The organism is Bradyrhizobium sp. PUT101 (assembly GCF_052043945.1).
Taxonomy (GTDB): Bacteria; Pseudomonadota; Alphaproteobacteria; order Rhizobiales; family Xanthobacteraceae; genus Bradyrhizobium.
This window is the reverse complement of sequence record NZ_CP197207.1, coordinates 2,615,096-2,727,403: the sequence shown is the minus strand read 5'-3', so window position 1 is coordinate 2,727,403 and position 112,308 is coordinate 2,615,096. Positions and strand designations below refer to the sequence as shown.

Genomic DNA, 112,308 nt, shown 5'->3' with positions numbered 1-112,308 from the left:
GCTTTCGTCGTCATCCGCACGCTGTCGCGGGCCTACGCCAATGAGGACATGTTCTCGCGCTTTGCGGCCTCGGGGCTTGCGATCCTGTTCGGCGTGCAGGCCGCGATCAACATGTCGGTCAACCTCCAGCTCATTCCCGCCAAGGGCATGACGCTGCCGTTCATCTCCTATGGCGGCTCCTCGATCGTGTCGCTGGCCTATGGTGTCGGCATGATGCTGGCCCTGACGCGGCTGCGCCCGCGCACCGAGGTCGAAGCGAGCGGCCACGCCGAGGCGATGCGCAGCTACGCGTGATGCAGGTTTCGTGTCCCGGACAAGCGAAGCGCAGATCCGGGACCCAGAATGCCGCAGCCATGGGCCCCGGTTCAGCAGCGCACCACGTCGCCAGAGCGACGCGCTGCGCTGCGCCCGGGGCACGAACACCTTTGTGGCCGCGCTCGCAATGACCGAAAACTCCCTGTAAAATTCCCCGCCATGGACACGTCCCCCCTGATTCTTCTCGCCGCGGGCGGCACCGGCGGCCATCTGTTTCCGGCCGAGGCGCTCGGCGTCGAATTGATCCGGCGCGGCTTTCGCGTCCGCCTCGTCACCGACGAGCGCGCGCTGCGCTATAGCGGGTTGTTCAGCAAGGACATGATCGACGTCGTGGCAAGCGAGACCGCGCGCGGCCGCAATCCGTTGCAGCTCGCCTATGCCGGCTTCACGCTCGCTGCGGGCACGCTCTCTGCTTACCGCCTGATCAAGCGGCTCAAGCCGGTCGCCGTCGTCGGCTTCGGCGGCTATCCGACGCTGCCGCCGCTGGTCGCTGCGAAATTCGCCGGCGTGCCGAGCATCATCCACGACGCCAACGCCGTGCTCGGCCGCGCCAACCGGTTCCTGTCGAGCCACGTCCGCGCCATCGCGACGTCCTTGCCCGGCGTGCTCGATCGCGATCCGGCGCTGGCAGGCAAGACGACGACCGTCGGCACGCCGATGCGGCCGGCGATCCTCGCAGCCGCTGCGGTAAAATATGCCCCGCCCGAGGTGAACGGCCCGCTGCGCCTGCTTGTCGTCGGCGGCAGCCAGGGCGCGCGCATCATGGCCGATATCGTGCCGGGCGCGATCGAGCGGCTCGAGCCCGCGTTATGGAGCCGCCTCGTCCTCACCCAGCAGGTGCGCGAAGAGGACATGAGCCGCGTGCGCGCGGTCTATGACAAGCTCAAGATCAAGGCGGAGCTCGCGCCGTTCTTCACGGATCTGCCGGCGCGGCTCGCCTCCAACCATCTCGTGGTGTCGCGCTCCGGCGCCGGCACCGTCGCCGAGCTCGCGGCGATCGGCCGGCCCTCCATCCTGGTGCCGCTGCCCGGCTCGATCGACCAGGACCAGTTCGCCAATGCCGGCGTGCTGGCCAAGGTCGACGGCGCGATCCGGATCCCGCAGACCGAGTTCACCTCCGATCGTCTCGCCGCCGAAATCTCCGGCCTGGCCGCCGAGCCCGCGCGCCTCGCCGCCATGGCCGCGGCCGCGAAGGGGGCAGGGCGGCTCGATGCGGCCGAAAGGCTCGCGGACCTCGTGGTGAAAACCGCCGGGATTTAGCCCGCGCGCCGTACAAGATCACGGACAGCTCTTTCGGCTCGATGGTCGCGCGCGGCCGGGCCGATCGCGCCTGTTTACTCCCTTAACAAGGCGGAGGATTTGCCCGTGGCAGGCCTGCTGATTCATTCCCTCTCGGAGTTCTCCGACCTTATCCTCGAGGCGCTCGCGCTGGCGGATGCACGACAGATCGTCGAGATCGGTTCGGAATACGGTGGCATGTCGCCCTTCCTTGCCGAGCATTGCCGTGCGCGCGGTGGGCGGCTCACCACCATCGATCCGTCGCCGAAGCACGAATTCATGGAGTGGCTGAAGATCAGCCCGGACGTTCGCCATCTCGCCAAGACGAGCCTGGAGGCGTTCGCCGACATTGACGAGGCCGATGCCTGGGTCGTCGATGGCGATCACAACTGGTACACGGTCTATAACGAGCTCGGCCACATCGATGCGATCAGCCGTCGCGCCGGCAAGCCGCTGCTGGTGTTCTTGCACGACATCGGCTGGCCGTGTGGCCGTCGCGATTTCTACTATGCGCCCGAGCGAATTCCACCCGAGTATCGCCACGCCTACAGCTTTGACGCCGGTGCGGTTCCCGGTCAGGCAGCCCTTGTCGATGGACGTGGCTTCCGCGGCATGGGCCAGTTCGCGTTTGCCGAGGTCTCCGGCGGTGCGCGCAATGGCGTGCTGACGGCGATCGACGACTTTCTGGCCGACGCGCTCAGGGGCGGCCGCGAGCTCGGCTTTGCCGAGATCCCGGCCGTATTCGGGCTCGGCGTGATCTTCGATCTGGACGCGCCCTGGAGCGCGCCGCTCGCCGATCTCCTGTTGCCGTATCATCAGAACAAGCTCATTGGCGCGCTCGAGGCCAATCGCCTGCGCAACTATCTTCGCGTGCTCGATCTCCAGGATGAGGCGGCCGCGCGAACCGGCTCGGTCTGACGTCAGCGGCGATAGGGTCCCCGTGATCTGAGCGCGGGCCTCGCGGTCCGCGAAACGGGCCAAAATGGGGCATTCAACCCGGAAATTACCTCGTTTGGAGGCGGTACCGGGCTTGTCCCGATCCGTCCGGTCTTGCATGAAGTGGAGGAGATTCGCCGCTGGCCGGCCACGACAGGCGTAATGCCGCGGCCGGAATAGACAGAGATACAGCCATGAGACTGCCGCGCGAGATCGGACCCATCCACTTCGTCGGGATCGGCGGGATCGGCATGAGCGGAATCGCCGAGGTGCTGGTCAATCTCGGCTATGCCGTGCAGGGCTCGGACGCCGCCGACAATTACAATCTCGACCGTCTGCGCAAGAAGGGGGCGAAGGTTTCGGTCGGCCACAAGGCCGAGAATGTCGATGGTGCCGAGGTCGTGGTCGTGTCCTCCGCGATCAAGCGCGACAATCCGGAATTGATGGCGGCGCGCGAGAGGCGCATTCCCGTGGTGCGCCGCGCCGAGATGCTGGCCGAGCTGATGCGGCTGAAGAGCTGCGTCGCCATCGCCGGCACCCACGGCAAGACCACCACGACCACGATGGTCGCAACGCTGCTCGATGCCGGCGGGCTCGATCCCACCGTGATCAACGGCGGCATCATCAATGCGTACGGCTCCAACGCGCGGCTCGGGGCCGGCGACTGGATGGTGGTGGAGGCCGACGAGAGCGACGGCACGTTCCTGAAACTGCCGACGGATGTCGCGATCGTCACCAACGTCGATCCCGAACATCTCGATCATTTCAAGACATTCGAGGCCGTGCAGGACGCCTTCCGCCATTTCGTCGAAAACCTGCCGTTCTACGGCTTTGCCGTGATGTGCATCGATCATCCCGTGGTGCAGAGCCTCGTCGGCAAGATCGAGGACCGCCGCATCATCAGCTACGGGGAGAACCCGCAGGCCGATGCGCGCCTGGTCGATCTCACCGCGGGCGGCGGCGGCTCGAAGTTCAAGGTCGTGATCCGCGACCGCAAGACCGGTACCACGCATGAGATCACCGACCTCGCGCTGCCGATGCCGGGCCGGCACAACGCATTGAATGCGACGGCGGCGATTGCGGTCGCTCACGCCCTCGGTGTGTCCGACGACAAGATCCGCAGTGCCATCGCGGGCTTCGGCGGCGTCAAGCGCCGCTTCACCAAGACCGGCGAATGGAACGGCGTCACCGTCATCGACGATTACGGCCATCACCCTGTGGAGATCGCGGCCGTGCTGAAAGCGGCGCGCGATTCCTACACCGGCAAGGTGATCGCCGTAGTGCAGCCGCACCGCTACACCCGCCTGCAATCCCTGTTCGAGGAGTTCTGCACCTGCTTCAACGACGCCGATGCGGTGATCGTAGCTGACGTCTACGCCGCAGGCGAAGCGCCGATCGAGGGCGTCGACCGCGACCATTTCGTGGAAGGCCTGCGCGCGCACGGTCACCGCGAGGTGATCCCGCTGCCGGCGGCATCGGAGCTCGCGGGCATCGTCAAGGGGCTTGCGAAGCCCGGCGATCTCGTCGTGTGCCTCGGGGCCGGCAACATCACGCAATGGGCGTATGCATTGCCCGGCGAATTGAAGGCGCTGGGGTGAGCATGCGCTTGTGTATCTCCTTCGGTGCCACTCGGCATACTGCGCGCCCTCCCCCCTTGTGGGGGAGGGCGGGGGAGAGGGGTGGCCACAAACTCCGAACCCGCTTGAGGCTACCCCCCTCCCTGACCCTCCCCCACAAGGGGGGAGGGAACGGAAAGATTGTGCCCTTCTCACTTGAAGGTGGGGCATGAGCTTTCCCGACATCACGCCCGCTCTCAAGGCCGCCGTGCCCGAGCTTCGCGGCCGGTTGCTGGCGAACCAGTCGCTGGCCGATCTCACCTGGTTTCGTGTCGGGGGGCCGGCGCAGGTGCTGTTCACGCCGGCGGACGAGGAAGATCTCGCCTATTTCCTCGCGCATCTCGCTCCCGACATTCCGGTCTATGTCGTCGGGGTCGGCTCCAACCTGATCGTGCGCGACGGAGGCATCGCGGGCGTCGTGATCCGCCTTTCGCCGCGCGCCTTCGGCGAGGCGAACGCGAGTGGAGACATCGTCACCGCCGGCGCTGCCGCGCTCGACAAGCGTGTGGCGGAGGTGGCGGCGTCCGCGAATATCGGCGGGCTCGAATTCTACTTCGGCATTCCCGGCACCATCGGCGGCGCGCTGCGCATGAATGCGGGCGCCAATGGCGGCGAGACCAAGGATGTGCTGATCGAGGCGAGGGGGGTGGGGCGCGACGGCACGAAGCACGTCTTCTCCAACGCCGACATGAAGTTCGTCTACCGGAACAGCGGCGTCGATCCCTCCATCATCTTCACCTCCGCCCGCTTTCGCGGCGAGATCAGGGATGCGGAGGCAATCCGCGCGCGCATGGCGGAGGTGCAAAGCCATCGCGAGACTGCGCAGCCGATCCGCGAGAAGACCGGCGGGTCGACCTTCAAGAATCCGCCGGGACACTCCGCCTGGAGGCTGATCGACGCCGCCGGGTGCCGCGGCTTGCGCTTCGGCGGCGCGCAGGTCTCCGAGATGCACTGCAATTTCCTGATCAACACGGGCGATGCCACCGCGTACGATATCGAGACGCTGGGCGAGACCGTGCGCGAGCGGGTGAAGGCAAATTCCGGAATCGAGCTACACTGGGAAATCAAGCGGATCGGGATATCATGATGGCCGTCATTCCGGGGCGCGACGAAGTCGCGAACCCGGAATCCATTTCCCCACCGTCTCTGCGGCCAGATGGATTCCGGGTTCTCGCTGCGCGAGCCCCGGAATGACGAACTGAGAGATTACGGACTATGAACATGCGCATCACCATCCTCTTCGGCGGCTCCAACCGGGAGCGTCTGGTTTCGGTCGCCTCAGCCCAGGCCCTGCATCAGGCACTGCCCGAGGCCGATCTCTGGTGGTGGGATGTCGAGGACAAGGTGCATGTCGTCCAGTCGCGGCAGCTGCTCGAACATACCCGCCCATTCGAGGACGAGTTCAAGCCGGGCACATCAGGCATTCCGCTGGAGCAGGCGCTCGACCAGGCCAAGGCTGAAGGGCGGGTGCTGGTGCTCGGCCTGCATGGCGGACGGGCCGAGAACGGCGAATTGCAGGTGATGTGCGAGGCGCGCGGCGTGCCCTTCACCGGCTCGGGCTCGGCCTCCTCGCATCTCGCCTTCGACAAGATCGCGGCCAAGCGGTTCGCCGCCCTCGGCGGCGTGACGCCGCCGGCGAACGTTGCGCTTGATAACATCGACGAGGCCTTCGCCGAATACGGACGACTGATCGCGAAGCCGGCGCGCGACGGCTCGAGCTACGGGCTGATCTTCGTCAACGCCAAGCAGGATCTCGTCGCCGTCCGCAATGCGGCCAGGCACGAAGAGTATGTGATCGAGCCTTATATCGCCGGCGTCGAGGCGACCTGCGGCGTGCTGGAGCGCACCGATGGCTCGATCATCTCGCTGCCGCCGATCGAGATCATTCCGGGCGAGGGCAATTTCGACTACGCGGCGAAATATCTCCTGAAGTCGACCCAGGAAATCTGCCCCGGCCGCTTCGCACCCGAGATCACCGCGGCGCTCAAGGAGCAGGCGATGCTGGCGCATCGCGCGATGTCCTGCACCGGCTATTCCCGCTCGGACTTCATCGTCTCGGACAAGGGCCTCGTCTATCTGGAGACCAACACGCTCCCCGGGCTGACCAAATCCTCGCTCTACCCAAAGGCGCTGAAAGCCGCGGGCATCGAGTTCGTCGACTTCCTGCGCGGCCTGGTCGAGCTCGCCGGGCAGCGCGTGCGGAAATAATCGGAACTGGTTAACGGCCGGATGGGCGAAATCGCCCGGTTTGGCGGCCAAAACCGGTAAAATGCCGGACATCGCGCCACAAATGCCGGATATCGCGGGGCAAAATGCGCGCGTCGTTAACGAATTTTACCTTTTGTTTACCAGGACGTCCGAAGGTTAACGCTGGCGGCGCATATGGCGCTTTGGCTGCCGGCGCGTGAGCTGTCGCGGGTGATGTCACCTCCAGCGAACGCTTTGAAGGGGAGAGGTTTTCTTCTGCTGAAGACCAGCACCCGGCCCGGCAGGTCCGAGACGTCATGTTCGCCAGGATCCGCGCGATGTCGCGGGCAAACTGTTGACGAGCTCGTGCAATGGATGGAGCAGGAAGCCTCACCCGGTCGCTTTTCAGATCGCTGAGGCCCCAAGCTGACCTGAAGGCGGCCGCGATTGGAGCGGTCGTGCTTCTGCGCGAGTGGGTGCAGAAAAAGCGCCAGGAAAGGCTCCAGGCCGCGCGCGCCGCCGCAAAGGACAAGATCAAGAGCAGGGCCAAGGCCGTCGTCGAGCGTGAGTCGCCACCGCGCGTCGTTGCGCTGGTCGAGCGCTATCTGCCGCGCCGGGTCGGACTCAGCATGACCGTGCTGCTGCTGATCGGGAGCTGCGGCTTCGGCATCGTCAAGGGCGGCCATCTCCAGGACTTCATCACCGCGGTCAGCGACGCCCGCAACGCGCTGGCCAATTCCGCCGGCTTCCGCATCACCTCCGTCGTGATCAACGGCCGCAAGCAGCTCACCCAGGACGAGATCCTCGCAATCGGCGGCGTCAGCGGCCGCTCCTCGCTGCTGTTCCTCGACGCCGAAGCGGTGCGCGACAAGCTCAAGGCCAATCCCTGGATCGCGGATGCGACGGTGCTGAAGCTCTATCCGGGCCAGCTCATGATCGAGCTCACCGAGCGCAAGGCGTTCGCGCTGTGGCAGGAGGCCGGCCGGCTCTCCGTCATCGCCGATGACGGCGCCGTGCTCGAACCCTACGTCTCGCGCCGCTTCCTGTCGCTGCCGCTCGTGGTCGGCAAGGGTGCCGACACGCAGGCGCGCGATTTCCTGGCGCTGCTTGCGCGCTATCCGCAGGTCAATTCGGTGACGAAAGCTGCGATCTACGTTGGCGAGCGGCGCTGGAACCTGAGGCTCAAGGACGGCCTCGACATCCGCCTGCCCGAGCAGGACGTCGGCAACGCGCTGGCGATGCTGTCGAAGCTCGACAAGGAAGACAGGCTGTTCTCCCGCGATATCGTCGCCGTCGACTTGCGTCTGCCCGATCGGCTGGTGGTGCAGCTGTCCGAGGACGCCGCCAAGGCGCGTGAGGATCAGTTCAAGGACAAGAAGAAAAAGAAGGCCGGGGATTCCGCATGACCGGTCTCGATCGCACCCAGACGCCGAAGACGCGCCCGATGCCGCACAAGCGCGGCGGCATCGTCGCCTGCCTCGACATCGGCACCAGCAAGATCGCCTGCATGATCGCACGGCTGAAGCCGTCGCCCCCGAGCGATGCGCTGCGCGGCCGCACCCATGCGGTGGAACTGATCGGCTACAGCCAGATCCAGTCGCGCGGGATGAAGGCCGGCGCGGTGATCGATCTCGGCGAATGCGAGCAGGCGGTGCGCCAGGCCGTCGGGCTCGCGGAGAAAATGGCCAAAGTGCGGGTCGAGTCCGTGCTGCTCTCGGTCTCCGGCGGCCGGCTCTCCGGCCAGCTGGTCGAAGCAGCCGCAGACATCCGTGGCGGCGCCGTGACGCCCGCCGATGTCAGCCGCGTCACCTCCACCGGCATGCGCCACGCCACCGGCGAGGGCCGCACCGTGCTGCACGCGCTGCCGGTCGGCTACACGCTCGACGGCGTCAAGGGCATCCGCGATCCCCGCGGCATGGTCGCGCACCAGTTCGGCGTCGACATGAACGTCGTCACCTGCGACGCCACCGTGGCGCGGAACCTGATGCTGGCGGTGGAACGCTGCCACATCAATGTCGAAGCCATGGCGGCGAGCCCCTATGTGGCCGGCCTGTCGGTGCTGACCGACGACGAGGCCGATCTCGGCGCCGCCGTCGTCGAGATGGGCGCGGGCACCACCACGATCGCGGTCTTTTCCGGCGGGCGCTTCGTGCATGCGGCCGGATTTGCGGTCGGCGGGCAACACATCACGATGGATCTTGCGCGCGGACTCTCCGCGACCATTGCCGATGCCGAGCGAATCAAGACGTTATACGGGACCGTCATCACCGGCGGATCGGACTCGCGTGAGCTGATGTCTGTGCCGACAGCCGGTGACGAGCAGGATCTGCCGCAGATCGTCTCCCGCGCCACCATCGCGAACATCGTCAAGCACCGTGCCGAGGAAGTCTTCGAAATGGTTCGGGACAAGCTGAAGGATTCGCCCTTCGCCTCAGAGCCCAACGGCCGCGTCGTGCTGTCGGGCGGCGCCTCGCAGCTCACCGGCCTCGTCGAGCTCGGCACCCAGATTCTCGGCCGGCCCGTGCGGGTCGGCCGTCCGCTCGGTTTCGGCCGGCTGCCCAACGAGGCGAAGAACGCCGCGTTCGCGGTGCCGGCCGGACTCCTCGTCTACCCGCAATATGTTCACCTCGAACATGTCGAACCGCGGCATACGCGGCAGCAGGTCAGGACAGGGACCGGCGGATATTTCGGAAAGGTCGGACGATGGCTACGCGAGGGCTTCTGATGACGGCTTTCCGCAATCTTCGATTTTCACCAACTCCCGCGGCCGCCGGCCGGGGCGAACCCACGCGCGCGTGATCGAGAGGCAACCATGACCATCAGCATCAATGTTCCTGATATTCACGAACTGAAGCCCCGGATCACCGTGTTCGGCGTCGGCGGCGCCGGTGGCAACGCCGTCAACAACATGATCACGGCGGGCCTCCAGGGCGTCGACTTCGTGGTCGCCAACACCGACGCGCAGGCGCTGACGATGTCGAAGGCGCAGCGCATCGTGCAGATGGGCACGGCGGTCACGCAAGGCCTTGGCGCCGGCTCGCAGCCGAACGTTGGCGCCGCGGCGGCGGAAGAGGTGATCGACGAGCTGCGCGACCATCTCTCGGGCGCCAACATGGTGTTCGTCACCGCCGGCATGGGCGGCGGCACCGGCACCGGCGCCGCTCCGGTGATCGCCAAGACCGCGCGCGACATGGGCATCCTCACCGTCGGCGTCGTGACCAAGCCGTTCCACTTCGAGGGCGGCCGCCGGATGCGTACCGCGGAAGCCGGCATCAACGAACTGCACAAGGTCGTCGATACGCTCCTGATCATCCCGAACCAGAACCTGTTCCGGGTCGCCAACGAGAAGACCACCTTCGCCGACGCGTTCGCGATGGCCGACCAGGTGCTCTATTCGGGCGTCGCCTGCATCACTGACCTGATGGTCAAGGAAGGCTTGATCAACCTCGACTTCGCCGACGTGAGAGCGGTGATGAGGGAAATGGGCAAGGCGATGATGGGCACCGGCGAAGCCTCCGGCGACAAGCGCGCGCTGACGGCCGCTGAAGCCGCAATCGCCAACCCGCTGATCGACGACAGCTCGATGAAGGGCGCCAAGGGCCTCCTCATCTCCATCACCGGCGGCAAGGACCTCACCCTGTTCGAGGTCGACGAGGCCGCGACCCGCATCCGCGAGGAAGTCGACCAGGACGCCAACATCATCGTCGGCGCGACCTTCGACGAAGCGCTCGACGGCCTGATCCGCGTCTCGGTGGTCGCCACCGGCATCGAGCAGGCCGCGATCGCCCGCAACAGCCAGGCGACCTCCGCGCCGGTCGCCAACCCGGCACCGCAGGCGCAGCAGGCTGCCGCACCTGCCGCCGCTGCCGAGAGCCGTCTCGCCGACCTGACCGCGCGGCTCCGTGCCGACAACCAGCGTCTGGCCGAACGCGCCCAGAAGCTGGACGCGCAGACCCCGGCCGCCGCGCCGGCTCCTGCCGCGCCCCGTCCCAACGTCGAGCGTGCTGCGCTCGCCGCCATCGCCGCTGCCGTTTCCGAAGCCCCGCAGGCGCCCGCGCCGACGCAGACCTATGGCGACGTCACCGTGCGGCCGATCGCGCAGAAGCCGACCCTGTTTCCGGAGCCTGACATGACCCCGGTCGCGATGCAGGAGCCGATGACGCCCGAAAACTTCATTCCGCCGCAGGCGGAACGTCCGCCGGTCCGTGCGCCGCGGATGCCGCGCATCGAGGAACTGCCGATGCCGGCGCAGGCCGAGATTCGTCAGGCCCGCGGCGAGGTTGAGGAAGAGACCCCGCAGAAGACCCGCCTGTCGCTGCTTCAGCGCCTCGCCAATGTCGGCCTCGGCCGTCGCGACGAGGAGAGCGAGCCGCCGGTCGCGGCCCGTACCGCCGGTCCCGCCATGCCGCCGCTGCCCGAACGTCGGCAGCAGAAGACCGTGGCGCAGCAGATCGCATCGACCGAGCCGGTGTCGGAGTATGCCCGCCGTCCTGCGCCGCAGGGCCTGGACATGCACGGCCGCCCGGCGTCTGTTGCGCCGGCGCCACAGGGCGACGACCATCTTGATATCCCGGCCTTCCTGCGCCGGCAGGCGACCTGAGGAATGTTACAATAAGGCAGACGGAAAAAGGTCCCGGCAGCAAGCTTGCCGGGACCTTTCCTTTTCTCCCGTGCAGACCCGGGCCTTTTTGCCAAGCAATTGATTTTAAATCATTAATTACGCATTTGGTGGTTCAGTAAAAGTGCCGATAACAGCCTCAAGCCTGGGCTCAATTTGGTTAAGCCTTGGCGCGAATACGGCGGGTTTGGGGTAACAATCGGTAAAAAAGCGTGAGTTGGCGCTGTTTGAGGCAGTGACTATGGTTTGCCGTGACTTGGGGATACGGATTCGCGGGGCGTCGGCACGAGCCGGCGAAGCGAGTTTGTATAAGTCGCGATGATCGTAGTGGGGCGGTTCCTGATGAAATTAAACCGGCAAACAACGCTTCGTGCGCAAGCCTCCGTGGCAGGCGTAGGCGTTCATTCCGGTCTTCCCGTCACTCTCACGCTTGGGCCTGCGCCTGTTGACGCAGGTTTTATTTTTGTCCGCACAGGCCTTGAGGGAAGTGACCGCGAAGTTCAGGCGACTGCCGAGCAGGTGGTGGCGACCGACTTCGCGACCGTTCTCGGCGATCGCAGCGGGCCGCTGGTATCCACCGCCGAGCACGTGCTGGCCGCACTGCGGGGCATGGGCGTCGACAACGCCACCATCGAGATCGATGGTCCCGAAGTACCGATCATGGACGGCAGCGCCGCGGCTTTCATTGCGGCGATCGACCAGGCCGGAATCGTCACCCAATCGGCCCAGCGCCGCCTCATTCAGGTTTTGAAGCCGATCTCGGTCAAGATCGGCGACTCCTTCGGCGAGATCAGGCCGCATGCCAGCGGCTTCCGCGTCGAGGTCGAGATCGACTTCACCAATCCCGTCATCGGCCAGCAGAGCTACGTCTTCGACCTCAATCCTGAAGGTTTCCGGCGCGAAATCGGCCGTGCCCGGACTTTCGGTCTGATGTGCGATGTCGCGCGGCTCTGGAGCGCGGGCTATGCCCTCGGCGCCTCCTTCGACAACACCGTCGTGTTCGATGAAGAGCGGCTGCTCAATACCGAGGGTCTGCGCTACGCCGATGAATGCGCCCGGCACAAGGTGCTGGATGTGATCGGCGACCTCTCGCTGGCCGGCCTGCCGCTGCTTGGCGCCTACCGCTCGGTCCGTGGCGGCCACAAGCTCAACCACGCTGTCCTGACCGCGCTGCTCGCCGACCGTACCGCCTGGCGGGTGGTCGAGGGCGAGGCAGTCCGCCGCACCACGCGTCCCGTGGGCGAAACCGGTCGCGGTATCGTCGGTGGCAGGATCGCGGCGGCCTACGGGCCGGACGTGTCCTGACGAGACCTGTCGGCGCGGGCATTTGACGGCGATTTGCCCCCGGGAAACTCCTGGTAACCAAGATCGGCTAGCATTGCGGCACGTTCGCCTTAATCCGGGCGAAATGCCTGCCTATCCGGTGGGTTAACGATTGTTTTTCGGATCCATCGACGTGGTCGCATGGCAGGCACCACGGTTACATTTCGCGCCCAGGACGGGGTTCGTGGGCTGGCGGGCACCGCATCACAGGGCGTCAGGGCTTAAACTCATGTCGGCACAGCGTATGACGCGCGGATGTTTCTCGGTCTCGTCGCGAGCCCGTGGGCTGCTTCAGGCCGTCACTTTCATCATGCTTGCGCTGCCGCTCGCCGGCTGCGGCACGGGCGCGCTCTGGGACAAGTTCACTGCCAAGGACGACACCTTCGTCGAGGAGCCCGCCGACAAGATCTACAATGAGGGCCTGTACCTCATGAACGAGAAGAAGGACATGAAGGCGGCGAACAAGAAGTTCGAAGAGGTCGACCGCCAGCATCCTTATTCCGACTGGGCCCGCAAATCGCTGCTGATGTCGGCCTATGCGTCCTATCAGGGCGGCGACTATGACGGCTGCATCGGCGCCGCCACCCGCTACGTCACTCTGCATCCCGGCAGCCCGGACGCGGCCTATGCGCAATATCTGATCGCCGCCTCCCATTACGACCAGATCCCGGATATCAGCCGCGACCAGGCCCGCACCGAGAAGGCGATCGCCGCCCTGGAAGAGGTGGTGCGCAAATATCCGACGTCCGAATATGCGACTTCGGCCAAGGCCAAGATCGAGGGTGCGCGTGACCAGCTCGCCGGCAAGGAAATGAACGTCGGCCGCTACTACGCCAAGAAGCGCGACTACACGGCCGCGATCAACCGCTACAAGACCGTCGTCACGCAGTACCAGACCACCCGCCATGTCGAGGAGGCGCTGTTCCGGCTCACCGAGGCCTATATGGCGATCGGCATCGTCGGCGAGGCGCAGACCGCGGCGGCCGTGCTTGGGCACAATTTTCCTGACAGCCGCTGGTACAAGGACGCCTATAATCTTGTAAAATCCGGCGGTCTCGAGCCGAGCGAGAATCAGGGGTCCTGGATCAGCCGGACCTTCAAGAAGATGGGTCTCGGCTAGGAAATTTGGTTCCATGCTGGCGCGTCTGTCGATCCGTGACATCGTCCTGATCGAACGGCTCGATATCGAATTCGCCTCGGGCCTCGCGGTTTTGACCGGCGAGACCGGTGCGGGCAAATCCATCCTGCTCGATGCCTTCGCACTGGCGCTCGGTGGCCGGGGCGATGCCGGCCTCGTGCGCCACGGCGCAGAGCAGGGGCAGGTCACCGCCGTGTTCGATGTCCCAAAGAATCACCCCGCAGCGAAGATCCTCGCCGAGAACGGCCTCGACGACACGAGTGTTGAAGAGTCTTGCGAGATGATTCTCCGTCGGGTGCAGCTCGCCGATGGCCGCACCCGCGCCTTCATCAACGACCAGTCGATCAGCGTGCAGACGCTGAAGGCGGTCGGTGCCGCCCTGGTCGAGATCCACGGCCAGCACGACGAGCGCGCGCTGGTCGATGCCGCCACCCACCGCCGCCTGCTCGATGCTTTTGCCGGCCTGGAGAAGGACGTCGCGGCGGTCGAAGCGCTCTGGGACGCGCGCCGCACCGCCAACACCGCGCTGGAGGAGCATCGCGCCGCCATGGAGAGCGCCGCGCGCGAGGCCGATTATCTCCGCCATGCCTCCGACGAGCTGAAGCAGCTCGCGCCCAAGGATGGCGAGGAGACCGCGCTGGCCTCGCGCCGCACCACCATGATGCAGGGCGAGAAGATCGCCTCCGACCTGCGCGAGGCGCAGGAGACGGTCGGCGGCAATCATTCGCCGGTCGCCGCACTGTCGGCGGCGGTGCGCCGGCTGGAGCGCCGCGGCGTCAACTCGCCGGCGCTGGTCGAGCCTGCGGTGAAGGCGATCGACGCTGCGATCAATGCACTGGAGGAAGCCGATCAGCATCTCCAGGCGGCGCTGGCCGCGACCGATTTCGATCCGGCCGAGCTCGAGCGCATCGAGGAACGGCTGTTCGCACTTCGCGCCGCCTCGCGCAAATATTCGACGCCGGTCGACGGCCTCGCCGCGCTTGCCGCCAAATATGCCGCGGACGTCGTGCTGATCGATGCCGGCGCCTCGCGGCTCAAGAAGCTGGAGCAGGCCGCGATCGAGGCAGACGGCCGCTATGCCGCCTCCGCCAAGAAGCTGTCACTGGCGCGGCAGAAATCGGCGGAGAAGCTCAACAAGGCGGTCAATGCCGAGCTCGCGCCGCTCAAGCTCGAACGCGCCAAATTCATGACCCAGGTCGAGACCGACGAGGCCGCGCCGGGGCCGCAAGGCTTCGACCGCGTCGAGTTCTGGGTGCAGACCAACCCTGGCACCAAGCCGGGTCCGCTGATGAAGGTCGCCTCCGGCGGCGAGCTGTCGCGCTTCCTTTTGGCGCTCAAGGTCGTGCTGTCCGACCGCGGCTCGGCGCCGACCCTGGTGTTCGACGAGATCGACACCGGCGTCGGCGGTGCGGTTGCGGACGCCATTGGCGGGCGCCTGGCGCGCCTGGCCGGCAAGGTCCAGGTCATGGCCGTGACCCATGCCCCACAGGTCGCCGCCCGCGCGGACCAGCACCTCTTGATCTCCAAGGACGCCCTGGACAAGGGCAAGCGCGTCGCCACCCGCGTCAATACGCTTGCCGCCGACCACCGCCGCGAGGAGATCGCGCGCATGCTGGCAGGCGCGGAGATCACGGCCGAGGCGAGGGCGGCCGCAGAACGGCTGCTCAAGGCGGCGACGGCTTAGTTATACACACCGTCATTCCGGGGCGATGCGAAGCATCGAACTATGGTGCGCACTTGCGCACCTGAGAATCTCGAGATTCCGGGTTCGGCTCCTCGGGCCGCCTCGGAATGACTCCTTCAGTTGCAAATCGACTCGTAGAGATCATCCCAATTTGGATTGTCCTTCTCGATCAGCTGGGTTTTCCAGGCCCGCTTCCACTTCTTCAGCTCCTTCTCGCGAGAGATTGCCGAGATAGGGTCATCATAGATCTCGAACCAGACCAGTTGCGTGATGTTGTATCTGGCCGTGAAGCTTGGCACGGCCTTGATTCGATGCTCGTAGACGCGGCGCACAAGGTCATTGGTGATGCCGACGTAGATTGCCCCATCTCGCCGGCTTGCTAGAATATAGACGTAATACGCCACAAGCCCCTCCCAACCGTCATTCCGGGGCGCACGAAGTGCGAACCCGGAATCTCGAGGTTCCGGGTCTGGTCCTTCGGACCATCCCGGAACGACGAGACGCAACCTTAAGTAAAATGGCAAGAGCAGCAAAATCGAAACCGCTTCGCGACGTCGCCGACCTCACCAAGGCGCAGGCCAAGGTCGAGCACATGCGGCTCGCGCTCGAGATCGAGGGGCACAACGAGCGCTACTATCAAGAGGACGCGCCGACCGTCACCGACGCCGAGTATGACGCGCTGCGCCAGCGCTTCAACGCGATCGAAACGCGCTTTCCCGAGTTCGTCACCGCGGAATCGCCCTCGCAGAAGGTCGGCGCGGCGCCGTCCGGCCGCTTCAAGAAAGTCCGGCATGCCGTTCCCATGCTGTCGCTCGACAACGCCTTCGCGGAAGAGGACGTGCGCGACTTCGTCGGCCGCATCGTGCGCTTCCTGAAGCTCGACGACGACAAGATCAATTTCTCCGCCGAGCCGAAGATCGACGGGCTCTCGATGTCGCTGCGTTATGAGGGGGGCGAGCTCGTCGCCGCCGCAACGCGCGGCGACGGTACGGTCGGAGAGGACGTCACCGCCAACATCCGCACGCTCGAAGACGTGCCGCAGAAGCTGAAGGGCCGCAACGTCCCCGACATCTGCGAGGTGCGCGGCGAAGTCTACATGACCAAGAAGGCGTTCCTGGCCCTCAACGAGCGGCAGAAGGCCGAAGGCGGCACCATTTTCGCCAATCCGCGCAATTCGGCCGCGGGCTCGCTCCGGCAGAAGGACCCGACCATCACCGCCTCGCGCCCGCTCGGCTTCTTCGCCTATGCGTGGGGGCAGATGAGCGAAATGCCGGAGGATACACAGAGCGGCATGATCCACTGGTTCGAGCGCTGCGGCTTCAAGACCAATCCACTGACCAAGCTCTGTCACTCCGTCGAGGAGCTGCTCGCCTTTCATCATGCGATCGAGGAGCAGCGCGCACGGCTCGACTACGACATCGATGGCGTCGTCTACAAGGTCGACCGCATCGACTGGCAGGAGCGGCTCGGCTTCGTCTCGCGCACGCCGCGCTGGGCGATCGCGCACAAATTCCCGGCCGAGCGCGCCATGACGGTATTGCGCGACATCGAGATCCAGGTCGGCCGCACCGGTTCGTTCACGCCGGTCGGCAAGCTCGAGCCGGTCGGCGTCGGCGGCGTGATCGTGCAGAACGTCACGCTGCACAACGAGGACTACATCAAGGGCATCGGCAACAAGGGCGAGGTGCTGCGCGAGGGCCGCGACATCCGCATCGGCGACACCGTCGTGATCCAGCGCGCCGGCGACGTCATCCCGCAGGTGGTCGACGTCGTCATCGACAAGCGGCCCCGCGGTGCCAAGGAGTTCCACTTCCCGAAGAAGTGCCCGTGTCCGCTGCACACCGACGTCGTGCGCGAGGAGACCGCGACGGGCGAGGAGGGCTCGCGCGCCCGCTGCACCGGCGAGTTCGCCTGTCCCTATCAGAAGATCGAGCACCTCAAGCTGTTCGTCTCGCGGCGCGCCTTCGACATCGACGGCCTCGGCGAGAAGCAGCTCCAGTACTTCTTCGACGAGGGTTGGGTGAAGGAGCCCGCCGACATCTTCACGCTGGAGAAGCGCAACGCGAAGCTCAAGCTCGAGGAGATCGAGGGCTATGGCACGACCTCGGTCCGCAATCTGTTCGGTGCCATCGAAAGCCGGCGCAGAATCGCGCTGGAGCGCTTCATTTATGCGCTCGGCATGCGCCATGTCGGCGAGACCACGGCGCTGGCGCTGGCACGCGGCTACGGCTCGTGGGACGCCTTCCACGATGCCTGCCTCAAGGTCGCCAAGGGCGACGAGGAGGCGATCGCGGAGATGGACGCGCTCGACCAGATCGGCGACACCGTGATCAAGAGCATCGCCGATTATTTCGGCGAGAGCCACAACCGCGGCATCGTCGAGCGGCTGACGAAGGAGGTCGAGATCGTCGACGCCGAGAAGCCGAAAAGCAATTCGGCTGTCGCCGGCAAGACCGTGGTGTTCACGGGCTCGCTGGAGAAGATGACGCGGGATGAAGCCAAGGCCACAGCAGAGCGTTTGGGGGCAAAGGTGTCGGGCTCGGTGTCGAAGAAGACCGATCTCGTCGTCGCCGGCCCCGGCGCAGGCTCGAAGCTCGCGGAAGCCAACAAGCACGGCGTCAAGGTGCTGACCGAAGACGAGTGGCTGAAGCTGATCGGGGAGTGAGGGTTTGCGCTCTGCGCCATTCACTTCGCTGTCATCGCCCGGCCTTGACCGGGCGATCCAGCATTCCAGAGTCCTGCGTTGGAGATCTCGCTATTACTACTGGCGCCACGGCGTACTGGATGCCCCGGTCAAGCCGGGGCATGACAGCGAGGTTGGGGCACGTACTGTGCCACCTCTCACATCATTCCCGCCTCGTCTTCCTCCGCCTGCTCGATTAGCGTATCGCTCACCACCACCTCACGGCGGGGCACGACGAAGATCATCACGCAGGCGCCGAGCAGCGAGATCACGAGGACCGCGGCGGTGAGCGGCAGCGTCGTGGCGGAGTGGCCACCGAGATAGGCGCCGAATTGCGACATCAGCGCGCCGATGCCCTGCTGGAGGAAGCCCATCGCACCTGAGGCGGTGCCGGCCGCTTCCGGGCGGATGCTGATCGCGCCGGCGGCGGAATTCGCCATCACGAAGGCATTGCCGACCATCACGATCATCTGCGTGCCGAACAGCCAGGCGGGCGCTTCGTTCCAGCCGGCGAAGCTCCACAGCAGGTTCAGCAGACTGCCGCAGAGTTGCAGGCCGAGCCCGAACCAGATCAGCTTCTCCAGCGAGTGCCGCGGCGCGAAGCGCACGCAGAGCAGATTGCCGATCAAATACGCAAAGCCGGTCGTTGCGAACCAGGCGCCGTACTCGGCGCTGCTGCGGCCCATCTGCATCACCACGATGTAGGGGCCGCCACCGGCGAAGGTGAAGATGATCTGCGAAGCCAGCACCTGGCACATGACATAACCGACGAAGGCGCGATTGCGGATCAGCATGCCGACGTCGCCGCGGAAGCCGGCGCCGGCGGCGCGGCTGCGGCGGGTCTCGGGCAGCGCCACCGCGATACCGACGGCGACGACGATCGCGGCGATGGTGATGACGTAAAAGATCGCCCGCCAGCCGAACGCAGTCTCGATCAGGCCGCCGGTGAGCGGCGAGACCATCTGCCCGATCATCAGCGCCGCGATGACGAGGCTGATCATCGAGGCGACGCGATCCCGCTCGTAGATGTCGCGGATGATGGCGCGGCTCACCACCATGCCGGCGGCGCCGCCCAGCGCCTGGAAGAAGCGTGCCGCGATCAGCTGCGGCAGGTTTTGCGCGAAGATGCAGGCGACGCTGGCCACGACCATCAGCGCCAGTCCTCCGAGCAGCACCGGGCGCCGTCCGAACCGGTCCGACAGCGGCCCCATGATCAGCTGCGACAGCGCGATGCCGACCATGTAGAGCGACACCGTCATCTGCGCGATCGAGATGTCGCTGCCGAAATTCGTCGCCAGCACCGGCAGCGCCGGCACCAGCATGTAGAGCGAGATCGGCGCGATCCCGGTCATCACGACCAGCAGCAGCAACACCACGCGCGATGTCGCGATGTTGGTGGCCGCTTCCGGCGGCTTGCTGATCATGCCGTGCATACGTGTCCGTCTCTCGAATTCGAATCGACTGTAGCGCGCCCGCGCAAGACGGATATCGGCGTTTCGGAATGCGGCTATACGGATTCCGGGATGGCTATGATTGGGCGCGCTGCTTGCGCGACAAAGCAGGTGTCATTCCCCGCGCAGGCGGGGAATCCAGTATTCCAGAGACAGAAGGGGGATATGGGGAAGCAGCGTTGCGCTGATCGCGTAGTGCTATGCGGCTCGGAATGAGTGATCAGGCCTTCAGCTCCGCGGTCGCCTGATCGAGCCAGGCCTTCGTCGCCTCGTCCAGCGCCGGCCGCACCTCGGCCCGGACGCGGGCGTGATAGGCATTGAGCCAGTCGAGCTCATCGCGGCTCAGCATCGCCGCATCGATCAGCCGGCGGTCGATCGGTGCCAAGGTGAGCGTCTCGAACGCGTTCATCGGCTTCTCGGCGCCCTTGATTTCGGCGGCGACGACCAGCTCGAGGTTCTCGATGCGGATGCCGAAACCGTCCGCCTTGTAGTAGCCGGGCTCGTTCGAGAGGATCATGCCGCGCTTCAGCGGCGTGGTGCCGAGCTTCGAGATCCGCGCCGGCCCTTCGTGCACCGAGAGATAGCTGCCGACGCCGTGGCCGGTGCCGTGCTCGAAATCAAGGCCGGCAGCCCAGAGATATTGCCGCGCCAGCGTGTCGAGCTGCGCGCCCGTGGTGCCGTCGGGGAAGACCGCGCGCGCAATCGCGATATGGCCGCGCAGTACGCGGGTGAAGCGGTCGCGCATCTCGTCCGTGGGCTCGCCGACCGCCATGGTCCGCGTGACGTCGGTGGTGCCGTCTTCATATTGCGCGCCGGAATCGATCAGCAGCAGGTCGCCGGGCTCGATCCGCCGGTTGCTCTTGCGCGTGACGCGGTAGTGCACGATGGCGCCGTTCGGGCCGGTGCCGGAGATGGTCGGAAACGACACGTCCCTGAGCGCGCCGGTATCGCGGCGGAATGTTTCCAGCGCCTCGACCGCGTCGATCTCCGTGAGCTTGCCGCTTGGTGCCTCGCGATCGATCCATGCGAGAAAGCGCGCCAGCGCCACGGCGTCGCGCACATGGGCCGTCTTGGTGCCCTTGATCTCGGTCGCGTTCTTGACCGCCTTGAGCAGTGCCACGGGATCGCTGCCGCGCACCGGCTTGCCGCCGGCGCCCGCGATCAGCCGGCTCAGCGCGTCGGCCGCGGTGGCGTTGTCGAGCGCGATCGCCGCGCCGCTTTTGGCGAGCGCCATCAGTGTCGGCGCCATGGCGTCCGGTTCGCGCACGTCGGCGGACTGCTCGAGATGGTCCCGCGTGAGATTGGAGAGCTTGCGGTGGTCGATGAAGATGGTGGGACGGCCGTCCTTCGGCACCAGCGCGTAGGACAGCGGCAGCGGCGTGTGCGCGACGTCGGCGCCGCGGATGTTGAAGGCCCAGGCCACCGCGTGGCTGTCCGACAGCACCAGCGCATCGGTTCCGAGCTTGGCGATCTCGCCCCTGATCTGCGTCAGCTTCTCGGCTTCAGTGACGCCGGCATGCTGGAGGCCGTGCACGGCGACGGGAGCGAGCGGCGGCTGCGGCCGGTCGTGCCAGATCGCGTCGATCGGATTGCTGTCGACGGCGACCAGCTCGGCGCCGGCCTTGGTACAGGCTGCGGACAGGCGTTCGGCTGCCGCAAAAGTGTGCAGCCATGGATCGAATCCAAGGCGGTCACCGGCTTTCAGATGCGCCGCCACCCAGCTCTCCGGCGGCGGGTCGATCAGCGATTCCACGGCCCAGGCCTTTGCATCGACCTGCTTGGCAGCCTGAAGCGTGTAGCGGCCGTCGACGAACACCGCGGCCTCTCGGGGCAGCACCACTGCCAGCCCCGCCGAGCCCGTAAAGCCGGTCAGCCAGGCCAGCCGCTCTTCCGATGGCGGCACATATTCGTTCTGCTGCTGATCAGCGCGTGGAATCACGAAGCCGGTCAGCTTGCGACGGGCGAGCTCTTCGCGAAGTGCGGCCAGCCGTGCCGTCAATGCGACGCCGGCCTCCGGCTCCTCGAATGTCTGGAAGTGTGCTTCGAACATGGTGGATCACTTTAGGATCATGGGGATCAGTCCGCAATCTCGACGCATTTGCGTCGCATCTGGCATGGACTGTGCTTGAAATGGTTCCATTCGAATCGAGTGGAGTAGGATGCGGCAGTTGAGCTTCATCCGGATAACAGGGAAATTCGAGCAAGTGGTTCATCTCAACGGCGAGGGGACACACGATGCCAGCGTTCACGTTTGAGAAGATTTCGCCGCCGGCGCGCCGCGGCCCGGCTGCAACGCCACCGAAGAAGCCGCGCGGCCTCATCAGCCAGATGATCGACCGTTTCGCCGAGCGCCGCGCGAGGCGCACCTTGCAGGATCAGCCCGTGATGCGCCGCGACGAGAAGCCGGCGGAGTAGGGCGGCAACGGCGATTCCGTCGGGCGGGCAAAGGGCGCGAAGCGCCGTGCCCACCATCATTCCGCGATTCTGGATTGACCTGCTTCGCTCTTCCTGCCCCGCGTCACCTCGCTCACCCTACCTTCCGCAGCAACAAACTGCTCCACCCCTCGATCCGCAGATGCTTCAGCGGCACGAGGCCTCGCGCGCGATAGGCGGCGATCACGGCGGGGGCCTGGTGCGTCAGCAGGCCGGAAAGGATGACGCGGGCGCCAGGCGCAAGGTGCCTTGCCATCGGGCTCGCCAATTGCCGGAGCGGATTGGCAAGGATGTTCGCGAGCACCAGGTCGAAGGGGCCCGCGCGCGCAAAATCCGGCGCAGCAAACCCCGTGGCGCGGATCACCCGCACATTGTTGCCGACCTCGTTCAGCGAGGCGTTCTCAGCCGCCACCCGCACCGAGGGCGGATCGATGTCGGAGGCAAGCACGGCGCGATGCAGCGCCTTCGCCGCTGCAATCGCCAGCACGCCGGTCCCGGTGCCGAGGTCGAGCACGTAGCGCGGCCGGGAACTCTTCAGGACATGGTCAAGCAGAAGTAAACAGCCACGCGTCGTGCCGTGGTGGCCGGTGCCAAAGGCAAGCGCCGCCTCGATCTCGATGGCCTGCTTGTTCGGCGCCACTCGGTCGCGGTCATGGCTGCCGTGCACGACGAAGCGCCCGGCCGGGACGGGGACGAGATCCTCCAGGCTGGCCTTGACCCAGTCCTTGGCCTCGACGATGTCGAAGGTGAGCGTCTCGGCAATCTCATTTCCTGCTGAAACTGCAACGAATTCGCGCAGCCAAGCCTGATCCGGCGCCTCGGCGAAATGGAGCGTGACGTCCCATTGTCCGTCCGGCCGCTCGAAGGCCGCGACCGCCGCATCGCCCTCGAAAAACACCTCGGTGAGCACGTCGACGACGCGCCTGGCGTCGGCCTCGCTGCCGATTGAAAAGCTGGCGCGATGGGTGGGGGAAGGCTGCATTCAAGGTTCCGTTGAGTTCAATTTTTGGAGCTTTTGGTGCCAATGTTCCCGACAATTTGCGGTTCCCGGATTCACTGGACCGAAGGTTCCACCCTGTACATTCTCTAGTGTTGAATCCAGCTAGCACAGCTTGGAGTTGAAACGGAGGCGAGTCTTGAAGCACATGGTTCAGAAGTTCTGGTCGGACGAGTCGGGTGCAACCGCGATCGAGTACGGTCTGATTGCCGCGGGTATCGCCCTGGCGATCATCACCGTGGTGAACGGCCTGGGCACCACCATGAACGAGAAGTTCGGTTCGATTAGCACCTCCTTGAAGTAATTTCCGCCTCCATTTCCCAAGGGGGCTGTTTTTTCGCAGAGGCTATTCCTGATCACCGCCCGCCAGGGAATTCCCTGGCGGGCGAGGTCGTTTCTGCAGCATCTGTTCTCTGCGGATATTCACAGGTTTTCCGCGGGCTTGCCGGGACCCTATCCACCGCTTTTCCCGCAATTGTCCCTACGATTTTCCACCGGCTTTCCCCAGGATCGGCCCCGACGGTCTTGCCCAGGCATCCTCCGCCCGACCACAGACCTTTCGACAGCCTGTCCACAAGCAATCCACAGACCTATCCACGGCTTCTGAACAGCGACCGGTGATCCCGCAGGATCGCCTGCGCCGCGTTGTGGCCGGGGGCGCCGGTAACGCCGCCGCCGGGATGGGCCCCGGAGCCGCAATGGTACAGGCCCTTCAGGGGCCCGCGATAATCGGCATGGCCCAGCATCGGCCGCGCCGAGAACAGCTGGTTCAGCGTCAGCGCGCCGTGGAAGATGTCGCCTCCCAGCAATCCGAACTGCCGTTCGAGATCGAGCGGGGACAGGATCTGGCGGCCGAGCACGCTCGCCGCAAAGCCGGGCGCGTATTTGTCCACCGTCGCGATCATGAGATCGGCGACCTCTTCGCGATGGTCGTCCCACGAGGTTCCATCGGGAAGCTCCGGGGCGACGTGCTGGCAGAACAGGCTCGCGACATGCTTGCCTGCGGGCGCCAGCGTGTCGTCGAGCGTCGAGGGAATCAGCATCTCGACGACGGGTTCGCGGCTCCAGCCCTGCGCCCGCGCATCGAGCCAGGCGCGGTCCATGTAGTCGAGGCTCGGCGCCAGGATGATGCCGGAAGAGAGATGATCGCCCTCGCCCGGCAGCGCCGTGAAGGAGGGCAGGTGGTCCAGCGCCACGTTCATGCGGAAGGTGCCGGAGCCGTTCTTCCAGTGCCGGATGCGGGCGAGGAAGTCCGCAGGGAGAGCGTCGGCCGCGACCAGCCGCGTGTAGAGCAGCTTTGGATTGACATTGGCCGCGACGTATTTCGCGCGGATCGTGTCGCCGTTCTCCAGCACGACGCCGACGGCGCGGTCGCGCTCGACGATGATCTCACGGACGCCGGCATCCGTTTCGATGGCAACGCCCCGGTCGCGTGCCGCGCGCGCCATCGCCTGCGTGATCGCGCCCATGCCGCCGATGGCGTGGCCCCAGACGCCCTTCTTGCCGTTCACCTCGCCGAAGGCATGATGCAGCATCACATAGGCCGAGCCGGCGGCGTAGGGGCTGGCATAGTTGCCGACGATGGCATCGAAGCCGAACAGCGCCTTGACCAGATCATGTTCGAAACGTTCGTCCAGCATTTCGCCGGCCGAACGGGTGAAGAGATCGAGCAGGCTGCGGCTCTGCTCCAATGTGAGACCGCGCAGGATGTTGGCGCTCTGGAGTGCATTCACGGCCTCGCGAATCGCGTTCGTGCCAAATCCGTCGAGCAGGTTCGGCGGCGCGCGCAGCACGAATTGCCTGAGCACGTCGGCGATGTCTTCCAATTCGCGCGAGAAGCCGTCGAGGGCCTCCGCATCATGCGCGCTGAGCCGGGCGACTGACGCTTTCGTCCGCCCCTCGCCGGTGAGGAGATAACTGCCGTCGGGCGCGGGCAGAAAATTCTGCGCGCGCCGTTCGACGATCCGCAGGCCGTGCTCGGCGAGCTTGAGGTCACGGATCACCTGCGGATTGAGCAGGCTCACGGTGTAGGCCGCGACCGAATTGCGGTATCCCGGATGAAACTCCTCCGTGACTGCGGCCCCGCCGACCACCTTGCGGCGCTCGACCACGCGCACCCGCAGGCCCGCCATCGCGAGATAGGCCGCACAAGTGAGGCCGTTGTGGCCAGCGCCGATGATGACGACGTCGGTTTCGCTCATGACTTCCTTGGCGTCATTCCGGGGCGATGCGCAGCATCGAACCCGGAATCTCGAGGTTCCCCGGTGCGCAATTGCGCACCTGAGGTCTGGTCCTTCGGACCGTCCCGGAATGACATCTCTACATCAAGCATTCCTCGCTGCAACATCACGCGCCCCTTTATTGCCCGTTCAGGCGCGGTGTGCTCCATTGCGCGCGGTCCGGCGCCCGCCGGGTTCGAGCCGGAGTTTTCATGGATTCCATCGTGCAACCCGCCGCCACGGAGCAGCCTTCGTCGTCGCGCAACCGGCTGCTGCTGACGGTCTACACTGCTGCGATCTTCGTCAGCGCGCTGCTGCTGTTCTCGGTGCAGCCGCTGTTCACGAAGATGGTGCTGCCGCGGCTCGGCGGCTCGCCGGCAGTGTGGTCGGTGGCGATGGTGTTCTTCCAGTCGCTGCTGCTGGCCGGTTACGCCTACGCGCATCTCTTGATGCAGGTGCGGCGCCGCATCGTTCCCGTCGCGGTGCATATGGCGCTGCTGATCGCAGCCTTCGCCACGCTGCCGCTCGGCATCGCCTCCGCCTATGGCGAGCCGCCCGCTTCGGGCTATGCGTTCTGGCTGCTCGGCCTGTTCGTGGTGTCGATCGGGCTGCCGTTCTTCGCGCTCGCCGCCAACAATCCGCTGCTGCAGGCCTGGTTCGTCCGCACCGGCCATCCCGCCGGGCACGATCCCTATTTCCTCTATGCCTCCTCCAACATCGGCAGCTTCCTCGCACTGTTGTCCTATCCGTTCCTGCTCGAGCCGATGTTCACGCTGCACATGCAGAACCGGTTCTGGACCGGCCTCTATGGCCTGTTGATCCTTCTCATCGGCGCCTGCGGCGTGCTGTTGTTGCGTTCGCCGAAGCTGGCGGAGGCCGATGCGCGGGCCGAGGACGTGAATGCGCCCGCGCCCGGCCTTGTGACGCGGCTGCGCTGGATCTTCCTCGCCGCGGTGCCGTCGGGCCTGCTCATCGCCGTTACCGCACACATCTCGACCGACGTCGCGGCGGCGCCGCTATTGTGGGTGCTGCCGCTGTCGCTGTATCTGCTGACCTGGGTCGTGGTGTTCCAGTCGCGGCCGCTGCTGCCGCACAAATGGATGCTGATGCTCCAACCGGTCGCCATTGCGGGCGTCGTCGTGCTGCTGGCTTTCGGCGGCGAGCAGAATCTGCTGCTGACGCTCGGCGGTCATCAATTGTGCTTCTTCGTCATCGCCATGGCCTGCCACGGCGAATTGGCGCGGACGCGGCCGGCCGCCAGATATCTCACCGGCTTTTATGTCGCGCTGTCGTTCGGCGGCATGGTCGGCGGCCTCTTTGCCGGCCTCGTTGCTCCATTCACCTTCTCGTGGATCGCCGAATATCCGATCCTGATCGCGCTTGCCGCGCTGTGCCGCCCCTCCGCGAACGAACGCCTTGCCGGCATCGTCAAATGGTACTGGCTGGCGCTCGCCGCGCTCGCGGTGGTGCTCATTGCGCCGTCATATATGACGGGCGACCTCTCGACCTGGTTCGAGGATCACCGCGTCTGGGTCGCCGGCGCCGTCGGCGTGCTCGCAGCGCTGCTCGCGCTGATCCTCGATGCCGGCCGCTGGAAGATCTTTGCCACCGTCGCGCTCGCGCTGGCGCTGATCCGTGTTTATCCCGCGGACGAAGGCCGCGTCACGACGGTGCGCAGCTTCTTCGGCGTGCACAAGATCGTGGTGACGCCGGGCGGCTATTTCCATGTGCTGATGCACGGCACCACCATTCATGGCGCCGAGCGCTTCCGCAACAATGACGGCACGTCGGTCATCGGCCGGCCCGAGCCGATCACCTATTATCACAAGGACGGCGGCATCGGTCAGGCTGTCAGTGCCATTCGCGAGCGCAAGGGCGCGCCGCTCAAGGTCGCCGCGATCGGCGTCGGCTCCGGCACGCTCGCCTGCGCCGCCGAGCCGGGGGAGAACTGGACCTTCTTCGAGATCGACCAGTCCATGGTCGACGCGGCGCGTGACCCCAGGAATTTCCGCTACATCTCGAGCTGCATGCCGGACATGAAGCCCGTCATCGGCGATGCGCGCCTCACCTTCGCGAAGGAGCCCGACGGCGCCTATGATCTCATCATCGTCGATGCCTATTCGTCCGATGCGATCCCGATCCACCTTGCGACCGAAGAGGCGATGATGATCTACAAGGACAAGCTCGCGCCGCACGGTGCGGTGGTGATGCACGTCTCCAACCGGCATCTGGATCTCGAGACCGTCGTGGTCGGCATTGCGGACGCCAATGATCTCGAGAGCTGGGTTTTCAACGAGGATTCCGGGCGCGATTCCGACTACATCTTCTCGACCGACGTCGTCATCTCCGCGCGCGAGGAGGCCGACATCGGCAGGCTCGCATCCTCCAAGCAATGGGTACAGACCGAAGCCGATGACAGGGTGCGGGTCTGGACCGACGACTATTCGAATATCCTCGGCGCGCTGTATCGGCGATTGCGGGACGGGGAGTAGGCTTCGCGCCTCAAGTGATCTCGTGCCCCGGACGCAGTGCAGCACGAAGTGGTGCGCTGCAGAGCCGGGGCCCATGGCGCGGCGTTCTGGGTCCCGGCTCTGCGCCGCACCGCTACGCGCTGCGTCGCGTCCGGGACACGAGATCTGGGTTTACGGCTCCACCGGCGTGCCCGCCGGCAGCGCGATCCCCTTCTCGCCGGCGATCTGCCGCAGCAGGTCCGGCCTGTCCGAGATGATCCCATCGACGCCGAGCTCGATCATGCGCGCCATGTCCTCGGGCTTGTTGACCGTCCAGACCACGACGCGCAATCCGAGCTCATGGGCCTCGGTGACCAGTGACGCGGTCACATCGCCGAAATGAGGCGACCAGATCGCGCCGCCTGCAGCCTTGACCGACCGTGGCAGCGAGCCGCCGTGATCGGCCGGGCTGAACCCCGCCGTCCAGTTCGTCGCCTTGTCGCGTGCCACCGTCTGGCCCGAGCCGCGCTGGAGCGTCAGGTACACGGTCGGAATCTTCGGTGCCTGCTGCTGGACGAGAAGCAGGGTACGCCAGTCGAACGACTGGATCATGATGCGGTCGGAGACTCCTTCGGTCTCGATCGCCCCGAGCAGCTTCGCGACGAAGGCCTGCGGATCAGGCGATTCATCTGGATGGTTGGGATCGATCTTGGTCTCGATGTTGAAGCGCACGTGCGTGTTGCCGGACTTGCGCACCAGCGCGAACAGCTCGCGCAAGGTGGGAATGCGTGTCCCCGGCACGGCCCGCTGGTCGGGGAACTGTTTTGCGTAGGCACTGTCCGGCCGGATCTGGCCGACGTCATAGGTCCTGACCTCGTCGAGCCGCAGTTTTACGAAAGGCGTGCCGGGCGGAGTGATATAGGCCCCATCGGGGCCACGTGCGAGATAGGGGTTGAGCCCGCGCTCATGCGAGATGACGATTTCGCCGTCGGCGGTGACACCGACGTCGAGCTCCAGCGTGTCCACACCCATCGACAGCGCATTGGCGAATGCGGGCAGGGTGTTTTCCGGCAACAGCGCCCGCCCGCCGCGATGGGCCTCGAGATTGAAGGCCACATCGGATCCCATGGCCCGTCCCGCTATCATAACGCACAGCGCAATCAGAATGGTCGTGGCACGTGACTTCATGGTGCCTCGGCCGGCGAGGGCGGTTGATGGTGGCCGCGTCAGTTCTGATAGTAATGGCCGCGCGGCTGGTAATACTGCCGGGGCTGCGGTTGGTAGTAGTAGCCCTGCTGGCCGTAGCCCTGGTCGTAATAGGTCCGCGGCTGCTGCTGCTGATAGACCTGCGTGTCGTAGAGCGGGCGGGTGGCCGAGCGCGGCGCCGGATAGCGCGCGCCGGTGTCGCTGCCATCGGCCGGATAGATGTAGTTGTCGTCCTGCGGCATGTAGCGGCGCGCGGGCTGCGCCGGCGGCGCCAGGTTCACGGGATCACCGGCGGTCGCGTATTGCTCTTCAGCCGGCTGCGGTGCGCGGGCCACCGCATTGGCGTTGCGGCCGCGCGGATTGCGGGCCAGTGCCACCTGCGCGGAGCCGGTCAGCGTCACCGTGGTGTTGAGCACGCCCTGCTGCTGAACCAGCGCATAGAGCGTCGAGGCATTCTGGCGTGACAGCCGCACGCAGCCATGGGAGGCGGGAGAGCCGAGCCGGCCGACCGAGTCCGTGCCGTGGATGGCGTGCCCGACCTTGGTGAAGAAGATCGCGTGCGGCATCGGCGCGTCGTCGAATTCCTTGGAATAGTGATCCTCTTCCATGCGGAAGGCGCGGAACGCGCCGTTCGGCGTCTCGCGCGAGGGGATGCCGGTCGACACCGGCCAGTGATAGCGCGCGACGCCGTCGACGGCGACGGTCATCTGCTGATTGTCCTTGTCGACGGTGATCTCGACCTTGGCCTGCGCGGCACCCGCGCTCAAAAGCAGAGATGAGGTGAAAGCAATGAAAAATGAACGCATCTGGAAACGCATATCAATCTCGGCCTCCGGCCTGTCCACGCTAGTCGCCGCGGCTCTCCGTCCCCGGCGTGCAATATGCCTGCAATCCGGCTTTCGTTCCAGCGAGCTGCCGGCCCATCGTTAACGCGATGCCTGATGTAAGCAAGGCCGCTCTGTGCCGCGCCACGCGCGGCAGCGCTGACATTTTCGCGAGCGGAGGCGCGTTCACAACGTCGACAATTCGTCACAAAGGCGCAACCATTCCGCCGCGCGGCGCGTTGGTGATGTCCTGTCTCGACAGGCTGCACGTCCGCCGCCGTTTACCTCTTTCCTTCCCCTGGGGACCGAAAATGAACAAAGCCCGTCTCGCCGCCGCGCCATTGCCGGCCAGTCTGCCCGTCCGCCTGCTGTTCGCCGCCGCCGCCATCCTGCTGGCGTTGTTGGCGCTACCGCAAGTCAGTCATGCCCAGGGCATCGTGCGCGGTGCGCAGGAGGGCTCTTATGAAGGCAACCGCATCGGCGGGCCCGTGGGCGGCGCAGTCGGCGGCGTCGTCGGCGCCGGCGTTGGCGGGGCCGTCGGTGCAGTCGAGGGCGTGCTCGGCATTCCCCACCGCCACTACCGTCACCGCTGTCGCGGATATTACGACCGCCATCACCGCTTCCATTGCTATCGGTGAGTCGACCGGCGGGATTCCGGGCTCGCGCTGCGCGCGCCCCGGAATGACGACGGCAATCAGTTCTTCAGCCGGTATCCCGTCCGGAAGATCCACCAGATCACGACCAGGCAGATCACCAGGAACGCCAGCGTCATGCCGATGCTGACGGACATGCTGACGTCCGCGATCTCATAGAAACTCCAGCGGAAGCCGGAAATCAGATAGACCACCGGGTTGAGCAGCGCGACCGTGCGCCAGGTCGGCGGCAGCATGTCGATGGAATAGAAGCTGCCGCCGAGGAAGGTCAGCGGCGTCACCACCAGCATCGGGATCATCTGCAGCTTTTCGAAGCCGTCGGCCCAGATGCCGATGATGAATCCGAACAGGCTGAACGTCACCGCCGTCAGCACCAGGAAGGCCAGCATCCAGACCGGATGCTGGATGTGCAGCGGCACGAACAGGCCGGCGGTCGCCAGGATGATGAGGCCCAGAATGATCGACTTGGTCGCGGCGGCGCCGACATAGCCGAGCACGATCTCGAAATAGGAGATCGGCGCCGACAGGATCTCGTAGATCGTGCCGGTGAATTTCGGGAAGTAGATGCCGAAGGAGGCGTTGGCGATGCTCTGGGTCAGCACCGAGAGCATGATCAGGCCCGGCACGATGAAGGTGCCGTAGCTGACGCCCTCGACCTGGCTGATGCGCGAGCCGATCGCGGCGCCGAACACCACGAAATAGAGCGAAGTCGAGACCACAGGCGAGACGATGCTTTGCAGCAGCGTGCGCCAGGTGCGCGCCATTTCGAACAGGTAGATGGCGCGGATGGCGCGGTGATTCATGACGTCCTCACGAGATCGACGAAGATGTCCTCGAGCGACGATTGCGTCGTGTCGAGGTCGTTGAAGCGGATGCCGGCGGTGCGGAGGTCGCCGAGCAGGCTGGTGATGCCGGTGCGCTCGCCCTGGGTGTCGTAGTCGTAGACCAGCGTCGCGCCGTTATCGCAGAGCTCGAGCTCATAGTGGCGAAGGCTCTCCGGCAGCGAGACGATCTTGCCCTGCAGATGCAGCGTCAGGCGCTTCTTGCCGAGCTTCTGCATCAAGGTCGTCTTGTCCTCGACCAGCACGATCTCGCCCTTGTTGATGACGCCGATGCGGTCGGCCATCTCCTCGGCCTCCTCGATGTAGTGCGTGGTGAGGATGATGGTGACGCCGGACTGCTGAAGCCCGCGCACCACCTCCCACATGCCCTTGCGCAGCTCGACATCGACGCCGGCGGTGGGCTCGTCCAGGAACAGGATCTGCGGCTCGTGCGACAGCGCTTTGGCGATCATCACGCGACGCTTCATGCCGCCGGAGAGCGTGATGATCTTGCTGTCCTTCTTGTCCCACAGCGAGAGGTCCTTCAGTACCTTCTCGATATGTTCGGGATTTTTCGGCTTGCCGAACAGGCCGCGCGAGAAGCTCACGGTCGCCCACACGCTCTCGAAGGCATCGGTATGCAATTCCTGCGGCACGAGGCCGATCAGCGAGCGCGCCTTGCGGTAGGAGGTCTGGATGTCCTCGCCGCTGACCAAAACCTTGCCTTGGCTCGGGTTGGCGATGCCGCAGATGATCGAGATCAGCGTGGTCTTGCCGGCCCCGTTGGGGCCGAGCAGCGCAAAAATCTCGCCGCGCTTGATGTCGAGATTGACGTTCTTGAGCGCCTTGAAGCCGGACCCATAGGTCTTCGACAGATTGGCGACGGAAATGATGGAAGACATGATGGCCGGCGGGCTGGGGAGGGAAAGGGGAACGCCGGACCCACTCGGAAAGGCGGGTCGGCGGAGCCCTGAAATAGGAACGCTGTTGTTGGCCCGCAATTCCCCGGAGAAAAATGGTCTCAAAACAGGCCATTCAGTGGCATGTTCCGGGCAAGTGTTGCGCGATGGTCACGGCTTGCTGCGAAGATTGTCGCTCACGCGGCTCTTTGTTGCGTCTGCGAGTGGGCCGTGGCTACGATTCCTGCTAATCGCTAAGCGTATTGTCTCCAGGGAAAAAATCGATGAGACCGAACGGCCGTCACACCGCCGGCGCCAGCCAGTTGTCCACCCTCCGTGTGTGGGCGATGGGCCTGCTCCTGCTGTCAGCTGTTGCCATCAGCCCGACCACCGCCAAGGCCGCGCCGAGCCAGGCCGCGGTGGCGACCACGCATGTCTACCTGCTCCGCGGCGTGCTCAACATATTCTCGCTCGGGCTCGACACGATCGGCGCCCGGCTCCAGGCGCAGGGCATCCCGGTGACCGTCGCCAATTTCGTGTCCTGGTCCTCGCTCGCCGATGAAGCGGCAGCCGCCTACAGGGCCGGCCGGCTCAAGACCATCATCCTGGTCGGCCATTCCTCCGGTGCAACTGCGCTGCCGGACATGATCGCCAAGCTCAATCAGCTCGGCGTGCCCGTGAGGCTCGCGATCGGCCTCGATTCCGTGTTCAAGACCAAGCTCACGACCGGCGCCGAGCGCTACATCAACATCTATATCGGCGACGGTCCCGGCGAGCCGGTGCGGGCCGCAGCGGGCTTCCGCGGCAAGCTCGACAATGTCGACGTCCGCGGCACCGGCGTCGGCCACATCTCGATCGACAAGAACGAGGCGATCCAGCGTCGGGTCATCGCCGAGATCGACGCTGCCATCATGCGCTCGCGCGTACCGGCAGCGCCCGTCGCCGAACCCCGCACGCCGCGACAGGCACGCTCGGCGGCGGCGACCGCTCCCGCGAGGAACTGAGCTCTTTGCGCGACGGACTCGTCGCGCAGCTGTCCCGTGGCCTGGCCGAAACGGCGCGATTGCAACCGGCTCAAAAGCAGGCAAGCGATGGGTCGGAAGCGGCCCCACCCGGCAGGTCACAGAGTCTTGATGCGCGCGGCGGTGCGTCGCGTTCCAGTTCCCGCGCCCCAAAATCCGCTAAATCGGGCGTCACTAAGCGGGTCAGGGGAGGCCTCTGCCTCTCGCGGGTGGGACTGCTGGACTGATGATTGATTTGAGGCGGCTCCTCGTGCTGGCAGCGGTTGCGCTGCTCGCCTTCGGCACCGGCACGGCCGCTGCCACACCAGCCAAGTCCAAGACCAACGCGGCCGCCCCCGCCGCGCCGCCGCCGTTCGAGCCATTGCCGCCGCCAAAAATCTACCTGTTCCGCGGCGCCATGGGTCCGATCTTCTCGACCGGCATGGATCGGCTCGAAGAGAAACTAACCAAGGCTGGCTTCTCGGCCAACGTCTACGAATTCACCATCTGCCGGTGGATCGGCGATCGCGCCATCTCCAGCTATAAGGAATCGCCGGCGCCGATCGTGCTGATCGGCCACTCCATGGGCGGCCTGTGCTCGATCGTCATCTCCGAGATGGCGGCCAAGGAGAACATCCCGATCAGCCTCGTCATCGCCATCGATCCGGCGCATGCGACCGGCGACGTGCCGCTCAACGTCGAGCGCTTCATCAACATCTTCCTTTCCGACAGCGTGCTCGGCGGCGGCGACGTCGTGGCCGTGCCCGGCTTTCGCGGCCATTATGCGAGCTACGACCTGAAGGAAAACTCGCGCGTCAGCCACATCAACATCGAGAAGTCCGACGACATCCATCGCCAGATCGTCGAGATGGTGACGCAGCTCCCGCGCATCCCGCCGCAAACCCAGGCCGATGCCGTGCCGCTGCGCTACCTCGTGCCGGCGGACACGCTGGTCGAATTGTGGGACAGCGGCGTGCGGGTGCCGGTGCGCCGCGGCGACACCATGGAGAGCATCGCCGCAGCCAATCGCGTGCCGCTGTGGACGCTCGCGCAGAGCAACTCCCTGCCGGAAAACGCGCAGCTCACCCCGGGGCAAAGCATCATCGTCCCGCGTCACCTGACGCCGCCGGAGCCTGCGGCGGCGATGGCGGTGCCACCGCCGGCGGTGGGTGGACGAAAATAGCGTGCTTCATCGCTGCGAAAGCAGCGTGCATCGAGCGAGTGGCTGTTCCGCAATTCGTCATGCCCGGGCTTGTCCCGCCTGCGCGGCCGAAGTCGCTTCGGAGGCGAGGGCAGAGCAGTGATCAAACGTTCGACCCGTTGATCGCGTCGATCACGGCGTCGGTCACTTCCCTGGTGGTGGCCTTGCCGCCGACATCCGGCGTCAGCACGCCGGCCGCGCAGACGCGCTCGACGGCGGCCATCAGCCTTGAGGCGGCATCCTTCTCGCCGAGATGCTCGAGCATCTGGACGCCTGTCCAGAAAGTCGCGACCGGGTTGGCGATGCCCTTGCCGGTAATGTCGAAGGCCGAACCGTGGATCGGCTCGAACATCGAGGGGAAGCGGCGCTGCGGATCGATGTTGGCGGTCGGCGCAACTCCGAGGCTTCCGGCCAGCGCACCGGCGAGATCCGAGAGGATATCGGCGTGGAGATTGGTCGCCACGATGGTATCGAGGCTCTTCGGATGCAGCGTCATGCGCACAGTCATGGCGTCGACCAGCATCTTGTCCCAGCTGACGTCGGGGAATCCACCGGCAACCTCGGCCGCGATCTCGTCCCACATCACCATGCCATGGCGCTGCGCGTTCGACTTGGTCACGACGGTCAGCAGCTTGCGCGGACGCGACTGCGCGAGCTGGAACGCGTAGCGCATGATCCGCGTCACGCCGACGCGGGTGAAGACCGCCACTTCCGTGCCGACCTCCTCCGGCAGGCCCCTGTGGGCGCGGCCGCCCATGCCGGCATATTCGCCTTCCGAGTTCTCGCGCACGATCACCCAGTCGAGGTCGCCGACGCCGACATTGCGCAGCGGCGAGGCCACGCCCGGCAGGATCTTTGTCGGCCGCACATTGGCGTATTGGTCAAAGCCCTGGCAGATCGGCAGCCGCAGGCCCCATAGCGTGATGTGGTCGGGCACGTCAGGGGCGCCGACCGCGCCGAAATAGATCGCGTCGAACTTTTTCAGCTCGCTGAGGCCGTCGGCCGGCATCATCACGCCGTGCTTCTTGTAATAGTCGGAGCCCCAGTCGAACGTCTTGACGTTGAAGGCGAGGTCGCCGCTGCGTTTGGCCAGCGCCTCCAGCACGCGGACACCGGCCGAGATCACCTCGGGGCCGATGCCGTCGGCGGGGATGGCTGCGATCGAATGGGTGCGCATGGGAATGCTCCATCGGAGGAAATCAGCGGAACTGCGCCGGCGGATCAGGACCGGCCGGCGGCGAGTCCCGGCTGGACCGCCAAGCCGAACCAATTCGCGCTGGCTTATACAGAAAACGATGCGCTATGACATCAGTCCAGCGAGAAAGCAGGATGCGATGACTGAACAGAAGGCGTCGGGCGCATTGCGGGTTGCCATTGCCGGGATGGGCTCGATCGGCACCAAGATCGCGACCGCGCTCGACCAGGGCATCGAGGGCCTGGTGCTGTCGGCGGTCGCGGTGCGCGATCCCGCAAAGCATCAGGCGTTCATCAACGGCCTGCGCCGTGCGCCGCAAATCCTGCCGCTCGACCAGCTCGGCGATGCCGCCGATATCGTGGTCGAGTGCGCGCCGAGCAGTCAGCTGCGCGCGATCGTCGAGCCCGCGGTGAAGCGCGGCAGGGCCGCGGTCGTCGTCAGCGTCGGCGGATTGCTCGACAATTTCGATCTCGTCGATCTCGCCCGCGCCAATGGCGGCCGCATCCTCGTGCCGACCGGCGCGCTGATCGGGCTCGATGCCGTGAACGCCGCCGCGATAGGCACCATCCATTCGGTGAGGATGGTGACGCGCAAGCCGATCGACGGGCTGAAGGGCGCGCCGTTCATCGTGCAGAACAATATCGACATCGGCAATCTGCGCGAGCCGCTCAAGCTGTTCGAGGGCACGGCGCGCGAGGCCGCGAAGGGCTTTCCGGCCAATCTCAACGTCGCGGTCGCGCTGTCGCTTGCGGGCGTCGGGCCCGACCGCACGATGGTGCAGATCTGGGCCGACCCGACCGTGACGCGCAACGTTCACCGCATCGAGGTCGAGGCGGATTCGGCGCGGTTTTCGATGTCGATCGAGAACGTCCCGTCCGAAAATCCCAAGACCGGGCTGATCACGGCGCTCTCGGTGATCGCGCTCTTGCGCAAGCAGCGCGCCACGCTTTGCGTCGGGACGTGAGCATCAAGCGCCCGTCACGCGCCAGATTACGTTGCCGACGTCGTCCGCCATCAGCAGCGATTTCTTGTCCTGCCCGATCGTGACGCCGACCGGGCGGCCGTAGGATTCCCTCTCGTCCGGGGACAGGAAGCCCGACAGAATGTCGCGACCGGGGCCGGAGGGCTTGCCGTTCTCGAATGGGATGAACACCAGCTTGTAGCCGGACAGCTTGCTGCGATTCCACGAGCCGTGCTGGCCGATCACCATGCCGTCGGGGAAGCCGGGCAGGGTGCCCGCGGGCATCCAGCACAGGCCGAGCGAGGCGGTGTGGCCGCCGAGCGCGTAGTCCGGTTGAAGCGCCTTGGCGACCATTGCCGGATCCTGCGGCACGCGGTCGTCCACCGTCCTGCCCCAGTAGCAATAGGGCCAGCCATAGAAGCCGCCGTCGCGCACCGAGGTGAGATAATCCGGCGGCGTTTCGTCGCCGAGGCCGTCGCGCTCGTTGACGACGGTCCAGAGCACATTCGTGTTCGGCTCCCATGCCAATCCAACCGGGTTGCGCAGGCCGGCACCAAAAATCCGATGCGTGCCGGCGACGAGGTCGAGCTCGTAGACCGCGGCGCGGCCTTCCTCGACCTCCATGCCCATCTCGGCGATGTTGCTGAGCGAGCCGACGCCGGCATACAGCTTCTTGCCGTCGGGGCTTGCCAGAAGACTGCGCGTCCAGTGTCCGCCCGGCTTGAACGTCGTGAGCCGCTTGCCCGGGGCGGTGATGCGGTCGGCGTTCGCGACGTAGGGAAAAGCCATCACGCCGTCGGTGTTGCCGACATAGAAGGTGTCGCCGACCAGCGCCATGCCGAAGGGCTGGCTGAGATTCTCCATGAAGGCGCCGCGATATTCGGCGACGCCGTCGCCGTCCTTGTCGCGCAAGAGCGTGATGCGGTTGGCGGAAACGCCGAGCGCCGCGGCGCGCCGCATCGTCGCCTGCATCGCATAGTGAAACACGGTGCGCGGGGGGCCTGCGATCTGCGTTGCTTCCGCGATCAGCACGTCGCCATTGGGCAGCACCTCGATCCAGCGCGGATGGTCGAGGCCGGTCGCGAACGCATTGACCTTGAGTCCGGGCGCGACCGTCGGCTTCTGGCCCTCGCGCCAGCCGCGCGCGCTCGGCATCTTCAGGGTCGGGATCGCGCCTTGCGGCTTCGCCTCGGGAATGGCCGGCTTCTCGCCCCAGGCAGGTGCGGGCTCCGTGCCCGAGAGTTTTCGCCATTGCAGCGCGATGCCGCCGATGAACGCGACGAACTGCGCGAAGATGCTGGAAAACGTCATGAGAAGCCCCTTTGTGCGCGCGCATCCAACTGGCTGACGGGGCAGACGTCAACCTGTGCGGCGCGCCGCCGGGGCCTATTCCCATGGAATGGCAGCCGATCGAATTTGCATGGGACGGACGCGGCGTTTGCGCCGGAGATCAGCGGCCGATCTGCCGCTCCAGCTGCCGTGCCGCGCGAAAATCATCCAGGTGATGGACGTTCGGCGCCAGCGCGGCCTCCCTGGACAGGAGATGATACACCCGCGCCACCGTGCGCTGCTTCTGCTTGGTCCGCCCGGGCGGCAACGCCCGCGCCTTGCGGACGGCGGCAATCGCATGCGCGCGGAAATAATCGTAGGCGTCCGACATGGCTCGATACTCTGCGGTCGCTGCAGGTGTCGAGGGGTAACGGGCGAGCGAAGGCGCGGTTCCTTGGCGAAGATTTCGCACCTCGCATGTCGCTTTGCTCATGCGGGCGACAGGTCTCGCGCTTGGGAGCTTACCGAGGCGACAGGAACGGAATGATCATCGGAACGCGGCGGCAATAGGCGCCGTAGGCGTCTTCGCCGAGCTCCTTGGAGAGGAACACCTCTTCCATCCGGCCCTTCTGCCACATGCCGAGCGAGATCAGGATGGCGCCGAGCATAGCAGTCACGGTGCCGACCGCGATGCCGGTCGCAAGCATGCCGGCGATCAGGCCGGTATAGATCGGGTGGCGCACGATGCCGTAGGGTCCGGTGTCGATGACGCGGTGATCTTCCTTGTGGGTGATGGTGTTCGACCAGAACTTGCCGAGATGCAGGCGGCCCCACCACGTGAAGGAGATGCCGGCGAGCACGATCAGGGCCGTGATGTAGACGCCCAGGTCGCTGAACACCCAGAGCGGCTTTTCGTTCAGCACTTCGGCGGTCCAGGGCGTGAACAGGATGCCGCCGACCAGGATCGGGATTCGATAGCGGCCGGACTCAAGCGTCATCACCTGCTTCTGCGTGCGCCCCTGCCAGAACGAGGCGCCGACCCAGCTGGCGAGCCAGGCGAGCCAGATCAGGGCGAGCAGTTGCGTCGGCCAGGTCGTGGTCCACCCACCCCAGGCGACAGAGAGAAGCTTGCTGAAATCGAAGGACATGAAGGTTCTTTGCGTTGGGCGGAGCGATCAGCTCGCGCGCGAGGAGAGCGCGTGATGCTTGATGGTGCCGGAGGCCTGCTGACCGTTGCGGGCGAGCAGATGGGTGATGGTTTCGCGCAACACCGGCTCGATCGGACGCGGCGAATAGCCGAGCTCGGTGCGCGCCTTGCCGATCGAGAGGTCGCTCGCGGCGAGCGCGATGCGCACGCCCTCGGCGGTGCCGTTGGGCGGCCGGCGGGTGACGTGATCGGCGATGTATTCGAGCATGATCGCGGAGAGCTCGGCGATCTTTCCGGGCACGACGATCGGAAACTGCCGGCGGCCGCTCATCGCCGACATCATCCGCAGGATGTTGCCGAGCGGGACGCAGTCGCCGCCGAGAATGTAGCGCTGGCCGAGGCGGCCGCGTTCCATGGTCAGCACGAGGCCCATGGCGACGTCGCGGACGTCGACCAGGTTGACCAGGAAGTCGAGATGCGGCTGCACCTTCTTCTGGAGGAAGTACCAGAGCATCGCGGTCGGCGGCGTCAGATTGTGGTCGGCAGCGCCGATCGGCATGGTCGGTGTGCCGATCACGAGCGGGAAGCCCGTGGCCGCCGCCTTTGCGGCATGATGCTCGGCGAGCGATTTCGACCGCGTATAGGCGCCGGGCATCGCGTCGGCCGGTTGCAGCGCCTCTTCGGCGGGAACGCCCTTGAGGTCGGAATAGGGGAACAGGATCGATTCGGTCGAGCAGTGCAGGAAGCGCGAGACGCCGCGCTTCATTGCCGCCGCGAGCACGATTTCGGTGCCGCGGCAATTGACGTCGTGAAAGTCCTGCTTGTTGGCGACCCACATGCCGGGCAGGCCGGCGAGGTGATAGACCTGATCGATACCGACCATCGCAGCATCGACCGCGGCGCCGTCCAGCACCGAGCCGTGGACGTGTTCAGCGTCTGCGGTCGGCACGCGGACATCGAGAATACGGACCCGCTGCCCACGGGCGCGGAGCGCTTCTACGAGATGATGTCCGATGAAGCCACTGCCACCGGTAACCAGGACGAGAGCCATGCAGAAGGTTGCTGTTCGCTTTTGGGGTTATCGGGTTGAAAGGGAATTGGTCGGAAGAGGCGCCAGAATCGCGGCAAGGTCGCGACGGAAGCCCAAGGCAATGAACAATTTTGCCATCACGAACATCGGTCCAAGCAAAAGATGCGAAGGAAAAGTGAACAACGAGGCCTCGCGGCCCTCGAAAACCTTGTGGCCGATGGTCTGCGCGGCGAGGCCGAGCACCACCAGCGTGGCGAAAATCGTCCACATCGTCGCGGTGCTGACTTGCGCCGCAGTGGTGGTCGCAACCGAAAATAGCACGATGGAGACGGCCAGAATGCCGAGCCCGAGCGCCGTGTCGAGCAGCAGCCAATAAATCAATACCGGCAAGGCAAGGATCACCGCCAGACTGACGTCGAAACCGAGCAGCGGAAGCTTGACCAGAGTCAGCGGCAGCACGGCGCCGGTGAACAGCAACAAAATGCCGACCACATGCATCGCCGTGTTCCGGGGATCGCGATGGTACTCGACGTAAACGGCAAGTTGGCGCTGAAAAAAGCCACGCATTTCGGTCTCATGCAGCACGGGGACGGGAAGGGCGAATAGAGGCTATAGCACTGGACCGGACGGTGCACAAACCGGCGCTTTTGTCGCGCCAGGCCGTGTTGCGCGCCCCCGGACAGGCTGCAAAACGTCAGCGCTTCAAAGGGTTCCGTCGGCCGCGGAACCGCGTTTGCTCAGCGTTTTTTTGCGGGTTTTTTAGCCGCAGGCGCAGGTGCTGCAGCCGGACGCGGCTCCTCCGGCAGCTTGGCATAGGTCAGGATCTGCAGCTGCCCGTTGACGGCCGAGGTCGGCTTCGCCCGGTCGAGAAACTGCTCCTCGCCGAGGCCGATCGGATGCAGCCGCTTGGTCGAGATCTTGAACGTGTTCACCAGCACGTCGCGGATCGCATCTGCCCGGCGCTGGCTCAGGATTGCGTTGGCCTCGCGCGTCTTCGAATTGGATTCGACGTGGCCGACGATCAGGAAAGTGTAGGGCAGCAGCGAGGAATGAACCAGCGCATCCGCGATCCGGCCGACGGTCTGGTAGGAGGCCGGCTGGATGATCGGCGTGTCGGTGTCGAACTGGATCTGCGCATTGAAGGCCGGCAGCTTGGCGAGGTCGGGCGCGATCAGCGGCCGGTTCACGGGTCCCGGATCGTTCTTGATCCTGGTCTTGGCGCGCTCCATCACCTGCTGCTTCAGCGCGGGCAGATCGACCTCGGCGGCTTCTTCGAAATGGTTCAGCTTGCCGACGATGTCGTCGCGGGTCGGCGCTGCCGTTTGCGCGCCGGCAGTGCCCGCGAGCAAAGCGAGCCCCAGCGCAACGATCGCTCCGGCAATGAACGGTCCCTTCGCGCGCATCAGCGATACCCCGCGTCGTCGATGGCCTTGAGGCAGTTGTTGCTGATGCCCTTGGGCGTCGAGACCAGGCAGGGGACCGACTTGCTGGTCTCCTTGGTCGAGCCGCCGCAGACCTTGACGATCTCGCGCTGGCAGGCGTTCGCCACCGTGACGCGCGCGGCGACGCGCTTCTGGATGGCGTCGAACACGCCGAAATAGTCGCTCGCGCATTGCGGGGACAGCACGTCGCGGTTGCGCGACAGGCACTCCTTCAGCCGGTTCGAATCCGGATTGACGCCGCGGCAATTGGCGACGATTTCCGCGCCGCAGCTCGCCGCCAGCTTTCCGATCGAATCGCCAAAGCTCATGGTCTCCGCCACCGCAAGCGACGGCATCCCCAATGCAAGCACGATCAATGTGATGGAGCCCCGGAACATGGGTTTATCTGATACGGGGAAGTTCGCGATGGTCAAGGGCTGTTCGGCGGAGAACTGTCGAGAGTCCGGCCAGTGCGGCGAACAGTCCTCACTCCGTGGCCTCAGTGAGGGGAGGCCATTCGATCAGGATGGCCGTGTGATTCCCGAGATCGTCGGCAAAATCAGGATCGGCCTTGAGCTCGTCCAACGTCCGCGGCGGGGGAAGCTGGCGGCCGTCCGCGGCCAGCTCTTGCGCAAAGAATGCGAGCGCCTCGGGCGCATTCTCCAGCGCCTCGTCGAGATCGTCACCGCCGGAAATGCAGCCGGGCAGGTCGGGAAACCACAGGCTGACAGCGTCCGGATCGGCGTCCTCGATGATGGCAACGTACTGAGCCATGGCAGGATTGGTGGCCTCGAAGGGTGTCCGGCTGGGTTTGGGGCGATTATGAATACCTGATCCGGGGAGGCAGGCAATTGAGCAAATTCACTCTGGCGGAAGGCGCCGGCTCGTTCGTGTTTCACGATGATGGAGCGGTCCCGTCGCCACGATCGATGCGGGTCTACTCGTTCTGCCCCAGATCGAGTCATCGTTACACGCGCATCATCGTGGCGATGCACGGCGTCGATCGCGCTGCCGCGGAGTTTCGCGATCTGCTCGCACCTCAGGCCGAACGCAATGGGCAGATCGTGCTGGTTCCGGAGTTCGATCCGGATCAGTTCCCGGGTGTCCACGCCTACAATTTCGGGGGCGTGCGGCTGCCGCCGCCCGACAACACGGTTCTGCCGCGCGATCATTGGAATTTCGGGGTGATCGACCGGCTATTTCATCATGTTCGGCATGCGATCGGGTCGAGCCGAGACAGCTTCGGTCTGTTCGGTAACTCCGCGGGTGCCCAGTTTGTCCTGCGCTATCTCGCGCTCAACGAGGCCGCGTCCGTCGATCTCGCCGTTGCCGCCAATTGCGGATGCTACATGCTGCCGAATCTCACCAAGGACTATCCGGATGGCATGGGAGGGATCGGCCTCGACGAAGGTCATCTGCGCAGATATCTGGCGCGTCCGCTTGTCATCCTGCTGGGCGATGCCGACAACGATCCGGACGCCCCCGATCTACCGCGCTGGGACGAGGCGATGGCCCAAGGGCCTCACCGTCTTGCGCGTGGTCTCTGGCATTTCGAGCACTGCAAGGAGTTGGCCGGGCGCCTTGGCGGAACGCTGGGCTGGAAGCTCGAAATCGCGCCTGGCGCCGGGCACGTCGATCAGCAAATCTACGATCAGGGCGCGATCATCCTGAACCGCTGAGCGGAAAGGCTGTTCACGCCCTTTGCACGAAGCTGTCCACGACCTTCTTCTCGCCGGCCTTGTCGAAGGCGATGGTGAGCTTGTTGCCGTCGATCCTGGTGACGCGGCCGTAGCCGAATTTCTGGTGGAAGACGCGGTCTTCGAGCGAGAATTCCGAGGTCGTGCCGGTGGACTTGGCGACCAGCTCGCCCTCGATCGTCAGGGGCCCGCGGCGGCGCGAGGAGAAGCTGCCGAAATCGGGTGAGGACGACGCGGAGGAGAAGGTGGTGGCCTCTTCCTCGAAGCCGCTTCTGCCGCCGCCATTGCGGCCGCTACCGCGGTTGCGATTGGCCTGGGCGCGCTGCCAGCCCGGCGTCGAATAGCTGGAACCGAACGCCTCCATGTCGTCGAAGCGCGAGGCGCCGTAGCCGCCGGTGCCGCTCCAGGCCGAGCCGCCCTTGGATTCCGTGATCTCGACATTGGCCGCCGGCAATTCGTCGAGGAAGCGCGACGGGATCGTGGTCGACCAGGTGCCGTGGATCCGCCGGTTGGTCGCAAAATAGATCTTTGCGCGGCGGCGCGCGCGGGTGAGGCCGACATGGCCGAGCCTGCGCTCCTCCTCGAGGCCGGCGCGGCCCTGTTCGTCCAGTGTGCGCTGGCTCGGGAACAGGCCTTCCTCCCAGCCCGGCAGGAACACGTTGTCGAATTCGAGGCCCTTGGCCGAATGCAGCGTCATCAGCGACACCGCGTCGTCCTCGGCGCCGCCCTCACGGTCCATCACCAGCGAGATGTGCTCGAGGAACCCTTGCAGGTTCTCGAATTCCTCCATCGAGCGCACGAGCTCTTTCAGGTTCTCCAGCCGGCCCGCGGCGTCCGCCGAGCGGTCCTTCTGCCACATCTCAGTGTAGCCGCTCTCGTCGAGCACGATCTGGGCGAGGTCGGTATGTGCGGTGACCTCGCGCTGGGCGCGCCAGCGGTCGAACTGGGCGACGAGGTCGCGCAGCGACCCGCGCGCCTTCGGCTTCAGCTCGTCGGTCTCGACCACCGCGCGCGCGGCCTCGAACAGGGGAATGCGGCGCTTGCGGGCATGGTCGTGCAGCATCTGCACGGTGGCATCGCCGAGCCCGCGCTTGGGCGTATTGACGATGCGCTCGAAGGCGAGGTCGTCGGCCGGCGAGTTGATGACGCGCAAATACGCCAGCGCGTCACGGATTTCCGCGCGCTCGTAGAAGCGCGGGCCACCGATGACGCGATAGGGCAGGCCGAGCGTGACGAAGCGGTCTTCGAACTCGCGCATCTGGTAGGAGGCGCGCACCAGGATCGCGATCTCGTTGAGCTTCTCGCCCTGGCGCTGCAGCTGCTCGATTTCCTCGCCGATGCCGCGGGCTTCCTCTTCCGAATCCCACGAGCCCGTCACCGTGACCTTCTCGCCGTCCTGATCCTCGGTGCGCAGCGTCTTGCCGAGCCGGCCTTCATTGTGCGCGATCAGATGCGAGGCGGCGGCGAGGATGTGGCCGGTCGAGCGATAGTTGCGCTCCAGGCGAATGACCTTGGCACCGGGGAAATCGTGGTCGAAGCGCAGGATGTTGTCGACCTCGGCGCCGCGCCAGCCATAGATCGACTGGTCGTCGTCGCCGACGCAGCAGATGTTTTTGACGTGGTCCTTTTGGTTCGCGGGAGTTGGCGCCACGTCGTTGTGCTCGTCGTCACCGGGCCGACGCGAAGCGTCGAGATCCGGCGATGCATCTCGTGAAGACTCGATGGATTGCCGGGGCAAGCCCGGCAATGACGGGCTGGAAGACGGCGCCTGCGACAGTAGCCGCAGCCACAGATATTGCGCGACGTTGGTGTCCTGGTACTCGTCGACCAGGATGTATTTGAAGCGCTGCTGGTACTGCCTGAGGATATCAGGGTGCTCGCGGAAGATCCGGATGTTCTCCAGCAGCAAATCGCCGAAATCGGCCGCGTTCAGGATCTTCAGCCGTTCCTGGTAGCTCGCATAGAGCTTGCCGCCCTTGCCGTTGGCGAAGACAGCGGCCTCGCCCGAGGGCACCTGCGACGGCATCAGGCCGCGGTTTTTCCAGCCGTCGATCAGGCCGGCCAGCATCCGTGCCGGCCAGCGCTTGTCGTCGATGTTCTCGGCCTGCAGCAGCTGCTTGAGCAGCCGGACCTGGTCGTCGACGTCGAGCACGGTGAAGTTCGACTTGAGCTGCGCCAGCTCGGCATGGAAACGCAGGATGCGGCCGCCGATGGAGTGGAAGGTGCCGAGCCACGGCATGCCCTCGACGGCATGGCCGAGCATCTGGCCGAGCCGATGCTTCATCTCGCGCGCGGCCTTGTTGGTGAAGGTCACCGACAGGATCTCGGCGGGGCGGGCGCGGCCCTGGCTCAGGATGTGGGCGATGCGCGTGGTCAGGACGCGCGTCTTGCCGGTGCCGGCGCCGGCCAGCACGAGAACCGGGCCGTCCAGTGTCTCCACGGCCTCGCGCTGCTCGGGATTGAGCCCGGAGAGGTATTTCGGGCCCACCGAGGCGCGCGCACGCGCGGCGATGCCGCCGGCTGCGGGCTGGTGGTCGGGGACATTCTGGGACGTGATCTTGCTCGGCTCGGTCATGCGAATCATTGGCCCCACGATGGCACCGCGGGGTGGTGGAAGGGAGCCTTCTTAACAGGGATTGAAGCCCATATGGGGCGCCGGGGGAGGGTTTTCCACGTGCGCGGCAGGCCGATTTGTTCCAGCGCCAGCCGCGAATTTCGCTCCTGCGCGGGCCGGAACCATCGTTCCCGCGTCGAGATTGTCTGGACAGGTGGCGCGGCCAGCCGCGTCGACGCAGACAACATCAAGACGAGGGTTTGACCATGCTAGGCTGGGTTGTGACGTTTCTGGTTATTGCACTGATCGCCGGCATCCTGGGCTTCGGCGGCGTCGCCGGCGCTTCGATCGAGATCGCCAAGATCATCTTCTTCATCGCGGTTGTCCTGTTCCTGGTCTCGGCCGTGGTCGGCCTGGCGCGCGGTCGCAACCGGATATAGCGTTTCCCGCGGTGCATCCTTCGAGGCGCCCGCCTTCGGCGGGCCCTCAGGATGAGGGCAGAGTGTGCGGCAGCAGTCTCGAAGAGCGCAAATGCCGCTTGGCCTCATCCTGCGGAGACCGCCACCGGGTCCGCGCATAGCGCGGCCCGATGACAGGCTCCGCGGTCGTCTCGAAGGACGAGGCGCGCGCTCGGACCGCGGCTATAGCGCTGCGGCAGCGCTTTGAAACTACCGCTTCGCGGGCATCGCCACGCTCCGGCCGATGCCCTCGGGCCGCGGCACGGCGCCGTGGGCCTTTGTGACTCCAGCGATACGCTCGCGGATGTCAGGCGGAAACGGCGCGACGCGCCGCGCATTCATGTCCATGTGCAGCGACATGTTCTCGGACGTGGCCGACAGCCAGCCCTCGGTTGCGTGCCGCATCTCCTCGAACGTGTGCAGCCGCTTGTCGTCGGCCTCCAGCAGCCAGACGAAGATCTGCACGGGATCGCCGAGGTGGATCTCGCGCAAGTACCGGACGTGGCACTCGGCGGTGAAGGTCGAGCCGCCTCGCTCCTTCATGTAGGTCGGTCCGATCCCGAGCTCGCTCCAGAGCTGGTCGATCGCGCGGTCGAACATCACGTTGTAATAGGCCATGTTGAGATGGCCGTTATAGTCGATCCATTGCGGCTCGATCTGCATGATCGCGGCGCGGAACGGCTCGGCTTTGGGCGCTGAGGCGGCGGTCTGCGGCATGTTTCCTTCCAGCTATGCGTCCGGTCGCTTGACTTGACCGGCTTTATGTCCTTTGCCACGGTTCTTCTGTCGGGAGGAATTCCGTGGGTACGACCATCACCAATAATCCGCCGCGGCCGGAGCCGAAAGCCCTCGCGAGCGCGCTGGAGCAGCTTGCCGCACGCTTCGGCAACCGCCTCATCACCTCGCAGGCCGTGCGCGAGCAGCACGGCCATACCACCACATGGATCCCCAACCAGCCGCCGGACGGCGTGGTGATGGCGCAGGAGACCGCCGACATCCAGGACGTGGTGCGGATCTGCGCAAAAAATCGCGTGCCGGTCATTCCCTTCGGCACCGGCACCTCGCTCGAGGGCCAGGTCAACGCGCCCGCGGGCGGCATCTCGATCGACCTGCGCGACATGAACAAGGTGCTGGCAGTGCATGCAGAGGACCTCGACTGCGTGATCCAGCCCGGCGTCACCCGCAAGGCGTTGAACGAGCATCTGCGCGACCAGGGCCTGTTCTTCCCGATCGATCCCGGCGCGGATGCTTCGCTCGGCGGCATGGCCTCGACCCGCGCCTCCGGCACCAATGCGGTGCGCTACGGCACCATGCGCGACAGCGTGCTGGCGCTGAAAGTGGTGCGCGGCGACGGCGAGATCATCACCACCGGCACGCGCGCGAAGAAGTCGTCGGCCGGCTACGACCTCACGCATCTGTTCGTCGGTGCTGAGGGCACGCTCGGCATCATCTCGGAATTGACCATTCGCCTGCGCGGCATCCCCGAGACGATCGCCGCGGGCGCGGTCTCGTTCGAGACCGTGCACGGGGCCTGTCAGGCCGTGATCCTGGCGATCCAGACCGGCATTCCCGTCGCGCGCATCGAACTGCTCAATGCCGCGCAGGTGAAGGCCTGCAATGCCTATTCGAAGCTGACGCTGCCGGAGACGCCGCTGCTGCTGATGGAATTCCATGGCAGCGAGATCGAGGTCGGCGAGCAGTCCAAGGCGTTCGGCGAGATCGCAAAGGAGTGCGGTGGCGGTGATTTCTCCTGGACCACCAAGCCGGAGGATCGCACAAAGCTCTGGCAGGCGCGGCACGACGCCTATTGGTCGGTGAAGGCGCTGCGGCCCGGCGACAGCATCGGCGTGGTCGCGACCGATGTCTGTGTGCCGATCTCGCGGCTCGCCGATTGCGTCAGCGAGACCGAGGAGGATCTCAAGCGCCTCAACCTGCTGTCGCCGATCGTCGGCCACGTCGGCGACGGCAATTTCCACTGCTCGCTGGTCTGCGACACCAACGATGCCGACGAGATGGCACGCGGCGAGGAGTTCATGCATCGCCTGGTCGAGCGTGCGCAGGCGATGGACGGCACCTGCACCGGCGAGCACGGCATCGGACAGGGCAAGCAGAAATATCTCAAGGCCGAACTCGGCCCCGAGGCGCTCGATGCGATGCGGGCCTTGAAGAAGGCGCTCGATCCGCTCAACATCTTCAACCCCGGCAAGATCGTGCCGGAAGCGTAGCGCACAGCGCCAGCCGCACGGACCCATGGGATCGCGATGAAGATGTCCGACGATCTCAGGACGGCGCAGATGCTGTTCCGCGCGATCCAGGCCGGCTGGATGCGCGAAGCCGTTCAGCGCGATTGCCCGGCGCTGTCGCAATAGATACGGCCCGCGCGATGGGCGCGGGCCGGTGCGAGTTCATGCCGGATCGGCTCAATACCTGCGGTAGTCGCCGCGTGCCGGGCCGCCATAGCCACCACCATAGCCGCCGCGGCCCATGCCGATTCCGATCCCGATGCCGACACCCACGGCTGCGGGCGGGGGCGGCGGCGGGGCACGCTCGTAGACAACCACTTCGTCGGGCGGGGGCGGGCGGCGCGGCTTCGGCGGCGTCTCGACCAACTTGCGCTTCGGCGGGGTCTTGTCGACGCGCTTCTTGATGACGGGCGCGACGCCCGGATTGACCGGCGTTGCCGGCGGCGACGGCGTCGAGCACGGGCAGGTCGGCGCCATCGCGACCGCGACGGGCGTCGCCGCGGCGGCCACGGGCAAGGCGTAGTTGCGGTTCTGCACGCGCAGCAGCAGCCTGCGCGCGGTTGCCGCGAGATCGCTGTTGTCCCAGTTCTGCAGATAAGCCTCGAACGAGGCGCGTGTGTTGATCGCGGTCGCGCGCTCCCAGGCCAGCATCTGCCGCCGCCGCTCGAGCACGGTGCGCAGGCGCGGCGTGCGGGCGTCCTGTGCGTAGAGTTCGATATAGGCCTGGTAGGCCGGCACGGTGTCATCGGCGATCACCAGCTCATAGGCGGCCCTGGCAGGCTTGCCCTGCAATTCCTTGCGCCAATCCTCGAGGCTGCGCGTGCCGCTGGCAAGCGCCATCGAATCTGCGCCTGGAAGGGAAGACGTCTGGCCGCTGCTCTCGCCGAAAAACTTGAAGTCGGTGGTCAGGGACGAGCTCTCCCAGGGAATCTGCCGGCCGTCGGTCGATTGCGCCACGGCGACGCGGATCCGCTTGAAGACCTCCTCGATCGGCAGATTGGGCTGCTTGGCGATGGTCAGCGCAGCCGCGGTGTAGGGGCTGTCGGTGCCGTTGCCGTCCTCGGCTTCGGCGCCCGGCGAGGTCGAATAGGAGATGAAGGAGCCGGGCGCGCCCGCCTTGGTGTCGACGATCGCAAGGCCGTGGCCGGCGCCGCTGAGCGCGGGGAACGGATTGTTGCGGCAGGCATCGAGCATGAAGATGCGCGCCCGCGTCGGCAGCGCGCCGAGCGTGTTGAGCAGGTCGTTGAGCCGCACGCCCTGAAGCGGAATGTCGGCCTCGCGCTTGGGGTCGAGATCAACTGGCACCAGATAATTCTCACCGTCGATCTGCAGGCCATGGCCGGCATAGAACACCAGCGCGACGGTATCGGTGCCGCTGGCACTGACCTTGCCGGCGAAATCCGAGATCGCCGCGCGCATCTCGTTCTGCGACAGATTGGCCGCGGTGGTGACGGTGAAGCCGGCATTGCCGAGCAGCTCCGTCATGCCTTTGGCGTCGTTGGCGGCGTTGGGCAGCTCCGGCACGGCGCGATAGGCGGATTGGCCGATGACCAGCGCAAGCCGCGTTTCGGCGGCGGCGCCGGTCGGCGTCATCAATTGCGTGAGCGCAAGAAGACCGGATGCAAACAGAAAATTGAAAAAGGCCGGACGACGCATGGTGTCACCTCTATCGGCAATGCGCGCGATGATGTCACTTTTTCTACGTCTGCGCCATGAGGCCGTCTGTGCGCTGGATCACGCAGAGGCCGCGGCAAAATGGGGCAGGCGGCGGTGCGGCAGGTGCGATTGATCGCCGAAGGCGAGGTCCCGCAAGGCACCGTCAACGCCGACCGCTGGACGCGGCGGCCGGGAGGGGCCCTACAGCGGATCCACCGCCCTGAACGACCCGTCCTTCTGGATCACCGTCAAAAACACCTTCGGCGGCGCGTCGATCATGCGCGGGCCGACGATGACGGTGGTGCCGCTGATGTCGAAACGGCCGATATCGTTGATGGCGCGCAACAGGCTTGCGCGCGTCGGCTTCGGTCCGGCCTTTTCCAGCGCCGCGGCCGCGAGGCGGCCGGAGATATAGCCTTCGAGCGACACGAAGTCCGGTGTCAGCGTCGGATCGAACGCCTGCTGCGCCGCCTGGTAGTCGGCGACGAGCTTGAGCGAGCGGTCCCAGGGAAAAGGCACGACCTGCGAGACGATGACGCCTTCGCCGTCCGGGCCAAGCTCCTCCGCGAGCGCGTTGGCGCCGACGAAGGAGATGTTGGCGAAGGCCGGATAGAAGCCGCTGCGGTGCGCGAGCTTGATGAATTCCGCGCAGGGACCATAGGTCCCGACCATGACGATGGCTTCGGGCTCGGCGCGCTTGATCACCCGCAAGGCTGCGGCGACCGCGCGGGTGTTGCGCTCGAAAGTGCCCTCGGCGGCGAGTTCGAGGCCGCGCCTCGCAAGCGCGCGCTTGACGCCAAGGAGACCGTCGCGGCCGAAGGAATCGTCCTGGTAGAAGATGCCGATGCGGGTGAAGCGGCGATCCTCGGTGAGGTGCTTGACCCAGGCCTCCGCCTCCGCGCCGTAGCTCGCGCGGATGTTGACGACGTTGGGAAGCTCGAGGTCGCGGAGGAATTCGGCACCGCTGAAGGGGCCGATGAAGGGAATATTCCTGGTACTGGTGATCGGAATTGTCGCGATGGCGGTCGGCGTGCCGACCGCGCCGATCAGCGCGAACACCTTGTCGTCCTCGATCAGGCGCAGCGTCTGCCTCACCGAACGGTCGGGGTCGTAGCCGTCATCGCGGCTGATGAGCTGGAGCTTGCGGCCGTGGATGCCGCCTTTGGCGTTGATCTCGGTGAATGCCGCGACGATGCCTTGCCGCATGCGCTGTCCGAGCGCGGAGGAGGGGCCCTCGAGCGCTGCCGCCTGACCGAACAGGATCGCGTCCTCGCCGACGCCGACCTCGTCGCCTTTGGCGGAATGCGTCGCTGTGGCGAGCAACGCAATGGTCAGGCCGACATAGGTCGCGAACGGCGATCGTGCCATGAGGATGCTTGCCGGATGCAGGAGGCGTTGCGGAAACGATAGGTCGAGCGGGCTAAACAGGACGCTAATTTGTGCCCGTCGACGGTCCGTAAGACTCCGGGGAAAATCGGCAAGTTATTGCCACTCTGCCGCAACTTTCGGGGCAATCGTTAACTAAGCCGCGCGATGCGCGGCGGGCCGGTTTCCGAAATTGGGCAGTTCTTAACCCCGATCCTGGTCCGATAGTCGCGCCGGCGGCTCAACCAGAAGTTCGGGCCGCCGTACCCATGGGGACTTGCGGATCAAAGATGAGCGGTCGCGATCAGAACGATCAGGATCGGAGGCATATGAGGGGATGGTGGCGCGCCGCGCCGCTGCTCGGGCTCTATCGCCCTGCGTTCGTTGCGGTCGGCATCGGCCTTCTGTTCTCGATCGTGGGCGCTGCTGCCGTGGCGCGGTGGGAAGATCGCGTCAATCGGGTCGAGTTCGAGAACGCGGCCTCGGCCCAAGCGACCGTCATGCAGAACGGCACGAACGAGTACATCTCCAGGCTCCTCGCACTGCGCACGCTGTTCGAATCGACCAGCGACGAAGTCACCCGCAGCGAGTTCGAGACCTTCAGCGCCCGCCTGTTCGAGCGACATCCCGGCATGCTGCGCATTGCCTGGCTGCCGCGCGTCAACCGCAAGGAGCGCGCGGAATACGAGGCCGCGGCGATCACAGACGGCGTATCCGGCTATCGCATCAAGTCGCTCCAGGGCGACGGCTTCGCCGTCGCGCCGCAGAGCGACGAGTATTTTCCGGTGTTCTACTCGACTCAGCCGAAGACTTCGTCGGTCTATGGCATGGACTACGCGACGGTTCCGGAGCGCCGGGCGTTGCTGGAGCGCGCGCGCGACAACGATCGCGTCGCAGCCATTCGCACGCGCCTCTTCGAGCCGAAGGAGGGGGGCGGCCAGGTGCCCGACGTCCTCGTCGCCATTCCCGTCTACGCCAAGGGCACGTCGCGCGAGGAGATCGCGGACCGGCGCCGCAATCTCGCCGGCTTCGTGGTCGGCATCTTCGACCTGCCGCTGCTGATCCACTCCATTCGCGTGACCACCGGAGCAAGCCCCGCGGTCAGCATGAATATCTACCCGCCCTTCACGGCGAAGATCGCCAACCTGGAGGAAACGCTGCCGGATTACTCGTCGGCCGCCACCGCGCCGCGGTCGATGCGGGACATCGCGCAGGCCGTGCAATGGTCGGGCAGTCTCAAGATCGGCGATGCCGACTGGCAGGTGCGGGCGGTTCCAACCGCCGGCGGTCCGCTGGCGACGACTTACGATCGCGCGGGCGCGGTGCTGATCGTCGGCATGCTGCTGACGCTGTCGCTGTCGACCTATCTGATGCTCGCAAGCCGCAATTCGCGGCGGCTGTCGCAGGCGAACCGGCGGGTGCTCGAGCTTGCCCAGACCGACATACTCACCGGACTGCCGAACCGCGCCTTCTTCCTCACCCGGCTCGACGAGATGAACAGCCAGTCGGGCGTGACGGGTCTGCCCTTCTCGATCCTGATGCTCGACCTCGACCGCTTCAAGAACGTCAACGACTCACTTGGTCACGCAGCCGGCGATGCGTTGCTGCGCCAGGTGGCGCAGCGGCTGAAATCCGCAATGCGCGCCAACGACGTGCTGGCGCGGCTCGGCGGCGACGAATTCGCCATCATCCAGGAAGCCGGCGAGAATCAGCGCGCCTGCTCGACCGAGCTGGCGGCGCAGATCGCCAAGCTCGTGAGCGAACCATTCCTGCTGCCGGGACACCGCGTCGAGATCGGCACCAGCATCGGCATCGCGATCGCGCCGGACCACGGCAGCGATCAGGAGCAGCTCCTGAAGAAGGCGGATCTTGCGCTCTATCGTTCGAAATCGGCGGGCCGCAACTGTTTCACCATTTACGACGAGGCGATGTCGGCCGAGCTGGAGGCCCGCAACACGCTGGAAGGAGATCTGCGCGACGCCATCGCGCAGTGCCAGCTGGAGGTGCACTACCAGCCGTTCGTCGACGCCCTCGGCGGCGTCCGGCGCGGCTTCGAGGCGCTGGTGCGCTGGCGGCATCCGACGCGCGGACTGATCCCGCCGGACCAGTTCATCTCGCTTGCAGAGGAGACCGGGCTGATCGTGCCGCTCGGCGAATTCGTGCTGCGCCGCGCCTGCGCGGACGCTGCCGGCTGGCCCTGCGATCTCATGGTCGCCGTCAATTTGTCGCCGATCCAGTTCAAGGAAGCCGAGCTGTTCGAAATGATCTGCGCGGCGCTCGCCGATTCCGGCCTGCCGCCGCAGAGGCTGGAGATCGAGATCACGGAATCCGTGCTGCTGGAGCGCGCCGCCGAGAACCACGCCTTCATGGAGCGGCTGAAGAGCATCGGGATCGAGCTCGCGCTCGACGATTTCGGCACCGGCTATTCGTCGCTCAGCTACCTGACCGCGTTCCCGTTCGACAAGATCAAGATCGACAAGTCGTTCATCCGCAACCTCACGCATCAGCCGCGCAGCTCCGCCATCATCTCCGCGATCGTGACACTGGCGCGCGGGCTGGACATGTCGGTCACGGCCGAGGGCGTCGAGACGTCCGAGGAGTTCGAGCGGCTGAAGGCGCTCGGCGTCAATTTTGCGCAAGGCTATTTGTTCGGCCGGCCGCAGCCGATCGAAGGGATCCTGTTCGACGCGCCGGTCAAATCTTCGCGGCGCGACGCCGCGTGAACGCGCCCCGGCGATGCGTGGATGGCCGGGACGAAGCCCGGCCATGACGCTGTGGAGGCCCCTGCCTTCGCTCAGCGGGCATGCGCGAAAAAGCGCTTGACCAGAGCATCCCCGGATGATCCGAAGGAACGTCTAGGGATGAAATAAGCATAACATGCGGCTTCCGTTCTTCTACGGCTGGGTGGTGGTCGCCGTGACCTTCGTCACCATGGCCATCGGCGTCAACGCGCGTACCGCCTTTTCGCTGTTCTTTCCGCCCATCATCTCCGAGTTCGGCTGGGAGCGCGGCGTCACGGCCGGCGCCTTCTCCTTCGGCTTCGTGGTGTCGGGCGTGGTCAGCCCGCTGATCGGCCGCCTGATGGACCGCGCCGGTCCGCGCGCGGTGATGGAACTCGGTGTCGTGCTGATGGGCGGCGGGCTGCTGCTGGCACCGCTGACCAGCGCGCCATGGCATCTCTACGTCACCATCGGCGTCATGGTCGGTGCCGGCTCGGTGTGTCTCGGCTATTCCGGCCAGTCGCTGTTCCTGCCGAACTGGTTCATCCGCAAGCGCGGCTTCGCCATTGGAATCGCTTTCGCCGGTGTCGGCATCGGCTCGGTGACGCTGCTGCCATGGGTGCAGCACATGATCGAGCAGACCGGCTGGCGCACCGCCTGCACGGCGATGGGCCTGCTCATCCTGGTGGTGCTGGCGCCGGTCAATCTGCTCTTGCACAAGCGCCCGGAGGACATCGGCCTCGAGCCGGACGGCGATGCCGCCCCGGTGCCGGGTGCGGCCCAACCGGTCTCCAACATCGTCGATCCCGTCTGGGTCGGCATCGACTGGACGCTCAAGCGAGCCGTCGCGACCGCGCGCTTCTGGTGGATCGCGCTCGGCTATTTCTGCGGCCTTTACATCTGGTACGCGGTGCAGGTGCATCAGACCAAATTCCTGCTCGACATCGGCTTCAGCGCCAGCGTTGCGGTGTGGGCACTCGGCATTGTCAGCCTGCTCGGCATTCCCGGCCAGATCCTGCTCGGCCATGTCTCCGACCGGATCGGGCGAGAATGGGTGTGGGCGATCAGCTGCGCGGGCTTTGCGATCTGCTTTGCGGCGCTGATGGCGCTGAAATTCCAGCCGTCGCTGTGGCTGGTCTACGTGATGGTCTTCGTGCAAGGCGCGCTCGGCTACGGCCTCACCTCGATCATGGGGGCGGTGGTGTTCGAGATTTTTCAGGGCAAGCATCAGGGCAGCATCTTCGGCACGATCATGCTGGCGGCGCTGGCGGGTGGTGCGGCCGGACCGTGGGTGACGGGCTTCCTCTATGATCGTGCCGGCGACTACACGCTTGCCTTTGCCATCGCGATGGTCATGAGCGGATTGTCGGCGCTCGCGATCTGGCAGGCCGCGCCGCGCAAGGTGCGGGCCGTCGCCGGCCGGCTGCACAAGCTGCCCGGCGGTATTGCGAGGTAGGTTCTCAAGCACCGCATTGTTCGTTCCTTCTTTGGAGGACGTTAAGCATGTCGCGTCTTGGCGTGACGTCACGGGCCAGCAAAAACGTCTTGGACACCATCGAAGCGCTAGCGTCGGGTTGAATGCCACTTGTTCCCGATTCCGTCCGGGTCTACCGATGCCTGCCTCCGATTGTCTTGCGACCGAAATGCCGGACGTGCTGCGCGCCGCGCTCGAACGCGCCGACGATGGCATCGTCATCGTCGATGACGCACATCGCATCACGCACTTCAACCCTGCCGCGGAGCGGATCTGGAAGTTCGCTGCCGCCGAGGTGCTCGGCCGCAACGCCGCCGTTCTCACCCTCAAATGTCTCGAGGCCGGCGCGACCGCGGACTTCCGCGAGGAAATCAGCCTCGTGCGGCGCGACGGCAGCCGTATCAAGGCGCTGGTGTCGATGTCATCAACGACGATTGGAGGCGCGACCCATCGCATCGTGTTCGCTCGCGATGTCACTCTCGATGCGGAGCGGCGCGTCAGGATCGGGCTTCTCCACGCCGTCTCCGACCAGACCAACCGCGCGGTGATCGTCACCGACGTCGAGCAGAACATTGTCTACGTCAATTCGGCGTTCACGGCGCTGTTCGGCTATACCAGCGAGGAGGCCGCAGGTCGCCGCGTCGCCGAACTCGTTGCCGGTCGTCACACCGATCGCAGGGCCCTCGCCAAGCTCGTCACGCGCCTGATGCGTGGCGGCCAGCGTGGAGAGGCCGAGGTGCTCGTCTACGCCAAGGACGGCGGGGAGATCTGGGTCTCCGCGCGGATAGACGCCTTCCGCGACAGCAAGGGCCGGGTCAAGCATATCTTCGCGCTGCTCGAGGACATCACCGAGACCAAGCAGCTGCGCTCGCTTCAGCAACTCATCATGAGCGCGCTCGCCGACGAGGTGCCGATCGGCGAGATCGCCGACCGGCTGTGCCGCCGCGTCGAGGAGATCGCGCCCGACGCCGTCTGTTCGCTGCTGCACGTCGATGCCGCCGGCCTGATCCATCCGCTCGGTGGTCCCAGCCTGCCTGAGGACTATTCCCGCGCGCTGGACGGCATCGCGATCGGCCCCAATGTCGGCTCCTGCGGCACCGCGGCCTTCTACGGTACGCCGGTTCTGGCGGCCGATCTCGACACCGATCCGCGCTGGCAGCCTTACAAGGCGATGCCGCTCGCGATCGGCCTGCGCGCCTGCTGGTCGACCCCGGTCAAGGCCAAAGATGGCCGCGTTATCGCGACATTCGCCTTTTATTACCGCGAGCCGCGTGAGCCGAGCAATTGGCACCGGCGCATCGTCGAGGCCTGCGTCGATCTCGGCGCCTTCGCGATCGAGCGCAAGGAGGCGCGCGCCGAGATCGCGCGGCTCGCCTATCACGACATCCTTACCGGCCTGCCCAATCGAGCTCAATTGCGGCACCTGATCACCACGGCCATCGACGCCTGCCCGACCGGCAGCCATGTCGCTCTGGCCTTCCTCGACGTCGATCATTTCAAGGACGTCAACGACACGCTCGGTCACGCCGCCGGCGACGAGCTCCTGGTCCAGCTCGCGCAGCGCCTGCGCGAGCATATCGGCCCCCGCGACATGCTGGGGCGGCTCGGCGGTGACGAGTTCGTCATCCTGCTGCCGCAACGCAACGCCGAGAGCGCCGAACGCGTCGCGGCCGATCTCGCCGAAGCGCTGGCGCGGCCGCTCCGGCTCGGATCGAAGCTGATGCCGATGTCCGCCAGCATCGGCATCAGCCTCTACCCCGATCACGCCACCGATATCGACACCTTGATGCAGCAGGCGGACGCCGCCATGTACATGGCCAAGCAGGCCGGACGCTCGACCCATCGCATCTTCAGTACCGAGATGAACGTGCTTGCCGAGCAGCGGCTGGCCTTGATCGCGGCGCTGCGCCGCGCGATCGCGGAGGGCGCACTGAGTCTCAGCTACCAGCCGCAGATCCGCAGCTGCGACGGCGCGATCCATGGCGTCGAGGCACTGGCGCGCTGGCGCGATGCCGTGCTGGGCGACGTCTCGCCGGCAAAGTTCATCCCGCTCGCCGAGGAATGCGGCCTGATCGAGCAGATCGGCCTTTGGTCCGTGCGCGAGGCCTGCCGCCAGATGGCGAGCTGGCGCCACGCCGGGCTCAACATTCCCTGCGTCTCGGTGAACCTGTCGCCGATCAATTTCCGCAACGTCACGCTGGCGGCGCGGCTCAAGGACATCCTGGCCGAGTACGATCTGCCGCCGGACGCGCTGATGCTGGAGATCACCGAAGGCGCGTTCATGCAGGACGGCGTCGCAGCGCTGGAGACGATGAACGCGATCCGCGAGCTCGGCGTCGGCCTCTCGGTGGACGATTTCGGCACCGGCTATTCCAGCCTGAGCCGGCTCGCGCATCTGCCGATCCGCGAATTGAAGATCGATCGCAGTTTCATGCGCGACATCGAGAAAGACGCGGGCGCGCTCGCGATCGCCACCGCGGTGGTCCGCGTCGGCCAGGGCCTCGGCATGACCGTGGTCGCCGAGGGTGTCGAGACCGAGGGGCAGCGCAGGACGCTGGCCGAGCTCGGCTGCGACATCGTCCAGGGCTTCCTCTATTCACCCGCGCTGCCTCCTGTCGCCTTCGAGCGCTGGCTGATCGACCACTGCGCCGAGCAGGCGAGGACCATGCTGGGGCGGCTCGACCTAGCGCCGGCGGGCGGGGATGCGGTGCAGCGGTCGGCGTAGCTGCCCTTGGGCGATATTCGCAGCCGATAGGGAACGCATTGGCGACCGGCGATTTGGTCCTCGACATCCGCCGGAGGGGCACCGCGCCATGTCCTGTTTGCAAACGGCATGGGTCCGATGAAAAGACCACAAAGCAGCGCCACCGTCCGAGCGGCAGGCTTTCGACCTTCGCAGCCGCAGCTCAAGGCCATCACGGCATGGATGGCTTGTCAGAGCGACAAGCCCAGCCTGTCCGAGGCAATAAGCCGCTTGGTGGAACTGGGGCTTGCGTTGTACACCGATACGGATCGCCAGAAGCGGCGCGCTCGCAAAATGGCTGGCGATGCGATCGATCGCATGGGCGACACGGCGACGACGGCGGAGGATAGGGCAGTCCGCAAGCGGGATCTGCTCGACGGCCCCGGGGAGTTCGATCGCGTGCGAATTGATCGGTCCAAGCGCGGCAAGCCGATCCGGGAATCGGCTGAGCACCAGGAAGCCGCCAACACCGGAGGAATTCGAACCACCAGCGACATGGAGGACAAGCAATGAGACAGCATTCTCAATCGCATGCAGCGAACGAGGCGAACAACCACTTCAGGCAGCCCGCGACGAAGCCCGCGACTGATTACGAGAAGGCGGAGCAGGCCTTCCACGAAAATCGGGAACGACTGAAGGCTGAACGGCTAGCGAGGGAAGCTGAACGACGAAGCCAGTCCGAGAGGACGACCTAGAGTCGCAGTTCTAGTTTGACATCTGGGATGGGGAATCGCGCGTCGTAGAAGAAGGTTTGGATCTGGGCAGCCGGCGGACCGCGGAGATCGAGGCTGCGCTGTCTCTTGCTGGTATTGCCGAGCAGCTTGAGTCGTTCGACGGCAGCGACGGCCTGGCCGTCATTGTTCGGGATGCGAGCGGCCCCGTCTCGAGGCCGACATTCTTCCGCGAGAGAGTTCGACCGGTCAATTGAGATCGTCAAAAGTGCTCTTGCTCGCGTGTGTGAGCTGATTAGAGCATCGAAAGCACGACAATCCCGTCTTCGAGGTCTCCTGAAGCAAGGCGGGCCCGGGCCATATGCTCGAACTCCGTTCGATGCTTCTGTAGGTAACTGAAGGCCTGCTTCTGCGTGTTGAATGTCGTGGCAAGCCGGCACATCTGCCGATTGGCGCCGGACGCGAGAAAGAACGTGATGGTTCCGTGGTCTGGCTTGATTCTAGGCACGATCTGCACCCTCCGGCATGGGATCGGCTCTTCAGATTTCGCCGGCGGTGTTGAATACGGCTACCGCACCGGCTTCCTCGAACGCTTCTTGAGCGCAGGCGCCGGCAAAGCTGTTCGAAGAGCTTCATCAGCCGCTTGCTTCGCCTCGCGTACCTCTCGGAGCCGCGCCATGTTCTTGCGAACCTCGATGGCTTGCTTTTCGACATCTGCCAACGCCCGCGCGCCCTCTTCGGCGGCCAGGCGCTTGCGATCGGAACGCGCGATGCTTTCGGGTGACGGCACTGCCGGTTTCTTGGTGCTCATCGCTCACCCGGATCCACAACAGCCAAAACCCGCTCAATCCCAGGATTGAGCGGGCAGAGCAGCCGTTTCAGTACATCCGTGAAACGGCGCCACGATATCAGGCCAGCGAGAGGTTCTCAGCGCTCGCTTTGCCTCGCACCTTGTCGGTCTTGATCTCGAAATTAACCTTCTGGCCCTCTCCGAGACCAGCAAGACCAGCTCTCTCGACGGCGCTGATGTGAACGAACACATCGTTGCCGCCGTCGCTCGGCTGAATGAAACCGAAGCCCTTTTGGCCATTGAACCACTTGACTGTACCTGTCGTCATTTTCTTCTCCAAAGCGCACAAGCGCATCCCGCGCGACAATCACGCGGTTATCTTCAACTTCGTCGATGACATTGGAAAAGGAGCCCGCGGGCGCATTCAACAAGGCACAGCGGCTAATCGAACGGCCCCAATATATATGATTTTCGCGGTTTTGCAAGGAGCGAAGCCGGTCTGTTTTCTGCGAGCCAGTTCTTCGGTTCCGAATCGAGGCGCTTTGCGTGTGTCCGTCGAGCCTCAAGGAGGACGTTATCGATTGACAGCGCTGCGCGACAGTGGTCACGTTGACGCCACCAAGCTGCTCGCCGTGACAGGCAGATCGGCTCGTCCGAAGCCGCGACAATGTCGCCGCCACTATCCTCAAAAATCGCAATGATGCTCCTGCGCAATTGGCTGCCCTGCAGGACGTGTCGCATTCTCAGCCCGGGCCAGGAGGAACAAATTGCACGTACTCGTCAGAGACAACAATGTTGAGCAGGCACTCCGTGTTCTCAAGAAGAAGATGCAGCGCGAGGGCGTCTTCCGGGAAATGAAGCAGCGCCGTTCCTACGAAAAGCCGTCCGAGAGAAAGACCCGCGAGAAGTCCGAGGCCATTCGCCGCGCCCGCAAGCTCGCCCGGAAGCAGGCGATCAGGGAAGGATTGCTGCCCGCGCCACCGAAAAAGAAGCCCTTCGAGCGCAAGCCGCCCTTGCCGGAGGTCAAAGCAAGGTCGGAGTAGCAGCGGTCTTCGTTCCGGATCTCATGCCATGACGGCTGCGTCACTTGTGGCGTCGCGAAATGCCCGACCGCCCTCATGGCCTGAAATCGATGCCTCGAAGCACGATGCCCGGCGGCGTGCCTTCGAACTCCGTCGCGCGATATTTGGTGGCGGCGCATGCTTCGATGCGTTCCCGCAGACGGGCGAATTGGGCTTCTCGTTGCTCGGGCCTGACCTGCGGGCCGTGCTCGAGATAGTCCATCGCCGAGGTCGAGATCGCGCAAGGAATCTCCCTGGCGCCGTCGTGCATCGAGAACCGGACGATCATCCGGTCGTATTCGTGATCAATAAATCGGCCGCTGGTCAGCGTCATGGCTAACTCCGTTACATGTTTGCTTTTCGGCGAGATCGCGCCATCCACTCCTTGACCGGGACCGCGCGCCCGCTTCCCGGCTCGCGCCGGGCATGACACGTCTCGGGAACGCGGGGGCCGTCGCTGGCCTTAGCTGTCCCCGGACAGCCGGGCGAAATCGTCGAACAGCGCTGACACGAGCGCGCGGTGGCGCGTGTCCTCGGTCGGCAAGCTCGCAGCATAGAGGTTGAGCAGATGGCGCGCCTTCACAGCGGCCTCCGGCCAGGACGCAGCGGGAACCGTCATCATGCGATGTTCGAGATCGGCCTCGCGCTCGCGCAGCTCTCTGACTTGGGCCTCGACATCGGCCAGCGCGCGGCGCAGGTCGGTAGCCTTTTGCGCGGCCATGCCGCGGCGCTTGTCGAGATCGACCGGCTGGTCAGTCATTGGCGATGCTCGCGTCTGCAGCTTGCGCATTCGCAAGATCGACAGAGCCGATCGACAGCATCTCCATGACACCGAGCGCACCTTCGGCGGGCACGGTGATCATCGTGGCAACCCGGCGATAGGCGGCGAAGGTCAGGCCCTCGATCGTCTCCTCGTCTGTGACGACCTCATAGGCGCCGGCCGGCAGGATGCGCTCGATGCCGCGGATGTGGAACGGATGCCTGAAGATGACGGTCTCTCGCCGCGAGCGGATGGTCATGCACGGCCTGCCTTTCGCAAGTGAAGCCCCAACCGGTGCCGCTGACGCAAGCATGCGCCTTTGGCCCGCCAATAGCCAGCATTATCGTTTCCGTACGAACGGTAATGTCGCGGTGCGACGGCAAGAGGCACTTAACGCTCGCTATTGTTTCGGTGCGGGCGTAGGGTCGTCGTCATCACCGCGCTTCTCGATGGCTTCGACCGGTGATCGAGGGCACGTGTGCTCCCGCCGAAGGCTTCGCAGGAGCGTTCGATGTCGCGTGTTCGAATGTCGGAATGGATCGTGCCGCCGATGATCGTTCCGCTCTTTTCTCTGCTTCTCGTGTACGCAACCGCGGTCCTCAATGGCTAGGACAACACGCGTGCCGTATCTGGTCAGCGGGACCAACGAATACGGCAGTTCCAATCTCGGCCGCGGGACTGCGACGGTCGCGCTACGCCTCGCGGAAAAACTGCTTCGCGAGGGCTACATGGACGTCAGGGTCTGCACCCCGCGCGGCCGGATCCTGCAGCCGAACGAGTTCGATGAACTTAAACCAGCAAAGGAGAGCGACATGGCAAAGGGCCAGCAACGCGGCAACCGCGAAGTCAAGAAGCCGAAGAAGGACAAGGCCAAGGTGATCGCCGCGGCCCCGTCCCGCAAGGATGTCGCATGGCAGCCGGATTTCGGACCTGCGAAGAAGAAGTAGCGAGGAGCTGCATTTGAGGCGCGACAAACATGTCGCGCGGCGCTTGAAGGCACAGGTTCTAATGCGACGCCGATCCCCTCCGACGCCGCAACTCCGTGATCGCGCGCAAAGAAGCTGTCGGCCGGCATCGTGCCAGGATTGATCAGCCGGTGACGGATGATTCAAGCAGGTGCGCGCTTTCACAAATGCACGATGGGCGGACGACGAGTTGTCGAGGCATTGAACGGAGATCGCGCGAGAGGCATCAAAATTCGTTGAAATCTCTTGTGAAAATGTCCTGTGAACGATAGTTGCGGCGAGGAGTCACGCGGCTAGCGTTCCAACGCGCAAGTCTGGACCGTCGCTTGCCGAAGTCGGATAATTGGGCGGATCTGGTGGCACCTTCGCGCCCCGGTCTGCTGATATATGAGATGCACTCCCATGGCACAGGCGAGCGCCTTCGCGCAGAAGCTCGAGCGGTTCTTGCATTTGAAGGATGCGCCGCCAACGCTGGTTACGCGCTCGCTGCGCAGCGCCGAGCTCGCGGTCACCGAGACCCGCGATGACCATCCCATCCCGCGTCTTTCCGAGTCGATGCCCTCGGAGGACGTCTATCTCGTCAGCCTCAAATTCCGCGATTTCGCTGATTGCGAGTGCTGGGAGCGCGGCCGATGCGTGATCAAGAGCGATATCCGCGCCGGTGCCACATATCTGTACGACCTGAAACGCGATCCGCGCTACGTGATCGACAAGCCCTTCCATTCCCTGTTCTTCCATCTGCCCCGTTCGGCGTTGGACGACATGGCGAGGCAAAGCGGCGCGACGCGGATCGGTGAACTCGCCTATCAGCCCGGCGTCGGCCATGACGATATGATGATCCGCCATCTCGGCGCGTCGTTCCTGGCGGCGTTGCGGCAGCCTGAAGAAGCCAACCAGCTCTTCATCGACCACATGATGCTCGCGCTCACCGCGCATGTCGCGACGACCTACGGCGGATTGCGGCGCGCCGCCGAACCGGCGCGCGGCGGCCTTGCCCCCTGGCAGGTGAAGCGGGCTTGCGAAAGGCTGGAGTCCGATCTCCGCGGAAAGCTTTCACTGGAAAAGATCGCAGCCGAGTTCGATCTCTCGGTCAGTCATTTTTCGCGCGCATTTCGCGTCTCCACCGGCCTGCCGCCGCATCAATGGCTGCTGCGCCAGCGCGTGGACACGGCCAAGCAATTGATGACGGTGCGCGACCTGTCGCTGGCGGAGATCGCGGTATCGGCCGGGTTCGCCAATCAAAGCCACTTCACCCGGGTGTTTTCCTCGGTGGTCGGCATCAGCCCGGGAATGTGGCGCCGTGAGGCGCAAGGCGTGCCGGACGGCGAAACGTGACTCCTCCGCTCAGCGGCGCCTGGTCTGAGAGATGGCGTAGGCGTCGCGCCGCGCCGCAAATATCTCGTCCGGCGGATGGCCGATGCCTTCGGCAAGATTGGCTGGATTGAACACGGACGCGTCGCGCGCTTCGTTTGATTCAGTGCCCGTTATCACGATCGTTCCGAGGCGCACCGCTTCGCGTCCATCCTCGTCGGGCCAACGGATGGTCACGTCCATGACGGGATCGCCGGGACGGTCCAGTAGCGCCATCACGCTGAACCTGACATCGCGCGCCGCAATGCGGGATTCGAGATCGCGCAGCAAGCCGGTGAACTTGGCCGCGTCCTCGGCCGACCTGCGTTCTTCGCCGACCGGCGCGACCTTGAACTTGATGAACCGTGTCTCGCCCTTCGCGTTCGTTGCGGGAAAGGCGTGCACGCCCCAATAGGTCGTGCAGGCGAGGCTTGCCGGCGGCGGATTCGCGGCAAGGTAGCTTGCCTGGCGCAGCGTTTCGGGATTGGCGGCGGAGAATGCCTCGAGCCGGGCCATGTCCGGCTTGCCGTCCGGTCCCGGCATGCGCGCCTGCAGGAAGGCCAGCATCTGGTCGAGCGTTCTGGCGAAATGAACCGGGGCGCTCTGGGTCAGAAGCTCGGAACGGTGATTGCCGCTGCCGAGCCGGAAGCTGAAGCCGCGCAGCGCGCGACCGTCAGTATCGACCGCGTTGGGGGAGACACCGTCCGCCGAGAGGCGCGCCAGCACCCGGGAGGGCATGGTGAAGCTGCGGGACCTGGTGATTTCCTTGGCCTGATCCGAGGGGGCATAGGTGCCGCGAACGTATTGGCCCCAGCAAAAGCTCGCGCGCGCCTTTGGCGGAAGACCGGCAACCGCCCTCAGGACATCGACAACGGACATCGGTGTGGCTGCGCCGTTCGGGAGCTGAGGCAGAACGGAACCTTTGGATTCGAGCGATGGGCTTGTTTGTGGCGCCGGGCGGATCGAAACGTCTTTCCCAAAGCGGACATGCCTTGTCCGATCCTGCGACAAATCTCGCAGCTCGCTGGCTCGGGTCGCGCTCTGAAGAATCCCGCTAGGCAGAGGCCAATCCCGTCCTCCGCCTGAGATCCGTGATCGCGCGCAGGAAACTGTCGGCCGGCGTCGTCTCCGGATCGATCAGCCGGTGCAGGCGAAAGCCGTCTTCCAGCGCGAGCACGATGGAGGCCATCCATGGCGGGTTCAGATTGTCGTTGCGCCCGTTGCTCTTCAATGTCGCCTCGACGATGTCGGCGACCAGCTTGCGCCGCGCACGCAGGCGCTTGGCAAGCTCCGGGCGGCGCTTCTCGGCGCGTGCGACGAACAGGATCATCTCCATGTGGAGGAGGGGCGAGCGGCCGAGCGGATCCTGCCGGCTGCGATCCATTGTCTTCAGCGCCGCGATGAAATCGTCGAGATTGTCGTGCTGCGCGAGGATGTCCATGTTGCGCCGGATCGACTGCTCGACATGGTCCTCGAGCATGGCGATGATCAATTCGTCCTTGCTCTTGAAGTTCGAATAGAACGCCCCGCGGGTAAAACCCGCCGCCGCCGCGATCGCCTCGATGCTGGCGCCGCCGATGCCGTCCTGCTCGAACACGCGCGCGGCCGCCTCGAACAGTCTGTCGCGCGTGTCGTCCCTGGTCGGTCTCGTTCTCACCCTTGACATCGGCACAGGTTAGGGCAGACTGCAGTTCGATACAACAATGTATCGAGTTGGAAAATACAGGGATGGTTACGCTGCGCATGAGGGGCTGCCCGGCGTATTCGATTCATGCGGCAACCGGTCTGAGGTCACCATGAACGAGCACGTGCAAGGCGCCGGCGGCGGACCGCTGTTCAACCCGCTCTCGCCGGACTTCATCCGCGATCCCTATCCGCATTACGACCGGCTGCGCACCCTCGATCCCATCCATGTGACGCCGTTCGGCCAGTTCGTCACCAGCCGCCACGCCGACGTCAGCCTCGTGATGCGCGACAAGCGCTTCGGCAAGGATTTCGTCGAGCGCACCACGCGACGCTACGGCCCCGAGATCATGAACGAGCCGGTGTTTCGCAGCATGAGCTACTGGATGCTGCAAGCCGATCCTCCGGACCACACCCGCCTGCGCGGCCTCGTGGTAAAGGCCTTCACCGCCCGCCGGGTCGAGGATATGCGGCCGCGGATCCAGGAGATCGTCGACCAGGCCATCGATGCCGTGATCGATCGCGGCCACATGGACCTGATCGAGGATTTCGCCTTCCGTCTGCCCGTCACCATCATCTGCGACATGCTCGGCATCCCCGAGGAGCACCGCGAGGTGTTCTACAAGAGCTCACGCGACGGCGGGCGGCTGCTCGACCCTGTGCCCTTGTCCGCGGAGGAGATCAGCCAAGGCAACGCCGGCAACCTGATGGCGCAGATGTATTTCCAGCAATTGTTCGAGTTGCGCCGCCGCACTCCCGGGGATGACCTCATCACCCAGCTCGTGCAGGCCGAGGAGGACGGCAACAAGCTCACCAACGAGGAACTGACCGCCAACATCATCCTCTTGTTCGGCGCAGGCCACGAGACCACGGTCAACCTGATCGGCAACGGCCTGCTCGCGCTCCACCGCAATCCGGATCAGCTTGCGCTGCTCAAGGCGCGGCCGGAGCTGATGGAGGGCGCGATCGAGGAATTCCTGCGCTACGATTCCTCGGTGCAGATGACGGGGCGCGTCGCGCTGGAGGATGTCGACCTCGGCGGCGTGGAGATTCCCAAGGGCGAGAGCGTGCTGTGCCTGCTCGGCTCGGCCAACCGGGATCCCGCGGTCTATCCTGACCGGCCCGACCGGCTGGACGTCACCCGCCAGAACGTGAAGCCGCTGTCGTTCGGCGGCGGCATCCATTTCTGCCTGGGTGCCCAGCTGGCGCGCATCGAGGCCGAGATCGCCATCGCCACGCTGCTGCGGCGGCTGCCCGACTTGCGCATCGACGACGTCGAAAACCCGGAATGGCGGCCGACCTTCGTGCTGCGCGGCCTGAAGCGGCTGCCGGCGAGCTGGTGAGGCGCGCCAGCGTTAACCTCCGCGCGCAACAGTCGCTGTGACTTCGCCACACTTCCCTCTATATAAGGGGCTGTTCCGGCGCGCCTGAGGCCCTCAGGTTCGGCCCGGGCCGGTTTGGCCGAGGGGAGACCCGTGCAGACGACGCTGCTCGGATTGGCGATTGCCTTCATTATTGCGCTGCTGGCCGCGCTGATCGGGCCTTACTACATCGACTGGAACCAGTTCAGGCCCCAGTTCGAGGCGGAGGCTGGCAAGATCATCGGCGTGCCGGTGCGGGTGGCGGGCGAGCTCGACGCGCGGCTGCTGCCGGCGCCGACGCTGCGGCTGCGCCAGGTCACCTTCGGCGGCAACAACGATCTCGGTCGCCTACGCGCCGACAAGCTCGACGTCGAGTTCAGCCTGGGCTCCCTGATGCGCGGCGAATGGCGCGCCACCGAGCTTTCGGTGGGCGGCATGGCGGTCGATCTCGGCCTGGATGCGCGCGGGCGGGTCGACTTGCCGTCGATCGCGAGCGGCACCTTCAATCTGGCATCCCTCGCCATCGAGCGGCTGAATCTCACCGGCCGCATCGCCCTGCATGACGCCGCCAGCCGCTCGACGCTGGAATTGAGCGACATCGCGTTCTCCGGCGACGTGCGCTCGCTCGCGGGCTCGGTGCGGGGCGACGGCAGTTTCAGCACTGCCGGGGTGCGCTACCCGTTCCGCGTCTCCTCCGGGCCGAGCGCCGACGGCAGCGCGACCCGTCTGCACCTCAACATCGATCCCGGCGAGCGCGCCATCCTCGCCGATCTCGAAGGCGTGCTCGCCTTCGACAATCGCCAGCCGAAATTCGACGGCGCGCTGACGCTCGCCGTGCCCGCGACAAAGAAGGCGGGCGAGGCGGGGCCGACGCCCTGGAAGCTCGCGACCAGGCTCAAGGCCGATCCGGCCGGCGCGAAATTCGAGCAGATCGACGCGAGCTTCGGCACCGAAGACGCCGCGCTGAAGCTCGGCGGCGTCGGTGATCTCAGGTTCGGCGCCTCGCCGCTGCTGCGCGCGGTGCTGTCGGCGCGGCAGGTCGATGCCGACAGGCTGACGGCCAAGGGTGATGCCGATCCGCAGCGCGTCATGCCGGCGCTGCGGGCGGGCCTTGCGGCGATCCCGCAGGTGCCGATCCCGGCGCAGATCGAGTTCAACGCAGATCAGATCATGCTCGGCGGTCGTCCGCTTCAGAACATCGCGGCCGAGCTTCAGACCGACGGACGGTCCTGGACCTTCCGGCGGTTCGAGCTGCGCGCGCCCGGCATGACGCAGCTCTCGCTCAATGGCGCGGCTCCCGGCGCCGACAGTTTCAGCGGCCGGCTCAGCGTCGAATCGTCCGATCCGGACACGCTGGTGGCCTGGCTCCAGGGTCGCAGCGAGATCGGCCGCCGCAGCACGCGGCCGCTGCGCCTCGCCGGCGACGTGACCATCGCCGCCAATCACCTCGCCATCGACAGGCTGAAGGCCGACATCGACGGCGGCGCCGTCGAAGGTCGCATCGCCTTCGTGCAGACCGGTGCGAGCAAGGGCTCGCGGATCGACGCGGAGCTCAAGGCCGACCGGCTCGACCTCGATGCCGCCGCGAGTTTCGTGCGCGCGCTCGCGGGGCCGCAGGGCGAGTGGCCGGAAGAGGCGAAACTCTCGCTCGCTATCGGCCGCGCGATCTCCGCCGGTCAGGAGCTGCGGCCGTTCGCGGCCAAGCTCGCCTACAGCCCCGCATCGCTGTCGCTGGAGCAATTGCGCTTCGGGCAGGCCAGCGGCGTGACCACGGAGGCGAGCGGCAGCTTCGACCGCACCAAAGCCACCGGCAAGCTCGCGTTGAAATCCTCGGCCAATTCGCTGCGTGAGCTCACCGCGCTGATCGAGCCGTTTGCACCCGCGGTGCGCGCGCGCGTCGATGCGCTCCCGTCATTGCCTGGCGCGACCCGTCTCAAGCTCGATCTCAGCCTGGACAAGAACACGGAGCATGCCGATCGCAGCAATGCCCGAATCGTGCTCGACCTCGACGCGCCGCAGCTCAAGGCCACGGCGACGCTGGCGGCGCAGACGCCGGCGGCCGCCATCGGAGGGATCGACCTCGAAAGGTTGCGCAACAGCGACTTCACCTTGGACACGAAGGGCTCGTCATCGCAGGCCGGCGCGCTGCTGGCGCTGCTCGGGCTCGATGGCGTCGTGGCCGCGGGCGAGGGCGCCTCGCAGTTCGAAGGCCGGCTGAGCGGCGCCTGGCGGCGACCGCTGCAATTGAACGCAAAGCTCAGTGGCGGCGGGCTCGATGCGGATGCGCAAGGCAGCCTCGAGTTGTCGGAGCCGAAGGCGAGCGTGAACCTGCGCGTGCGCAACGTCAATCTGGCGCCGCTGCTCGGCACCAGCCCGGCCGACAAATCGGCGCGGAATGTCAGCCTGTCGTCCCGCCTGACGCTCTCGGGCAATCGCCTGACGTTCGACGATCTCGACGGCAATGCAGCGGGCTCGCATCTGCGCGGGCATCTTTCGGTGATGCTCGATCAGGAGAAGAGCGTCGACGGCGAGGTCGGCCTCGACTCGCTCGATCTTGCGCCGGCGCTCGCAATCGCGATCGGCGCGGCCGGACATGAGTCCGGCGAGCCGTTCAGTCCGGGGCTCGTCGGCGGCTGGCGCGGCCGCGTCGCCTTCCAGGCCCTGCGCGGAACGCTGCCGGGCGGCATCGAGCTGCGCCCCTTCGGCGGCACGATCCGGAGCGACGGGCAGTCGCTCGCGCTCGATGCGCTCAAGGGCGGCGTCGGTGGCGGCGAGATGTCCGCGAGCCTCGACGCGCGCAACGGCGCGAATGGTCTTGCGCTGAACGCGCGCATCGAGCTCGGCAATGTCGATGCGGCGACGCTGCGCTATCGCGACCTCGCGCTGCCCAAGGGGCGCGCCTCGGTGCAGATGGCGCTGACCAGCCAGGGCCGCAGCGTCGCGGCTTTGACCGGCGCGCTCGCCGGCAACGGCACGGTGACGCTCGAATCCGCCGAAATCAGTGGCCTCAATCCGCGTGCCTTCGAGATCGCCATCCGCGCCAGTGACGGCGGCCAGGTCGCCGACGACAACCGCCTGCGGCAGCTCGTCGAGCCCGCGCTGTCGGCGGGGCCCATTGCGATCGCCTCGGTGCAGATCCCGTTCACGATCCGCGACGGCCGCCTGCGCGTCGGTGCGACGCCGCTCGAGGCCAAGAACGCCCGCGCCATCGTCTCCGGAGGCTACGACATTCCCGCCGACCAGGCCGACATCCGCGCCAGCCTGACGCCGATCATGACCGGCCTCTCCGGCGCGCCGCCGGAGATCCAGCTGTTCGCGGCAGGGCCCCCCGACAAGCTGAGCCGCACCATCGACCTCACGCCGCTGTCGTCGTGGCTTGCGGTGCGCACGATCGATCGCGAGACGCGTCGGCTCGATGCCATCGAACGCGGCGAGCCGCCGCCGGCCACCGCTGCGCTGCCGACGCTGGTGTCTCCAGATGCAGCGCCTGAGCAGGCGCCGGCCAATGTGCCGCTGCCGGGTCAGGACCCGCGCCGCATGCCGGCGAAGCCCAAGGTGGAATCGAGGCCCGCGCCGACCCCGCGGGCGCCGCAGGCCGCTCCCGCCGCGCCCAGCCCGCCGCTCGCAAGCCAGCAGGCCGCGCCTCTGCCGCCGCCGATCGAGGTGAAGCCTGCTCCGGGCCCGCCGCCCGCCAAGCCCAGGCCGAAGCCGCCGCTGGTGCTGACCCCGCAGCATCCGTGAGGTGGAGGCGAGCGCCTCGCTGCCCTGAAAGGAAGGTCGTCATGCCCGGGCTTGTCCCGGGCATCCACGTTCTTCATGCCCCGCGGGGAGGCGTGGATGGCCGGGACGAGCCCGGCCATGACGTGGAGCAGGCATTTGCGAAGGCCTCATCGCAAGTGCGCGCCTTGCCCGCCGGTAAATCCATTCCCTCGCATTTGAATGAATTTTCGTCGGCAAAACTGATTTGCCGATTTTACTGAATTCTCGCGTTTCATCTCTAGCGTCGGTTCCCAGAGGAATTCGGCGTCGCGCCAGGAGCGGCGGGACGGCTTACCAAGAACTGGGGTGAATAGAGATGAACGGGGCGAAATCGCTTCTGCAGGATCTGGACGACGCGATCGCGCGCGGCACCGACGAAAGCCGGGCGAAGGCGTTGTGGCACGCGACCGATATTCTGATCACCGGCCGCTACAGCGACGACGAGATCTCCACGTTCGGCGAGGTCATCGGCCGGCTCGCCGAGGAGATCGAGGTCGCCGCGCGGGCGCAGCTCTCGGAGCTGATGGCGGCCTGCGATCACGCGCCGCTCAACGTCATCGAAAAGCTCGCGCTCGACGACGAGATCGAGGTCGCAGGTCCCGTGCTGCGCGAGTCCAATCGTCTCGACGAGAAGATGCTGGTCGAAAGTGCCCTGACCAAGAGCCAGTCGCATCTGCTCGCGATCGCCCAGCGCAAGTCGATCGGCGAAGCCGTGACCGACGTGCTGGTCAAGCGCGGTAACCAGGAGGTCGTGACGTCGGTGGCCAGGAACGACGGCGCGCGCTTCTCCGGATCGGGCCTGTTGCACATGGTCCGCCGCGCCGAGGGCGATTCGATTCTCGCCGAACAGCTTGGCTTGCGCAAGGACGTGCCGCGCCACATCTTCCAGCAGCTCATCTCGAAGGCGTCGGAAGACGTCCGCCGCCGCCTCGGGGTCGAGAGGCCCGAGATGATGGCGCAGATCCAGAGCTCGGTGACCGAGCTCACCGGCGATCTCCAGTCCAAGTTCGGCCCGTCCTCGCGCAGCTATTTCGTCGCCAAGCGCGTGGTCACGACGCAGTATCGGCAGGGCAACCTCAATCAGGATTCCATCTCGAACTATGCGCGCCAGCACCGTTTCGACGAGGTGCAGATCGGCCTGTCGCTGCTCTCGTCACTGCCCGTCGACGTGATCGAGCGCGCGCTGATGGACCGTAACCGCGAGATGATCCTGGTGTTGTGCAAGGCGCTCGAATTCTCCTGGGACACGACGATGTCGCTCTTGTTCCTCGGCGCCAAGGATCATCTGATCACGGCGCGCGAGCTCCAGGACAACGAGCGCGAGTACGGCCGGCTCAAGATCGAGACCTCGCGCAGCATCCTGAAGTTCTACCAGTCGCGCAAGAATGGCGCGGGTGCCGAGACCGTCACGGGCCGTCAGCCCGAGCTCCAGGTCCACTAGTCGGGTGTACTGAGCATCATCCCGGAATTCGAAGGGGAGTATTTGCAATGTTGCCTCAATTCGGCACCGCCGTTCGCAAGAAAAACCTGGGCAATGCCGTCACCGCCGATCTCGGCGGCGGAGCACCGGACAAGGCGTCGGTGGACGCCGCCTGGCTCGTGCTGGAAGCCGCCAACGATCTCGGCGACCACGCCGCCGTCGAAGCCTGCCGTCGCGTCATCGATGCCGAGCTGAACGGCACGGTCGCCGGCAGCTCGGATGTCGATCTCGTGCTGGGGTACTTCCGGTAGGCGTCGGTCAATCCTGCCCGGCGCACCGAACCTCAATTGTTCAGCAAAGAGCCGGAGCGTCTGGATTGCATATCAGTTTCAAGCGTCGACTTCGCGGCGTTCAGCGCCGCGGCCAGCTCGTCGATGTGATACGGCTTGGCTAAAATCCGGATACCCGCCGTTTCGGCTTCATGGATCGCGACCTCGGCGTATCCGCTGGTCAGCAGCACGGGTATGTCGCTGCGCCGCCTCCTGATCTCCCGCGCGAGTTCCACGCCATTCATGCCGCCCGGCATCATGATGTCCGAAAAGATGAGATCGACAGAGCGACCATCGGCCAGAGCACCGAGAGCAGCTGCAGCGCTGGCGGCCCGCGTGACTTCGTAGCCGAGCTGACCAAGCATCTCGCCAACGAGTGCGGCCACCTCGTCGTCATCTTCGACCAGCAGGATTTGGCCCTGGCCGTTCTTCTTCGGCCGTACCGCCCTGTTGAAATCGATCAAGTGTCGTTGCTTGGAAGCGAGATTCAACGAGCGGGGCATGTACAGCTCGATGCTGGTGCCCTGATCGACTTGCGATCTGATGCGGACCGTCCCGCGTGACTGGGTCGCAAACCCGTGGACCTGCGCGAGCCCCAGTCCGGACCCTTTGCCAACGTCCTTGGTCGTGAAGAACGGCTCGAAGACCCGCGACAGGATTTCCGGAGGCATACCGACGCCCGTATCGATGACCGACAGCCGAACATAGTCGCCGGCGATCTCCCCGTCATTCAGATCGGGCAGATTCTCGCCGCGGACGACGATGGTGCCGCCGTTGGGCATCGCATCCCGGGCATTGACGGCCAGATTGAGAATGACCAGCTCGAGCTCGCCGGGATCGACCTCCACCGGCCAAAGCGTATCCGGGAAATCGAATTCGACGTGGACGTCGCCTCGCAGGCTTCGATCGAGCAGCTCGCGCATGCCGCCGATCTGCATGGCGACGTCGACGGCTTCCGGGCGCAGCCTCTGCCGGCGCGAGAATGCCAGCAGCTGCTTGGTCAGGCTGGCGCCGCGCTGCGCGGCCTGGATCATCCCGTCCATCAGACGCCGGCGCCGGTTCGGATCTGTCTGGCGGTCGAGCATGTCGAGGCCGCCGGAAATCACCATCAGCAGATTGTTGAAGTCGTGCGCGACGCCGCCGGTGAGCTGGCCGATGGCCTCGATTTTCTGCGCCTGGCGAAGCGTCTCCTCGACGCGAGCGCGCTCGTTCATTTCCAGACGCAGTTGCTCGTTGGCCTCCTCCAGCTCTCGCGTGCGCTCGACCACCAGTTTTTCGAGCTCCTGCGCAGTCTGCTCGCGCGCTGCGATCAGGGCCCGGATTTCATATTGCCGCCGCCGCGCCCGCATCGCCGATTGAACCGCGCTGGTCAGCGTGATCGGCTGGACCGGTCGTTCGAGCAGCGAAACGTTGCGAAGCAGGGCGACGACATCGCGGCGCCATGCGACGACCGCGGGCTGCTCTCGATGACTGGTGAGAACGACAAAGGGGAGGTCGGACCATGGCGGCTGACTCGCGATCCATTCAGCGAGCGGCGCCGTGTCTTTCCCGAACAGTCCCTCCTCTGCAAGGAAGACCGCGCCCACGCCGGCACTCATCTCGCTGACGAGTTCGGGCAGACTTCGGCAGTTGGCCGCTTCGAGGCTCGCACCGCGGAAAAGCTCGGCCGACGCCGGCCCGTCGCGGCCGATCGGAGCGAAAATGAGAACACGATGACCGCGGTCGGCGCTCATCAGGCCGATCCTTCGGGGATGTCCGTGCCGGTATAACGCGGATTGCCCGAAAAGATGCCCATGAAGTCCGTGAGGGGCGGGCCGAGCTTGACACCGGCGCTGCCGAGCCGAAACTCGCGGATGGTGTGCTCGTGGTTGCCGCTGCGCTTCTTGACGACGGACAAGGCGCGCCGCACCGATCCGCCGGACTCGAAATAGCGCAGCATGAGCACTGCGTCGCTCAAATAGCTGATGTCGAGCGGCGTATCCATCGGACCGACCAGTCCGTGCTGAGCGAGGATCAGGATGGTGAGCACGCCCTGCTGCGCCAGGTAGGTCAGCAGTTCGTGCATTTGCAGGATGAGAAACCGCTCGTCCGGCATCGCGTTCAGGTAACCGTTCAGGCTGTCGATGATGACGACGCGGGCGTTGTCAATTTCCGCGCTCCGGCGCAGGGTTGCCGCGAACTCGCCCGGCGACAGCTCGGCTGGATCGATCTGTTGGAACCGAATAAGGCCGGACTCGATGTGCTTTTCGAGAGGCAGGCCAAGCGTCCGGGCGCGAGCTTCCACGGTGCCGCGGCCTTCATCGAAGGCAAAAAACGCAGCGTGCTCGCCACGTTCCGCGGCCGCTATCGCATAAGTGAGCGCGAGCGTGGATTTGCCCACTCCGGCAGCGCCGATGAACAGGGCGTTGGTGCCGCGCTCAAGCCCGCCTCCGAGGAGTTGGTCCAGCTCGGGATTGCCGCTGGGCGTGAACTCGCCGGGAAACGGTTTGTGATGCTCGGCCGCCACGAGGCGCGGGAAGATGCGCAACCCGCCCTTTGCAATCGTGAAGTCGTGGAAGCCGCCGCGGAATCGAATGCCGCGCATCTTGATCACGCGGATCCGTCGTCGCTCTGCCCCGTAATCGATCGCGAGCTGTTCGAGCATGACGACGCCGTGCGCGATCGAATGCAGTTGCAGATCGTCCTGGGAGGACGAGAGATCGTCGAGGAGCACGACCGTGCAATTGCGGTTGGTGAAGAAATGCTTCAAGGCCAGCACCTGACGCCTGTAACGAAGCGGGTTCTGGGCAAGCAGACGCAGTTCGGAGAGGCTGTCGAGCACGACGCGCGTGGGGTTGATCCGCTCGACCTCCTTGAAGATCAGACCGGTCGTTTCGCTCAACTCCATTTCGGCGGGATGGAAGACCGTGAGCTCCCGGTCCGGATCGAGCGTGGTCTCGGGCGGGACCAGCTCGAATATGTCCACCCCTTGCAGGGACCAGCCGTGCCGCTGTGCGACCACCGTCAGCTCCCGCTTGGTTTCGGACAGGGAAATATAGAGCACGCGTTCGCCGTCACGCACGCCGCAGAGAAGGAATTGGAGCGCAATCGTGGTTTTGCCCGTGCCCGGCCGCCCCTCGTACAGATACATACGATTGGCGTCGAAGCCGCCGCCCAGAATGTCATCCAGGCCGTCACTGCCGGTGGAAACTCTCGGTAGATCCTTGAGGGCGCTGTCTGGAGCGGCCCGGGATGGCTCAGTCATTGAACCCCCTTACGCATGTTCTGGAAGCCCGCTGCTTGCCCCAAGCATCACAAGCTGGGCTGGACCAAGACAGGTCCGTACAAGGAACTCTTCAGCAGCGGCCGGGTTCCGGCGACCCGTGTCCTGCCGTTCGGAAATGGGTGCGGATGACTCTTGTTCTGTCGGTTCAAGATTGAACACAAGCAGGTCCGGACTTCAGCGTGTTTCAATCCGGTGATTGTGACGTTCACGGCCGGATGCGGTAGATCACCACGTCCTCGCCGTGGTGGTTCGTGCTCCGCTCGGGAAAGTAGTTCGATTTCTCCAGCACGCGGCGCGATGCAGCGTTCCCGACAGACACCAGGCCGATGAGGGATTGCAGCGCGAGTTGCGACAGCCCGATGCGCGTCATCGCGGTCGCGATCTCACCGGCAAATCCCCGGCTCCAGAGACTGCGCGTGAACGCGTAGGCGATCTCGATCTCGTCGATGCCATCGACGAGGATGTGCCGGAGGCCCGCCCGTCCTGCGAACGCCCCGTCGCTCGTTCGCAGCGCCCACAGCCCAAAGCCGTACCGGTCCCAATGCGCCATGTTGACGTCGAGATAGGCTTTCGTTGTCTCGGCCGAGCGCACGCCGCCGAGATAACGAGACACCTCGGGATCGAGATGCAATGCGACGAGATCAGCGAGATGATCCTCGCGCAGTCGTTCGGCGGCCAGTCGTTCGGTGACGAAGCGATCGATGGAGCCGGATGGGCGCATCTCGAGAAGGTCGCCATGCCGTAACGGGCCGATGATCCCATTATGCCGCTGTTTTGCCCGACGGTGCAAGCGGGCTTAGGAGAATCCGTAAGCCATTGTTTTCACAGCCCCCCGTCTACTGTGCATGGGGTTGTTTTCGCGCTTTCGATTTGGCGAGGGCTATCCCGCTCCCAGCGCGACCGCGACGTTGTAGGTCAGAAGGCTTGCGGCATAGGCCAGCACCAGCATGTAGCTGAAGGTCACGGCCATCCAGGTCCAGCTGCCGGTCTCGCGCCGGATCACGGCGAGCGTGGAGGCGCATTGCGGGGCGAAGATGTACCAGGCCAGCATCGACAGCGCGGTCGCGAGCGACCATTTCGTCGCCAGCACCTGGCCGATCTGCTCGGCCGCTTCCTTGCCGCCTTCGATCGCATAGACGGTGCCGAGGGCTGCGACCGCCACCTCGCGCGCCGCCATGCCGGGGATCAGGGCGACCGCGATCTGCCAGTTGAAGCCGACGGGGGCCAGCAGCGGCTCCAGCGCCTTGCCGATCATCGCAGCCAGGCTGAAATCGATGGCCGGCTCGGTCGCGCCCGCGGGCGGCTGCGGGAACGAGGCCAGGAACCAGATCAGCACCATCATCGAGAAGATCGTGGTGCCGGCACGCACCAGGAACATCTTGGCTCGCGTGTAGACCCCGATCGCGATCGATTTCAGCCGCGGCATCTTGTAGTCCGGCAGCTCCAGCATGAACGGCGCCGGCGCATAGTCGCGCAGCATGAAGAACTTGATCAGGAACGAGACGGCAAGGGCGCTGGCGATGCCGGTGGCGTAGAGGCCGAACATCACGAGGCCCTGGAGGTTGATGAAGCCCCAGACGTCCTTGGCCGGAATGAATGCCGAGATGATCAGCGTGTAGACCGGAATGCGCGCCGAGCAGGTCATCAGCGGCGCGATCAGGATCGTGGTCAGCCGGTCGCGCTTGTCGTCGATCACGCGCGTCGCCATGATGCCGGGAATGGCGCAGGCAAAGCTCGACAACAGCGGAATGAAGGCGCGGCCGTGCAGCCCTGCGCCGCCCATGATGCGGTCCATCAGGAACGCGGCGCGCGCCATGTAGCCGAAATCTTCCAGGAGCAGGATGAACAGGAAGATGATGATGATCTGCGGCAGGAACACGATGACGCTGCCGACGCCCGAGATCACGCCGTTCTGAAGGAAGCTCTGGAGCAGGCCGGCGGGCAGGGTGGCTTGGACGAACTCGCCCAGCGCTTCGAAGCCTGAGTTGAGCAGCTCCATCAGCGGCTGCGCCCAGGCGAACACCGCCTGGAACATCACGAACAGGATTAGCGCGAGCACGATGAGGCCGCCGACCGGATGCAGCACCACGGCGTCGATCCGCGCGGTCCAGGTGTCGGGCCTGGCAGGCAGGCTGACGCAGTCGGCGATGATGCGGTCGGCCTCGCGCTGGGTGGCGCGCAATTCGCTGACGCTGAGCGCGCGCCAGCTGTTCTCCTGTGACTCAGTGGCAAGCTTGGCCGAGATATCGTCGGTCAGCTTGAGCAGATCGGCCGTGCCGCCCTTGCGCACCGCGATCGAGGTGACCACGGGCACGCCGAGCTCCTTGGCGAGCCGCTCCGCGTCGACAGTGATGCCGCGGCGGGACGCGATGTCGAACATGTTGAGCACGAGGATCATCGGCCGTCCCGTGCGCTTGAGCTCGAGCAGCAGGCGGATGGTCAGGCGCAGATTGGTGGAATCGGCGACGCACAGCACGAGATCGGGCACCGCCTCGCCGCTGGCCTTGCCGAGCACGAAGTCGCGGGTGATCTCCTCGTCCGGGCTGCGGCCGCGCAGCGAATAGGTGCCGGGCAGGTCGACCACCGAGACCTGGCGTCCGAGCGGGGTAACGAAGAAGCCTTCCTTGCGCTCGACGGTGACGCCGGGATAGTTCGCGACCTTCTGCCGGCTGCCGGTCAGGGCGTTGAACAGCGAGGTCTTGCCGCTGTTTGGCGTGCCCACCAGGGCGAGATGCAGCAGGGGTAGTTCCATGTGATCAGGGGCCCGGGATAAGGCGTCCCGTCGCTATCTAGGCGACGATGATGGCCATGGCTTCGCGACGGCGGACCGCGATGGTGATGCTGTCGACCCGCACGGCGATCGGGTCGCGCCCAACCAGCCCCTCATGCAAGATCTCGACCCGGGCGCCCTCGACGAAGCCGAGTTCGATCAGGCGGCTTTCGAGCTCGACGTCCGAGAGCGCCGAGCCCGCCTGCTTGGCGGAAAGGTGCTGGATGACGCCGGTATAGCCCCGTTGGGCCAGACCCAGCGGCATGTGCGAACGCGTCTCAGTGGTGTCGGTCATGCCCTGTATTTTCAACGCGGGGCATTGAGGTCAAGCGCGCACACCCGCGGAAACTGCACCTTAGAGTGATTTTAAAGTGTCGCAGCCGGGGCGCCGTCGCGGGTGCCCCCCGAGGGCTACTGGGCCGGGACCTTGTCCGGCTGGGCGGCCATGGCGCGGCTCTTGAAGTAGTCAAGGACGAAGAGACGGATCGCCGACGACAGATTGCCTTGCTGGCGGCTGTTGTCGATCTCGCCGACCAGCTCGGACAACGTCATGTTGCGCAGGCCGGAGATCTCCTTCATGCCGTTCCAGAACGCCTCTTCCAGGCTGACGCTGGTCTTGTGGCCGGCGACGACGATCGACCGTTTCACGACGGGCGACTTCATGGCTGCTCCTCGTGATCGATCCGGTGCTGGTCCAGATGCTCCTTGGCCTGGTCCGCCCGCTTCTCCTCCGCCGACCGGTCCGCCTTCGTGCGACCGAACTTCGCCCGGTTGGCGTCCGCCTGCTTCGCCGAGGCTTCCCGCTCGACGCGCTTCCTGAATCGATTCAGGTTGATGACGTTCCCCATGCCGCGTCTCCATCAGCAGATCCTCGCTAGGCAGGATGAAACATTCAGAAACAGGGTGCCGCGTTGCGCCCCGCAAGACTTGATCGCCATTCGCTTGTCCTCGTCAATCGGCCCCTCGGGCCATCAAACGATGAATTTCGCCCGAGGGCAGAAGAGCTGCGTAACACGCCGCTCCGCCGTAACATTGACGGTAATCAAATCCCTCCCCCAAAACCGCATATTTCTGAGGGCCGAGGGTCCGTATCATTACGGAGGACCATCGGAATTCGGAAACCTATCCCGGGCTGGTCATCTTCTCGGGGCGTACCAGCCGGTCGAACTCGTCGGCCGAGACGAAGCCGAGCCGCAGCGCCTCCTCCTTCAGCGTGGTGCCGTTGGCATGTGCCGTCTTGGCGACCTTTGCCGCGTTGTCATAGCCGATCTTCGGGGCCAGCGCCGTCACCAGCATCAGCGAGCGTTGCATCAGCTCGCTTATGCGCTTTTCGTCGGCGCGGATGCCGCTGACGCAATGTTCGGTGAAGGACCGTGCGGCATCCGCCATCAGGCGGATCGAGTGGAGCATGTTGTAGGCGAGCACGGGCTTGTAGACGTTGAGCTCGAAATGGCCCTGGCTGCCAGCGACGGTGATGGCGGTGTGATTGCCGAACACCTGGCAGCACACCATGGTCATCGCCTCGCATTGGGTCGGATTGACCTTGCCGGGCATGATCGAGGATCCCGGCTCGTTCTCCGGCAGGATCAGCTCGCCGAGACCCGAACGCGGGCCGGAGCCGAGCAGGCGGATGTCGTTGGCGATCTTGAACAGGCCGGTCGCGACCGAATTGATGGCGCCGTGCGCCAGCACATAGGCGTCGTTCGAGGCCAGCGCCTCGAATTTGTTGGCGGCGCTGGTGAACGGGAGCTTCGTGATGCGGGCGACATGCTTTGCGAACAGTTTTGCAAAGCGCGGCTTCGAGTTGAGGCCGGTGCCGACGGCGGTGCCGCCCTGCGCCAGCGGATAAAGCTCCTTCACCGCGACCTTGAGCCTGGCAATGCCGCTTTCGACCTGCGCGGCATAGCCGGAAAATTCCTGGCCCAGCGTCAGGGGCGTCGCATCCTGGGTGTGGGTGCGGCCGATCTTGACGATCTTTGCGAACTCCTTCTCCTTCTTGCGCAGCGCGCGCAGCAATTCGCCGAGGGCAGGGACGAGATCGGCATTGATGCGGCTCGCGGCCGCGATGTGCATCGCAGTGGGAAATGAGTCGTTCGACGACTGGCTCATGTTGACATGGTCGTTGGGATGCACCGGCTTCTTGGCGCCGAGCTCGCCGCCGAGCAGCTCATTGGCACGGTTGGCGATCACCTCGTTGAGGTTCATGTTGCTCTGTGTGCCGGAGCCGGTCTGCCACACCACGAGTGGAAAATGATCGTCCAGCCTGCCTTCGATCACCTCGCGCGCGGCACGGATGATGGCGCCCGCGCGGCGCTGGTCGAGCAGGTCGAGCTCGAGGTTGGACTGCGCGGCGGCGAGCTTGACGATGCCGAGGGCATGCACCAGCGAGACCGGCATGCGATCCGTGCCGATGCGAAAATTCTGGCGCGAGCGTTCGGTCTGGGCCCCCCAATAGCGGTCGGCGGGGACTTCGATGGGACCAAAGCTGTCGGTTTCGATGCGGGTCGCGGAGCGTGAAGGGCGGGTCGTCTTGGCGGTCGTCTTGGCCATGAGCACATCCATTCTGCCGCGCGAAACGCCGCACGGCCTTTTCATGTGCTTCTCTATATAGGCAGTTTGGCTCTGTGCGACGGGGGCGGGCCCAGTCTAGATCATTTCTTGCGGAAACGATCGAGCCGCACGACCTCGGCGCCGCCCTGGCTCGGCGGGGTCGGCTCGTCGGCGGCTTCTGTCTCTTCCGTGGCAGGTGCCGGGACCGATACGGCCGATGGCGCGGGCGCTGCCGGCAAATTCTCGGGCGCGACCTCGGCGACGTCGGAGGTGTCGAACTGGAGGCCGAACTTCACGGACGGATCGAGGAAGCTCTTGATCGCACTGAACGGCACCACCAGCCGCTCCGGAATGCCGCCGAAGGACAGGCCGACCTCGAAGCGGTCCTCGAGCACGGTCAGGTCCCAGAACTGGTGCTGGAGGATGATCGTCATCTCTTCCGGATATTGCGCGAGCAGTCGCGGCGACAGCTTCACGCCCTCGCCCTTCGACACGAAGGTGATGAAGAAATGGTGCTCGCCCGGCAGGCCATGGGCCGCGGCATCGGTCAGCACCTTCCGCAGCACGCCGCGCAACGCGTCGCGGGCCAGTACATCATATCGGATATGATCGGTCGCCATGGTGGTCCTGTTGCATCCCCGAAGCCGGACCCTGCCGGCCCCGACTCGCCAAACCGCAATAGTACCGCGCCTGACGGGTGAGCAGGAGTCCCCGCCGGGGAAGAAATCAAAGAGTTAAAGTGGAGGCTTCTGTTGCCAGGTGCCTCCGAACCCCGCCTAGCGGAGCTTAACCCGCTAGGACTTTAAGATGGTCTTTCAAACTGCGTTACGCAGCCTGAGCAACCGGAGCAAAGTTGTCGTTGGCAACTATTGCAGTAGCCCGATAACGGCGGAACAATACCGGGAAAAAGTACGCCCTTTACGCCCTCGTCGATCCTATTTCGCCCCCGCCAAAGCCCGCTTCTGGGCTAGCCCGATGGTGGGCTTTGGTGGAGGCGCCGGGTACCGCCCCCGGGTCCGAATGGTTTATTGCGACGACCGTTTATTTCCATAGCCGGCGAACCGGCATTCCCAATATAGGGCGCAAAGCTTTCGAAAAACAGGGGTTTCTAGCGGATTGGCTGCGGTTCCCTTTGGATAGGTTCCGGATCGTCTTGGCCGCGGTGCGACCCTCGTTCTAAGCTCCTGACATGTCCTCGGATTCAGCACCGGCCGCCCAACAGCCGAATCTCGCCACCGCACCGCCGGGCCTGGTCGCGCTGTTTCTGGCCTTCGCCAGGATGTCGCTGGCGGGTTTCGGTGGGGTGTTGGTGTTTGCCCGGCGAGCGATCGTCGAGCAGCACCGCTGGATGACGGCGGACGAGTTCAACGAGACCTTTGCGCTCTGCCACTTCCTGCCCGGGCCCAACATCGTCAATCTGTCGATGGTGTTCGGATCGCGGCTGCGCGGCATCGCCGGCGGCGTTGCCGCCTTTGCCGGGCTGTTGCTGCCGCCGACGCTGATCATGACGGCGCTGGCGATCGCCTACGCCCGTTTCGGCGATATCGAGGTGCTGCGCCGAATCCTTGCCGGCATCTCCTGCGCGGCGGTTGGCCTCTTGATCGCGGTGGTCTTCCGCATGATGACGCCGCTGCTCAAGCGGACGGATCCCCTCGCGCTGATCCTGATGCTCGGCGTGTTCCTCGCCATCGGCGTGCTTCGCATGCCGCTCCAGGCGGTGCTGCTGGTCGCGATCCCCGTCAGTGTGGGCGTCACTTATTTCCTGCGGCGGAAAGTAGCAGCATGACCAGCCACAGCCCGATCTGGTCGCTGATCTCCACCTTCGGTCTGATGTCGCTATTCGCCGTCGGCGGGGCCGCGGCAGCGGTGCCCGAGATGCACCGCATTGCGGTCGAGGTCCATCACTGGATGACCGACAAGCAGTTCGCTGACGCCTATGCGATCGCGCAGCTCTCGCCGGGTCCGAACGTGCTTATCGTGACGTTAATCGGCTATGCCGTCGCGGGCATCCCCGGCGCGCTGGCGGCGACGCTGGCGATGTGCCTGCCGACGGCGCTGCTTGCCTATTTTGTCAGCCGGCTCCTGAATCGCCCGAGCCAATCGCGCTGGCCTGGCCTGATCCAGGCTGCACTGGTTCCACTCTCGATCGGCTTGATGGCGGCGAGTGCCCTGATCCTGGCTCAGTCCACCGATCGCAGCATTGCTGCCCTGCTCCTGACCGCAATGGTTGCGGCCATGGCATTGGTCTCGCGCATCAATCCACTGTGGCTCCTCCTCGCCGGGGGCGTGTTTGGTTTTGCTGGCATTGTGTAATGAAAATCGCTAGGCAGTGATCCGGGCGGGGGATCCAGTTCCAGCCGATTTAGAACAACAGTGCTCGTGACTTACGGGTCGCGGAGGAGACAGGCATGGCCGACACGATGGGCCACTCAGCGACAGCCACCCGAAACACCAAGGTGGCGCTCGGCTTTTGTCTGCTGGCGATTGCGCCGCAGATTTTCGAATTGATCTGGTCAATCGGAACGATCTTCGGCTGGGGCACCGGTCGGGGCCCGGCGGCGGTCGTCACCAGTCACGCGACAGCGCTGCTCGCGGGGGCGCCCAGCGCCTTATTCGGATCGTTCGGCGGCGGCGCCAAGAAGGCGTCGTCCGAGGTTCTGCTGGCGCTGATCTATTCCTACCCCCTGTTTGCGGTGGCGATCCTGACGCTGTTCATGACGATCCGGTCGGCACAGGACTATGTCGGCGGCGTCGTCCTGATGGCGCTCGCCCTGCTCGCCCTGTGGGCGTCGAGTGATTTGCAGGGCATGCGGGGATTCTCCTTTGGCGCAGGGACCGCGCCGCGCATGTTCGGCGGGCTGCTTGTCGCCTTGTCCGCCGGCATCGCCTTGACCGGCCTTCTGACCGATGGGCCTGCGATGGCGCATTACTCCTGGCGCGGACCTCTGTTCGTCGTGGCCGCGATCCTCTTCTTCGCGCTGGCGATCCGGCCGCTCGGCGTCGTGGTCACGGCCTTCGCGAGCTTCATGATCGCGGCGACGGGCTCGCACGAGACGCGGTGGCTCGAAGCGGTGATCGTCGGCGCCTGCCTGACGCTCGGTTGCGCAATCCTGTTTCCATACGTGCTCGGGCTGCCGATGCCGATGTTTCCGCGTTTCCTGATCCAGTGAGGGCGTGATGGATATCTTTGCCAACCTCGCTCACGGCTTCGCCGTCGCCTTCTCACCGATCAACCTCCTCATGTGCCTGATCGGCGCCCTCGTCGGGACGCTGGTCGGCGTGCTCCCGGGCATCGGCACCATTGCGACGGTCGCAATGTTGCTGCCGATCACCTTCGGACTGCCGCCGGTCGGCGCGCTGATCATGCTCGCCGGCATCTATTACGGTGCGCAATATGGCGGCTCGACCACGTCGATCCTCGTCAACATACCGGGTGAGGCGACATCGGTCGTCACCGCCATCGACGGCCACCAGATGGCCAAGCAAGGCCGCGCCGGCCCGGCGCTCGCGATTGCGGCGATCGGCTCGTTCTTCGCCGGCTGCGTCGCGACGGTCTTGATTGCCATCCTCGGCGCGCCGCTCACGAAGCTCGCGCTGGCGTTCGGCCCGGCCGAATATTTCTCGCTGATGGTGCTCGGCCTGATCTTCGCGGTCGTGCTGGCCAAAGGCTCGGTGCTGAAGGCGATCGCGATGATCGTGTTCGGCCTGCTGCTGTCGATGGTCGGCTCGGACATCGAGACCGGCGCCTCGCGCATGGCCTTCAACATTCCCGAACTCGCCGACGGTCTCGGCTTTGCGACCGTGGCGATGGGTGTGTTCGGATTTGCCGAGATCATCCGCAATCTCGACCATGGCGCCGAGATGAACCGCGATCTCGTGCAGCAGAAGATCACCGGCCTGATGCCGACCAAAAAGGATCTGCTCGACTCGGCGCCGCCGATCCTGCGCGGCACCGTGCTCGGCTCGATCCTCGGCATCCTGCCCGGCGGCGGCGCGGTGATCGCGTCGTTCGCGGCCTATACGCTCGAGAAGAAGCTCGCCAAGAACCCGTCGCGGTTCGGTCGCGGCGCGATCGAGGGCGTGGCGGGGCCGGAGAGCGCCAACAACGCTGCGGCGCAGACCTCCTTCATCCCGCTGCTCACGCTCGGCATCCCGCCGAACGCGGTGATGGCGCTGATGGTGGGCGCGATGACCATTCACGGCATCGTGCCGGGTCCGCAGGTCATGCAGAAACAGCCGGATCTCGTTTGGGGCATGATCGCCTCGATGTGGATCGGCAATCTGATGCTGATCATCATCAACCTGCCGCTGGTCGGAATTTGGGTGCGGCTGCTGCGCGTGCCGTACCGGCTGATGTTCCCCTCGATCGTGATCTTCTGCGCGATCGGCATCTATTCGGTGAACAACGCGCCGGTCGACGTCATCCTCGCAGGCGTGTTCGGTTTGGTCGGATATTGGCTGATCAAGCACGATTTCGAGCCGGCGCCGCTGCTGCTCGGCATGGTGCTCGGACCGCTGATGGAAGAGAACCTGCGCCGGGCGCTGCTGATCTCGCGCGGCGACTGGAGCGTGTTCGTCACGCGCCCGTTGTCGGCGGTGCTGCTTGCGGTCGCGGCGAGCCTCTTGATCCTCACCGTGCTACCGGTGTTGCGCGCCAAGCGCGACGAGGTGTTCACGGAGTCCGAGAACTGAGGTCGCCTGCGCCTTGCGTCGGCTCGGGTCCTGCGTCGGCGTGCCGCATTCGAAAGTCGAATCGACTTGTGTGACGGCTTCGTGAAGTGAAAATGCCGGCCTCTTGGCCGGCATTTGTGTATAGCCAAGGGGATCACAAGGGGATCGACATGACCTTTATTCGCGCGCTCACGGGCGCATGCGCCGCAGCGCTCGCCTCGCTGGGCGCCTTTGTTGCACCGGCCGAGGCGCAGACCTATCCGACGCGCAGCATCACCATGATCGTGCCGTTTGCGGCCGGCGGCCCGACCGACGTCGTCGCGCGCATCGTCACCTCGCACATGGCGCAGACGCTGGGACAAAGCATCATCATCGAGAACGTCGTCGGTGCCGGCGGCACCACCGCGACCACGCGCGCCGCGCGCGCGGCCAATGACGGCTATACGCTGATCACCGGGCACATGGGCACGCATGCCGCATCGGTGCCGCTCTATCCGAAGCTCGCCTACCATCCCGAGAAGGACTTCGAGCCCATCGCGCTGCTCGCGGGCACGCCGATCCTGATCCTCGCGCGCAAGGACTTTCCACCGAAGGACCTGAATGAGTTCGTCGCCTATGTGAAGGCGAACGCCGAGAAGGTGAACGCCGCGCATGCCGGCGTCGGCTCGGTCTCGCATGTCTCCTGCGAATTGCTGCACTCGATCCTCGACATCAAGCCGGTCGGTGTGCCCTTCAACGGCACCGGACCTGCGATGAACGCGCTGGTGGCGGGCCAGGTTGATTACATGTGCGACCAGATCGTCAACGCCGTGCCGCAGATCAACGCCGGCACCATCAAGGCCTATGCGATCGCAACGCCGGAGCGCAATCCGTCGCTGCCGAACGTGCCGACGACGGCCGAAGCGGGCCTGCCGAAGTTCCAGGCCCAGGCCTGGAATGCGATATTCGCGCCCAAGGGAACCTCGCCTGCGATTGTCGCGAGCCTGAACGCTGCGGCCGTCAAGGCACTCGATGACGCGACCGTGCGCAAGCGCCTGCTCGAGCTCGGCAGCGTTATCCCAAGTCCTGCCGAACGGACGCCCGAATCGCTGGCCACCCTCGTCAAGGGCGAGATCGCGAAGTGGACCCCGGTGCTCAAGCCGGCAACTTAGGCAATACGATCAAGCTGATAGGCAGAAGGGCGGAACGCAGGTTCCGCCCTTGTCGTTTGTGCCGGGACCACTCATTTTTCCGGGTATAATCACCGCAGACAGCGAATCGCTGCTGTCGCAGCATGGGGGCGGCCGCTAAGTTCGCCGCCTCCCCAAAGGCTGCCGTCTTCCTAAGGTTTTTGGCACATGCACCAGTATCAGGACCTGCTCGAGCGGATTCTTTCAGACGGCGCCGAGAAGACCGACCGGACCGGCACCGGCACGCTCTCGGTGTTCGGCCACCAGATGCGCTTCAATCTCTCCGCCGGCTTCCCGATGCTGACCACCAAACGGCTGCCGCTGAAGGCGATCGTGCACGAGCTGTTGTGGTTCCTGAAGGGCGACACCAACATCAAATATCTGCGCGACAACGGCGTCACCATCTGGGACGAATGGGCGGACGCCAATGGCGATCTCGGCCCGGTGTACGGCCATCAATGGCGCTCCTGGCCCACGGCCGACGGGCGCAGCATCGACCAGATCGCCAATGTCATCGACATGATCAAGCGCACTCCCGATTCCCGCCGGCTGATCGTCACCGCCTGGAATCCGGCCGACGTCGAGAAGATGGCTCTGCCGCCCTGCCACCTGCTGTTCCAGTTCTATGTCGCGAACGGGAAACTGTCCTGCCAGCTCTATCAGCGCTCCGCCGACGTCTTCCTCGGCGTGCCCTTCAACATCGCCTCCTATGCGCTGCTCACCATGATGGTGGCGCAGGTCACCGGGCTGAGGCCCGGCGACTTCGTGCATTCGCTCGGCGACACACATCTCTATTCCAACCATCTGGCGCAGGCGAAACTCCAGCTCACGCGCGCGGCGCGCGCGCTGCCCGTGATGCGGATCAACCCTGATGTAAGGGACATCTTCTCCTTCCGCTTCGAGGATTTCGAGCTCGTCGGCTACGATCCGCATCCACATATCAAGGCGGAAGTCGCGGTCTAGTGCAGATGTCGTTAGCCATCCGTCGTGTGCAGGCCGGGGAAGCCGGGCTCGTTCTTTCCTTCATCCGGGAGCTTGCCGAATACGAAAAGCTCTCGCACGAGGTAGAGGCGACCGAAGCTGACATCGCCGACGCGCTGTTCGGCGAAAAGCCGCAACTCTATTGCGCGATCGCCGAGTGGAACGGTGAGCCGGTCGGCTTCGCGGTGTGGTTTGCGAATTTTTCCACCTTCAGCGGCCGCCACGGCATCTATCTCGAAGATCTTTACGTGCGGCCGTCGCATCGGGGCAGGGGCCTCGGCAAGGCGCTGCTGGTCTATCTCGCCAGGGAATGCATCGAGAACGGCTGGTCGCGCCTGCAATGGGCGGTGCTCGACTGGAACTCGCCGTCGATCGCGTTCTACAAGTCGCTCGGCGCCGTCATGATGGACGACTGGACGCTATGCCGCGTCACCGGGCCTGCGCTGACGCGGCTTGCCGGGAACACGCCCTGATGCAGATTGTGTTCGTCGTCGCGATTGCGGAGAACGGCGTCATCGGCGCCGGCAACGCCATCCCGTGGCGATTGAAGTCCGACATGGCCCGCTTCAAGGCGCTCACGATCGGCAAGCCGGTGATCATGGGCCGCAAGACCTTCGAGTCCCTGCGCCGGCCGCTGCCGGGCCGCACCAACATCGTGATCACGCGCGATGCGGCTTATCGTGCCGCAGGTGCCGTCGTCACGACGTCGACTGCGGAGGCGGAGGCGGTCGCGCGCGGCGATGCCCTGCGACGTTCGGTCACTGAGATCGCCGTGATCGGCGGCGCCGAGATCTATCGGCAATGGCTCGATCGCGCCGATCGTCTCGAAATCACCGAAGTGCATGCGCGGCCCGAAGGCGATACCCATTTCGACATCGACAAGGCCGGGTGGGAGGAGACGGCGCGCATGCGTCATCCTGCCGGACCCGATGACAGCGCCGACTTCTCCTATGTGACATATCGTCGGCGGGCGGGCCATTAACCGCATTCGCCAATGTTTACATTGACTTTTTCGTGCCCGAGCATAGCTCGGAAGACGACCCGGGCTGCGTTGTAAGGGACCTGCCTGTCCCCTATAAAGCCGGACCGGAGAAAGCGGGCGGGGGCAATTCCACCCTGCCGAGGAGAGCATCGAATGCCGTGGAAGAATCAGGGCGGTGGCCCATGGGGCTCGGGTCCAAAGGGACCATGGGGCTCAGGCCCGCAACCGGTTGGGCCGAGGCCGCCGGATCTGGAAGACCTTCTGCGGCGCGGCCAGGACCGCCTCCAGCAGATCATGCCGGGCGGCTATTTCTCCGGCATCGGAATCACGCTGATCATCCTGCTGATTGTCGCATTCTGGCTGCTGTCGGGCTTCTTCCGCGTGCAGTCCGAAGAACTCGGTGTCGTGCTGCGCTTCGGCAAGCATGTCCGCACCGTGCAGCCGGGCCTGAACTATCACCTGCCCTACCCGATCGAGACCGTGCTGCTGCCGAAGGCTCTGCGCGTCAACACCATCTCCATCGGCATGACGCTGATCGAAGATCCGGCGCGGCGCGGCCGCTCGGTTCGTGACGTGCCGGAAGAGAGCCTGATGCTGACCGGCGACGAGAACATCGTCGACGTCGACTTCACCGTGCTCTGGCGCATCAAGCCGGACGGCGTCGGCGATTTCCTCTTCAACATCCAGAATCCCGAAGGCACCGTGAAGGCGGTCGCCGAGAGCGCGATGCGCGAGGTGATCGGCCGTTCGCAGATCCAGCCGATCCTGACCGGCGCGCGGAACGTCACCGAGCAGAACGTGCATGAACTGATCCAGAGGACCCTGGACAGCTACGGCGCGGGCATTCAAATCAGCCAGGTGCAGATGCAGAAGGTGGATCCGCCGGCGCAGGTGATCGACGCCTTCCGCGACGTGCAGGCGGCGCGCGCCAATCTCGAGCAGCTGCAGAACGAAGCGCAGACCTACGCCAACCAGGTGGTGCCGCAGGCGCGCGGACGTGCAGCGCAGATCCTTCAGGCCGCCGAAGGCTACAAGGAGCAGGCGGTCGCAGAGGCCAAGGGCCAGAGCGCGCGCTTCCTGAAAGTTTACGAGGAATACAAGAAGGCGCCCGACGTGACGCGTGAACGGATCTATCTTGAAACGATGGAGCGCGTCCTCGGCGGCGCCGACAAGCTCGTCTATGACGGCGGCCCCTCGGGGCAGGGCGTCGTGCCTTATCTGCCGCTTCCCGAACTGACGACCAAGCGGCCGGCTACCACCGGTCCGCAGTCGAGCGGAGGCAGCCGATGAGGTCTCCGGTTACAGGTTTCGTCACGCTGCTCGGGCTGCTCCTGGTCCTGATCGTCGGCTACATGTCGCTGTTCACGGTCCAGCAGACCGAGCAGACCATCGTGCTCCAGTTCGGCCGGCCCGTCGACGTCGTCACCGCGCCCGGCCTGCATTTCAAGGCGCCGTGGAATTCGGTGATCAACATCGACAAGCGGATCCTCGATCTGGAGAATCCGTCGCAGGAAGCGATCGCATCCGACCAGAAGCGGCTCGTCGTCGACGCCTTTGCGCGCTACCGCATCAAGGATGCGCTGCGCTTCTATCAGAGCATCGGCTCGATCCAGGCTGCCAACATCCAGCTCACCACGCTCCTGAACGCGGCGCTGCGCCGCGTGCTCGGCGAGGTCTCCTTCATCAACGTGGTGCGCGACGACCGCGAGAAGCTGATGCTGCGCATCCGCGACCAGCTGGATCGCGAGGCCGACGGCTACGGCATCGAGGTCGTCGACGTCCGGATCCGCCGTGCCGACCTGCCGGAGCAGAACAGCCAGGCGGTCTACCAGCGCATGAAGACCGAGCGCGAGCGCGAGGCCGCCGAGTTCCGTGCACAGGGTGGACAGAAGGCGCAGGAGATCAAGTCCAAGGCCGACCGCGAGGCCACCGTGATCGTCGCGGAGGCCAATTCGCAGGCCGAGCAGACCCGTGGTACGGGCGATGCCGAGCGCAACCGCCTGTTTGCTGAAGCCTACAGCAAGGACGCCGACTTCTTCGCCTTCTACCGGTCGATGACGGCCTATGAGAACGGGCTGCGTTCGAACGACACCCGCTTCCTGCTGCGGCCGGACTCGGATTTCTTCCGGTACTTCAGTAATCCGTCCGGCAAGATGGCAAATGAGACGCCGGCGAAGCCGTAAGCTAGACAAGGGCGGCCGGTCTGGCCGCCCTTTGTCCAGACAAGAACAGTATAGCGGGAGGTTCCATTCCGATGAGGTCCATTGCGTTCGCCGACTTCCTCATCGGCCTAGGCATCCTGTTCGTGCTTGAAGGCTTGATGTTCGCGGCCAGTCCCAACTGGATGCGCAAAGCCATGAAGAGCGCCATCGCTACGCCGGACAACGTCCTGCGGGCGGTTGGGATCGGCTCGGCCGTGGCCGGTCTGGTCCTGATCTGGGTTATCCGGCGCCCGATTTAGGGCATCAGGCCAACGCCAAAGTGAAGGCGACAGACTGGTTTTCGTCATATTGTCGGGGTCTTGAGGCCCATTAAGCTCCGCGCTTGCGCCGTGCCCCCGTTCGAGCGCAGTCTGGCGCCGAATCCCTTTGTCTGGAGATCACAATGATCGCTGCCACCACTGCCCCGTCCCGCTCGCGCCGTCGCGTGCGACTTGGTGTGCGAATTGGGCTGGCCGCGCTCGCCGTCAGTGCTTTCAGCGCGTTCGGCACGCCGGCCCATGCGCGCGGACCGGATGGCATCGCGGACGTCGCCGAGAAGGTGATCGACGCGGTCGTCAACATCTCGACTTCCCAGACGGTCGCGGCCAAGGGCGGCGGCGGCAGCAACACCATGCCGCAACTGCCGCCCGGCTCGCCGTTCGAGGAGTTCTTCGACGACTTCTTCAAGAACCGCCGGGGCCCCGGTGGCGGCAGCAAGGGCGGCGACAACAATCCTCCGCGCAAGACCAACTCGCTCGGAAGCGGCTTCATCATCGATGCGTCAGGCGTCGTCGTCACCAATAACCACGTCATTGCGGACGCCGACGAGATTCACGTCATCCTCAACGACGGCACCAAGATCAAGGCCGAGCTGGTCGGCGTCGACAAGAAGACCGATCTCGCCGTGCTCAAGATCAAGCCGCCGAAGCCGCTGGTCGCGGTCAAGTTCGGCGACTCCGACAAGCTGCGCCTCGGCGACTGGGTGGTCGCGATCGGCAATCCCTTCAGCCTGGGAGGCACGGTGACGGCCGGCATCGTCTCGGCCAAGAACCGCGACATCTCCTCAGGGCCATACGACAGCTACATCCAGACCGACGCCTCCATCAATCGCGGCAATTCCGGCGGTCCGCTGTTCAATCTCGACGGCGACGTCATCGGCGTCAACACGCTGATCATCTCCCCATCCGGCGGCTCCATCGGCATCGGCTTCGCCGTGCCGTCGAAGACGGTGGTGGGCGTCGTCGATCAGCTCCGCCAGTTCGGCGAGCTGCGCCGCGGCTGGCTTGGAGTGCGCATCCAGAGCGTCACTGACGAGATCGCCGAAAGTCTCAACATCAAGCCGGCGCGCGGTGCGCTGGTCGCCGGTGTCGACGACAAGGGTCCGGCCAAGCCCGCCGGCATCGAGCCGGGCGACGTCGTCGTCAAGTTCGACGGCAAGGACGTCAAGGACCCGAAGGACCTGTCCCGCGTCGTCGCCGACACGGCGGTCGGCAAGGAGGTCGACGTCGTGATCATCCGCAAGGGGCAGGAAGAGACCAAGAAGGTCACGCTCGGCCGCCTCCAGGACCCCGAAAAGGTGCAGGCCGCGGTGAAGACCGACGAGCCCGCGCCCGAGAAGCCGGTGACGCAGAAGGCGCTTGGTCTGGACCTCGCAGCGCTCAACAAGGATCTGCGCACGCGCTACAAGATCAAGGACAGCGTCAAGGGCGTGGTCGTCACCAATGTCGACGCCAATTCGGACGCTGCCGAGAAGCGCCTCTCGGCCGGTGACGTCATCGTCGAGGTCGCGCAGGAAGCGGTGTCCAGCGGCGCCGACATCCAGAAGCGGGTCGATCAGCTCAAGAAGGACGGCAAGAAGTCGGTGCTGCTGCTGGTCTCGAACGGCGAGGGCGAACTGCGATTCGTCGCGCTGAGCGTGCAGTAAGCCGGGCTCTGTCATTCCGGGATGGCGCGCAAGCACCGGCCCGGAATGACGGAGAGAAGCTACGCCTCGGCGAACTCGTCGCGCCGATACCCCTGCGCATAGAGCAGCGCGGTGAGATCGCCGTGATCGATCCGCGCGGCCGCGGCAGCGGCCACCGCGGGTTTGGCGTGATAGGCCACGCCGAGCCCCGCCGCCTGAATCATCGCGAGATCGTTTGCGCCGTCGCCGACCACCACCGAGTCGATGTCGTCGAGATCGAACGACTCCATCAAGTCCACCAGCGTCGCGAGCTTTGCCGCGCGGCCGAGGATCGGCTCCTTCACCTCGCCGGTGAACTTGCCGTCGCGTACGACGAGCTCGTTTGCGCGGTTCTCCTGGAAGCCGATCTTGGCGGCGACCGCGGTCGTGAACAGCGTGAATCCGCCGGAGACGAGGCAGGTGTAAGCGCCGTTCGCGCGCATGGTCGCGACCAGTGTCCTGCCGCCCGGCGTCAGCGTGATGCGCTTGGCCAGCACCTCGTCGACCACGTTTGCGGGCAGGTCCTTGAGCAGCGCAACGCGCTCGCGCAGCGCCGGCTCGAACTCGATCTCGCCGCGCATCGCGCGCTCGGTGATGGCGGCGACATGCGCCTTCACCCCGACGAAATCGGCGAGCTCGTCGATGCATTCCTGGCCGATCATGGTGGAATCCATGTCGGCGAGAAAAAGCTTCTTGCGCCGGGCGCCGACTGGCTGCACGACGATATCGATGGGCAGGTCGCCGCGGAGCTCGCGCAACCGTTGCTCGATGGCGTGACGGTCGCCTCCGAGGTTACTGTCGGTGCCGAAGGGGATGTCGACCGCGACCCCGTCGAACAGCCAGTGCGCGGGCGCCGCCTGTGGCAGCACGGCGCGGGCGCCGTCGACGATGGTCGAGTCGAGCGCGGGATTGTCAGGGTTGCAGATCAGCGTGGCAACGAGGGACATCGAGGGTTTCGTGAGCGAGGGGCATTCAAGCAAGGCCGTGCTTATCGCAGGCCCGACCGCCAGCGGCAAGTCGGCGCTGGCGCTCGAGCTTGCCCTCGCCACCGGCGGTATCGTCATCAATGCCGATTCCATGCAGGTCTACCGCGACCTCCGCATCATCACGGCACGGCCGACAGCGGCGGACGAGGCGCTGGTGCCGCATCGCCTCTATGGCCATGTCGATGCGGCCGTGAATTTTTCGGCGGGCGCCTGGGTCAGCGACGCGGCGAAAGCGCTCGATGAAGCAAGGGCTCAAGGCCGTCTGCCGATCTTCATCGGCGGCACAGGGCTCTATTTCAAGGCTCTGACGGCCGGCCTCTCCGTGGTGCCGCCAATCCCTGCCGAGGTGCGGGAGGACGTGAGGGCGCGGTTGGAGCGGAACGGCGTCGAGGCGCTGCACGCGGAACTTGTGCGCCGCGACCTGGCTGCAGCCGAGCGATTGAACCTGCGCGACCGCACGCGGATTGCACGCGCGCTCGAGGTGATTGAGGCGACCGGGCGTTCACTGCTCGACTGGCACCGGGAGGGACAGCCACCGCTGCTGCCGAAGGACAGCTTTCGCGCGGTGTTTCTCGCGCCTGAGCGGGACGATCTCTATGCCCGCATCGATGCCCGCTTCGACGCCATGCTAGGAGCCGGCGCTTTGAGGGAGGTCGAGCGGCTCGCCGCCAGACACCTCGATCCGCTGCTGCCGGCGATGAAAGCCCATGGCGTGCCGGCCCTGATCCGGCATCTGCGCGGCGAGCTCAGCCTGGAGGAGGCCGCCAGCATCGGCCGCGCCGACACCCGCCATTACGCCAAGCGGCAATTCACCTGGTTCCGGCACCAATTGCCGGAATTCGAATGGGTCAGGCCGGAGGAGGCGAGGGGTTGGCTCGCGGCGGTCGTGAACGCGGGCAGGGCTTCCGACTGACGTGGTTTGTGGCGGGGGCTCGAATTTACCTCTCGCCGAACCCGGGGAACAGGGTTACACTGGCAAAATCGCGTGGGAATGGCCGCATTGCCTTGACATCCGGGCTTTGGTCGCTATGTTTCGCGCAACCTTTGGGAAGCCGAGCGCCTGCCATGCGTAATATTATTACCAAACTCCTTATCGCCGTCGTACCCAGGCACACCGCCGGGGGTGGCTAGCTGCCATCCACAAGACAGGCGGTGTGCATGGGCCCTCTTCGGGGCCTTTTTTATTTCCCGAACCCGACACGAACGAAGCCGCTGACAACAGCGCATCCGGAGCAAGCCAATGAGCGACAAGAGCCACGACCCGAACCAGATGACCGGCGCCGCGATGATCGTCCGCGCGCTCATCGATCACGGCGTGACCGACATTTTCGGCTACCCCGGCGGCGCCGTGCTTCCGATCTATGACGAGATCTTCCAGCAAAGCGAGGTCCAGCACATCCTGGTCCGCCACGAGCAGGGCGCGGGCCATGCCGCCGAGGGCTACGCGCGTTCGACCGGCAAGCCGGGCGTTGCGCTGGTGACCTCCGGTCCCGGCGCCACCAACATGGTGACGCCGCTCACCGACGCGCTGATGGACTCGATCCCGCTGGTCTGCATCTCCGGCCAGGTGCCGACGCATCTGATCGGCAACGACGCGTTCCAGGAATGCGACACCGTCGGCATCACGCGCCCCTGCACCAAGCACAATTGGCTGGTGCGCGACGTCAACGATCTCGCCAAGGTGCTGCACGAAGCCTTCTATGTCGCGACCTCCGGCCGTCCCGGCCCGGTGCTGGTCGACGTGCCCAAGGACGTGCAGTTCGCGACCGGCACCTATCATCCGCCGCGCAAGTCCGACGTGCACCGCTCCTATGCGCCGCGTGTGAAAGGCGATGCGACGCAGATCCGCAAGGCCGTGGCGCTGCTGGCCAATGCCAAGCGCCCCGTGATCTACAGTGGCGGCGGCGTCATCAATTCCGGCCCCGAGGCGACCAAGCTCTTGCGTGAGCTGGTCGAGGTCACCGGCTTCCCGATCACCTCCACCCTGATGGGTTTGGGGGCGTACCCGGCGTCGGGCAAGAACTGGCTCGGCATGCTCGGCATGCACGGCACCTACGAAGCCAACATGGCCATGCATGATTGCGACGTCATGCTCTGCGTCGGTGCGCGCTTCGATGACCGCATCACCGGCCGCGTCGATGCGTTCTCGCCGGGCTCGAAGAAGATCCACATCGACATCGATCCGTCCTCGATCAACAAGAACATCCGCGTCGACGTGCCGATCATCGGCGATTGCGGCAACATCCTCGGCGACATCCTCCAGGTGTTCAAGGCGGAGGCGAAGAAACCCGACATCAAGACCTGGTGGCAGCAGATCGCGCAGTGGCGCGCCCGCAACTCGCTCTATTACAAGAAGAGCAACGACGTCATCCTGCCGCAGCACGCGATCCAGAGCCTGTTCGAGGCGACGCGCGGCAAGGACACCTACATCACGACCGAGGTCGGCCAGCATCAGATGTGGGCGGCGCAGTTCTACGGCTTCGAGGAGCCGCATCGCTGGATGACGTCGGGCGGTCTCGGTACCATGGGCTATGGCCTGCCGGCGGCGGTCGGCGTGCAGGTTGCCCATCCCGACAGTCTCGTCATCGACATCGCGGGCGATGCCTCGGTGCAGATGACGATGCAGGAGATGTCGACGGCAGTGCAGTACGAGCTGCCCATCAAGATCTTCATCCTGAACAACCAGTACATGGGCATGGTGCGGCAGTGGCAGCAGCTGCTGCACGGCAATCGCCTGTCGCATTCCTACTCGGAAGCGCTGCCGGACTTCGTCAAGCTCGCGGAAGCCTATGGCGCCGTCGGTCTCCAGGTGCACAAGCCCGCCGATCTCGAGGGCGCCATCAAGGAGATGATCTCGGTCAAGCGCCCCGTGCTGTTCGACTGCCGCGTCGCCGCGCTGGAAAACTGCTTCCCGATGATTCCCTCCGGCAAGGCGCATAACGAGATGCTGTTGCCGGAGCAGGCGAACGATGAAGCCACGGCGAAGGCATTCGCCGGCGGCAAGGCGCTGGTGTGAGGCCATGTTCGATCTGAACGAGCTCGAGCACGCATGTGCGATCGTGGGGCAGGCAGTGCCGGCAACGCCGGCGCATGCCTGGCCGCTGCTCGCTGAACGCCTCGGCACGCAAGTTCTGGTCAAGCACGAGAACCATACCCCGATCGGCGCGTTCAAGGTGCGCGGCGGCCTCGTCTATCTCGACCGGCTCAAGCGCGAGCGGCCGAACACGCCCGGCATCATCTCGGCGACGCGCGGCAACCACGGCCAGAGCCTGGCCTTTGCCGCCGCTCGTCACGGCATTCCTGCCGTGATCTACGTGCCGCGGGGCAATTCGGTCGAGAAGAACCGCGCCATGAAGGCGTTTGGTGCCGAGCTGGTCGAGCATGGCGAGGACTTTCAGGCGGCCGCCGAAGAGGCCCAGCGGCGCGCCCAGTTTACCGGCCTGCACATGGTGCCTTCGTTCCATCCGGATCTCGTGCTCGGCGTCGCGACCTATGCGCTCGAGATGTTCAGGTCCGCGCCTGACCTCGACATCCTCTACGTGCCGATTGGGCAGGGCTCCGGCATCTCCGGCTGTATCATGGCGCGCGACCTGCTGGGCCTGAAGACCGAGATCGTCGGTGTGCAATCGACCGAGGCGCCGTCCTACGCGCTGTCGTTTGCGGCCGGAAAGATCGTGACGACCGAAACCAGCAATACGCTTGCCGACGGCATGGCGACGCGCATTCCAGACCCGGATGCGCTCGCCCTGATCCGCAAGGGGGCGTCGCGCATCGTGCAGGTCACCGACGACGAAGTCGCTGCCGCGATCCGCGCCTACTGGACCGATACCCATAATCTCGCCGAAGGCGCCGGCGCCGCCGCGCTCGCTGCGGCACTTCAGGAAAAGACAAGACTGTCGGGCAAGCGCGTCGGTCTCGTGCTGTCCGGGGGCAACATCGATTTCGATCTGTTCCGCCGTTGGATCGGGACGGACGCGCCAGCGATGGCGTGACGGAGAGTCAAGAGGGGACGACAATGAACCAGCCCGCATCCGCCTACTTCATCGAGGACCGCCACGATCCCAACGAGACGCACACGCTCGCGGTGCTCGTGCAGAACGAGCCGGGCGTGCTCGCGCGCGTCATCGGCCTGTTCTCGGGGCGCGGCTACAACATCGAGAGCCTTACGGTCTCGGAGACCGAGGCCCAGAAGCATCTGTCGCGCATCACCATCGTCACCACGGGTACGCCGATGGTGATCGAGCAGATCAAGCACCAGCTCGATCGCATGATCCCGGTCTACCGCGTCGTCGACATGACCCTGACGAAGCGTTCGATCGAGCGCGAGCTGGCCATGGTGAAGGTGCGCGGGCAGGGCGAGCACCGGGTCGAGGCGCTCAGGCTGGCGGATGCGTTCCGTGCCCGCGTGATCGACGCCACCACCGAGAGCTTTGTGTTCGAGATCACAGGCAATACGGACAAGATCAATCAATTTATCGACCTGATGCGCCCGCTCGGCCTTGTCGAGGTGTCGCGCACCGGCGTCGCCGCGATCGGTCGCGGACCTGAAGGGATGTGAGCCATGCTGGCGCGCGACTGGTACTACAACGAGCGGAACCGGATGGGGATCGAGCCCGCTGTGGCATCGATCTACGACAGCCATGACGATGCCGATCTGCGGTCGCGCGCCGCGCTGAAAATGCTGGGTGTGCAGCGCGGCTGGCGTATCGCCGATATCGGCTGCGGCAACGGCGTGCTCGCCACCGAAGCCGCGCTGATGGGCGCGGAGGTTGACGCCATCGACATCTCGCCGGCGATGCTCGCGCTCGCCGAGATCTACGCCCGCGACCGCAAGGCGCCGGTGCGCACCCAGTCGGCAGGCCTGCTCAGCTTCGCCTACCGCCCGGAGTCCTACGATCTGATCGTCAGCGAGTTCACGCTGCACCATTTGCCGGATTTCTGGAAGGCGGTGGCGATGTCGCGGATCTATCGCGCACTGAAGCGGGGTGCGAGCTTCTATCTGCGCGACATCGTCTATACCGCGATGCCTGACGCGATCGAGCGTGACGTCGAGCAATGGGCCGACTTCCAGATCAAGAACCACGATTTCGCGCGGGAGAGCGTGGTGACGCACATGCGCGACGAATATTCCACCTTCGGCTGGGTGATGGAACGGATGCTGACCGACGTCGGCTTCACGCTGGTCTCGGCTGATTACCACGCACCGATGCACGGCACGTATCTGCTGCGCAAACCCAAAGCCGGCGAGCAAGGCTGAACAACAGCAAGGCTGTCTGAAAAGGCAGGACCGGAAACGATAATGAAGCCCGCCGACATCCTCATTGCCGTCACGGTGGCGATCATCTGGGGACTTGCCTTCGTGGCAAGCCGGATCGCGCTCGACGAGCTGTCGCCGGAGTTGATGACGGCGCTACGATTTACCATTGCCGCGGTGCCCTGCCTGTTCGTTCGCAAGCCGAAGATTGCATGGCCGCTTCTGATCGCGATCAGCTTCACGCTGTTCCTCGGCCAGTTCCTGAGCCAGGCCTATGGCATCGCCCATGGCGTTCCGGTGGGCTTGACCTCCGTCGTGGTGCAAAGCCAGGCGCTGTTCACCATCGGCTTTGCCGCGCTCGCGTTCGGCGAGCGGCCGACGCCGCTGCAGACGCTGGGTATCGTCGTTGCCGCGGCGGGCCTGCTGATGATCTGCGGCACCGTTGGCTATGATTTCAGCATCGCGGCATTCGCGGTGCTGATGATCTCGCCGCTCAGCTTCGCCGTTGGAAATCTCCTGCTGCGCAGCGCCCGCGGCGTGCCGATGTTCGACCTGTTCGCGTGGCTATGTCTCGCGTCGGCGGTGCCGCTGTTCGTGCTGGCGCTGATCGCCAATGGGCCGGCTCCGACCTGGACGTCGCTGACCCACATGTCGCTGACGTCAGCTCTCTGCATGCTGATGCTCGGCGGCGTCTCCACCAGCATCGCCTATTGGCAGTGGGGCCGCCTGCTGCGCGACTATCCCGCCGCGCAAGTGGTGCCGTTCGCGCTGCTGGTGCCGTTCGTCGGCTCGGCTGCCTCCAGCATCGTGTTCGGCGAGCGGTTCGGACCCCTGCGCCTCGCCGGCATGCTGACCGTGATCGGCGGCATCGCCGTGATGGTGCTGGCGAAGCGCCCGCAAGTCGTGCCGAAGACTGCGTGAGGCGAATATGACCTACTCGCTGTTCTACGCCTTCCTCGCCTTCATGGTGGTGATGTACTTCACCCCAGGGCCTAACAACATCATGCTGTTGTCCTCCGGCCTGACCTACGGCTTCCGGCGCACGATCCCGCATATCGTCGGCATCGTCATCGGCTTCGCCTTCATGATCGCCGCCGTCGGCCTCGGGCTCGGCACCGTGTTCCTGGCCTATCCGATCCTCCAGACCATCCTGAAATATGCCGGCGCCGCCTACCTGATTTACCTGGCCGCCGTGATCGCCATGTCCGGTCCGGCCAGGCCCGGCGAGGAGAAGGCCCGCGGCCCGATGACCTTTTGGGGTGCGGCGATGTTCCAGTGGATCAATGCCAAGGGCTGGGTGATCGTGATCGGCACCATCACCGCCTACGCCGCGATCGCCCAATTCCCGCTCAACATCGCCATCCAGACCGTGATCAGCCTCGTCGTCGGCACGGTCTCGACCGTGGTCTGGGCCCTGTTCGGCACCGCGCTGCGCCCGGTTCTGACCTCCGAGCGGCTGGTCCGCGCCTTCAATATCCTGATGGCGGTCCTGCTGCTCGCTTCCCTCTACCCCGTTTTCATGGATGCATGATGTCGCGGATTTCCATGCAGAAACGGGTTTCCCTCAAGGCTGAAAATGCTCTAGACAGCCCCCGAAATCCGCAAATTTCACCCTTCGGACACTGACCATTGGCCGATTTCGGCCCTGAACGAGGAAACGACCATGCGTGTTTATTACGATCGCGACGCCGACCTGAACCTGATCAAGGGCAAGAAGGTCGCCATCGTCGGCTATGGCAGCCAGGGCCACGCCCATGCGCTCAACCTGAAGGACTCCGGCGTCAAGGAAGTCGCCATTGCGCTGCGCAAGGGTTCGGCCTCGGCCAAGAAGGCGGAAGCTGCCGGCTTCAAGGTGCTGGAAGTCGCCGAAGCCGCCAAATGGGCCGACCTCGTCATGATGCTGACGCCGGACGAGCTTCAGGGCGACATCTACCGCGAGCACCTGCACGACAACATGAAGAAGGGCGCCGCCCTCGTGTTCGCCCACGGCCTCAACGTCCACTTCAACCTGCTCGATCCGCGCGCCGACCTCGACGTGCTGATGATCGCGCCGAAGGGCCCCGGCCACACCGTGCGCTCGGAATATCAGCGCGGCGGCGGCGTGCCCTGCCTGATCGCGATCGCCAAGGACGTCTCGGGCAACGCCCATGACCTCGGCCTGTCCTACGCCTCCGCCATCGGCGGCGGCCGCGCCGGCATCATCGAGACCACCTTCAAGGAAGAGTGCGAGACCGACCTGTTCGGCGAGCAGGTCGTGCTCTGCGGCGGCCTGGTCGAGCTGATCAAGGGCGGCTACGAGACCCTGGTCGAAGCCGGCTACGCGCCGGAGATGGCCTATTTCGAGTGCCTGCACGAAGTGAAGCTGATCGTCGACCTGATCTATGAAGGCGGCATCGCCAACATGAACTACTCGATCTCCAACACCGCCGAGTACGGCGAGTACGTCACCGGTCCGCGCATCATCACCGACGAGACCAAGAAGGAGATGCGGAAGGTTCTCGCCGACATCCAGGGCGGCAAGTTCGCGCGCGACTGGATGCTCGAGAACAAGGTCAACCAGACCTCGTTCAAGGCGACCCGCGCCAAGCTCGCCCAGCACCCGATCGAGGAGGTCGGCGCCAAGCTGCGCGACATGATGCCCTGGATCAAGAAGGGCGCGCTGGTCGACAAGAGCAAGAACTGACGGCTACGCCGTCATTCCGGGGGCGCGAAGCGCAACCCGGAATCCAGAGGTTGTGGATCGAGATTCCGGGTTCGCGCTAACGCGCGCCCCGGAATGACGGACGAAACGCAACCTTGCTCGCCAAACCAAATCTTAAATCTTCGCGGCTATGATCGAGCGAGATCGCAAACAGTGGTCTCGCTCTTTTCATCCCGCGCGAAGCATTGCTGTTTCATTCAAATTCTTCGCGGGTTGACGCGCAGCCTGAACGCGAAGAACCGACTTTTAAACCACATTCTTGGCATCGCGGCGTTTGTCGCACTTTCTCGCGGCGTTCCGAACATCAAAACCTCTGCGTCCTCCGGGGCAAGGGTTCGGCTCTTCATCCGCATTCTCATCTCGAGCCAGGCCGTTGCATACCGGCCGAGCGCATCGCCGAAATTGTGCTCGAGCGCTGACCGCGGCAGGTCCCAAGGTGCGCCATCAGATCACGCCGGAGCCGATGCGCCACCTGATCGGGGCCGTGCTGCCGAAGCGGACGCTCGAGCGCATCATCGCCAAGCGGCTCGGGTTGCTGCCGCGTGTTGATCGATGCTGCGCTGCAACTTGCAGCGGAGGGAATCGAGATCTCCGTCCGTGAGGCTGCGTGCCGGGCAGCAGTGTCGCCGGGAGCGCAATTCCGGCACTTCCCGAAACCGCGACGTCCTGATGGTGGCCGTGGCAGAGGAGGCGCAGCGGCGCTTTCGTGCCAAGATCGAGACGGCGCTGGGCTCGGTGCCGGCCGCCGACCCGCTGGCCGGCTTTCACGCGTTCCGCCTCGCTCATCTGTGCTGGGCCAGGCGCAACCCCGCGCATTTCCAGATCATCTCCACCGGGCGCCATTTCGCCCATGGCAGCTCGCCGGAGCTGACGCGCGACCACGGCCGAGCCGATCGCGCTGACCGAGCGGATGCTGACCGACGCGGCAGAGCAGGGGCTGCTGCGGTCGGCCGACCGCAAGCGCATCGAGATCGCCGGCCGCGCCCTGGTCTACGGTTTCGCTCGGATGAATCTCGACGGCCACTTTCCACGTTGGCGCGTGGAGCAGCGTGAAGTCGAGCGGGTGGCGGAAGAGGGCTCGACCTGTTCATCGCGGGCGTTGCAAAGCCGTAGCAGCTTCGCCGCTCGCTAACATTAAGCGAAGGTCGGGCCGCCCCGCGCGTTGCCTGTCCTTGACCATTCCGTTACAGTTTTATGACACGGTGCAGGCTTCCGGCTGCGCCGGACGCCCTGACCGGCCGGTCAGAGGTGTCACAGGGCCGGACTTGAAGTTCAGCGTATTTTCGATGGCGTCCGCGCCCAATCCAGGTCCTTCTGCCGCGACCGCCGTGCTGGCGAGCGTCGCCGCGCTCGGCATCTGGCGCCTGCTCGCGGTTGCAGCGCCGCATTTCGCTGCGCTCGCGCTGATGTACAAGACCGAGACCGATTTCGGCTCGCGCCTGTCCTTTGCGCTCGCCTGGGGCATCCTGAACTTCTTCTGGATCACGCTGCTGCGGCGGCCGGCGCTCTCGGGTGCACTGTCGCTGACCATGGTCGTCGTGCTGGTGCTGCTGTCGCAGCTCAAGCACGCGGTCGTGCAGATGACGGTCAACTTCATCGACCTGATGATGATCGACCGCGACACCGTCGCGTTCCTGTTCACCATCTTCCCGAACTTGCGCTGGTCGGTGATTCTGGCCGGCCTGGTCACGCTCCCGTTGATGTATTCGCTGTGGTGGCTCGACCCGTTCCGCGTCCGCCGCCTGCCGGCGCTGGCCTGCAAGCTCGCCTGCCTCGCCGGGCTTGTCGGTTATTCGCTCTACCATCCGGATGAAGCCTGGCGCAGCTATTACGACGACGGCTATCTCTCGAAATTCTTCCGCTCGGGCGTCAGCGCGGTGTCGGATCTCGCGCAGTACGGCCTCATGGAGGCGGCCGCTTCGACCAATGAACGGCTCAACATACCTCTGGTCGATGCCTGCCATCCGGCCGGCCGCCGGCCGAATATCATCATGATCCATGATGAATCGAGCTTCGACATCCGCGCGGCGCAGGGCATCAAGGTGCCGCAGGGCTATGGCAGCCACTTCAACTCCTGGGACGGCAAGCAGCGCACGTTCCTGGCCGAGAGCAATGGCGGACCGAGCTGGTTCACCGAATACAACGTGCTCGCGGGGCTCTCCTCGCGCTCGTTCGGACGCTTCGCCTATTTCGTGACGCGCATTGCCTCGAGCCGGGTTGAGCGCGGCCTGCCGCTGGCGCTGCGCCGCTGCGGCTACGAGACGCTGTCGCTCTATCCCGCCAATGGCGGCTTCATGGGCGCGCGCAGCTTCCAGATGACGACCGGCATCGAGCGCTTTCTCGATTCGAAAGACCTCGGCGCGAAGGATGTCGAACCCGACAGCTTCTTCTACGACAAGGCGCTCCAGCTGATGGGCCAGCAGCCGCCGAACAAGCCGCTGTTCACCTTCATCTATCTCGGCGCCAATCATTTCCCCTGGGAGACGCGCTTCCGCCCCGACCTGCTGCCGACCTGGCGCGCGCCGGGCAATGCGCCGTCGATCGACGAATATCTGCGCCGACAGGCCATGAGCGCCGAGCAGTACAAGGCCTTCGTCGCCGGGCTGAAGAAGAAATTTCCGGGCGAGCCCTTCCTGATCGTGCGCTACGGCGATCACCAGCCGGAATTCGCACCGCAGATCCTCGAGCCCGGGCTCGACGAGGGCGCTCTCGGCAAGAAGCTGGACAATTACGATCCGCGTCTCTACGCGACCTATTATGCGATCGACGCCGTCAATTTCGAGCCGCTGAAGAGCGCGGCCGTGATGGACACGATCGACGGCCCCTATCTGCCGCTGGTGATCCAGGAAGCCGCCGGCATCCCGCTCGACCCGTCTTTCGCCGAGCAGAAGGAGATCATGCTCCGCTGCAAGGGCATCTTCTACGGCTGCAAGGAGGGCGCCGAGGCGCGGCGGCTGAACCGGCTGCTGATCGACGCGGGGATGATCAGGGGACTGTAGCCGTCCTTATTGCCCCCCAATCTTCTCCCACAGCCACTTCGCCACCGCATCCGGCGACGAATTCGCGTCGTTGCCGCTGGCGCGCAAATTCGCTTCGCGCATGGTGGCGATGTCGATCTTGCCGAGCAGCGGCCGCAGCGCCGCCTGCAACCGCTCGTCGCGGGCGCGTTTCGGCGCGAGCAGGAGGATGGCGTCGTAGGGCGGAATGGCGTGCCTGATATCGTCGAGTGCGACGAGATCGTACTTCGCGATCAGGCCGTCACTGGTGTAGCCGGCGATCACGTCGACCTCGCCGCTGGCGGCGGCCGCATACATGAAATCCGGCTGCATCTGGCGTTGGGCGCGGAACGAAAGGCCGTAGGCCTTCTGCAGGGCCGCCCATTCGGGCCGCGAGAAGAATTCGTAGTCGCCGGCAATCGACATCGTCGATGCGTGTGCGGCGAGATCGGTGATGGTGCGGATGCCGAGCGCCTCGGCGTGCTTCCTCGGCATCACCAGCGCATAGGCGTTCTCGAAGCCGAGGTCGCCGAGCAGGGTGATGTTGTCCTTGGCGAGCGCCGCTTTGAGCTCCGCGAGCAGCTCGGTGCGCGGCTTGATATCGCCGCGATGCAGCTGGTTGGCCCAAAGCGTGCCGGAATAGTCGACGTAGAGGTCGATGTCGCCGGCCTTCAGCGCCCCGAAGATCACGCTCGAACCGAGGCCCGAGCGCGCCGTCGCGGACAGGCCGGCGGCCTGGAGACGGTCCCTGAGCAGCGCCGATAGCACATATTGCTCGGCAAATGTCTTGGCGCCGACGACGTAGCCCTGCGAGGAGCGCCCCATCGTCGGCACCAGCGTTGCGGCAACGAGGGCCGCGATCCCGGCGCAGCCGAGCGCTGCGCGCAGACGGCTGCGACGACGCAGACCGTTCTCGATCAGGCCAAGCAGTTGATCGACAGCGAGCGCGAGCAGGGCAGAGGCCAGGCAGCCGAACAGCACGAACACCCAGTTCTGGGTCTGGAGCCCGGCAAAGATGTAATTGCCGAGGCTGGTCTGCCCGATCGGGGTCGACAGCGTCGCGGTGCCGATCACCCAGACCGTGGCGGTGCGGATGCCCGCCATCATCACCGGCAGCGCCAGCGGCAGCTCGACCATGAGAAGCGATTGGCGCCCGGTCATGCCGACGCCCTTGGCCGCTTCGATCAGCGCGGGATCGATGCCATTGAGCCCGGTGATGCCGTTGCGCAGCACCGGCAGCATCGAATACAGCGCCAGCGCCAGCATCGCCGGCAGGAAGCCGAACGCGGAGAAGGAAACGCCGAACCAGGCCAGCGCGACCGAGGCCGCCGCAAGCAGCAGCGGATAGAACAGCGCAAGCAGCGCCAGTCCAGGCACGGTCTGAACGATGCTGGCGAACGCGAGCAGAATGCCGCGCGGCGCCGGGCGATTGCGCGTGAGGATGGCCAGCGGCAGGCTGACGGCGAGACCGAGCGCCAGTGCGGCAAGGCTCACCCGCACATGGTTGCCGAGATAATCGGGCAGATGAGCCAGCGCCTCGCCCCAGCGTGGATCGGCGAGCAGGCTCATGCCGCACCGCTCTGCGGCAACAGCGCGTTCAGCCGCTCGGCCTGGCGCCGCGGCGTGCGCAGCAGCTCCAGCACGTAGGCGTCGCCGCTCTTGGCGAGCTCATTGGGCGTGCCCTGCGCGAGCAGCTGTCCGCCGCGCATCACTGCGATGCGGTCGGCGAGCAAGATAGCCTCCGTCATGTCGTGGGTGATCATCACGCTGGTCAGGCCGAGCTTGCGATGCAGCGAACGATAGTCGTCGCCGAGCGCATCGCGGGTGAGGGGGTCGAGCGCGCCGAACGGCTCGTCCATCAGCACGATGCGAGGCCTTGCCGCAAGCGCCCGCGCGACGCCGACGCGCTGGCGCTGCCCGCCGGAGAGCGCTTCCGGCAGACGGTCGCGATGCGCGGCACGGTCGAGCTGCACCAGCTCGAGCAGCTCGTCGACACGCGCCGCGATATCCGCCGCCGACACACCCAGCAGCCTCGGTGTGATCCCGATATTGTCAGCGACGCTCAAATGCGGGAACAGCCCGCCGCTCTGAAAGACGTAGCCGATCCGCCGCCGCAGCGCGACCGGATCGACATTTCTCACGTCCTCGCCCTCCACGGTGATGGTGCCGCCGTCGGCCTCGGTCAGCCGGTTGGCGAGCCGCAGCAGCGTCGTCTTGCCCGAGCCCGAGCCACCGACGATGGCCACAAACTCGCCCTCGGCGATCTCGAGCGATACATCGTTCAGAGCCTTGAGGGAGCCGAAGCTCTTTGTGGCGTGTGCATAGCCAATCATGGGACTGGACGGCATCAGACGTGCGCTCGGCTCGGTTGCCTCTGAGGGTGGGCGGGGTGACGGGCCCCATGCGTAGCACGCTTGGCGCCTTGATTGAACTTGGCCGCGCGAGCGGCTAAGGCATCGGCCTGAATTCGGAGGAAGCACATGACGACGCCCACGGCGGTGGCGCTGGAAGATGCCAAGGTCGCGTTCCGCCTCGGGGACGGGCGGGTCTATACGGCAGTCGAGAAGGCTCATCTCACGGTCGCCCAGGGCGAGTTCGTCGCCATCGTCGGCCCGACCGGCTGTGGGAAATCGACGCTGCTCAACGTTGCGGCCGGGCTGCTCAAGCCCGCCGCCGGCAGCGTCCGGATTTTCGACCGGCCGTTGACGGGGCTGAACCGGGATGCCGGCTACCTGTTCCAGGCCGACGCGCTGTTCCCCTGGAAGACCGCGCTCGACAATGTCGCGATCGGGCTCGAGATCAAGGGCACGCCGCGCGCCGAAGCGCTGCCGCAAGCGCAGAAATGGCTGACCTCCGTCGGCCTCGGTGCCTTTGCGGGCCGCTATCCGCACATGCTCTCCGGCGGCCAGCGCAAGCGCGTCGCCCTGGCGCAGGTGCTGATCCGCGATCCCAAGATCCTGCTGATGGACGAGCCGTTCGGGCCGCTCGATGCGCAGACCCGTCAGGTCATGGGCAACCTGCTGCTCGATCTCTGGAGCGCCGACCGCAAGGCCGTGCTGTTCGTGACCCATGATTTGGAAGAGGCGATCGCGCTCGCCGACCGTGTCGTGATCATGTCGGCCGGGCCATCCTCGCGCATCATCGGCGACTGGCGCGTGAGCTTGCCGCGCCCGCGCGACATCTTCGAGGTGCGGCTCGACAAGGAGTTCCATGCGCTACATCGCGAGATCTGGAGCGTGCTCAAGGACGAGGTGATGAAGGGCTACGCGCAATCCACGCAAGCGGCGGAGGCGGTCTGATGTCGCGCGTGACGCTGCTGGCGTTGCAGATCCTGGTCGCCATCGTTTGCCTCGCACTATGGCAATTGCTCGCCACCGTGCCGGTCTTCGGCAAGATCCTGTTGCCGCCGTTCTTCTTCTCCAATCCGGTCGACGTGTTCAGCCAGATCGTGAAGTGGTTCTCCTCCGGAGTGATCTGGAAGCATCTCGGCATCACATTGACGGAATCGATCCTCGCCTTCGTGATCGGATCGCTGGGCGGTGTGCTGGTCGGCTTCTGGTTCGCGCGCCAGCCGCTGGTCGCCGCGGTGTTCGACCCCTACGTGAAGATGGTCAACGCACTGCCACGCGTCGTGCTGGCGCCGATCTTCGCGCTGTGGCTCGGGCTCGGCATCTGGTCCAAGGTCGCGCTCGGCGTCACGCTGGTGTTCTTCATCGTGTTCTTCAACGTCTATCAGGGCGTGAAAGAGGTCAGCCGCACGGTGCTCGACAACGGCCGCATGCTCGGCATGAGCGAGCGGCAGTTGATGCAGCACGTCTATTGGCCGTCGGCGCTGTCGTGGATGTTCTCCTCGCTGCACACGTCGGTCGGCTTCGCCGTGGTCGGCGCTGTCGTCGGCGAATATCTGGGATCGGCGGCGGGGCTCGGCTACCTGATCCAGCAGGCCGAAGGCGTGTTCGACGTTGCCGGTGTGTTCGCAGGCATGTTCGTGCTCTCGGCCTTCGTCATCCTGATCGACTTCGGCGTCACGCTGGTGGAGCGGCGTCTCCTGGTGTGGCGGCCGACCGTGGATGGACGTGGTTAAACCGCCTCGTTCTCGCTGACATTTATGTGATTGGCCGGCCGGAATAGAACGCGCGGCCGCGCGTCAAACTCCCATGCGACCACCCGCATGGGAGTTCTTGATGCACTCGTCACAGTTTCGTCGCGCCGTAGCGGCGCTCGCAGACAGATCCAGATGGCCTAGGTTCGGCCTCGGCACGACATTCCTTGCGGCGCGCATTCTCGTCGCGTTCGCGGTGCCTCCGCTCGCGTTCGCGCATCAGTCCCATCCGGCAAACCCGCCGGCTGCGCTGAGCACGGAGGAACAGGCATTCCTGGAAGAGAATGAAACCGCGATGACCAAGATGATGAACGACATGGCGGTCAAGTCGACCGGCGACGTCGATCGCGACTTCGTCGCGATGATGACTCCGCATCATCAGGGCGCAATCGACATGGCAGTACTCGAATTGCGCTATGGCAAGAACGAGCAGTTGCGGCGCATCGCCCAGGAAATCATTGTCGATCAGATGCAGGAGATCGCGGCCATGAAGCTCGCCATAGGCGAGCCGGCCACGGACACCGCACCTGCTCCGACGCAGCCGGCATCCGCTCCGGTTGCGAACGTTCATCATCATCCGGGCATGCAGATGGATGTGCCCGCCGGAATGAAGAAGTAGGAGCTACATACATGAACACGTCGAAAAACAGGGTCGTGAGAAGCGCTTTCCTGGTCGCCACGATGCTGGCAACCGGACCCGCTGCATGGGCGGGGCAGGCGCCGCGCGCGCTGTCCGCCCCCGATATTCCGATCAGCCACCACGACCGCGTTTACGCTGCAGAACAATTCTCGAATACGGTTTCGGTCACCGACCCCGTCGACAACAAGCTGCTTGGCGTGATCCGGCTGGGCGACCCGCAACCCACCAATTTCAGCCCGCTCTACAAGGGCCAGGTCCTCGTGCACGGCATGGGCTTCTCGCCGGATCATAGGACGCTCGCCGTGGTCTCGATCGGTTCGAACTCCGTGAGTTTCATCGATACCGCGACCAATGCGGTCAAGCACGTGACCTACGTCGGGAGGTCGCCACACGAAGCGTTCTACACACCGGACGGCAAGGAGGTGTGGGTTACCGTCCGCGGGGAAAACTACATCTCCGTTATCGACCCGACCAGCTTCAAGGAGAAAACCCGCATCACGACCCCGAACGGGCCCGGTATGCAGATTTTCTCACCCGACGGCAAGTATGGCTACATCTGCTCGTCCTTCAATCCCGAGATTGACGTGGTCGCTGTTGCGGAGCACAAGATCATCGCGAGGGTGAAGCAGGAGAGCCCATTCTGCCCGAACATCGCGGCGACGCCGGATGGAAACCAGGTGTGGTTCACGCTGAAGGACGTGGGTCGGACCCAGGTGTTCAACGCGAGGCCGCCGTTCAATGCGATCAAAACCATTGAAACCGGTCCGATCACAAATCACGTCAACTTCGCGCATACGGCCAAGGGGACGTTTGCCTATGTCACTGTCGGTGGCCTGAACGAAGTGAAGGTGTTCCGCACCGACGACTTCTCGCAGGTCGCGACGATCCCGGTCGGTAGTCTCCCGCATGGCGTGTGGCCGTCCGGCGACGGCACTCGCATCTATGTCGGACTGGAGAATGCCGACGCGGTTGCGGCTATCGATACGGCAACCAACATGGTAATCGCGAATGTCCCGATCGGCCAGGCGCCGCAGGCGATCGTCTATGTCCCGAACGCCGCGCCGGACCCGGATGACCGCCAAAATCTGCAGGCTCTCGGCGTTGCCGGGCAGGTTGCTCATCTCGCGCTAGTGTCGAAGGGCGACGCAGGGGGCGGCAAGGCGCCGACCAGCGTGTCGTTGTTCGATCAAGGCTTGATACAGGTCCTGCAGGCTTCGGTGACGGGACTTCAGCCCAGGCAGAAATATGTGCTAGCGCTGGCGGACCATGGCGATGGAAGCGGCCCGCTGCAGCCATTGGCGGCGTTCATGACCAATCCAGCCGGATCGGCCATCGTCAACGCGGTGGGTCCGATCCGGCAGATCGTCGACCAGTCTGCCGCGGCTGCCAGGCGATATCTGGTGATTGCGTCCGGCGATGCGACCAAGCCGGGCGACGCCATCCAAGTCGAGGCGCGATGACGTTCGGCGGGCATCAACCGAGATGAGGCGGAGCGCGTCATGAAGGATATGCTGGTTCAGGTCGAGCCGCTGATCCCCGCGCTCCGCCGCTATGCGCGTGCGCTCATGCGCGATCGCGCGGCGGCTGACGATCTGGTCCAGGACTGCCTGGAGCGCGCCGTCAGCCGCTGGCATCAGCGGCGCGATGGCAGCGTCCGCGCCTGGCTCTTCACCATCCTTCACAATCTGGCGATCACGCAATTCCGCCAGGCCACAGCGCGGGGAAGGCATATGCCGATCGACGATGCGGGAGAGCATGAGCTAGTCAGTGCGGCAGCGCAGGAACGAGGACTGATCTACCGGGACGTTCTGAGCAAGCTCGCGCGACTGCCGGAAGAGCAACGGGCCGTCTTGCTGCTGGTCGCAGTCGAGGATCTCTCATACGCAGATGCTGCGAAAGTCCTCGGCGTTCCGGTGGGCACCGTGATGTCGCGCCTGTCGCGTGCACGGGAACGGTTGCAGCAGGAGATGGATGGGGCGGGGCCGAGGAACGTCGTCGCATTGCGGAGCTTGAAATGAACCAGCGGCCGATCACGGAAGATGATCTCCACGCCTATGTGGACCAGGCGCTCGAGCCGGAGCGTCGTGCCGAGATCGCATCCTATCTGGACGAGCATCCGGGTGTCGCAAGCCGCGTCGCGGGCTTCGCCAACCAGCGCGAGCAGCTGCGTGGCGCACTCGCGTCAATCGCTGACGAGCCATTGCCGGCGGAACTGAACCTGTCGCACATCATCGAGAGTCGGAAGCGCCGTCTCCCGCGGACGTCGGGGGTAATCGCTGCGATGTTGCTTCTGGGTATCGGAGGCCTCGGCGGATGGACCATGCGCAGCGTATTGCAGGATACCCCGAACGGACTATCCGCGTTGGCGCAGGAAGCAGCCTATACCTATGGGGTTTACGCACCGGATCGCGTACGTCCGGTCGAGATACGGGCGTCGGACAGCACCGAGCTCACGCAATGGGTCTCCAACCGGCTGAAACAGCCGGTCAAGGTGCCGGACCTCTCCGTCTCGGGCTATCGGCTGATGGGCGGGCGCCTGGTCGCCACTTCGCACGGTCCGGCCGCGATGTTCATGTACGACGACGATCGCGGCGATCGCCTCGTGGTGCTGACCCGTCCGATGAGCAGCCGCAATCAGGATGCGCCGATGATGCCGCAGTCATCCGGCGACATCGCGGGTTTCGCCTGGATAGATGGCGGCCTTGGCTATACTCTCGTCGGCCAGCTTCCGACAGACACTCTCAAACCGATCGCGAACGAGATCCGGAAGCAGGCGCGGCTGATCTAGCGGCGAAATTCGCGAAGCGGGCCCGCGCATCGGCGAGAGCCCCAATCGCGAAGGCTCAATCGCGATCGCCTTGACCTGACCGCTGATTGGCTTGGTGCGGCCATGCGGCGCGCCCTTCGGATTGATGGGCAAGTTATTGCGCCGAAAGGCCTATGGCCAGGCCCACTCAGGCAGTGCTTCTCAAGCCCATCCCGCTGCTCTATGGTGCCGCCGGCCGAACGGAGGAAACCAATGAAGAACACGATTGCCAGGCTCGCCGGCGCGGTGCTTGCGCTGACGCTCACCACCTCGCTTG

General features: G+C 65.2%; 107 protein-coding genes, 1 other RNA gene and 1 pseudogene (2 of these 109 only partly in view). 66 read left to right on the top strand and 43 right to left on the bottom strand.

The features are described from left to right. The 12 genes from ftsW to recN all read left to right on the top strand — a co-directional run. On the top strand, window positions 1-294 hold the final stretch of the coding sequence (gene ftsW, locus ACSHT2_RS13440; protein ID WP_440641982.1) for a putative lipid II flippase FtsW. The gene continues 858 nt to the left of window position 1, outside the view; only the last 294 of its 1,152 coding nucleotides appear in the window; its start codon lies beyond the left edge, outside the window; its stop codon occupies window positions 292-294. A 180-nt stretch (window positions 295-474) separates the two neighbouring features. Beyond that, entirely contained in the window at window positions 475-1,575 is a 1,101-nt protein-coding gene (gene murG / locus ACSHT2_RS13435; protein ID WP_440641981.1) for an undecaprenyldiphospho-muramoylpentapeptide beta-N-acetylglucosaminyltransferase, read from the top strand. Window positions 1,576-1,680: 105 nt separating this feature from the next. Beyond that, on the top strand, window positions 1,681-2,511 hold the full coding sequence (locus tag ACSHT2_RS13430) for a class I SAM-dependent methyltransferase (RefSeq protein ID WP_440641980.1): 831 nt from the start codon (window positions 1,681-1,683) through the stop codon (window positions 2,509-2,511). Window positions 2,512-2,723: 212 nt separating this feature from the next. Next, the gene (murC, locus tag ACSHT2_RS13425; RefSeq protein WP_440641979.1) at window positions 2,724-4,127 is read left to right on the top strand and encodes a UDP-N-acetylmuramate--L-alanine ligase; all 1,404 of its coding nucleotides are present in this window, start codon (window positions 2,724-2,726) and stop codon (window positions 4,125-4,127) included. Between the two features lie 187 nt (window positions 4,128-4,314). Beyond that, the gene (gene murB, locus ACSHT2_RS13420; RefSeq protein WP_440641978.1) at window positions 4,315-5,232 is read left to right on the top strand and encodes a UDP-N-acetylmuramate dehydrogenase; all 918 of its coding nucleotides are present in this window, start codon (window positions 4,315-4,317) and stop codon (window positions 5,230-5,232) included. Window positions 5,233-5,366: 134 nt separating this feature from the next. Next, window positions 5,367-6,353: a D-alanine--D-alanine ligase family protein gene (locus ACSHT2_RS13415; RefSeq protein ID WP_440641977.1), complete on the top strand. Its 987-nt coding sequence runs from the start codon at window positions 5,367-5,369 to the stop codon at window positions 6,351-6,353. Window positions 6,354-6,703: 350 nt separating this feature from the next. Next, complete coding sequence (locus ACSHT2_RS13410) at window positions 6,704-7,738, top strand: cell division protein FtsQ/DivIB (RefSeq protein WP_440641976.1); 1,035 nt, start codon at window positions 6,704-6,706, stop codon at window positions 7,736-7,738. Further along, entirely contained in the window at window positions 7,735-9,057 is a 1,323-nt protein-coding gene (gene ftsA, locus ACSHT2_RS13405; protein WP_319328280.1) for a cell division protein FtsA, read from the top strand. Before ACSHT2_RS13410 ends, ftsA begins: the two co-directional genes overlap by 4 nt. Window positions 9,058-9,144: 87 nt before the next feature. Further along, entirely contained in the window at window positions 9,145-10,932 is a 1,788-nt protein-coding gene (ftsZ, locus tag ACSHT2_RS13400) for a cell division protein FtsZ (protein WP_440641975.1), read from the top strand. Between the two features lie 360 nt (window positions 10,933-11,292). Further along, window positions 11,293-12,255: a UDP-3-O-acyl-N-acetylglucosamine deacetylase gene (gene lpxC / locus ACSHT2_RS13395; RefSeq protein ID WP_440641974.1), complete on the top strand. Its 963-nt coding sequence runs from the start codon at window positions 11,293-11,295 to the stop codon at window positions 12,253-12,255. A 247-nt stretch (window positions 12,256-12,502) separates the two neighbouring features. Continuing rightward, a complete protein-coding gene (locus tag ACSHT2_RS13390; RefSeq protein WP_440641973.1) occupies window positions 12,503-13,393 on the top strand; it encodes an outer membrane protein assembly factor BamD in 891 nt (296 codons plus the stop codon). A gap of 13 nt (window positions 13,394-13,406) precedes the next feature. Then, window positions 13,407-15,095, top strand: a complete 1,689-nt coding sequence (gene recN / locus ACSHT2_RS13385) for a DNA repair protein RecN (protein WP_440641972.1) — start codon at window positions 13,407-13,409, stop codon at window positions 15,093-15,095. Window positions 15,096-15,211: 116 nt separating this feature from the next. On the opposite strand, the gene ACSHT2_RS13380 is transcribed toward recN, so the two are convergent. Next, a complete protein-coding gene (locus tag ACSHT2_RS13380; RefSeq protein ID WP_440641971.1) occupies window positions 15,212-15,499 on the bottom strand; it encodes a GIY-YIG nuclease family protein in 288 nt (95 codons plus the stop codon). A gap of 113 nt (window positions 15,500-15,612) precedes the next feature. Between ACSHT2_RS13380 and ligA the strand changes: the two genes are divergently transcribed. Then, window positions 15,613-17,760 (top strand): NAD-dependent DNA ligase LigA, encoded by a 2,148-nt coding sequence (gene ligA / locus ACSHT2_RS13375; RefSeq protein ID WP_440641970.1) that lies wholly within the window; start codon window positions 15,613-15,615, stop codon window positions 17,758-17,760. Between the two features lie 176 nt (window positions 17,761-17,936). Here the strand turns inward: ligA and ACSHT2_RS13370 are convergent, their stop codons facing one another. Together ACSHT2_RS13370 and ACSHT2_RS13365 are read right to left on the bottom strand one after the other, a co-directional pair. Then, the gene (locus tag ACSHT2_RS13370) at window positions 17,937-19,211 is read right to left on the bottom strand and encodes a multidrug effflux MFS transporter (protein WP_440641969.1); all 1,275 of its coding nucleotides are present in this window, start codon (window positions 19,209-19,211) and stop codon (window positions 17,937-17,939) included. A 238-nt stretch (window positions 19,212-19,449) separates the two neighbouring features. Beyond that, window positions 19,450-21,279 carry an aminopeptidase P family protein gene (locus tag ACSHT2_RS13365; protein ID WP_440641968.1) on the bottom strand — a complete coding sequence of 610 codons (1,830 nt, stop codon included), beginning with the start codon at window positions 21,277-21,279 and terminating at the stop codon, window positions 19,450-19,452. A 185-nt stretch (window positions 21,280-21,464) separates the two neighbouring features. Between ACSHT2_RS13365 and ACSHT2_RS13360 the strand changes: the two genes are divergently transcribed. Beyond that, window positions 21,465-21,644, top strand: a complete 180-nt coding sequence (locus ACSHT2_RS13360) for a hypothetical protein (RefSeq protein WP_319328299.1) — start codon at window positions 21,465-21,467, stop codon at window positions 21,642-21,644. A 112-nt stretch (window positions 21,645-21,756) separates the two neighbouring features. Here the strand turns inward: ACSHT2_RS13360 and ACSHT2_RS13355 are convergent, their stop codons facing one another. Beyond that, a complete protein-coding gene (locus tag ACSHT2_RS13355; RefSeq protein ID WP_440641967.1) occupies window positions 21,757-22,644 on the bottom strand; it encodes a 50S ribosomal protein L11 methyltransferase in 888 nt (295 codons plus the stop codon). A gap of 163 nt (window positions 22,645-22,807) precedes the next feature. Here ACSHT2_RS13355 and ACSHT2_RS13350 point away from each other — a divergent pair, with 163 nt between their 5' ends. After that, on the top strand, window positions 22,808-22,963 hold the full coding sequence (locus tag ACSHT2_RS13350) for a Flp family type IVb pilin (RefSeq protein ID WP_440642831.1): 156 nt from the start codon (window positions 22,808-22,810) through the stop codon (window positions 22,961-22,963). A 286-nt stretch (window positions 22,964-23,249) separates the two neighbouring features. Here ACSHT2_RS13350 and ACSHT2_RS13345 read toward each other — a convergent pair whose 3' ends face one another. Continuing rightward, window positions 23,250-24,860 carry a phytoene desaturase family protein gene (locus ACSHT2_RS13345; RefSeq protein ID WP_440641966.1) on the bottom strand — a complete coding sequence of 537 codons (1,611 nt, stop codon included), beginning with the start codon at window positions 24,858-24,860 and terminating at the stop codon, window positions 23,250-23,252. Window positions 24,861-25,090: 230 nt separating this feature from the next. On the opposite strand from ACSHT2_RS13345, the gene ACSHT2_RS13340 reads away from it, so the two are divergent. Continuing rightward, window positions 25,091-27,370 carry a fused MFS/spermidine synthase gene (locus ACSHT2_RS13340; RefSeq protein ID WP_440641965.1) on the top strand — a complete coding sequence of 760 codons (2,280 nt, stop codon included), beginning with the start codon at window positions 25,091-25,093 and terminating at the stop codon, window positions 27,368-27,370. 150 nt (window positions 27,371-27,520) lie between these two features. Here ACSHT2_RS13340 and ACSHT2_RS13335 read toward each other — a convergent pair whose 3' ends face one another. After that, window positions 27,521-28,456: a glycerophosphodiester phosphodiesterase gene (locus tag ACSHT2_RS13335; protein WP_440641964.1), complete on the bottom strand. Its 936-nt coding sequence runs from the start codon at window positions 28,454-28,456 to the stop codon at window positions 27,521-27,523. Window positions 28,457-28,554: 98 nt separating this feature from the next. Then, window positions 28,555-29,340 (bottom strand): L,D-transpeptidase, encoded by a 786-nt coding sequence (locus ACSHT2_RS13330; RefSeq protein WP_440641963.1) that lies wholly within the window; start codon window positions 29,338-29,340, stop codon window positions 28,555-28,557. Window positions 29,341-29,669: 329 nt separating this feature from the next. Here ACSHT2_RS13330 and ACSHT2_RS13325 point away from each other — a divergent pair, with 329 nt between their 5' ends. After that, window positions 29,670-29,996, top strand: a complete 327-nt coding sequence (locus tag ACSHT2_RS13325) for a hypothetical protein (RefSeq protein WP_440641962.1) — start codon at window positions 29,670-29,672, stop codon at window positions 29,994-29,996. 56 nt (window positions 29,997-30,052) lie between these two features. Here ACSHT2_RS13325 and ACSHT2_RS13320 read toward each other — a convergent pair whose 3' ends face one another. Next, a complete protein-coding gene (locus tag ACSHT2_RS13320) occupies window positions 30,053-30,814 on the bottom strand; it encodes an ABC transporter permease (RefSeq protein WP_028178298.1) in 762 nt (253 codons plus the stop codon). Continuing rightward, window positions 30,811-31,734 carry an ABC transporter ATP-binding protein gene (locus ACSHT2_RS13315; protein WP_440641961.1) on the bottom strand — a complete coding sequence of 308 codons (924 nt, stop codon included), beginning with the start codon at window positions 31,732-31,734 and terminating at the stop codon, window positions 30,811-30,813. Before ACSHT2_RS13315 ends, ACSHT2_RS13320 begins: the two co-directional genes overlap by 4 nt. A gap of 281 nt (window positions 31,735-32,015) precedes the next feature. On the opposite strand from ACSHT2_RS13315, the gene ACSHT2_RS13310 reads away from it, so the two are divergent. Continuing rightward, window positions 32,016-32,735 (top strand): hypothetical protein, encoded by a 720-nt coding sequence (locus tag ACSHT2_RS13310; protein ID WP_440641960.1) that lies wholly within the window; start codon window positions 32,016-32,018, stop codon window positions 32,733-32,735. A 244-nt stretch (window positions 32,736-32,979) separates the two neighbouring features. Next, the gene (locus ACSHT2_RS13305) at window positions 32,980-33,915 is read left to right on the top strand and encodes a LysM peptidoglycan-binding domain-containing protein (protein ID WP_440641959.1); all 936 of its coding nucleotides are present in this window, start codon (window positions 32,980-32,982) and stop codon (window positions 33,913-33,915) included. A gap of 121 nt (window positions 33,916-34,036) precedes the next feature. Here the strand turns inward: ACSHT2_RS13305 and ACSHT2_RS13300 are convergent, their stop codons facing one another. Beyond that, entirely contained in the window at window positions 34,037-35,110 is a 1,074-nt protein-coding gene (locus tag ACSHT2_RS13300; protein WP_440641958.1) for a tartrate dehydrogenase, read from the bottom strand. A gap of 157 nt (window positions 35,111-35,267) precedes the next feature. Here ACSHT2_RS13300 and ACSHT2_RS13295 point away from each other — a divergent pair, with 157 nt between their 5' ends. Beyond that, entirely contained in the window at window positions 35,268-36,092 is an 825-nt protein-coding gene (locus tag ACSHT2_RS13295) for an aspartate dehydrogenase (protein ID WP_440641957.1), read from the top strand. Between the two features lie 3 nt (window positions 36,093-36,095). Here the strand turns inward: ACSHT2_RS13295 and ACSHT2_RS13290 are convergent, their stop codons facing one another. The 8 genes from ACSHT2_RS13290 to ACSHT2_RS13255 form a co-directional block, all read right to left on the bottom strand. Continuing rightward, window positions 36,096-37,400 carry a PQQ-dependent sugar dehydrogenase gene (locus ACSHT2_RS13290; RefSeq protein ID WP_440641956.1) on the bottom strand — a complete coding sequence of 435 codons (1,305 nt, stop codon included), beginning with the start codon at window positions 37,398-37,400 and terminating at the stop codon, window positions 36,096-36,098. 139 nt (window positions 37,401-37,539) lie between these two features. Next, window positions 37,540-37,749 carry a hypothetical protein gene (locus ACSHT2_RS13285; protein WP_440641955.1) on the bottom strand — a complete coding sequence of 70 codons (210 nt, stop codon included), beginning with the start codon at window positions 37,747-37,749 and terminating at the stop codon, window positions 37,540-37,542. Window positions 37,750-37,879: 130 nt separating this feature from the next. After that, window positions 37,880-38,506 carry a methyltransferase family protein gene (locus ACSHT2_RS13280; RefSeq protein WP_440641954.1) on the bottom strand — a complete coding sequence of 209 codons (627 nt, stop codon included), beginning with the start codon at window positions 38,504-38,506 and terminating at the stop codon, window positions 37,880-37,882. 27 nt (window positions 38,507-38,533) lie between these two features. Further along, window positions 38,534-39,556, bottom strand: a complete 1,023-nt coding sequence (locus tag ACSHT2_RS13275) for an NAD-dependent epimerase/dehydratase family protein (RefSeq protein WP_440641952.1) — start codon at window positions 39,554-39,556, stop codon at window positions 38,534-38,536. 27 nt (window positions 39,557-39,583) lie between these two features. Further along, a complete protein-coding gene (locus ACSHT2_RS13270; protein ID WP_440641951.1) occupies window positions 39,584-40,102 on the bottom strand; it encodes an Mpo1 family 2-hydroxy fatty acid dioxygenase in 519 nt (172 codons plus the stop codon). Window positions 40,103-40,272: 170 nt separating this feature from the next. After that, window positions 40,273-40,938 (bottom strand): OmpA family protein, encoded by a 666-nt coding sequence (locus tag ACSHT2_RS13265; RefSeq protein WP_440641950.1) that lies wholly within the window; start codon window positions 40,936-40,938, stop codon window positions 40,273-40,275. Next, entirely contained in the window at window positions 40,938-41,354 is a 417-nt protein-coding gene (locus tag ACSHT2_RS13260) for a hypothetical protein (protein ID WP_440641949.1), read from the bottom strand. The genes ACSHT2_RS13265 and ACSHT2_RS13260 overlap by 1 nt, the downstream gene beginning before the upstream one ends. A gap of 88 nt (window positions 41,355-41,442) precedes the next feature. Next, entirely contained in the window at window positions 41,443-41,730 is a 288-nt protein-coding gene (locus ACSHT2_RS13255; protein WP_440641948.1) for a type II toxin-antitoxin system HicB family antitoxin, read from the bottom strand. A 77-nt stretch (window positions 41,731-41,807) separates the two neighbouring features. On the opposite strand from ACSHT2_RS13255, the gene ACSHT2_RS13250 reads away from it, so the two are divergent. Continuing rightward, window positions 41,808-42,635 carry a hypothetical protein gene (locus tag ACSHT2_RS13250; RefSeq protein WP_440641947.1) on the top strand — a complete coding sequence of 276 codons (828 nt, stop codon included), beginning with the start codon at window positions 41,808-41,810 and terminating at the stop codon, window positions 42,633-42,635. Between the two features lie 13 nt (window positions 42,636-42,648). Here the strand turns inward: ACSHT2_RS13250 and ACSHT2_RS13245 are convergent, their stop codons facing one another. After that, window positions 42,649-45,237, bottom strand: coding sequence for an ATP-dependent helicase (locus tag ACSHT2_RS13245; RefSeq protein ID WP_440641945.1), 2,589 nt, complete (start codon window positions 45,235-45,237; stop codon window positions 42,649-42,651). Window positions 45,238-45,473: 236 nt separating this feature from the next. On the opposite strand from ACSHT2_RS13245, the gene ACSHT2_RS13240 reads away from it, so the two are divergent. Then, window positions 45,474-45,647: a DUF1328 domain-containing protein gene (locus ACSHT2_RS13240; RefSeq protein ID WP_036006471.1), complete on the top strand. Its 174-nt coding sequence runs from the start codon at window positions 45,474-45,476 to the stop codon at window positions 45,645-45,647. Between the two features lie 228 nt (window positions 45,648-45,875). Here ACSHT2_RS13240 and ACSHT2_RS13235 read toward each other — a convergent pair whose 3' ends face one another. After that, the gene (locus ACSHT2_RS13235) at window positions 45,876-46,382 is read right to left on the bottom strand and encodes a thioesterase family protein (protein WP_440641944.1); all 507 of its coding nucleotides are present in this window, start codon (window positions 46,380-46,382) and stop codon (window positions 45,876-45,878) included. An 83-nt stretch (window positions 46,383-46,465) separates the two neighbouring features. Between ACSHT2_RS13235 and ACSHT2_RS13230 the strand changes: the two genes are divergently transcribed. Then, window positions 46,466-47,890 (top strand): FAD-binding oxidoreductase, encoded by a 1,425-nt coding sequence (locus ACSHT2_RS13230; RefSeq protein ID WP_440641943.1) that lies wholly within the window; start codon window positions 46,466-46,468, stop codon window positions 47,888-47,890. 195 nt (window positions 47,891-48,085) lie between these two features. Here the strand turns inward: ACSHT2_RS13230 and ACSHT2_RS13225 are convergent, their stop codons facing one another. Then, window positions 48,086-49,564 (bottom strand): caspase family protein, encoded by a 1,479-nt coding sequence (locus tag ACSHT2_RS13225; RefSeq protein WP_440641942.1) that lies wholly within the window; start codon window positions 49,562-49,564, stop codon window positions 48,086-48,088. A gap of 201 nt (window positions 49,565-49,765) precedes the next feature. Next, window positions 49,766-50,932 carry an ABC transporter substrate-binding protein gene (locus ACSHT2_RS13220; protein ID WP_440641941.1) on the bottom strand — a complete coding sequence of 389 codons (1,167 nt, stop codon included), beginning with the start codon at window positions 50,930-50,932 and terminating at the stop codon, window positions 49,766-49,768. Window positions 50,933-51,219: 287 nt separating this feature from the next. On the opposite strand from ACSHT2_RS13220, the gene ACSHT2_RS13215 reads away from it, so the two are divergent. The 5 genes from ACSHT2_RS13215 to ACSHT2_RS13195 all read left to right on the top strand — a co-directional run bounded on the left by ACSHT2_RS13215 (window position 51,220) and on the right by ACSHT2_RS13195 (window position 58,794). Beyond that, complete coding sequence (locus ACSHT2_RS13215) at window positions 51,220-53,652, top strand: bifunctional diguanylate cyclase/phosphodiesterase (RefSeq protein WP_440641940.1); 2,433 nt, start codon at window positions 51,220-51,222, stop codon at window positions 53,650-53,652. Window positions 53,653-53,806: 154 nt separating this feature from the next. Further along, the gene (locus ACSHT2_RS13210; protein WP_440641939.1) at window positions 53,807-55,105 is read left to right on the top strand and encodes an MFS transporter; all 1,299 of its coding nucleotides are present in this window, start codon (window positions 53,807-53,809) and stop codon (window positions 55,103-55,105) included. 157 nt (window positions 55,106-55,262) lie between these two features. After that, window positions 55,263-57,848: an EAL domain-containing protein gene (locus ACSHT2_RS13205; protein WP_440641938.1), complete on the top strand. Its 2,586-nt coding sequence runs from the start codon at window positions 55,263-55,265 to the stop codon at window positions 57,846-57,848. A 108-nt stretch (window positions 57,849-57,956) separates the two neighbouring features. Then, window positions 57,957-58,379, top strand: a complete 423-nt coding sequence (locus tag ACSHT2_RS13200; protein ID WP_440641937.1) for a hypothetical protein — start codon at window positions 57,957-57,959, stop codon at window positions 58,377-58,379. Window positions 58,380-58,581: 202 nt separating this feature from the next. Beyond that, window positions 58,582-58,794, top strand: a complete 213-nt coding sequence (locus tag ACSHT2_RS13195) for a DUF6894 family protein (RefSeq protein ID WP_440642830.1) — start codon at window positions 58,582-58,584, stop codon at window positions 58,792-58,794. Window positions 58,795-58,832: 38 nt separating this feature from the next. Here ACSHT2_RS13195 and ACSHT2_RS13190 read toward each other — a convergent pair whose 3' ends face one another. From ACSHT2_RS13190 to ACSHT2_RS13180, 3 genes are all read right to left on the bottom strand, one after another. Then, complete coding sequence (locus ACSHT2_RS13190; RefSeq protein WP_440641936.1) at window positions 58,833-59,054, bottom strand: hypothetical protein; 222 nt, start codon at window positions 59,052-59,054, stop codon at window positions 58,833-58,835. Window positions 59,055-59,105: 51 nt separating this feature from the next. After that, on the bottom strand, window positions 59,106-59,348 hold the full coding sequence (locus ACSHT2_RS13185; RefSeq protein ID WP_440641935.1) for a transcriptional regulator: 243 nt from the start codon (window positions 59,346-59,348) through the stop codon (window positions 59,106-59,108). A 97-nt stretch (window positions 59,349-59,445) separates the two neighbouring features. Further along, window positions 59,446-59,655, bottom strand: a complete 210-nt coding sequence (locus ACSHT2_RS13180; RefSeq protein WP_124160095.1) for a cold-shock protein — start codon at window positions 59,653-59,655, stop codon at window positions 59,446-59,448. Between the two features lie 439 nt (window positions 59,656-60,094). Here ACSHT2_RS13180 and rpsU point away from each other — a divergent pair, with 439 nt between their 5' ends. Continuing rightward, entirely contained in the window at window positions 60,095-60,370 is a 276-nt protein-coding gene (rpsU, locus tag ACSHT2_RS13175) for a 30S ribosomal protein S21 (protein WP_440641934.1), read from the top strand. Between the two features lie 73 nt (window positions 60,371-60,443). On the opposite strand, the gene ACSHT2_RS13170 is transcribed toward rpsU, so the two are convergent. From ACSHT2_RS13170 to ACSHT2_RS13160, 3 genes are all read right to left on the bottom strand, one after another. Beyond that, window positions 60,444-60,722 carry a DUF1488 domain-containing protein gene (locus tag ACSHT2_RS13170; RefSeq protein WP_440641933.1) on the bottom strand — a complete coding sequence of 93 codons (279 nt, stop codon included), beginning with the start codon at window positions 60,720-60,722 and terminating at the stop codon, window positions 60,444-60,446. Between the two features lie 129 nt (window positions 60,723-60,851). Beyond that, a complete protein-coding gene (locus ACSHT2_RS13165; RefSeq protein ID WP_440641932.1) occupies window positions 60,852-61,148 on the bottom strand; it encodes a hypothetical protein in 297 nt (98 codons plus the stop codon). After that, the gene (locus tag ACSHT2_RS13160; RefSeq protein WP_440641931.1) at window positions 61,141-61,407 is read right to left on the bottom strand and encodes a hypothetical protein; all 267 of its coding nucleotides are present in this window, start codon (window positions 61,405-61,407) and stop codon (window positions 61,141-61,143) included. The genes ACSHT2_RS13165 and ACSHT2_RS13160 overlap by 8 nt, the downstream gene beginning before the upstream one ends. Window positions 61,408-61,768: 361 nt before the next feature. Here ACSHT2_RS13160 and ACSHT2_RS13155 point away from each other — a divergent pair, with 361 nt between their 5' ends. Together ACSHT2_RS13155 and ACSHT2_RS13150 are read left to right on the top strand one after the other, a co-directional pair. Beyond that, window positions 61,769-62,095 carry a hypothetical protein gene (locus tag ACSHT2_RS13155; protein ID WP_440641930.1) on the top strand — a complete coding sequence of 109 codons (327 nt, stop codon included), beginning with the start codon at window positions 61,769-61,771 and terminating at the stop codon, window positions 62,093-62,095. Between the two features lie 420 nt (window positions 62,096-62,515). Beyond that, entirely contained in the window at window positions 62,516-63,448 is a 933-nt protein-coding gene (locus tag ACSHT2_RS13150) for a helix-turn-helix domain-containing protein (RefSeq protein ID WP_440641929.1), read from the top strand. Between the two features lie 9 nt (window positions 63,449-63,457). Here ACSHT2_RS13150 and ACSHT2_RS13145 read toward each other — a convergent pair whose 3' ends face one another. After that, on the bottom strand, window positions 63,458-64,375 hold the full coding sequence (locus ACSHT2_RS13145; protein WP_440642829.1) for a catalase: 918 nt from the start codon (window positions 64,373-64,375) through the stop codon (window positions 63,458-63,460). 142 nt (window positions 64,376-64,517) lie between these two features. Next, complete coding sequence (locus tag ACSHT2_RS13140; protein ID WP_440641928.1) at window positions 64,518-65,129, bottom strand: TetR/AcrR family transcriptional regulator; 612 nt, start codon at window positions 65,127-65,129, stop codon at window positions 64,518-64,520. A gap of 130 nt (window positions 65,130-65,259) precedes the next feature. Here ACSHT2_RS13140 and ACSHT2_RS13135 point away from each other — a divergent pair, with 130 nt between their 5' ends. The 5 genes from ACSHT2_RS13135 to ACSHT2_RS13115 all read left to right on the top strand — a co-directional run bounded on the left by ACSHT2_RS13135 (window position 65,260) and on the right by ACSHT2_RS13115 (window position 71,997). Next, the gene (locus ACSHT2_RS13135) at window positions 65,260-66,489 is read left to right on the top strand and encodes a cytochrome P450 (protein ID WP_440641927.1); all 1,230 of its coding nucleotides are present in this window, start codon (window positions 65,260-65,262) and stop codon (window positions 66,487-66,489) included. Between the two features lie 132 nt (window positions 66,490-66,621). Then, complete coding sequence (locus ACSHT2_RS13130) at window positions 66,622-70,248, top strand: AsmA family protein (protein ID WP_440641926.1); 3,627 nt, start codon at window positions 66,622-66,624, stop codon at window positions 70,246-70,248. A 41-nt stretch (window positions 70,249-70,289) separates the two neighbouring features. After that, on the top strand, window positions 70,290-70,487 hold the full coding sequence (locus ACSHT2_RS13125) for a hypothetical protein (RefSeq protein WP_440641925.1): 198 nt from the start codon (window positions 70,290-70,292) through the stop codon (window positions 70,485-70,487). Window positions 70,488-70,582: 95 nt separating this feature from the next. Beyond that, window positions 70,583-71,707, top strand: coding sequence for a DUF2336 domain-containing protein (locus tag ACSHT2_RS13120; RefSeq protein WP_440641924.1), 1,125 nt, complete (start codon window positions 70,583-70,585; stop codon window positions 71,705-71,707). A gap of 47 nt (window positions 71,708-71,754) precedes the next feature. Continuing rightward, window positions 71,755-71,997 carry a hypothetical protein gene (locus ACSHT2_RS13115; protein ID WP_124159956.1) on the top strand — a complete coding sequence of 81 codons (243 nt, stop codon included), beginning with the start codon at window positions 71,755-71,757 and terminating at the stop codon, window positions 71,995-71,997. Window positions 71,998-72,029: 32 nt separating this feature from the next. On the opposite strand, the gene ACSHT2_RS13110 is transcribed toward ACSHT2_RS13115, so the two are convergent. From ACSHT2_RS13110 to ssrA, 10 genes are all read right to left on the bottom strand, one after another. Then, entirely contained in the window at window positions 72,030-73,748 is a 1,719-nt protein-coding gene (locus tag ACSHT2_RS13110; protein ID WP_440641923.1) for an ATP-binding protein, read from the bottom strand. Next, complete coding sequence (locus ACSHT2_RS13105) at window positions 73,748-75,259, bottom strand: ATPase domain-containing protein (RefSeq protein WP_440641922.1); 1,512 nt, start codon at window positions 75,257-75,259, stop codon at window positions 73,748-73,750. Before ACSHT2_RS13105 ends, ACSHT2_RS13110 begins: the two co-directional genes overlap by 1 nt. 226 nt (window positions 75,260-75,485) lie before the next feature. Further along, entirely contained in the window at window positions 75,486-75,983 is a 498-nt protein-coding gene (locus ACSHT2_RS13100) for a GNAT family N-acetyltransferase (protein ID WP_440642828.1), read from the bottom strand. Between the two features lie 177 nt (window positions 75,984-76,160). After that, the gene (feoB, locus tag ACSHT2_RS13095; RefSeq protein ID WP_440641921.1) at window positions 76,161-78,032 is read right to left on the bottom strand and encodes a ferrous iron transporter B; all 1,872 of its coding nucleotides are present in this window, start codon (window positions 78,030-78,032) and stop codon (window positions 76,161-76,163) included. Window positions 78,033-78,069: 37 nt separating this feature from the next. Continuing rightward, window positions 78,070-78,345, bottom strand: coding sequence for a FeoA family protein (locus ACSHT2_RS13090; protein WP_440641920.1), 276 nt, complete (start codon window positions 78,343-78,345; stop codon window positions 78,070-78,072). A 116-nt stretch (window positions 78,346-78,461) separates the two neighbouring features. Continuing rightward, on the bottom strand, window positions 78,462-78,713 hold the full coding sequence (locus ACSHT2_RS13085) for a ribbon-helix-helix domain-containing protein (protein WP_440641919.1): 252 nt from the start codon (window positions 78,711-78,713) through the stop codon (window positions 78,462-78,464). Further along, complete coding sequence (locus ACSHT2_RS13080) at window positions 78,710-78,898, bottom strand: DUF4169 family protein (protein WP_124159951.1); 189 nt, start codon at window positions 78,896-78,898, stop codon at window positions 78,710-78,712. The genes ACSHT2_RS13085 and ACSHT2_RS13080 overlap by 4 nt, the downstream gene beginning before the upstream one ends. Before the next feature lie 274 nt (window positions 78,899-79,172). Further along, a complete protein-coding gene (gene fumC, locus ACSHT2_RS13075) occupies window positions 79,173-80,612 on the bottom strand; it encodes a class II fumarate hydratase (RefSeq protein WP_440641918.1) in 1,440 nt (479 codons plus the stop codon). Between the two features lie 89 nt (window positions 80,613-80,701). Further along, entirely contained in the window at window positions 80,702-81,220 is a 519-nt protein-coding gene (locus ACSHT2_RS13070) for an SspB family protein (protein ID WP_440641917.1), read from the bottom strand. A 118-nt stretch (window positions 81,221-81,338) separates the two neighbouring features. Next, window positions 81,339-81,705: a transfer-messenger RNA gene (gene ssrA, locus ACSHT2_RS13065) on the bottom strand. 84 nt (window positions 81,706-81,789) lie between these two features. On the opposite strand from ssrA, the gene ACSHT2_RS13060 reads away from it, so the two are divergent. The 12 genes from ACSHT2_RS13060 to ACSHT2_RS13005 all read left to right on the top strand — a co-directional run bounded on the left by ACSHT2_RS13060 (window position 81,790) and on the right by ACSHT2_RS13005 (window position 92,528). Beyond that, window positions 81,790-82,386, top strand: coding sequence for a chromate transporter (locus ACSHT2_RS13060; RefSeq protein ID WP_440641916.1), 597 nt, complete (start codon window positions 81,790-81,792; stop codon window positions 82,384-82,386). Further along, window positions 82,383-82,913 (top strand): chromate transporter, encoded by a 531-nt coding sequence (locus tag ACSHT2_RS13055; protein ID WP_440641915.1) that lies wholly within the window; start codon window positions 82,383-82,385, stop codon window positions 82,911-82,913. The genes ACSHT2_RS13060 and ACSHT2_RS13055 overlap by 4 nt, the downstream gene beginning before the upstream one ends. A gap of 95 nt (window positions 82,914-83,008) precedes the next feature. Next, window positions 83,009-83,770 carry a tripartite tricarboxylate transporter TctB family protein gene (locus ACSHT2_RS13050; RefSeq protein ID WP_440641914.1) on the top strand — a complete coding sequence of 254 codons (762 nt, stop codon included), beginning with the start codon at window positions 83,009-83,011 and terminating at the stop codon, window positions 83,768-83,770. A 7-nt stretch (window positions 83,771-83,777) separates the two neighbouring features. Beyond that, window positions 83,778-85,292 (top strand): tripartite tricarboxylate transporter permease, encoded by a 1,515-nt coding sequence (locus ACSHT2_RS13045; RefSeq protein ID WP_440641913.1) that lies wholly within the window; start codon window positions 83,778-83,780, stop codon window positions 85,290-85,292. A gap of 149 nt (window positions 85,293-85,441) precedes the next feature. Further along, the gene (locus tag ACSHT2_RS13040; protein WP_440641912.1) at window positions 85,442-86,422 is read left to right on the top strand and encodes a tripartite tricarboxylate transporter substrate binding protein BugD; all 981 of its coding nucleotides are present in this window, start codon (window positions 85,442-85,444) and stop codon (window positions 86,420-86,422) included. Window positions 86,423-86,608: 186 nt separating this feature from the next. Beyond that, window positions 86,609-87,403, top strand: a complete 795-nt coding sequence (locus tag ACSHT2_RS13035) for a thymidylate synthase (protein WP_440641911.1) — start codon at window positions 86,609-86,611, stop codon at window positions 87,401-87,403. Between the two features lie 5 nt (window positions 87,404-87,408). Continuing rightward, entirely contained in the window at window positions 87,409-87,894 is a 486-nt protein-coding gene (locus tag ACSHT2_RS13030) for an N-acetyltransferase family protein (protein WP_440641910.1), read from the top strand. Then, window positions 87,894-88,403, top strand: coding sequence for a dihydrofolate reductase (locus ACSHT2_RS13025; RefSeq protein ID WP_440641909.1), 510 nt, complete (start codon window positions 87,894-87,896; stop codon window positions 88,401-88,403). The genes ACSHT2_RS13030 and ACSHT2_RS13025 overlap by 1 nt, the downstream gene beginning before the upstream one ends. A 153-nt stretch (window positions 88,404-88,556) precedes the next feature. Beyond that, window positions 88,557-89,693 (top strand): FtsH protease activity modulator HflK, encoded by a 1,137-nt coding sequence (gene hflK / locus ACSHT2_RS13020; RefSeq protein WP_440641908.1) that lies wholly within the window; start codon window positions 88,557-88,559, stop codon window positions 89,691-89,693. Then, a complete protein-coding gene (hflC, locus tag ACSHT2_RS13015; RefSeq protein WP_440641907.1) occupies window positions 89,690-90,586 on the top strand; it encodes a protease modulator HflC in 897 nt (298 codons plus the stop codon). The genes hflK and hflC overlap by 4 nt, the downstream gene beginning before the upstream one ends. A 71-nt stretch (window positions 90,587-90,657) precedes the next feature. Beyond that, on the top strand, window positions 90,658-90,864 hold the full coding sequence (locus ACSHT2_RS13010; RefSeq protein WP_028177121.1) for a DUF2065 domain-containing protein: 207 nt from the start codon (window positions 90,658-90,660) through the stop codon (window positions 90,862-90,864). Window positions 90,865-91,007: 143 nt separating this feature from the next. Further along, window positions 91,008-92,528 (top strand): Do family serine endopeptidase, encoded by a 1,521-nt coding sequence (locus ACSHT2_RS13005; protein WP_440641906.1) that lies wholly within the window; start codon window positions 91,008-91,010, stop codon window positions 92,526-92,528. A gap of 59 nt (window positions 92,529-92,587) precedes the next feature. On the opposite strand, the gene serB is transcribed toward ACSHT2_RS13005, so the two are convergent. Further along, entirely contained in the window at window positions 92,588-93,493 is a 906-nt protein-coding gene (gene serB, locus ACSHT2_RS13000; RefSeq protein ID WP_440641905.1) for a phosphoserine phosphatase SerB, read from the bottom strand. 10 nt (window positions 93,494-93,503) lie between these two features. On the opposite strand from serB, the gene miaA reads away from it, so the two are divergent. The 11 genes and pseudogenes from miaA to ACSHT2_RS12945 all read left to right on the top strand — a co-directional run bounded on the left by miaA (window position 93,504) and on the right by ACSHT2_RS12945 (window position 104,486). Further along, window positions 93,504-94,445 carry a tRNA (adenosine(37)-N6)-dimethylallyltransferase MiaA gene (miaA, locus tag ACSHT2_RS12995; protein ID WP_440641904.1) on the top strand — a complete coding sequence of 314 codons (942 nt, stop codon included), beginning with the start codon at window positions 93,504-93,506 and terminating at the stop codon, window positions 94,443-94,445. A gap of 327 nt (window positions 94,446-94,772) precedes the next feature. Further along, the gene (locus ACSHT2_RS12990; RefSeq protein ID WP_440641903.1) at window positions 94,773-96,548 is read left to right on the top strand and encodes an acetolactate synthase 3 large subunit; all 1,776 of its coding nucleotides are present in this window, start codon (window positions 94,773-94,775) and stop codon (window positions 96,546-96,548) included. Between the two features lie 4 nt (window positions 96,549-96,552). Further along, window positions 96,553-97,524 (top strand): threonine dehydratase, encoded by a 972-nt coding sequence (locus ACSHT2_RS12985; RefSeq protein ID WP_440641902.1) that lies wholly within the window; start codon window positions 96,553-96,555, stop codon window positions 97,522-97,524. Between the two features lie 23 nt (window positions 97,525-97,547). Then, entirely contained in the window at window positions 97,548-98,090 is a 543-nt protein-coding gene (ilvN, locus tag ACSHT2_RS12980) for an acetolactate synthase small subunit (RefSeq protein ID WP_061879307.1), read from the top strand. 3 nt (window positions 98,091-98,093) lie between these two features. Then, window positions 98,094-98,789 (top strand): class I SAM-dependent methyltransferase, encoded by a 696-nt coding sequence (locus ACSHT2_RS12975; protein ID WP_440641901.1) that lies wholly within the window; start codon window positions 98,094-98,096, stop codon window positions 98,787-98,789. Between the two features lie 42 nt (window positions 98,790-98,831). Next, window positions 98,832-99,707, top strand: a complete 876-nt coding sequence (locus tag ACSHT2_RS12970) for an EamA family transporter (protein WP_440641900.1) — start codon at window positions 98,832-98,834, stop codon at window positions 99,705-99,707. Between the two features lie 7 nt (window positions 99,708-99,714). Continuing rightward, a complete protein-coding gene (locus tag ACSHT2_RS12965; protein WP_440641899.1) occupies window positions 99,715-100,317 on the top strand; it encodes a LysE family translocator in 603 nt (200 codons plus the stop codon). 132 nt (window positions 100,318-100,449) lie between these two features. Continuing rightward, window positions 100,450-101,469, top strand: coding sequence for a ketol-acid reductoisomerase (gene ilvC, locus ACSHT2_RS12960; protein ID WP_126255348.1), 1,020 nt, complete (start codon window positions 100,450-100,452; stop codon window positions 101,467-101,469). Between the two features lie 395 nt (window positions 101,470-101,864). After that, window positions 101,865-102,088 (top strand): annotated as a pseudogene (locus ACSHT2_RS12955) (hypothetical protein); the annotation flags it as partial. Window positions 102,089-102,397: 309 nt separating this feature from the next. After that, a complete protein-coding gene (locus ACSHT2_RS12950) occupies window positions 102,398-102,619 on the top strand; it encodes a hypothetical protein (protein ID WP_440641898.1) in 222 nt (73 codons plus the stop codon). 154 nt (window positions 102,620-102,773) lie between these two features. Next, entirely contained in the window at window positions 102,774-104,486 is a 1,713-nt protein-coding gene (locus ACSHT2_RS12945; RefSeq protein ID WP_440641897.1) for an LTA synthase family protein, read from the top strand. A gap of 6 nt (window positions 104,487-104,492) precedes the next feature. Here ACSHT2_RS12945 and ACSHT2_RS12940 read toward each other — a convergent pair whose 3' ends face one another. Both ACSHT2_RS12940 and ACSHT2_RS12935 read right to left on the bottom strand, forming a co-directional pair. After that, a complete protein-coding gene (locus tag ACSHT2_RS12940; protein ID WP_440641896.1) occupies window positions 104,493-106,052 on the bottom strand; it encodes an ABC transporter permease/substrate-binding protein in 1,560 nt (519 codons plus the stop codon). After that, window positions 106,049-106,831 carry an ATP-binding cassette domain-containing protein gene (locus ACSHT2_RS12935; protein ID WP_440641895.1) on the bottom strand — a complete coding sequence of 261 codons (783 nt, stop codon included), beginning with the start codon at window positions 106,829-106,831 and terminating at the stop codon, window positions 106,049-106,051. The genes ACSHT2_RS12940 and ACSHT2_RS12935 overlap by 4 nt, the downstream gene beginning before the upstream one ends. A gap of 132 nt (window positions 106,832-106,963) precedes the next feature. Here ACSHT2_RS12935 and ACSHT2_RS12930 point away from each other — a divergent pair, with 132 nt between their 5' ends. The 7 genes from ACSHT2_RS12930 to ACSHT2_RS12900 all read left to right on the top strand — a co-directional run. Continuing rightward, window positions 106,964-107,782 carry an ABC transporter ATP-binding protein gene (locus ACSHT2_RS12930; protein WP_319328411.1) on the top strand — a complete coding sequence of 273 codons (819 nt, stop codon included), beginning with the start codon at window positions 106,964-106,966 and terminating at the stop codon, window positions 107,780-107,782. After that, entirely contained in the window at window positions 107,782-108,567 is a 786-nt protein-coding gene (locus ACSHT2_RS12925) for an ABC transporter permease (protein WP_440641894.1), read from the top strand. Before ACSHT2_RS12930 ends, ACSHT2_RS12925 begins: the two co-directional genes overlap by 1 nt. Before the next feature lie 100 nt (window positions 108,568-108,667). Continuing rightward, window positions 108,668-109,204, top strand: coding sequence for a DUF305 domain-containing protein (locus ACSHT2_RS12920; RefSeq protein WP_440641893.1), 537 nt, complete (start codon window positions 108,668-108,670; stop codon window positions 109,202-109,204). A gap of 11 nt (window positions 109,205-109,215) precedes the next feature. Further along, on the top strand, window positions 109,216-110,685 hold the full coding sequence (locus tag ACSHT2_RS12915; RefSeq protein ID WP_440641892.1) for a YncE family protein: 1,470 nt from the start codon (window positions 109,216-109,218) through the stop codon (window positions 110,683-110,685). Window positions 110,686-110,724: 39 nt separating this feature from the next. Further along, on the top strand, window positions 110,725-111,243 hold the full coding sequence (locus tag ACSHT2_RS12910; protein ID WP_440641891.1) for a sigma-70 family RNA polymerase sigma factor: 519 nt from the start codon (window positions 110,725-110,727) through the stop codon (window positions 111,241-111,243). Beyond that, window positions 111,240-112,013, top strand: coding sequence for an anti-sigma factor family protein (locus ACSHT2_RS12905; RefSeq protein ID WP_440641890.1), 774 nt, complete (start codon window positions 111,240-111,242; stop codon window positions 112,011-112,013). The genes ACSHT2_RS12910 and ACSHT2_RS12905 overlap by 4 nt, the downstream gene beginning before the upstream one ends. A 231-nt stretch (window positions 112,014-112,244) precedes the next feature. Further along, window positions 112,245-112,308, top strand: the 5' portion of a protein-coding gene (locus tag ACSHT2_RS12900; RefSeq protein WP_440641889.1) for an ABC transporter substrate-binding protein. It continues 962 nt past the right edge of the window; only the first 64 of its 1,026 coding nucleotides appear in the window; its start codon is at window positions 112,245-112,247; the stop codon falls past the right edge of the window.

Coding starts and splice junctions, on each gene's coding strand:
- ftsZ (WP_440641975.1), top strand. CDS start 9,145: ATGACCATCAGCATCAATGTTCCTGATATTCACGAACTGAAGCCCCGG.
- ACSHT2_RS13205 (WP_440641938.1), top strand. CDS start 55,263: ATGCCTGCCTCCGATTGTCTTGCGACCGAAATGCCGGACGTGCTGCGC.
- ACSHT2_RS13055 (WP_440641915.1), top strand. CDS start 82,383: ATGACCAGCCACAGCCCGATCTGGTCGCTGATCTCCACCTTCGGTCTG.
- ACSHT2_RS13325 (WP_440641962.1), top strand. CDS start 29,670: ATGAACAAAGCCCGTCTCGCCGCCGCGCCATTGCCGGCCAGTCTGCCC.
- ACSHT2_RS13220 (WP_440641941.1), bottom strand. CDS start 50,932: ATGGCACGATCGCCGTTCGCGACCTATGTCGGCCTGACCATTGCGTTG.
- ACSHT2_RS12950 (WP_440641898.1), top strand. CDS start 102,398: ATGCTGACCGACGCGGCAGAGCAGGGGCTGCTGCGGTCGGCCGACCGC.
- ACSHT2_RS12940 (WP_440641896.1), bottom strand. CDS start 106,052: ATGAGCCTGCTCGCCGATCCACGCTGGGGCGAGGCGCTGGCTCATCTG.
- ACSHT2_RS13005 (WP_440641906.1), top strand. CDS start 91,008: ATGATCGCTGCCACCACTGCCCCGTCCCGCTCGCGCCGTCGCGTGCGA.
- ACSHT2_RS12990 (WP_440641903.1), top strand. CDS start 94,773: ATGAGCGACAAGAGCCACGACCCGAACCAGATGACCGGCGCCGCGATG.
- ACSHT2_RS13270 (WP_440641951.1), bottom strand. CDS start 40,102: ATGCGTGGCTTTTTTCAGCGCCAACTTGCCGTTTACGTCGAGTACCAT.
- ACSHT2_RS13030 (WP_440641910.1), top strand. CDS start 87,409: ATGTCGTTAGCCATCCGTCGTGTGCAGGCCGGGGAAGCCGGGCTCGTT.
- ACSHT2_RS13255 (WP_440641948.1), bottom strand. CDS start 41,730: ATGGCTCAGTACGTTGCCATCATCGAGGACGCCGATCCGGACGCTGTC.
- ftsA (WP_319328280.1), top strand. CDS start 7,735: ATGACCGGTCTCGATCGCACCCAGACGCCGAAGACGCGCCCGATGCCG.
- ACSHT2_RS13185 (WP_440641935.1), bottom strand. CDS start 59,348: ATGAGCACCAAGAAACCGGCAGTGCCGTCACCCGAAAGCATCGCGCGT.
- ACSHT2_RS13390 (WP_440641973.1), top strand. CDS start 12,503: ATGTCGGCACAGCGTATGACGCGCGGATGTTTCTCGGTCTCGTCGCGA.
- ACSHT2_RS13410 (WP_440641976.1), top strand. CDS start 6,704: ATGGATGGAGCAGGAAGCCTCACCCGGTCGCTTTTCAGATCGCTGAGG.
- ACSHT2_RS13060 (WP_440641916.1), top strand. CDS start 81,790: ATGTCCTCGGATTCAGCACCGGCCGCCCAACAGCCGAATCTCGCCACC.
- ACSHT2_RS12910 (WP_440641891.1), top strand. CDS start 110,725: ATGAAGGATATGCTGGTTCAGGTCGAGCCGCTGATCCCCGCGCTCCGC.
- ACSHT2_RS13415 (WP_440641977.1), top strand. CDS start 5,367: ATGCGCATCACCATCCTCTTCGGCGGCTCCAACCGGGAGCGTCTGGTT.
- ACSHT2_RS13135 (WP_440641927.1), top strand. CDS start 65,260: ATGAACGAGCACGTGCAAGGCGCCGGCGGCGGACCGCTGTTCAACCCG.
- lpxC (WP_440641974.1), top strand. CDS start 11,293: ATGAAATTAAACCGGCAAACAACGCTTCGTGCGCAAGCCTCCGTGGCA.
- ACSHT2_RS13010 (WP_028177121.1), top strand. CDS start 90,658: ATGAGGTCCATTGCGTTCGCCGACTTCCTCATCGGCCTAGGCATCCTG.
- feoB (WP_440641921.1), bottom strand. CDS start 78,032: ATGGAACTACCCCTGCTGCATCTCGCCCTGGTGGGCACGCCAAACAGC.
- ACSHT2_RS12905 (WP_440641890.1), top strand. CDS start 111,240: ATGAACCAGCGGCCGATCACGGAAGATGATCTCCACGCCTATGTGGAC.
- ACSHT2_RS13140 (WP_440641928.1), bottom strand. CDS start 65,129: ATGTCAAGGGTGAGAACGAGACCGACCAGGGACGACACGCGCGACAGA.
- ACSHT2_RS13165 (WP_440641932.1), bottom strand. CDS start 61,148: ATGACTGACCAGCCGGTCGATCTCGACAAGCGCCGCGGCATGGCCGCG.
- ACSHT2_RS13305 (WP_440641959.1), top strand. CDS start 32,980: ATGATTGATTTGAGGCGGCTCCTCGTGCTGGCAGCGGTTGCGCTGCTC.
- ACSHT2_RS13235 (WP_440641944.1), bottom strand. CDS start 46,382: ATGCCGCAGACCGCCGCCTCAGCGCCCAAAGCCGAGCCGTTCCGCGCC.
- ACSHT2_RS13320 (WP_028178298.1), bottom strand. CDS start 30,814: ATGAATCACCGCGCCATCCGCGCCATCTACCTGTTCGAAATGGCGCGC.
- ilvN (WP_061879307.1), top strand. CDS start 97,548: ATGAACCAGCCCGCATCCGCCTACTTCATCGAGGACCGCCACGATCCC.
- ACSHT2_RS13210 (WP_440641939.1), top strand. CDS start 53,807: ATGCGGCTTCCGTTCTTCTACGGCTGGGTGGTGGTCGCCGTGACCTTC.
- recN (WP_440641972.1), top strand. CDS start 13,407: ATGCTGGCGCGTCTGTCGATCCGTGACATCGTCCTGATCGAACGGCTC.
- ACSHT2_RS13365 (WP_440641968.1), bottom strand. CDS start 21,279: ATGTTCGAAGCACACTTCCAGACATTCGAGGAGCCGGAGGCCGGCGTC.
- ACSHT2_RS12975 (WP_440641901.1), top strand. CDS start 98,094: ATGCTGGCGCGCGACTGGTACTACAACGAGCGGAACCGGATGGGGATC.
- ACSHT2_RS13360 (WP_319328299.1), top strand. CDS start 21,465: ATGCCAGCGTTCACGTTTGAGAAGATTTCGCCGCCGGCGCGCCGCGGC.
- ACSHT2_RS13300 (WP_440641958.1), bottom strand. CDS start 35,110: ATGCGCACCCATTCGATCGCAGCCATCCCCGCCGACGGCATCGGCCCC.
- ACSHT2_RS12985 (WP_440641902.1), top strand. CDS start 96,553: ATGTTCGATCTGAACGAGCTCGAGCACGCATGTGCGATCGTGGGGCAG.
- ACSHT2_RS13265 (WP_440641950.1), bottom strand. CDS start 40,938: ATGCGCGCGAAGGGACCGTTCATTGCCGGAGCGATCGTTGCGCTGGGG.
- ACSHT2_RS13105 (WP_440641922.1), bottom strand. CDS start 75,259: ATGACTGAGCCATCCCGGGCCGCTCCAGACAGCGCCCTCAAGGATCTA.
- ACSHT2_RS13290 (WP_440641956.1), bottom strand. CDS start 37,400: ATGACGTTTTCCAGCATCTTCGCGCAGTTCGTCGCGTTCATCGGCGGC.
- ACSHT2_RS13295 (WP_440641957.1), top strand. CDS start 35,268: ATGACTGAACAGAAGGCGTCGGGCGCATTGCGGGTTGCCATTGCCGGG.
- ACSHT2_RS13225 (WP_440641942.1), bottom strand. CDS start 49,564: ATGCGTCGTCCGGCCTTTTTCAATTTTCTGTTTGCATCCGGTCTTCTT.
- ACSHT2_RS13345 (WP_440641966.1), bottom strand. CDS start 24,860: ATGAGCGAAACCGACGTCGTCATCATCGGCGCTGGCCACAACGGCCTC.
- ACSHT2_RS13050 (WP_440641914.1), top strand. CDS start 83,009: ATGGCCGACACGATGGGCCACTCAGCGACAGCCACCCGAAACACCAAG.
- ACSHT2_RS13355 (WP_440641967.1), bottom strand. CDS start 22,644: ATGCAGCCTTCCCCCACCCATCGCGCCAGCTTTTCAATCGGCAGCGAG.
- ACSHT2_RS13045 (WP_440641913.1), top strand. CDS start 83,778: ATGGATATCTTTGCCAACCTCGCTCACGGCTTCGCCGTCGCCTTCTCA.
- ACSHT2_RS13240 (WP_036006471.1), top strand. CDS start 45,474: ATGCTAGGCTGGGTTGTGACGTTTCTGGTTATTGCACTGATCGCCGGC.
- ACSHT2_RS13120 (WP_440641924.1), top strand. CDS start 70,583: ATGAACGGGGCGAAATCGCTTCTGCAGGATCTGGACGACGCGATCGCG.
- ACSHT2_RS13370 (WP_440641969.1), bottom strand. CDS start 19,211: ATGCACGGCATGATCAGCAAGCCGCCGGAAGCGGCCACCAACATCGCG.
- ACSHT2_RS12920 (WP_440641893.1), top strand. CDS start 108,668: ATGCACTCGTCACAGTTTCGTCGCGCCGTAGCGGCGCTCGCAGACAGA.
- ACSHT2_RS13170 (WP_440641933.1), bottom strand. CDS start 60,722: ATGACGCTGACCAGCGGCCGATTTATTGATCACGAATACGACCGGATG.
- ACSHT2_RS13200 (WP_440641937.1), top strand. CDS start 57,957: ATGGGTCCGATGAAAAGACCACAAAGCAGCGCCACCGTCCGAGCGGCA.
- ACSHT2_RS13330 (WP_440641963.1), bottom strand. CDS start 29,340: ATGCGTTCATTTTTCATTGCTTTCACCTCATCTCTGCTTTTGAGCGCG.
- fumC (WP_440641918.1), bottom strand. CDS start 80,612: ATGGATGTGCTCATGGCCAAGACGACCGCCAAGACGACCCGCCCTTCA.
- ACSHT2_RS13215 (WP_440641940.1), top strand. CDS start 51,220: ATGAGCGGTCGCGATCAGAACGATCAGGATCGGAGGCATATGAGGGGA.
- ACSHT2_RS13090 (WP_440641920.1), bottom strand. CDS start 78,345: ATGACCGACACCACTGAGACGCGTTCGCACATGCCGCTGGGTCTGGCC.
- ACSHT2_RS13285 (WP_440641955.1), bottom strand. CDS start 37,749: ATGTCGGACGCCTACGATTATTTCCGCGCGCATGCGATTGCCGCCGTC.
- ACSHT2_RS13275 (WP_440641952.1), bottom strand. CDS start 39,556: ATGGCTCTCGTCCTGGTTACCGGTGGCAGTGGCTTCATCGGACATCAT.
- ACSHT2_RS13125 (WP_440641925.1), top strand. CDS start 70,290: ATGCCCGGGCTTGTCCCGGGCATCCACGTTCTTCATGCCCCGCGGGGA.
- ACSHT2_RS13085 (WP_440641919.1), bottom strand. CDS start 78,713: ATGAAGTCGCCCGTCGTGAAACGGTCGATCGTCGTCGCCGGCCACAAG.
- ACSHT2_RS12930 (WP_319328411.1), top strand. CDS start 106,964: ATGACGACGCCCACGGCGGTGGCGCTGGAAGATGCCAAGGTCGCGTTC.
- serB (WP_440641905.1), bottom strand. CDS start 93,493: ATGTCCCTCGTTGCCACGCTGATCTGCAACCCTGACAATCCCGCGCTC.
- ACSHT2_RS12925 (WP_440641894.1), top strand. CDS start 107,782: ATGTCGCGCGTGACGCTGCTGGCGTTGCAGATCCTGGTCGCCATCGTT.
- ACSHT2_RS13260 (WP_440641949.1), bottom strand. CDS start 41,354: ATGTTCCGGGGCTCCATCACATTGATCGTGCTTGCATTGGGGATGCCG.
- ACSHT2_RS12935 (WP_440641895.1), bottom strand. CDS start 106,831: ATGCCGTCCAGTCCCATGATTGGCTATGCACACGCCACAAAGAGCTTC.
- ACSHT2_RS13115 (WP_124159956.1), top strand. CDS start 71,755: ATGTTGCCTCAATTCGGCACCGCCGTTCGCAAGAAAAACCTGGGCAAT.
- ligA (WP_440641970.1), top strand. CDS start 15,613: ATGGCAAGAGCAGCAAAATCGAAACCGCTTCGCGACGTCGCCGACCTC.
- hflC (WP_440641907.1), top strand. CDS start 89,690: ATGAGGTCTCCGGTTACAGGTTTCGTCACGCTGCTCGGGCTGCTCCTG.
- ACSHT2_RS12915 (WP_440641892.1), top strand. CDS start 109,216: ATGAACACGTCGAAAAACAGGGTCGTGAGAAGCGCTTTCCTGGTCGCC.
- ACSHT2_RS12970 (WP_440641900.1), top strand. CDS start 98,832: ATGAAGCCCGCCGACATCCTCATTGCCGTCACGGTGGCGATCATCTGG.
- ACSHT2_RS13150 (WP_440641929.1), top strand. CDS start 62,516: ATGGCACAGGCGAGCGCCTTCGCGCAGAAGCTCGAGCGGTTCTTGCAT.
- ilvC (WP_126255348.1), top strand. CDS start 100,450: ATGCGTGTTTATTACGATCGCGACGCCGACCTGAACCTGATCAAGGGC.
- ACSHT2_RS13040 (WP_440641912.1), top strand. CDS start 85,442: ATGACCTTTATTCGCGCGCTCACGGGCGCATGCGCCGCAGCGCTCGCC.
- ACSHT2_RS13280 (WP_440641954.1), bottom strand. CDS start 38,506: ATGTCCTTCGATTTCAGCAAGCTTCTCTCTGTCGCCTGGGGTGGGTGG.
- ACSHT2_RS13035 (WP_440641911.1), top strand. CDS start 86,609: ATGCACCAGTATCAGGACCTGCTCGAGCGGATTCTTTCAGACGGCGCC.
- ACSHT2_RS13340 (WP_440641965.1), top strand. CDS start 25,091: ATGGATTCCATCGTGCAACCCGCCGCCACGGAGCAGCCTTCGTCGTCG.
- murC (WP_440641979.1), top strand. CDS start 2,724: ATGAGACTGCCGCGCGAGATCGGACCCATCCACTTCGTCGGGATCGGC.
- ACSHT2_RS13350 (WP_440642831.1), top strand. CDS start 22,808: ATGGTTCAGAAGTTCTGGTCGGACGAGTCGGGTGCAACCGCGATCGAG.
- ACSHT2_RS12965 (WP_440641899.1), top strand. CDS start 99,715: ATGACCTACTCGCTGTTCTACGCCTTCCTCGCCTTCATGGTGGTGATG.
- ACSHT2_RS13070 (WP_440641917.1), bottom strand. CDS start 81,220: ATGGCGACCGATCATATCCGATATGATGTACTGGCCCGCGACGCGTTG.
- ACSHT2_RS13245 (WP_440641945.1), bottom strand. CDS start 45,237: ATGATTCGCATGACCGAGCCGAGCAAGATCACGTCCCAGAATGTCCCC.
- ACSHT2_RS13110 (WP_440641923.1), bottom strand. CDS start 73,748: ATGAGCGCCGACCGCGGTCATCGTGTTCTCATTTTCGCTCCGATCGGC.
- murB (WP_440641978.1), top strand. CDS start 4,315: ATGAGCTTTCCCGACATCACGCCCGCTCTCAAGGCCGCCGTGCCCGAG.
- ACSHT2_RS13080 (WP_124159951.1), bottom strand. CDS start 78,898: ATGGGGAACGTCATCAACCTGAATCGATTCAGGAAGCGCGTCGAGCGG.
- hflK (WP_440641908.1), top strand. CDS start 88,557: ATGCCGTGGAAGAATCAGGGCGGTGGCCCATGGGGCTCGGGTCCAAAG.
- ACSHT2_RS12945 (WP_440641897.1), top strand. CDS start 102,774: ATGGCGTCCGCGCCCAATCCAGGTCCTTCTGCCGCGACCGCCGTGCTG.
- ACSHT2_RS13180 (WP_124160095.1), bottom strand. CDS start 59,655: ATGACGACAGGTACAGTCAAGTGGTTCAATGGCCAAAAGGGCTTCGGT.
- ACSHT2_RS13335 (WP_440641964.1), bottom strand. CDS start 28,456: ATGGGATCCGATGTGGCCTTCAATCTCGAGGCCCATCGCGGCGGGCGG.
- ACSHT2_RS13310 (WP_440641960.1), top strand. CDS start 32,016: ATGAGACCGAACGGCCGTCACACCGCCGGCGCCAGCCAGTTGTCCACC.
- ACSHT2_RS13025 (WP_440641909.1), top strand. CDS start 87,894: ATGCAGATTGTGTTCGTCGTCGCGATTGCGGAGAACGGCGTCATCGGC.
- murG (WP_440641981.1), top strand. CDS start 475: ATGGACACGTCCCCCCTGATTCTTCTCGCCGCGGGCGGCACCGGCGGC.
- ACSHT2_RS13315 (WP_440641961.1), bottom strand. CDS start 31,734: ATGTCTTCCATCATTTCCGTCGCCAATCTGTCGAAGACCTATGGGTCC.
- ACSHT2_RS13160 (WP_440641931.1), bottom strand. CDS start 61,407: ATGACCATCCGCTCGCGGCGAGAGACCGTCATCTTCAGGCATCCGTTC.